The 115,343-nt window shown below is 32.1% G+C and carries 97 protein-coding genes and 1 riboswitch (2 of these 98 only partly in view); of the genes, 65 read left to right on the top strand and 32 right to left on the bottom strand.

From position 1 onward, the window contains the following. From BUA82_RS06425 to BUA82_RS06405, 5 genes are all read left to right on the top strand, one after another. Positions 1-554, top strand: partial view of an ABC transporter permease subunit gene (locus BUA82_RS06425; protein ID WP_073005789.1) — the 3' portion only. It extends 379 nt beyond the left edge of the window; 554 of the gene's 933 nt are visible here — the last part of the coding sequence; the start codon falls outside the window, past its left edge; it ends in the stop codon at positions 552-554. 28 nt (positions 555-582) lie between these two features. Beyond that, positions 583-1,503 (top strand): ribose ABC transporter substrate-binding protein RbsB, encoded by a 921-nt coding sequence (gene rbsB, locus BUA82_RS06420; RefSeq protein WP_073005786.1) that lies wholly within the window; start codon positions 583-585, stop codon positions 1,501-1,503. 117 nt (positions 1,504-1,620) lie between these two features. After that, positions 1,621-2,616 (top strand): LacI family DNA-binding transcriptional regulator, encoded by a 996-nt coding sequence (locus BUA82_RS06415; protein ID WP_073005784.1) that lies wholly within the window; start codon positions 1,621-1,623, stop codon positions 2,614-2,616. Positions 2,617-2,867: 251 nt separating this feature from the next. Then, on the top strand, positions 2,868-3,764 hold the full coding sequence (locus BUA82_RS06410) for a DegV family protein (RefSeq protein WP_073005782.1): 897 nt from the start codon (positions 2,868-2,870) through the stop codon (positions 3,762-3,764). A 217-nt stretch (positions 3,765-3,981) separates the two neighbouring features. Then, positions 3,982-5,427, top strand: a complete 1,446-nt coding sequence (locus BUA82_RS06405; protein ID WP_073005779.1) for a DEAD/DEAH box helicase — start codon at positions 3,982-3,984, stop codon at positions 5,425-5,427. A gap of 33 nt (positions 5,428-5,460) precedes the next feature. Here BUA82_RS06405 and nagZ read toward each other — a convergent pair whose 3' ends face one another. From nagZ to pbp4b, 3 genes are all read right to left on the bottom strand, one after another. Next, on the bottom strand, positions 5,461-7,365 hold the full coding sequence (nagZ, locus tag BUA82_RS06400; protein ID WP_073005777.1) for a beta-N-acetylhexosaminidase: 1,905 nt from the start codon (positions 7,363-7,365) through the stop codon (positions 5,461-5,463). 19 nt (positions 7,366-7,384) lie between these two features. Further along, complete coding sequence (locus BUA82_RS06395) at positions 7,385-8,665, bottom strand: exo-beta-N-acetylmuramidase NamZ family protein (RefSeq protein ID WP_073005774.1); 1,281 nt, start codon at positions 8,663-8,665, stop codon at positions 7,385-7,387. Positions 8,666-8,835: 170 nt separating this feature from the next. Continuing rightward, positions 8,836-11,298: a penicillin binding protein PBP4B gene (gene pbp4b / locus BUA82_RS06390; protein ID WP_073005771.1), complete on the bottom strand. Its 2,463-nt coding sequence runs from the start codon at positions 11,296-11,298 to the stop codon at positions 8,836-8,838. 625 nt (positions 11,299-11,923) lie between these two features. Between pbp4b and BUA82_RS06385 the strand changes: the two genes are divergently transcribed. The 6 genes from BUA82_RS06385 to BUA82_RS06360 all read left to right on the top strand — a co-directional run bounded on the left by BUA82_RS06385 (position 11,924) and on the right by BUA82_RS06360 (position 23,950). After that, positions 11,924-12,967 (top strand): carbamoyl phosphate synthase small subunit, encoded by a 1,044-nt coding sequence (locus tag BUA82_RS06385; RefSeq protein ID WP_073005769.1) that lies wholly within the window; start codon positions 11,924-11,926, stop codon positions 12,965-12,967. A 143-nt stretch (positions 12,968-13,110) separates the two neighbouring features. Further along, positions 13,111-16,323, top strand: a complete 3,213-nt coding sequence (gene carB, locus BUA82_RS06380; protein WP_073005766.1) for a carbamoyl-phosphate synthase large subunit — start codon at positions 13,111-13,113, stop codon at positions 16,321-16,323. A gap of 298 nt (positions 16,324-16,621) precedes the next feature. Continuing rightward, positions 16,622-17,269, top strand: a complete 648-nt coding sequence (locus BUA82_RS06375) for a non-canonical purine NTP pyrophosphatase (RefSeq protein ID WP_073005764.1) — start codon at positions 16,622-16,624, stop codon at positions 17,267-17,269. Between the two features lie 5 nt (positions 17,270-17,274). Further along, positions 17,275-18,027, top strand: a complete 753-nt coding sequence (locus BUA82_RS06370; RefSeq protein WP_073005762.1) for an exodeoxyribonuclease III — start codon at positions 17,275-17,277, stop codon at positions 18,025-18,027. Positions 18,028-18,186: 159 nt separating this feature from the next. Then, positions 18,187-18,402, top strand: a riboswitch (cobalamin riboswitch). Positions 18,403-18,594: 192 nt separating this feature from the next. Further along, positions 18,595-23,412 (top strand): Ig-like domain-containing protein, encoded by a 4,818-nt coding sequence (locus tag BUA82_RS06365; protein WP_073005759.1) that lies wholly within the window; start codon positions 18,595-18,597, stop codon positions 23,410-23,412. A 337-nt stretch (positions 23,413-23,749) separates the two neighbouring features. Next, positions 23,750-23,950: a cold-shock protein gene (locus BUA82_RS06360; protein ID WP_073005757.1), complete on the top strand. Its 201-nt coding sequence runs from the start codon at positions 23,750-23,752 to the stop codon at positions 23,948-23,950. A gap of 37 nt (positions 23,951-23,987) precedes the next feature. Here the strand turns inward: BUA82_RS06360 and BUA82_RS06355 are convergent, their stop codons facing one another. Next, complete coding sequence (locus tag BUA82_RS06355; RefSeq protein ID WP_242948938.1) at positions 23,988-24,479, bottom strand: CarD family transcriptional regulator; 492 nt, start codon at positions 24,477-24,479, stop codon at positions 23,988-23,990. Between the two features lie 627 nt (positions 24,480-25,106). On the opposite strand from BUA82_RS06355, the gene BUA82_RS06350 reads away from it, so the two are divergent. From BUA82_RS06350 to BUA82_RS06320, 7 genes are all read left to right on the top strand, one after another. Then, positions 25,107-26,447, top strand: coding sequence for a sodium-dependent transporter (locus BUA82_RS06350; RefSeq protein WP_073005754.1), 1,341 nt, complete (start codon positions 25,107-25,109; stop codon positions 26,445-26,447). Positions 26,448-26,631: 184 nt separating this feature from the next. After that, on the top strand, positions 26,632-28,356 hold the full coding sequence (locus BUA82_RS06345; RefSeq protein ID WP_073005753.1) for a phospho-sugar mutase: 1,725 nt from the start codon (positions 26,632-26,634) through the stop codon (positions 28,354-28,356). 96 nt (positions 28,357-28,452) lie between these two features. Continuing rightward, a complete protein-coding gene (locus tag BUA82_RS06340) occupies positions 28,453-29,613 on the top strand; it encodes an MFS transporter (RefSeq protein ID WP_073005752.1) in 1,161 nt (386 codons plus the stop codon). A gap of 680 nt (positions 29,614-30,293) precedes the next feature. Next, positions 30,294-31,280 (top strand): ABC transporter ATP-binding protein, encoded by a 987-nt coding sequence (locus tag BUA82_RS06335; protein ID WP_073005750.1) that lies wholly within the window; start codon positions 30,294-30,296, stop codon positions 31,278-31,280. Between the two features lie 2 nt (positions 31,281-31,282). Continuing rightward, positions 31,283-32,080 carry an ABC transporter permease gene (locus BUA82_RS06330; protein WP_073005749.1) on the top strand — a complete coding sequence of 266 codons (798 nt, stop codon included), beginning with the start codon at positions 31,283-31,285 and terminating at the stop codon, positions 32,078-32,080. Continuing rightward, the gene (locus BUA82_RS06325; RefSeq protein ID WP_073005747.1) at positions 32,064-32,861 is read left to right on the top strand and encodes an ABC transporter permease; all 798 of its coding nucleotides are present in this window, start codon (positions 32,064-32,066) and stop codon (positions 32,859-32,861) included. The genes BUA82_RS06330 and BUA82_RS06325 overlap by 17 nt, the downstream gene beginning before the upstream one ends. A gap of 189 nt (positions 32,862-33,050) precedes the next feature. Continuing rightward, positions 33,051-33,428, top strand: a complete 378-nt coding sequence (locus BUA82_RS06320) for a hypothetical protein (protein ID WP_073005745.1) — start codon at positions 33,051-33,053, stop codon at positions 33,426-33,428. A 78-nt stretch (positions 33,429-33,506) separates the two neighbouring features. Here BUA82_RS06320 and BUA82_RS06315 read toward each other — a convergent pair whose 3' ends face one another. The 3 genes from BUA82_RS06315 to BUA82_RS06305 are packed head-to-tail and all read right to left on the bottom strand — an operon-like array spanning position 33,507 to position 36,825. Next, positions 33,507-34,904, bottom strand: coding sequence for an FAD-binding oxidoreductase (locus BUA82_RS06315; protein WP_073005743.1), 1,398 nt, complete (start codon positions 34,902-34,904; stop codon positions 33,507-33,509). 4 nt (positions 34,905-34,908) lie between these two features. Beyond that, entirely contained in the window at positions 34,909-35,931 is a 1,023-nt protein-coding gene (locus BUA82_RS06310; protein WP_073005741.1) for an electron transfer flavoprotein subunit alpha/FixB family protein, read from the bottom strand. 15 nt (positions 35,932-35,946) lie between these two features. Further along, positions 35,947-36,825 carry an electron transfer flavoprotein subunit beta/FixA family protein gene (locus BUA82_RS06305; protein WP_073005739.1) on the bottom strand — a complete coding sequence of 293 codons (879 nt, stop codon included), beginning with the start codon at positions 36,823-36,825 and terminating at the stop codon, positions 35,947-35,949. 254 nt (positions 36,826-37,079) lie between these two features. On the opposite strand from BUA82_RS06305, the gene BUA82_RS06300 reads away from it, so the two are divergent. From BUA82_RS06300 to BUA82_RS06275, 6 genes are all read left to right on the top strand, one after another. After that, complete coding sequence (locus BUA82_RS06300; protein ID WP_423230446.1) at positions 37,080-37,943, top strand: M15 family metallopeptidase; 864 nt, start codon at positions 37,080-37,082, stop codon at positions 37,941-37,943. A gap of 443 nt (positions 37,944-38,386) precedes the next feature. Then, positions 38,387-38,980, top strand: a complete 594-nt coding sequence (locus BUA82_RS06295; protein ID WP_073005737.1) for a hypothetical protein — start codon at positions 38,387-38,389, stop codon at positions 38,978-38,980. Positions 38,981-39,081: 101 nt separating this feature from the next. Beyond that, positions 39,082-39,300, top strand: a complete 219-nt coding sequence (locus tag BUA82_RS20895; protein ID WP_073005735.1) for a hypothetical protein — start codon at positions 39,082-39,084, stop codon at positions 39,298-39,300. A 465-nt stretch (positions 39,301-39,765) separates the two neighbouring features. Then, entirely contained in the window at positions 39,766-40,284 is a 519-nt protein-coding gene (locus BUA82_RS06285) for a sigma-70 family RNA polymerase sigma factor (protein ID WP_073005733.1), read from the top strand. Further along, a complete protein-coding gene (locus BUA82_RS06280; protein ID WP_083599809.1) occupies positions 40,277-41,650 on the top strand; it encodes a DUF4179 domain-containing protein in 1,374 nt (457 codons plus the stop codon). The genes BUA82_RS06285 and BUA82_RS06280 overlap by 8 nt, the downstream gene beginning before the upstream one ends. 204 nt (positions 41,651-41,854) lie before the next feature. Continuing rightward, on the top strand, positions 41,855-42,775 hold the full coding sequence (locus BUA82_RS06275) for a DUF7916 family protein (RefSeq protein WP_073005731.1): 921 nt from the start codon (positions 41,855-41,857) through the stop codon (positions 42,773-42,775). A 21-nt stretch (positions 42,776-42,796) separates the two neighbouring features. Here BUA82_RS06275 and BUA82_RS06270 read toward each other — a convergent pair whose 3' ends face one another. From BUA82_RS06270 to asnB, 4 genes are all read right to left on the bottom strand, one after another. Continuing rightward, positions 42,797-43,450 carry a response regulator transcription factor gene (locus BUA82_RS06270; RefSeq protein ID WP_073005729.1) on the bottom strand — a complete coding sequence of 218 codons (654 nt, stop codon included), beginning with the start codon at positions 43,448-43,450 and terminating at the stop codon, positions 42,797-42,799. A 24-nt stretch (positions 43,451-43,474) separates the two neighbouring features. Continuing rightward, positions 43,475-44,104 (bottom strand): hypothetical protein, encoded by a 630-nt coding sequence (locus tag BUA82_RS06265; protein ID WP_073005728.1) that lies wholly within the window; start codon positions 44,102-44,104, stop codon positions 43,475-43,477. Next, positions 44,104-45,540, bottom strand: coding sequence for a sensor histidine kinase (locus tag BUA82_RS06260; RefSeq protein WP_073005727.1), 1,437 nt, complete (start codon positions 45,538-45,540; stop codon positions 44,104-44,106). Before BUA82_RS06260 ends, BUA82_RS06265 begins: the two co-directional genes overlap by 1 nt. Positions 45,541-45,676: 136 nt before the next feature. Next, positions 45,677-47,587, bottom strand: coding sequence for an asparagine synthase (glutamine-hydrolyzing) (gene asnB / locus BUA82_RS06255; RefSeq protein WP_073005726.1), 1,911 nt, complete (start codon positions 47,585-47,587; stop codon positions 45,677-45,679). Between the two features lie 310 nt (positions 47,588-47,897). Here asnB and BUA82_RS06250 point away from each other — a divergent pair, with 310 nt between their 5' ends. From BUA82_RS06250 to BUA82_RS06230, 5 genes are read left to right on the top strand one after another with little or no spacing between them, the layout of a single operon-like run. Continuing rightward, positions 47,898-48,854 (top strand): DUF7847 domain-containing protein, encoded by a 957-nt coding sequence (locus BUA82_RS06250; RefSeq protein ID WP_073005725.1) that lies wholly within the window; start codon positions 47,898-47,900, stop codon positions 48,852-48,854. Next, positions 48,855-49,529 carry a hypothetical protein gene (locus tag BUA82_RS06245; protein ID WP_073005724.1) on the top strand — a complete coding sequence of 225 codons (675 nt, stop codon included), beginning with the start codon at positions 48,855-48,857 and terminating at the stop codon, positions 49,527-49,529. After that, complete coding sequence (locus BUA82_RS06240; RefSeq protein ID WP_073005723.1) at positions 49,510-50,511, top strand: DUF4350 domain-containing protein; 1,002 nt, start codon at positions 49,510-49,512, stop codon at positions 50,509-50,511. Before BUA82_RS06245 ends, BUA82_RS06240 begins: the two co-directional genes overlap by 20 nt. Next, positions 50,484-51,449, top strand: coding sequence for an AAA family ATPase (locus BUA82_RS06235; RefSeq protein ID WP_073005722.1), 966 nt, complete (start codon positions 50,484-50,486; stop codon positions 51,447-51,449). Before BUA82_RS06240 ends, BUA82_RS06235 begins: the two co-directional genes overlap by 28 nt. Positions 51,450-51,466: 17 nt before the next feature. Beyond that, complete coding sequence (locus BUA82_RS06230; protein WP_143148585.1) at positions 51,467-52,780, top strand: DUF58 domain-containing protein; 1,314 nt, start codon at positions 51,467-51,469, stop codon at positions 52,778-52,780. A 124-nt stretch (positions 52,781-52,904) separates the two neighbouring features. Here the strand turns inward: BUA82_RS06230 and BUA82_RS06225 are convergent, their stop codons facing one another. Then, on the bottom strand, positions 52,905-53,861 hold the full coding sequence (locus BUA82_RS06225; protein ID WP_073005720.1) for a stage II sporulation protein M: 957 nt from the start codon (positions 53,859-53,861) through the stop codon (positions 52,905-52,907). A gap of 67 nt (positions 53,862-53,928) precedes the next feature. Between BUA82_RS06225 and BUA82_RS06220 the strand changes: the two genes are divergently transcribed. From BUA82_RS06220 to BUA82_RS06160, 13 genes are all read left to right on the top strand, one after another. Continuing rightward, positions 53,929-54,621: an RDD family protein gene (locus tag BUA82_RS06220; protein WP_073005719.1), complete on the top strand. Its 693-nt coding sequence runs from the start codon at positions 53,929-53,931 to the stop codon at positions 54,619-54,621. 138 nt (positions 54,622-54,759) lie between these two features. After that, a complete protein-coding gene (locus BUA82_RS06215) occupies positions 54,760-55,638 on the top strand; it encodes an RNA methyltransferase (protein ID WP_073005718.1) in 879 nt (292 codons plus the stop codon). Positions 55,639-55,665: 27 nt separating this feature from the next. After that, positions 55,666-57,084, top strand: a complete 1,419-nt coding sequence (locus tag BUA82_RS06210) for a metallophosphoesterase (protein WP_073005717.1) — start codon at positions 55,666-55,668, stop codon at positions 57,082-57,084. A gap of 90 nt (positions 57,085-57,174) precedes the next feature. Next, positions 57,175-57,657: a DUF4342 domain-containing protein gene (locus BUA82_RS06205; RefSeq protein ID WP_073005715.1), complete on the top strand. Its 483-nt coding sequence runs from the start codon at positions 57,175-57,177 to the stop codon at positions 57,655-57,657. 249 nt (positions 57,658-57,906) lie between these two features. After that, positions 57,907-58,587: a response regulator transcription factor gene (locus BUA82_RS06200; RefSeq protein WP_073005713.1), complete on the top strand. Its 681-nt coding sequence runs from the start codon at positions 57,907-57,909 to the stop codon at positions 58,585-58,587. Beyond that, positions 58,580-60,124 carry a sensor histidine kinase gene (locus BUA82_RS06195; protein ID WP_242948929.1) on the top strand — a complete coding sequence of 515 codons (1,545 nt, stop codon included), beginning with the start codon at positions 58,580-58,582 and terminating at the stop codon, positions 60,122-60,124. The genes BUA82_RS06200 and BUA82_RS06195 overlap by 8 nt, the downstream gene beginning before the upstream one ends. 184 nt (positions 60,125-60,308) lie before the next feature. Further along, positions 60,309-61,682, top strand: a complete 1,374-nt coding sequence (locus BUA82_RS06190) for an MATE family efflux transporter (RefSeq protein ID WP_073005711.1) — start codon at positions 60,309-60,311, stop codon at positions 61,680-61,682. 725 nt (positions 61,683-62,407) lie between these two features. Next, entirely contained in the window at positions 62,408-62,668 is a 261-nt protein-coding gene (locus BUA82_RS06185; protein WP_073005709.1) for a hypothetical protein, read from the top strand. 212 nt (positions 62,669-62,880) lie between these two features. Next, on the top strand, positions 62,881-63,048 hold the full coding sequence (locus BUA82_RS20650) for a hypothetical protein (protein WP_178140700.1): 168 nt from the start codon (positions 62,881-62,883) through the stop codon (positions 63,046-63,048). Positions 63,049-63,481: 433 nt separating this feature from the next. Then, entirely contained in the window at positions 63,482-64,168 is a 687-nt protein-coding gene (locus BUA82_RS06180) for an ABC transporter ATP-binding protein (protein ID WP_073005706.1), read from the top strand. Positions 64,169-64,262: 94 nt separating this feature from the next. Further along, positions 64,263-66,776, top strand: a complete 2,514-nt coding sequence (locus tag BUA82_RS06175) for an ABC transporter permease (RefSeq protein WP_073005704.1) — start codon at positions 64,263-64,265, stop codon at positions 66,774-66,776. Between the two features lie 664 nt (positions 66,777-67,440). Next, positions 67,441-68,145: a response regulator transcription factor gene (locus BUA82_RS06165; RefSeq protein ID WP_073005699.1), complete on the top strand. Its 705-nt coding sequence runs from the start codon at positions 67,441-67,443 to the stop codon at positions 68,143-68,145. Then, positions 68,145-69,389, top strand: a complete 1,245-nt coding sequence (locus tag BUA82_RS06160) for a HAMP domain-containing sensor histidine kinase (protein ID WP_073005697.1) — start codon at positions 68,145-68,147, stop codon at positions 69,387-69,389. The genes BUA82_RS06165 and BUA82_RS06160 overlap by 1 nt, the downstream gene beginning before the upstream one ends. A gap of 156 nt (positions 69,390-69,545) precedes the next feature. On the opposite strand, the gene BUA82_RS06155 is transcribed toward BUA82_RS06160, so the two are convergent. From BUA82_RS06155 to BUA82_RS06120, 8 genes are all read right to left on the bottom strand, one after another. Beyond that, positions 69,546-69,941, bottom strand: a complete 396-nt coding sequence (locus BUA82_RS06155) for a hypothetical protein (protein ID WP_073005695.1) — start codon at positions 69,939-69,941, stop codon at positions 69,546-69,548. A gap of 251 nt (positions 69,942-70,192) precedes the next feature. Continuing rightward, entirely contained in the window at positions 70,193-71,179 is a 987-nt protein-coding gene (locus BUA82_RS06150; protein WP_073005693.1) for a D-isomer specific 2-hydroxyacid dehydrogenase family protein, read from the bottom strand. A 50-nt stretch (positions 71,180-71,229) separates the two neighbouring features. Next, on the bottom strand, positions 71,230-72,294 hold the full coding sequence (locus BUA82_RS06145; RefSeq protein ID WP_073005691.1) for a PTS sugar transporter subunit IIC: 1,065 nt from the start codon (positions 72,292-72,294) through the stop codon (positions 71,230-71,232). A 404-nt stretch (positions 72,295-72,698) separates the two neighbouring features. Further along, the gene (gene msrA, locus BUA82_RS06140) at positions 72,699-73,172 is read right to left on the bottom strand and encodes a peptide-methionine (S)-S-oxide reductase MsrA (protein WP_073005689.1); all 474 of its coding nucleotides are present in this window, start codon (positions 73,170-73,172) and stop codon (positions 72,699-72,701) included. 187 nt (positions 73,173-73,359) lie between these two features. Continuing rightward, on the bottom strand, positions 73,360-74,478 hold the full coding sequence (locus tag BUA82_RS06135) for a GerAB/ArcD/ProY family transporter (protein WP_073005686.1): 1,119 nt from the start codon (positions 74,476-74,478) through the stop codon (positions 73,360-73,362). A gap of 45 nt (positions 74,479-74,523) precedes the next feature. Then, positions 74,524-74,736 (bottom strand): hypothetical protein, encoded by a 213-nt coding sequence (locus BUA82_RS06130; RefSeq protein WP_073005685.1) that lies wholly within the window; start codon positions 74,734-74,736, stop codon positions 74,524-74,526. Further along, a complete protein-coding gene (locus BUA82_RS06125; protein WP_073005683.1) occupies positions 74,733-75,902 on the bottom strand; it encodes a Ger(x)C family spore germination protein in 1,170 nt (389 codons plus the stop codon). The genes BUA82_RS06130 and BUA82_RS06125 overlap by 4 nt, the downstream gene beginning before the upstream one ends. Before the next feature lie 2 nt (positions 75,903-75,904). After that, positions 75,905-77,413 (bottom strand): spore germination protein, encoded by a 1,509-nt coding sequence (locus BUA82_RS06120; RefSeq protein ID WP_143148584.1) that lies wholly within the window; start codon positions 77,411-77,413, stop codon positions 75,905-75,907. 345 nt (positions 77,414-77,758) lie between these two features. Between BUA82_RS06120 and BUA82_RS21100 the strand changes: the two genes are divergently transcribed. Next, the gene (locus tag BUA82_RS21100) at positions 77,759-77,890 is read left to right on the top strand and encodes a hypothetical protein (RefSeq protein ID WP_278321563.1); all 132 of its coding nucleotides are present in this window, start codon (positions 77,759-77,761) and stop codon (positions 77,888-77,890) included. A 225-nt stretch (positions 77,891-78,115) separates the two neighbouring features. Here the strand turns inward: BUA82_RS21100 and BUA82_RS06115 are convergent, their stop codons facing one another. Together BUA82_RS06115 and BUA82_RS06110 are read right to left on the bottom strand one after the other, a co-directional pair. Next, positions 78,116-78,976 carry a 5'-methylthioadenosine/S-adenosylhomocysteine nucleosidase gene (locus tag BUA82_RS06115; RefSeq protein ID WP_073005682.1) on the bottom strand — a complete coding sequence of 287 codons (861 nt, stop codon included), beginning with the start codon at positions 78,974-78,976 and terminating at the stop codon, positions 78,116-78,118. 420 nt (positions 78,977-79,396) lie between these two features. Then, a complete protein-coding gene (locus BUA82_RS06110; RefSeq protein ID WP_073005681.1) occupies positions 79,397-80,122 on the bottom strand; it encodes a lysophospholipid acyltransferase family protein in 726 nt (241 codons plus the stop codon). A gap of 205 nt (positions 80,123-80,327) precedes the next feature. Between BUA82_RS06110 and BUA82_RS06105 the strand changes: the two genes are divergently transcribed. The 4 genes from BUA82_RS06105 to BUA82_RS06090 all read left to right on the top strand — a co-directional run bounded on the left by BUA82_RS06105 (position 80,328) and on the right by BUA82_RS06090 (position 82,927). Continuing rightward, a complete protein-coding gene (locus tag BUA82_RS06105) occupies positions 80,328-80,696 on the top strand; it encodes a GntR family transcriptional regulator (RefSeq protein ID WP_073005680.1) in 369 nt (122 codons plus the stop codon). Further along, on the top strand, positions 80,696-81,568 hold the full coding sequence (locus BUA82_RS06100) for an ABC transporter ATP-binding protein (protein WP_207650280.1): 873 nt from the start codon (positions 80,696-80,698) through the stop codon (positions 81,566-81,568). Before BUA82_RS06105 ends, BUA82_RS06100 begins: the two co-directional genes overlap by 1 nt. A 16-nt stretch (positions 81,569-81,584) precedes the next feature. Beyond that, complete coding sequence (locus BUA82_RS06095) at positions 81,585-82,340, top strand: hypothetical protein (RefSeq protein WP_073005679.1); 756 nt, start codon at positions 81,585-81,587, stop codon at positions 82,338-82,340. Between the two features lie 167 nt (positions 82,341-82,507). Then, entirely contained in the window at positions 82,508-82,927 is a 420-nt protein-coding gene (locus BUA82_RS06090) for a DUF3785 family protein (protein ID WP_073005678.1), read from the top strand. A gap of 173 nt (positions 82,928-83,100) precedes the next feature. On the opposite strand, the gene BUA82_RS06085 is transcribed toward BUA82_RS06090, so the two are convergent. Both BUA82_RS06085 and BUA82_RS06080 read right to left on the bottom strand, forming a co-directional pair. Then, positions 83,101-83,910, bottom strand: a complete 810-nt coding sequence (locus BUA82_RS06085) for a TPM domain-containing protein (RefSeq protein WP_073005677.1) — start codon at positions 83,908-83,910, stop codon at positions 83,101-83,103. Between the two features lie 3 nt (positions 83,911-83,913). Then, positions 83,914-84,483: a LemA family protein gene (locus BUA82_RS06080; protein WP_073005676.1), complete on the bottom strand. Its 570-nt coding sequence runs from the start codon at positions 84,481-84,483 to the stop codon at positions 83,914-83,916. Positions 84,484-84,720: 237 nt separating this feature from the next. On the opposite strand from BUA82_RS06080, the gene BUA82_RS06075 reads away from it, so the two are divergent. The 4 genes from BUA82_RS06075 (at position 84,721) to BUA82_RS06060 (ending at position 89,161) form a co-directional block, all read left to right on the top strand. Then, entirely contained in the window at positions 84,721-85,410 is a 690-nt protein-coding gene (locus tag BUA82_RS06075; RefSeq protein ID WP_073005675.1) for a response regulator transcription factor, read from the top strand. Further along, on the top strand, positions 85,397-86,869 hold the full coding sequence (locus tag BUA82_RS06070; protein ID WP_073005674.1) for a sensor histidine kinase: 1,473 nt from the start codon (positions 85,397-85,399) through the stop codon (positions 86,867-86,869). Before BUA82_RS06075 ends, BUA82_RS06070 begins: the two co-directional genes overlap by 14 nt. A 283-nt stretch (positions 86,870-87,152) precedes the next feature. Further along, complete coding sequence (locus BUA82_RS06065; protein ID WP_073005673.1) at positions 87,153-87,815, top strand: ABC transporter ATP-binding protein; 663 nt, start codon at positions 87,153-87,155, stop codon at positions 87,813-87,815. Positions 87,816-87,817: 2 nt separating this feature from the next. Next, positions 87,818-89,161: an ABC transporter permease gene (locus BUA82_RS06060; RefSeq protein WP_073005671.1), complete on the top strand. Its 1,344-nt coding sequence runs from the start codon at positions 87,818-87,820 to the stop codon at positions 89,159-89,161. A 128-nt stretch (positions 89,162-89,289) separates the two neighbouring features. On the opposite strand, the gene BUA82_RS06055 is transcribed toward BUA82_RS06060, so the two are convergent. Continuing rightward, positions 89,290-89,874 (bottom strand): indolepyruvate oxidoreductase subunit beta, encoded by a 585-nt coding sequence (locus BUA82_RS06055; RefSeq protein ID WP_073005669.1) that lies wholly within the window; start codon positions 89,872-89,874, stop codon positions 89,290-89,292. Between the two features lie 12 nt (positions 89,875-89,886). Continuing rightward, a complete protein-coding gene (locus tag BUA82_RS06050) occupies positions 89,887-91,659 on the bottom strand; it encodes a thiamine pyrophosphate-dependent enzyme (RefSeq protein WP_073005667.1) in 1,773 nt (590 codons plus the stop codon). A 163-nt stretch (positions 91,660-91,822) separates the two neighbouring features. On the opposite strand from BUA82_RS06050, the gene BUA82_RS06045 reads away from it, so the two are divergent. Then, positions 91,823-92,125, top strand: coding sequence for a hypothetical protein (locus BUA82_RS06045; protein WP_073005665.1), 303 nt, complete (start codon positions 91,823-91,825; stop codon positions 92,123-92,125). Positions 92,126-92,182: 57 nt separating this feature from the next. Here the strand turns inward: BUA82_RS06045 and BUA82_RS06040 are convergent, their stop codons facing one another. After that, positions 92,183-92,743 carry a hypothetical protein gene (locus BUA82_RS06040; RefSeq protein ID WP_073005663.1) on the bottom strand — a complete coding sequence of 187 codons (561 nt, stop codon included), beginning with the start codon at positions 92,741-92,743 and terminating at the stop codon, positions 92,183-92,185. Positions 92,744-93,507: 764 nt separating this feature from the next. Next, on the bottom strand, positions 93,508-94,188 hold the full coding sequence (locus BUA82_RS06035) for a DUF624 domain-containing protein (protein WP_073005661.1): 681 nt from the start codon (positions 94,186-94,188) through the stop codon (positions 93,508-93,510). A gap of 212 nt (positions 94,189-94,400) precedes the next feature. Here BUA82_RS06035 and BUA82_RS06030 point away from each other — a divergent pair, with 212 nt between their 5' ends. The 9 genes from BUA82_RS06030 to BUA82_RS05990 all read left to right on the top strand — a co-directional run bounded on the left by BUA82_RS06030 (position 94,401) and on the right by BUA82_RS05990 (position 107,905). Continuing rightward, on the top strand, positions 94,401-96,173 hold the full coding sequence (locus BUA82_RS06030; protein ID WP_073005659.1) for a sensor histidine kinase: 1,773 nt from the start codon (positions 94,401-94,403) through the stop codon (positions 96,171-96,173). Beyond that, positions 96,166-97,719 (top strand): response regulator, encoded by a 1,554-nt coding sequence (locus tag BUA82_RS06025; RefSeq protein ID WP_073005656.1) that lies wholly within the window; start codon positions 96,166-96,168, stop codon positions 97,717-97,719. Before BUA82_RS06030 ends, BUA82_RS06025 begins: the two co-directional genes overlap by 8 nt. A gap of 108 nt (positions 97,720-97,827) precedes the next feature. Next, complete coding sequence (locus tag BUA82_RS06020; RefSeq protein WP_073005654.1) at positions 97,828-98,754, top strand: ABC transporter permease; 927 nt, start codon at positions 97,828-97,830, stop codon at positions 98,752-98,754. A gap of 14 nt (positions 98,755-98,768) precedes the next feature. Beyond that, positions 98,769-99,731 carry a carbohydrate ABC transporter permease gene (locus BUA82_RS06015; RefSeq protein WP_073005652.1) on the top strand — a complete coding sequence of 321 codons (963 nt, stop codon included), beginning with the start codon at positions 98,769-98,771 and terminating at the stop codon, positions 99,729-99,731. Positions 99,732-99,918: 187 nt separating this feature from the next. Next, positions 99,919-101,355 carry an ABC transporter substrate-binding protein gene (locus BUA82_RS06010; protein ID WP_073005650.1) on the top strand — a complete coding sequence of 479 codons (1,437 nt, stop codon included), beginning with the start codon at positions 99,919-99,921 and terminating at the stop codon, positions 101,353-101,355. Between the two features lie 59 nt (positions 101,356-101,414). Beyond that, positions 101,415-102,803 carry a glycoside hydrolase family 1 protein gene (locus BUA82_RS06005; protein ID WP_073005648.1) on the top strand — a complete coding sequence of 463 codons (1,389 nt, stop codon included), beginning with the start codon at positions 101,415-101,417 and terminating at the stop codon, positions 102,801-102,803. A 22-nt stretch (positions 102,804-102,825) separates the two neighbouring features. Further along, positions 102,826-103,728, top strand: coding sequence for an ROK family protein (locus BUA82_RS06000; protein ID WP_073005645.1), 903 nt, complete (start codon positions 102,826-102,828; stop codon positions 103,726-103,728). A gap of 260 nt (positions 103,729-103,988) precedes the next feature. Continuing rightward, positions 103,989-106,118, top strand: a complete 2,130-nt coding sequence (locus BUA82_RS05995) for a sensor domain-containing protein (protein WP_073005642.1) — start codon at positions 103,989-103,991, stop codon at positions 106,116-106,118. A gap of 392 nt (positions 106,119-106,510) precedes the next feature. Beyond that, on the top strand, positions 106,511-107,905 hold the full coding sequence (locus BUA82_RS05990; protein WP_178140699.1) for an NCS2 family permease: 1,395 nt from the start codon (positions 106,511-106,513) through the stop codon (positions 107,903-107,905). A 136-nt stretch (positions 107,906-108,041) separates the two neighbouring features. On the opposite strand, the gene BUA82_RS05985 is transcribed toward BUA82_RS05990, so the two are convergent. Beyond that, positions 108,042-108,500, bottom strand: coding sequence for a spore coat protein (locus BUA82_RS05985; RefSeq protein WP_073005638.1), 459 nt, complete (start codon positions 108,498-108,500; stop codon positions 108,042-108,044). Positions 108,501-108,777: 277 nt separating this feature from the next. Between BUA82_RS05985 and BUA82_RS05980 the strand changes: the two genes are divergently transcribed. The 3 genes from BUA82_RS05980 to BUA82_RS05970 all read left to right on the top strand — a co-directional run bounded on the left by BUA82_RS05980 (position 108,778) and on the right by BUA82_RS05970 (position 111,599). Continuing rightward, positions 108,778-109,731, top strand: coding sequence for a 2-hydroxyacid dehydrogenase (locus BUA82_RS05980; RefSeq protein ID WP_073005636.1), 954 nt, complete (start codon positions 108,778-108,780; stop codon positions 109,729-109,731). Between the two features lie 181 nt (positions 109,732-109,912). Next, the gene (locus BUA82_RS05975) at positions 109,913-110,815 is read left to right on the top strand and encodes an ABC transporter ATP-binding protein (RefSeq protein ID WP_143148583.1); all 903 of its coding nucleotides are present in this window, start codon (positions 109,913-109,915) and stop codon (positions 110,813-110,815) included. Next, positions 110,808-111,599: an ABC transporter permease subunit gene (locus tag BUA82_RS05970; protein WP_073005631.1), complete on the top strand. Its 792-nt coding sequence runs from the start codon at positions 110,808-110,810 to the stop codon at positions 111,597-111,599. The genes BUA82_RS05975 and BUA82_RS05970 overlap by 8 nt, the downstream gene beginning before the upstream one ends. A 118-nt stretch (positions 111,600-111,717) precedes the next feature. Here BUA82_RS05970 and BUA82_RS05965 read toward each other — a convergent pair whose 3' ends face one another. Together BUA82_RS05965 and BUA82_RS05960 are read right to left on the bottom strand one after the other, a co-directional pair. Further along, entirely contained in the window at positions 111,718-112,347 is a 630-nt protein-coding gene (locus BUA82_RS05965) for a GTP pyrophosphokinase (RefSeq protein WP_073005629.1), read from the bottom strand. A 144-nt stretch (positions 112,348-112,491) separates the two neighbouring features. Continuing rightward, positions 112,492-113,265: an SDR family NAD(P)-dependent oxidoreductase gene (locus tag BUA82_RS05960; protein WP_073005627.1), complete on the bottom strand. Its 774-nt coding sequence runs from the start codon at positions 113,263-113,265 to the stop codon at positions 112,492-112,494. Between the two features lie 342 nt (positions 113,266-113,607). Here BUA82_RS05960 and BUA82_RS05955 point away from each other — a divergent pair, with 342 nt between their 5' ends. Then, a complete protein-coding gene (locus BUA82_RS05955) occupies positions 113,608-113,775 on the top strand; it encodes a CDIF630_02480 family spore surface protein (RefSeq protein WP_073005624.1) in 168 nt (55 codons plus the stop codon). 185 nt (positions 113,776-113,960) lie between these two features. On the opposite strand, the gene nifJ is transcribed toward BUA82_RS05955, so the two are convergent. Then, positions 113,961-115,343, bottom strand: the 3' end of a protein-coding gene (gene nifJ, locus BUA82_RS05950) for a pyruvate:ferredoxin (flavodoxin) oxidoreductase (RefSeq protein ID WP_073005622.1). It continues 2,154 nt past the right edge of the window; only the last 1,383 of its 3,537 coding nucleotides appear in the window; the start codon falls outside the window, past its right edge — the gene reads right to left on this strand; the stop codon is at positions 113,961-113,963.

The raw sequence follows: 115,343 nt of genomic DNA, 5'->3' as shown, positions 1-115,343 counted from the left end.
CTATATTTAGGGGAGTAACCTATGTTTTTACCGGTGGTAACCCCATTTCAGGCTTAGGAAACAGCTTTATGATTATAGGAAATAAAAAGCTAGTAGGACTACCATTACCGGTTATATTTATGATTTTAGTGTTCATCATTGCAGCCTATGTTATCACTCAAACAAGATTTGGAAGATATGTATATGCTATTGGAGGAAATGAAGATTCAGCTAGACTTTCAGGTATAAGCACTAATAAAATTAAAAACTTAGTATACATGATTTCAGGAATAACAGCAGCCATAAGCGGTGTTATAGTAACTAGTAGAATAGGTTCAGCTTCACCTAACTCTGGAAGTGGCTTTGAACTAGATGCCATAGCCGCAGTAGTTCTAGGAGGAACATCTCTAGCTGGAGGAGAAGGTCAGATACTTGGTACTATAATAGGTGCAGTTATCATTGGAGTATTAAACAATGCCTTAAACTTATTAAATGTATCCCCTTTCTATCAATCCATCGTTAAGGGTGCAGTAATTTTATTGGCAGTACTGGTAGACAAGAAAAATAATAAATAATATTAAAAATAAAAGGGAGGAACAAAAAATGAAAAGGAACAGAAAACTATTATCTTTAGTAGTAACAGGTCTTATGGTAGCAGGGGTATTAGCAGGATGTACACCTAAAGATCAGAAAGCAGGAGAGCCTGCAAAGAGTAAAAAGATTGGAATGGTAATTTCTACACAAAATAATCCTTTCTTCGTTTCCATGAAGGAAGGAGCAGAGAAAAAGGCTAAGGAACTGGGATATGAGTTAGTAGTACTTGATTCTTCCAACGATGCTGCAAAAGAAAGATCCAACGTAGAAGACCTGGTTCAAAAAGGCGTAGCTGCTTTAATAATAAACCCAACAGATAGCGATGCTGTAGTAAATGCAGTAGGTGTAGCTAATACTGCAAAGATTCCTGTGTTAACTGTAGATAGAAAGTCCAATGGTGGAGAGGTAGTTTCTCACGTAGCATCAGATAATGTTAAAGGTGGAGAAATGGCAGCCAAATTTATATTAGATAAACTTAATGGAAAAGCAAACATAGTTGAACTTCAAGGAATACCCGGTGCTTCAGCTACTCGTGACAGAGGTCAAGGCTTCCACAAGGGTGTAGACGGAAAAGATGGAGTTAAGGTAGTTGCAAGCCAGGCAGCTGACTTTGACAGACAAAAGGGATTAAACGTAATGGAAAATATAATTCAAGCTACTCCTAGCTTTGATGCTATATTCGCCCATAACGATGAAATGGCTCTAGGAGCTGCAAAGGCTTTAAAAGCAGCCAACAAAAAAGCTATAATAGTAGGATTTGATGGAAATGATGATGCTAAAAAAGCAGTAGAAAGTGGAGATATGAGCGCTACCATAGCTCAGCAACCAGGTTTAATGGGTTCCATGGCAGTAGAAAATGCAGTTAAAGTTATAAAAGGTGAAACTGTGGCTAAAGAAATTCCTGTTGACCTAGAATTAGTTGCAAAATAGTATATTAGATTTTAGGCAATCCAGGAAAAATATTTCCTGGATTGTTTTATATAAAAAAATCTTTTCTTTAAAGTATGTGTTAAAATTAAATAAACTGGAATTGCGTGAGGGATAAGCATGAGAAAAACAACTATGATGGATATAGCTAACAAGGTAGGAGTTTCGAAAGCTACTGTATCCATGGTTTTAAGCAAAAAAGATGGAAGCATTAGCGAAGAAACTAAAGAAAAAATATGGGCTGCGGCGGAAGATATGGGATATATTAAGAACTCAGTAGCCACAAGCTTAAGTACTAGAAAAACAGGTACCATTGGAATAATACTTCCAGACATTTTAAACCCGTTTTTTTCAGAGATAGCAAGGGCTATAGAAGATACTGCCAGTGAATTAGATTATAATGTAATATTTTGTAATAGTGATAATAATATAGATAAGGAAGAAAAGTATGTTAAGCTTCTTATAAGTAAACTAGTTGACGGAGTGATATTTGCAGCAGGAGGAAAAAGCGATAAGAATTTGTCTTATCTTATAAATAATAATGTTCCTTTTGTGCTTGTGGACAGGTATATAGAGGGTTATGAAGATGCTTATGGGGTATACTGTAATAATAAAGAGGGAGTTATTAAAGGAGTAAAATATCTTTATGATAAAGGCAATAAAAGAATAGCATTTGTTATGGGACCACAAAAGATACAGGTTTCATTGCAAAGGTTAAACGGTTATAAAGAAGCGATGAAGCAATATGGACTGTATGATCCCAGCTGGGTTTTTGAAACTAGACTAACCCTAGATGGCGGAATGAAAGCTACAGAAGAACTTTTAAACAACTTAAAAGATGTGGATGCAATACTATATAGTAATGATATGATGGCTTTAGGAGGAATAAAATATCTTTTAAGAAAAGGATATAATGTTCCAAAGGATATAAGGGTAATGGGCTTTGATAATATTACGCTTACAGAATTTACTGAACCTGAGCTAACTACCATAGCCCAACCTATTTATGAAATGGGACAATCGGCATGCAAACTTCTAACTAGTGTAATTAATGGGAAAGTGGAGCAAGAGCAAATCTATTTTGAACCTAAATTAGTTATAAGAGGTACTGCGTAGATAGGGTGCCAGGCAAGTGACAAGTGACAAGTTGGGAGTAAAATTCAATTTGTCATTTGTCACTTGCCTGGCACTTTTTTTCAAAAATATTTTTAAAAAAAACAACATATGAGTCGAATTTTGTGAAATAATAATAGTAATAAAAATCATAGTGTAAAGCTAGCTATTAAAAATGTAGCTCAAATTATTTTAGATGATTTTGCAGAAAAAATTAAGTAATAGCTACTTTATCAATGTTGGGGGAATATAATATGAATGAATATATAATTATCACAGACTCTTGTTGTGATTTGCCTAGAGATTATATGGAAAGTAAGAAAATACCTTATGTAAGTTTAACTTGCACCTTTCAAGAAAAAGAGTATAGGGATGACTTTGGTTTAAGCTTAAATTATAAAGACTTTTATGAGGGTATGAGAAAAGGAGATATACCAAAAACCTCTCAGCCTAATGCAGATGCTTATTATAAAGTTTTTGAAGACATTATAAAACAGCAAAAGAAGATTCTTTATATATGCGTTTCTTCAGGACTTAGTGGAACCTATAACAGTGCCAATATAGCAAAGAATATGATACTTGATGAATATCCTGAAGCAACATTAGAGATAGTGGACATTTTAACAGCTTCCTTAGGACAAGGACTTATGGTAATGAAGGCTGTAGAAATGCAAGAAAACGGCGCAAGCTTTGAAGAAGTAATTAAGTATTTAGAAGATACTAAACTTAGTCTAAACACCTATATAATAGTGGACGATCTTAATCATTTAAAAAGAGGTGGAAGAATTTCCACTGCTGCTGCTGTTGTAGGATCACTATTTCATATAAAGCCTGTCCTTACCCTCAATGATGAAGGAAAAGTAATTGCTATACGCAAGGCTAAAGGTAGAAAAGCCGGCATCAATGAACTAGCTAAGTTTGTAATAGATAAAATTGAAAACTCAGAAGACATGATGGTAACCATATGCCATGGAGATTCAGAAGCTGATGCTATAAAGCTTAAAGAGATCATTTTAAAGGAAGTACCAGTTAAAGAAGTGATGATAAACTTTATAGGCCCAGTGGTGGGTACCTATGGAGGCCCCGGAGCTCTTGCGGTATTCTTTGTAGGCAAGCATAGACAAAACCATATAATTGATGTTAATATTTAATAATGGCAGCCATATGAGTTATTTCATATGGCATGAAGAAACCCATTTAAATTTATACTAATATTCAGTGGTTATATAGTAATAATTAAAATACTTTGCCATAATTAACATGGCAAAGTATTTTTTGTTAACAATGGCAGACACATGAGTTATTACTTATTGATGTAGAATAAACAACATAATATTGGGAAAATATAAAATAAAACGAGGTAATTAAATGGATAATACTAATTTTAATAAATATAATTTAAGTGAAGAAATATTAAGGGCTATTATGGGGCTAAAATATGAAACACCTACAGAAGTTCAGGAAAAGGTCATACCTGTAGCTTTAGAAGGAAAGGATATGGTGGTGCAATCACAAACTGGCAGTGGAAAAACCGCCTCTTTTGGCATACCTCTTTGTGAAAGGATTATATGGGAAGAAAATAAGCCTCAAGCATTAGTGCTTACTCCCACAAGAGAATTAGCTGTACAGATAAAAGAAGATATAACTAATATAGGGAGATTTAAAAGGATTAAAGCTGTAGCTGTATTTGGCAAACAGCCTTTTTCACAGCAGCAAAGAGAATTAAAACAAAAAACTCATATAGTAATTGGAACCCCAGGTAGAGTAATGGATCATATAAAAAGAGAAACGTTGGTATTAGATGACATTAAATATCTTATTATAGATGAAGCTGATGAGATGCTTAACATGGGATTTATTGATCAAGTGGAGGCTATAATAAAAGCAATGCCTAGGAATAGGATTAATATGCTATTTTCTGCCACTGTTCCTGAGGATATAAAAAGATTGTGTGTTAAATACATGAAGGAACCAGTTAATATAGAAATAGAATCTTCTAGTATTGCATCTATGGATGTAGAGCATTTTATTTACGAAGTTAAAGAAGAAGACAAATTTAAATTACTTAAAAATATAATGATTATGGAGAACCCTGATAGCTCTATGGTTTTTTGTAGAACTAAGGATCAAGTGGATAATGTTTATGACAAGCTTAATGCTATGGGTTATCCTTGTGAAAAGCTCCATGGCGGGCTTATGCAAAATGACAGGCTAGCTGTCATGAAAGGCTTTAAGCAAGGTAAATTCTTATGCCTAGTAACTACAGATGTAGCAGCTAGAGGCATAGATGTGGATAGCGTTAATCTAGTAATAAACTATGATATTCCTTTAGAAAAAGAAAGCTATGTTCATAGGATAGGAAGAACAGGTCGTGCGGGTAAAAAAGGTAAGGCTTTAACCTTCTTAACTCCTTATGAAGATAGGTTTTTAAGACAAATTGAAGCATATATTGGTTTTGAAATAGCTAAATTAAATGTTCCAAGTAAAGAAGAGGTAATAGCGGCAAAAGAGGAATTCACAGAGAAAATCAACAAAAGGCCTAAGCTTAAGAAGGATAAAAGTGAAGAACTTAATAAAGGGATAATGAAGATATACTTTAATGGTGGTAAGAAAAAGAAAATTAGAGCGGTAGATTTTGTGGGAACTATTTCAAATATTCAGGGCGTAACTGCAGAGGATATAGGAATAATCGATATTCAGGACAATATTTCTTATGTGGAAATATTAAATGGTAAGGGACCCATGGTACTTCAAGCAATGAGAAATACTACAGTAAAAGGTAAGCAGCTTAAGGTGCAAAAAGCTAGAGAATAAAATGAAAAGTGCCAGGCATGTGCCTGGCATCTTTTATTTATAACTAATTCCATACCCTATAGGATATAAAGTTCCTTTTCCGTCTGCAGTAGGTATTGCCACTGGAAGTTTTCCGTTAGGATTCACAAGTCCAAAGATGGTTCTCATACCTACAGGAATGTTAATGGGTAGAGAGGCGTTGCTTCCAGAAGTTATATCATAGCCTGTAGGGCCATATACTGCAATTACTGCTTTAGCTGCTGGAAGATAAGCCGCATCATAAGGATTTCTATAAGACATTACTGCTAGAGGTTTATTCTTTGTGGCAGCATATTCAGTAATAGCCTTAGCTAATCTATCAGCTTTTGAAGCAGAGGCTTCTTTTCCAGGCACTACCTTAAGATTAAGGGTACCAAGTATTATACTGTCAGCCTCATCTATAGCTTTTTTAAAATCTGATGGAATTTCTGGACCTGAAGAAGAATAATCCAGTGTAGAATATTGTATTGTCTTACCGGTTTCTTTCATTATGTCTTTAAGAGCTAAAGTCATTAAATCCACACGGCTTTTTCCGTAGCCTATAATTAAGAGTTTTTTATTCTTTTGAAGCTTGAAGGGAAGGGTTTTATTATCATTTTTAATTAATGTCATAGCTTTTTCTGCAGCTATTTTCTCTATTCTTTTATTTTCTTTGCTTCCCACTACATTATTAGCATTAGCAATTTTTTCTTCTAGAGTTCTGGTATCTTCTTGCCCTATAATACCTCTTTTAATCTTCATGGCAATTATTCTTCTTACGGATTCATTTATTCTATTTTCTGATATAGTACCATTTTTTACTGAAGCTAAGATTATATTGAATAGATCATTAAGCTCTGATTCAGCGGATTCATTCCATACAGATACTGGCATAAGCACAATATCTGTTCCTGCATTAATAGCTTTTATCACTGCTTCAGTTTTGCCAAAATGATCTGAAATAGCTTTCATGTTCATGGCATCCGTTACTATTACACCATTAAATCCTAACTTTTCACGAAGGACACTAGTAAGGATTTTCTTTGAAAGGGTAGCAGGTATACCTACTTCAGTTCCATCCTTTTTAGAAATGGTTTTATCATTGTCTAAAGCTGGAACAGTTACATGAGCAGTCATAATCATATCAATACCTTCATCAATAGCTTTTTTAAAAGGTATAAAATCTATGGTTTCTAATTGCTCTAAGCTGTGACTAACTACGGATACACCTAAGTGGGTATCTGTAGCTGTATCCCCATGGCCTGGAAAATGCTTGGCAGTGGCTGCCACACCAGTGCTTTGAAGTCCTTTTATATAGGCATAACCTTGATTTGCTACTAATTGAGGATCTCCCCCAAAAGAGCGTATTCCTATAACGGGATTTTCAGGGTTTACATTTACATCAAGGACAGGAGCAAAATTTACATTTATACCTAAAGCATTAAGCTCTTCTCCCATAGCTTTACCCACTTTTTCTGTGATATTTAAATCATGAGCAGCTCCTAGAGCCATATTGCCAGGCATATTAGTGCCGGTTTGAAGTCTAGTTACAAGACCTCCTTCTTGATCGATGGTTATCAAAAGAGGAATATCTGATGCTTTTTGAAGTCCATTTACAAGACGAGTGGTTTGCTCTGTATTAGCTACGTTTTCTTTAAAAAGTATTACTCCACCAAGGTGATATTTTTTTATTATATTTCCCACTTGCTCGTTCATAACTGTAAAGGGAATGGAGTTGCCTTGAGAATCTTTTCCCCAATATCTAAAGTCAGGCATAAGCATTTGTCCTATTTTTTCTTCTAAAGTCATAGAGTTTATTATATTATCTAAGTTATCTTTATCTGAAGTATTAGGAATGCTTGAAGCTGAAGCTCCAAAAGTTGTAGACAAAGCAAATAAAGTGCTAAGGGTTATACTGAGAAATCCCTTTCTTTTCAACATTAATACCTCCTTTGATATCTTACTTAGTTTTCTTGTAAATATAGTACTTTTCTGTAGACTTTTTAAATTCTTCAGATTCTTTATCTATTATTTTAAACAATTCTTCTAAATTATATTTTCCTTCTCTAACATAACTATTGCCTACAAGCTTATCTATGAAATTAGTGGACAGGTATTGAAATTTATCTGGGTACATATCTCTTATGGTATATAACATGGCAATACCGGTTTTTACTGAGTTGAACTCCTCTCTATCTGTAACGTATACTTGCACTCCTCCACATACTTCTGCATTCTTAGTTCTGTTGCCATTCTTATCAAAAACAGGACCGTATTTAGAAAAAGTAGGTGTAAAGGAAGCCGCCCTAAATTTTGCACCAGGAAGCTCTAAGGAATTAAGCTTTTCTGCTAATTTAAGAGGATCTATCCAAGGGGCTCCAATAAGTTCGAAGGGACGTGTGGTTCCTCTTCCTTCAGATACATTAGTACCTTCAAATACACAGGTTCCGGTATATACTATAGCAGTATCTAAAGTAGGCATGTTAGGAGAAGGCATTACCCAGGTTTTTAACTCTGTATCATCATAATACATGCCTCTGGTCCATCCTTCCATAGGGATAACCTCTAATTTGCAGTTAATATTTTGAGTTTCGTTGATATATCTAGCATATTCACCTATGGTAAGACCATATCTTTGAACTATAGGATACATACCTACAAAGGAACTGAAAGCAGGATCCAATATGGTACCTTGCACTTGGTTGCCCCCTACGGGATTAGGTCTATCAAAAACTACTAAGGTTTTATTGTTTTCAGCCGCTGCCTGCATGGCATAGGCTAAAGTATTTATATAAGTATAAAATCTAGCCCCTACATCCTGCATATCATAAGCGAGAATATCCACATCTTTAAGCATTTCTGGGGCAGGCTTTTTGGTAGAGCCGTAAAGGCTGTATACTGGAAGTCCTGTAACTTCGTCCACAGCATCACCCACGCTAGAGCCAGCTTGGGCGTTTCCTCTAATGCCGTGTTCAGCTGCAAACAAGGTGGTTAATTTAGTTTTTTCATAAAGAACGTCTATGGAACTCTTAAAGTTACTATCCATGCCAGAGGGATTTGTAATAAGACCAACCTTTTTGTTCTTAAATATATTCATATGCTTATCTAAATTATCTATTCCCAAAGTAACCTTCGGTTTCTTAACTTTTTGTTTAGCTTCAACATTAAAGCCAACATAGCTTACGCTTAATAAAGTCACTACTCCTATAGCTGCAGAAAGTATCTTTAATGATTTTTTCATGATAGTCCTCCTTGAACATACAATTAATAAATTTATAGTAATTAGCATTAAGCCCTAGTTTTATGATTTAAAGTTTCTGATTTAATATTAAAATGCAGTAACAGTAACAGTAACAGTTATAGGTATATTTTTGCAAGTCACATTAAATTTATCTTATATTTAGATAAATATTAAAGGGTTTCATAAAGACTTTTAAGGATAGTGTCATAAAGTTCATTATTTATATTTTTCTTATCCAAGATTTTTATTATCACTGCCATATCATTAAGAGGGTCAATTATTATTCTTGTGCCATTGTCCTCTTTTATTTCATAAGATAGATAGTTTACGGTTTTTCTGTCCCAGCCATAACCTCTGTTGGAATTGTGATTTGAAGGTTTTATCAGTTGATCTAAAGTTTCCCCAGGGAACAGTCTTACTCCTCCATAACCTCCTCTGTTTAACATAGTTTGGCTTAAAACAGCCAAGGCGGTTTCGGTGTTTACTTTATTATTAATACCTAAGGGTTTGTAGATATTTTCTTCAGAATAGGTTTTAAAGTTGTTTTTACTAGCCTTTTCAATAATCTTAATAAGCAAAGCATAGTTAGGGTCATTTTCAGCCATATACTGTCTCAGAGTTACAGAACTATCCTTTATGGATGCTTCTTCAGGCAATAAAGAATTTAGGCTGCTGTCTAAATTTAATAAGTTTTCGCTGGAAAGTTTACTAATAGCCAAATTAGCAGTAAGTTTAGGGACTAGTTCCTCTAAAGAGTTCTTATCTTTAATGCTTTTTTCATAAAGGGATTGTTTTATTAATTTTCCGTTTTTAATTATAGTTAATGAAGCGGGAATATCTTTTAATATTTTGTCTACTTGCTTTTCTACTTGTAGAAAGGCCTTTTCATTAATACCTGCTTCTTTAGCTTTACCTTTTACTAGTTCAGGATATGCAACCCTAACATTTAGATAGCTTTCATCAGGCTCAATATCAAGCACCTTTAGTGAGTTCTGTCCATCCACCACATAAGTGCTTATATCTATAGAAGCTTTTCCTTGAGGATCTTTAAGCGCTTTGGAAATATCAACTTTTTTGCCGTTTACATAAAGTTCAGCATTAGCAGCACCATGATTTTCTACTATGATACTTCCTCTTCCTTTATAACCTTTGAATACACGTCTGTTTCTAGCAAACACCCTTGTAGTAAGATCATCTTCAGGAAACTTCATAGACACTTGAGAAGCATCTTCAGAAGCAGCCTCTGTGACTTCTTTACTTCTGTCCTTCTTAACTGTTTCTCTGTTTTCCATGAAAGCTTCATATACTTTGGACATAATGCTTCCATATCTTCCGGTTTCCCATTTAGAGCCTTCAAAGTTATTTAATACTGTAGGGGAATGCCTCATATTAGTTAGTAGTATTACTGCCATGTTGTTTACAGGGTCTATATTTAATGCACATCCAGTCCATCCTGTATGTCCAATGGTAAGATGACTGGCATAAGGGCCGAATTCCCATATTTTTCTCCAGTCTCCCTGCCTATCCCAGCCAAGTCCATAGGTTATATCTTTATCTGAGGGTTTTGTAAACTCAGCTAAAGTATCTCTATCAAATATCTTTACAGAGTTATAGCTTCCTCCATTTAAGACAAGCTGACTTAATACAGATAAATCCTTGGCAGTGGAGAATAAGCCAGCATGACCAGAAAGCCCTCCCATGGAATACCAAGCTTTTTCATCATGAACCTCCCCTTGAAGGGTGTACTCTCTAATATTGTTAAATAAAGGGATAGAATAATCTCTAGTGTTACCATTTCTCTCTGTAGCAGCTGTATCTTCAGGGTTAAAACCTTTTTTAAGAGGATTATACATGGTATTTTTAAGACCTAGAGGTTTATATATTTGATTTTCTACGTACTCATCCTGCCTCATCCCTGTGATTCTTTCTATTATTAGTCCTAACAACATATAATCCGTGTCGCTGTAAAGAATCTTTGAACCAGTTTCGTAGGTTAGGGGAACCTGAGGTATAAGCTTTAAAGTAGTACTTCTATCTTGGGAATAAAACTTTCCGGCTTTATAGTTATCGAAAAATCTAACTTCTGGAGCAAAACCAGCAGTGTGATTTAATACATTTCTTATAGTAACTTTACTTTTACCCTTTATAGGATCCTCTGGGGAATCCTTGAACTCAGGAATATATTTAGAAACTGGAGCATCTATATCTAGCTTGCCTTCACTAACCAGCTTCTGAAGAGCTAAGTTAGTACTCATCATCTTAGTAATAGAAGCTACATCAAACATTGTATCAGTAGTCATCTTCTCAGGAGAAGTTAAAAGTTCGTTTTTACTCCATTTTTTCTTATAGCCATAAGCGGTATTCTTAACTATAGTACCGTCCTTAACCACCATGAGTACAGCTCCGGGAAAGCCTTCTTCCACTTCTTTGTTGATAAAATTATCTAACTCTTGAAGTTTTTCTTTAGAAAATTGCGCTTTTACTTTAGATTCATCCATATTTTCTATAAGTGCCTTTCCGCTGCTTATACTTTTGTAGCTGGATTGTAAAGCAGATGCTTTTGCAATTAAAGGTCCATTAATGGTTAAAGCCGCAGTCAATAAAAGTGCTGTCAGCCTTCTTGTGTTAATCATTTTTACCCCATACCTCCTTAAAATAATAAATTGTTTATGATGATTTTAAGTTATGTAAGTTATATTAAATACGTTTTCATATCAAGTAAATAAAAAAGCCAAAGTAAAGGTACTTTTATCTTATGGCTCAAAGTTATGCTGATAGAATTCTAATAGTTTTATTCCACGATTTTAAATAATCACTTCGTAAAAGCAGATATTTAATATAATTTTTAATTATATAATATATCGTACTAGAAATTAATTGGAAGGTCAATTGACACTAGAGTGCAGCAGCATGTTTTGGATATATTTAACACATTGTTTAAAAATATAGGTGCCAGTCACGCCGCTGGAAACACTTTTTTCTTGACATCGGTATAAAATTGAATTAAAATTTTTAACAAAAGAAAAACATAAAATTAACTTTAAATTGGTCCAGAGAGACCAGAAAGGAGATATAGCTATGACTATAATTTTTTATAATGGAGATTTTTATATAAGTCAAATATTCAGTAACCTCAAGATAGGATGTAAAGGATAATTGTGAGAATAATTTATTGTTCTCATAATTGTCCTTTTATTTTTCTGTGATGTATACACTATTTAACAGTCACTTAACTATTTAGCACAGGAGGTTGATGAAATGAAGGCAAAATTGATATTAGAAAATGGAATGATTTTTGAAGGAAGAGCTTTTGGATATATTGAAGAAACTTTAGGAGAAGTGGTTTTTAATACAGGTATGGTAGGTTATCAAGAGGTGTTAACAGATCCGTCCTATTATGGCCAAATAGTAACCATGACTTATCCACTTATAGGTAATTATGGTTTGAATCTAGAGGATAATCAGTCAAAAAAGCCACAGGTAAAAGGGTTCATTGTAAGGGACGTTTGTGAATATCCCAATAATTTTAGATATGAGATGACCCTTCAAGACTATTTAAAAAATAACAAGATAATGGCGCTTCATAAAGTGGATACCAGAGCGCTTACTAAGGTTTTAAGAAATAGTGGAACCATGAAAGGAATTATAACTTTAGAGGAACTTAGTAAAGAATATGTAGAAGATAAGCTGAAAAAATTTAATAATGATGCTTCTGTAATGAAAGTTACTACAAAAAGTATATATACTATTCAAGGCTCTGGAAAGCATGTGGCTTTAATAGACTTTGGAGTAAAGGATAATATAATTAAATCCTTTATAAATAGAAATTGTAAAGTTACGGTGTTCCCAGCAAATATTGAACCAGAAGTTGTGTTAAAGGCTAATCCAGATTTGATATTTTTATCTAATGGTCCTGGAGATCCTGAAAAACTAAAGAGTATTATAGAAAATATTAAAGAATTTATAGGCAAAAAACCTATTGCAGGCATATGTCTTGGACATCAACTTCTAGCTTTAGCCCTAGGAGGAAAAACAGAAAAATTGAAATTTGGACATAGAGGTTGCAACCATCCAGTAAAAAGTATTGAAAAAAACAAAGTGTATATTACTTCTCAAAACCATGGATATTATGTTAATGAGCTGCCTAAAGATGCGGTAATTACTCATGTTAGCGTAAATGACGGTACTGTAGAAGGCATGAGGCATAATACACTGCCTATTTACAGCGTTCAGTTTCATCCAGAAGCCTGTCCAGGACCTAAAGATGCGGAAGGAATTTTTGATGAGTTCTTAAGGGTTTAGGAGAAATTATAAGGAAACTTCTTCTTCGCACCTAAAGCTTTGAAAGTAAAAGTAAGACGCTTTGGATGCTACGAAGAAGTAAGCGACCATTCCAAATCGAAGATTTGGAATGTCTGCTTAAAAAGAATATTTGGAGGGATACTATGCCATTAAATAAGAATATAAAAAAAGTATTAGTTATAGGATCAGGTCCTATTATTATAGGACAAGCTGCTGAGTTTGATTATTCGGGAACACAGGCCTGTGAAGCTCTTAAAGAAGAAGGTGTAGAAGTAGTTTTAATAAATAGTAATCCTGCTACCATAATGACAGATAAAGAGGTGGCTCATAAGATATATATAGAACCTTTAACTTGTGAATTTGTAGAAAGAGTAATACAAAAAGAAAGGCCAGACAGTCTGCTTCCAGGAGTAGGGGGGCAAACAGCTTTAAACCTCTCTGTGGAGCTATACGAAAATAGGATATTAGAAAAGTACAATGTAAGAGTTATTGGTACCTCCATTGAAGCTATTAAGAAAGGTGAAGATAGAGAACTTTTTAGAGAGGAAATGAAAAAGATAGGACAGCCTTCTATTGAAAGTGAAATAATCCACGATGTAGAAAGTGGAAAGAACTTTAGTGATAAGATAGGATATCCGGTTATTATAAGACCTGCTTATACGTTAGGCGGAACTGGCGGTGGAATAGCTAATAACGAAGAAGAACTGATAAATATATTACAGCAAGGGCTTCAGCTTAGCGCTATAGGACAAGTCCTTATTGAGAAGAGCGTTAAAGGATGGAAAGAGATAGAGTATGAGGTAATGAGAGATAGTAATGGTAACTGCATCACCGTATGCAATATGGAGAATATAGACCCTGTTGGAATTCATACTGGAGATAGTATAGTAGTAGCACCAAGTCAGACCTTGAGTGACAAAGAATATCAGATGTTAAGAACTGCTTCCATAGATATTATAAATGCCATAGGTATTGAAGGAGGTTGTAATGTACAGTTTGCATTAAACCCTCACAGTTATGAATATGGAGTTATAGAGATAAACCCTAGAGTGAGTAGATCCTCTGCGCTAGCATCTAAGGCTACAGGTTATCCCATTGCAAAGGTAGCGGCAAAAATAGCACTGGGCTATACTTTGGATGAAATTAAAAATGCAGTTACCCAAAAGACCTATGCATGTTTTGAGCCAGCTTTAGATTATGTGGTGGTTAAGATACCAAAATGGCCTTTTGACAAGTTCACCAATGCAGATAGATTTTTAGGTACAAAAATGATGGCCACAGGAGAGATTATGGCTATAGGAAGTAACTTTGAAGCGGCATTTTTGAAGGGGATAAGGTCACTAGAGATAAGCAAATATACTTTGGAACATAAGTCCATGAAAAAACTTACCTTGGAAGAGCTTAAAAGAAAGGTTATGTCCCCGGATGATGAAAGAATATTTGCTTTAGCAGAAATGATTAGAAGAGATTATAGAATAGAAATGATATCTCAAATTACAGGTATGGACAGCTTTTTTGTAAGAAAAATAAAAAATATTGTAGATAAGGAAGAAGAACTGAAGACTCACACCTTAGAAAGCTTGTCTAGAGATTATCTCCTTGAACTAAAGAGTATGGGATTTTCTGATAAAGGCATAGGAGATTTAATTAAAGAAAGTCCTGATAAAATATATGAACTGAGGAAAAGATGGAACATATATCCTGTTTACAATATGGTAGATACTTGTGCTGGAGAGTTTGAAGCTTTAACTCCATATTTTTACTCTACTTATAATACTTTAGATGAAGTAAAAGTAACAAGTAGAAAAAAGATAGTAGTAATAGGCTCCGGCCCTATAAGGATAGGGCAAGGCATAGAGTTTGATTATGCTTCAGTACACGCGGTAAAAGCACTGAAAAAAATGAATATAGAAACTATAATAATAAATAATAACCCTGAAACGGTAAGTACTGACTTCGATATATCAGACAAGCTTTACTTTGAGCCTTTAACAGAGGAAGAGGTATTAAACATTATTGACAAAGAAAAACCTTATGGAGTAATACTTCAATTTGGTGGACAGACCTCTATAAAGCTTGCTAGTTTTCTACAAGAAAAAAATATAAAAATATTAGGAACAACTTCGGAACAAATAGATATTGCAGAAAACAGAGAGAAGTTTGATGAACTTTTAGAGAAACTTAATATTGCAAGACCTAAAGGTATAGCAGTATGGAGAACGGAAGAAGGCTTAGAGAATGCTGAAACTTTGGGGTATCCTGTACTGGTAAGACCATCTTATGTTCTAGGTGGTCAGGGCATGGAAATTACCTACACTCCTGAAGAGCTTCAATATTATCTGGAGAATGCTTTTGAAAAGGATAAGAAAAATCCAGTGCTCATTGATAAATACCTTATGGGAAAAGAAATAGAAGTAGATGCCATATGTGACGGTGAAGATATACTCATTCCTGGAATTATGGAACATCTTGAAAGGGCAGGAGTACATTCTGGTGACAGCATAACCATGTATCCTACTCAAAATGTATCTAATGAAATAAAAGATAAAGTTCTAGAATACACTAAAAAGCTGGCTTTAGGTATAGGTATAAAAGGGATGATAAACATACAGTTTATAGAGTTTAACCATAGGTTGTACGTTATAGAAGTGAACCCAAGAGCGAGCAGAACAGTACCTTATATAAGCAAGGTTAGTGGAGTTCCCATAGTAGAATTAGCTACCAAGGTTATGATGGGAGAAAAGCTTAAAGTCCTTGGTTATGGGATAGATATTTATAAAGAGCCAAAACTAGTGGCTGTAAAGGTTCCGGTATTCTCCACACAAAAGCTTCCAAGGGTAGAGGTATCCTTAGGACCAGAAATGAAGTCCACTGGAGAAGTGCTAGGAGTGGGAAAGAATATATATGAAGCTCTTTATAAAGGCTTTCTAGCTGCGGGTATGAAACTTACAAGAAAAAAATCAAAGATACTTGCCACTATAAATGATCATGAGAAAGAAGAATTTGTGCATATAGCAAAAGAACTGCAAGAACTTGGATATACCTTTATATGCACAAAAGGTACATCAAACTATTTAAAATCTGAAGAAATAGATGCTAAAGAGATAAATAAAATTAAAGAAGACTCTCCTAATATCTTAGATATAATAAATAATCTAGAAGTGGATTTGGTGGTAAATACCCCTACTAAAGCCAATGACTCTCACAGAGACGGCTTTATAATAAGAAGAGCAGCCATAGAAAAGAATATAGAAGTTATAACTACTCTAGATACCTTAAAAGCTTTAGTAAAGGTAAGTAAAAGATATAGAAGTATAGAACAGTTGAAGGATGTAGATATATATAATATAATTTAGAATTAACAACTTAAAATGAAGGAAATCTTTCTGATGTTTTCATCAGAAAGATTGTGATTATATTTGTAATATGTCACTTTTTAGGTGTCTGAAACCTGAAAAGTGACATATTAATTATTTTATGAGAAAGTTACGTGGGGTAGCTATGGAGTAAAAACTTATTAAATCTTTAAGGAGAATGATTTTCTTATAATAATCAATGGAAATGTGAAGAAATAATCAGTATAATATAAGTTGTAGCAAGTATGCTGCTTTTTAGGAAGTGCTAGTAATATATAATTAACTTGGTGGTATGTTTATGAAATTATTATATGGAACAGGAAATGATGCAAAGCTTAAGAGTATGAGAGCTATGCTTAAAGGACTTAATTTAGATATTGTGGGATTAAAAGATATAAATGCATATGTTGAGTCTGTGGATGAAAAAGGCAGCAGCCCATTAGAAAATGCGAAAATCAAAGCGACAGCATATTATAAAGCATTACGAGTACCAGTATTCTCTTGTGATTCTGGGCTATACATAGAAGGACTTCCTGATAATAGACAACCAGCTACTTATGTTAGGCGGGTTAATGGTAAAACATTAAATGATGAAGAAATGATAGAATACTATACAAAGATAGCTTCAGAATTTGGAGGAGAAGTAAAAGCACAATATAAGAATGCAATTTATCTTATACTTAATGATAAGGATGCTTATGCATACGATGATAATAGCATATGCGAGAGTTTTATTATAACTTCAAAAGTTCATCCTAATAGAAGAAAGGGATTCCCTTTAGATTCTATATCTTTAGATATAAAAACCGGTAAATATTACATGGATATACAATTAAATAATAACATTGACGAAAATAAAATTTCTGATGGTTTTAGAAGTTTTTTTATAAAGAATATAAGTGAAATATCAAATAAATACTATAAATTTAATAACAAAGGAGAGTAGGTTATATGAAGTTAATATCATGGAATGTTAATGGGATAAGAGCTTGTGTACAAAAAGGCTTTTTGGACTTTTTTAAAGAAGTAGATGCCGATATGTTTTGCATACAGGAAAGCAAGCTTCAGGAAGGGCAGATAATGCTTGAACTAGAGGGTTATCATCAATATTGGAACTATGCTGTGAAAAAGGGATATTCAGGTACAGCTATATTTACCAAAATAAAGCCTATAAGTGTTCAATATGGAATAAATATCGAGGAACATGATCAAGAGGGAAGGGTTATAACCTTAGAGTTTGAAGATTTTTATCTAGTTAATGTCTATACCCCTAACTCTAAAGAAAAATTAGCAAGGCTTGATTATAGAATGCAGTGGGAAGATGATTTTAGAAACTTTTTAAAAGCTTTAGATGAGCTTAAACCTGTTATCTTATGTGGAGATTTAAATGTAGCCCATAAGGAAATAGACTTAAAAAATCCAAATAGCAATAGGAAAAATGCAGGCTTTACGGATGAGGAAAGAGGTAAGTTTACCACCTTTTTAGATTCAGGTTTTATAGATACCTATCGTTATTTCTATCCTGACAAGGAAGGGGCATATTCTTGGTGGACATATAGATTTAATGCCAGAGCTAATAATGCTGGTTGGCGTATAGACTATTTCTGTGCTTCAGAAAAGCTTAAAGATAGGCTGGTGGATGCTGCTATTCATTCTGAGGTATTAGGCTCAGACCACTGCCCTGTAGAACTGATTATTAAGTAAAAGGTGCTTGGCACCTTACGCTTGTAAATATATTGACAATGTATTACAATAATAGTGAAAATTGAATATATAACTGATTAGGTCTGATAAATTGAAGATATTTAAATATGCATAAAGATATCATTTAAATGTTTTGCTTATTTCATGGTATCAAAAAGCTATTTTCAAAGAATGAAAGGACATTTCAATTTATTAGTTAAAAGGGAACCAGGTTAGAATCCTGGGCGGTACGGCCACTGTATTTGGGGAGTTATTTCCGTTTCAAAAGCCACTGGAATAATTGTTAGTTTTAGAATTAAGACTAATATTTCTGGGAAGGCTGGAAAGAAGCTATGAACCATAAGTCAGGATATCTGCCTAATGAGTTTTGTGTTAGGGCCTTCCGAATAAGGGTTTCACACGTTGATACATAATCCATTCCTGTAAACTGTTAAATATTTGTATCGCGTACAATTTTTATAGCAGGTCTTAGCATGTCTAAGACCTGCTTTTTTAGGCCCTTAAATTAATGTTTAGGAGGTGAATATAGTTAAATTCTTCAACTATAAATGATTATGGGGGAGTAATATGAAATCTAATAAATTAAAAATAAAGTTCATGGGTTTAATGGCCGCATTAGTGTTTTTGCTTAACACACTATTTAGTATGCCATTAATAGCTAATGCAGAAAATATTAAGGTGAATATAGGCTCAGAGATAGAAAGTACTGCATTATATGTAAAGAATCTAAATAGATATAGTTTTACGGAAACCATGGCTTTAAATAAGAGCAATGAAAATATAGATTTAAGCAAACTAAATATATTGAATAAGTATAATAGTTTAAACACCTATTCCAGCAATGTTATAAATATAATTTCTGCAGGAGGAAACCCTTATAATTATAAAGGGGTTAACTATGTAGGGGAACTTGTAAAATCTCAGCAAAAAAGCGGATATTTCGTTGTAAACTCAGAGTTTGAAGATATATCAGCAGAGAATACAGCAAAGGCAATAATAGCTTTAGACATGGCAGGGGCACAGTATAATAAAGAAGCAGCAGTTAAAGCTTTAATGTCTCTAAGCAAAGCAAATAATAATGGAAAGAGCTTTGATGAGAATGTTAATGTCACTGCTTTATCCCTTATAGCTTTATCAGGCTATAAAAATGTTTCTGGTGCAGATAACCTAATTAAAGCTATTATTGAATATTTGAAGAAAGAACAGCTTTCAGACGGAAGCTTCGCAAAAAACTCTTTGGCTAATGATGACTTTGATGCTGAAGGTAATGTACAAGCTACTGCTATGGTAATACAGGCACTGAGCTCTTTAGGAATAAATCCTCTTTCTGAGGAATGGAGTAAAGAGGGCAAAAACCTTTTAGAAGTGCTTTTAAGCTTTAGAAAAGATGGGAAGTTTATTTATAATAGCAGCTATCCGTATACTTCTTCCGAGGCTAGCAACTCACTGGCATTAGGTGCGCTGCTAGATGTAAAAAGCGGAGGCTCCATATACAAATCTATAAGATACAATCCTAACAGAATACCTGCTTCTATTAGTGTGCAAGCATCTTCACCACAGCTTAAGCAGGGAAAATCATTAAAATTGGAAGCTAAGGTTTTTGATAAAGAAGGAACTGTAATATCAGGAGAAGATGTAATTTGGACAGTAGATGATGACAGTATAGCCTCTATAGATGCAGCTGGAACATTAAAAGCCCTAAAGCCAGGAAAAGTAAATGTATCAGCAGCTCTTAAAAAGGATAGTTCCATAAAAGCAAATAAATCTTTTGAAATAGCAGCTATAAAGCCATCTCGCATAAGTTTAGAACTTTCTAAAAAATCTATAACTGTAGGAGAAACTGTAAAGGCAAATATAGTGGTAAAAGATCAGGATGGGGATGTAATAAATCCAGTTCCTGAAGTGATTTACGAAGTAAAAGATTCATCAATTTTAACCATAAGCAAGGACAATGTATTAAAGGGTATTAAACCAGGAAAAACTACGGTAGAATATAGCTTAAAATCAGATTCTAATATTAAAGCAGCTGAAGAAGTTTTAGTTAAAGAGACAAGCACTTTAGAAGATATAAATGAAGAAGATAAAAAGTTAATTCAAACTAGAATAGAAGAACTTAAGGAATTATATGCTGGTGAAACGGTGGAAGCTTTAGCTCCTCTTGCTTTAAACAAAGTGGGAGCGCCAGAAAGTACACTAAACAGGGTATATGTTAAAACAGGAACCTCAGCATTGATTTATTCTCAAAATATCATAGCTCTTATAGGAGCAAATAAAGATCCATATAAGTATAAAGATAAAAGAGGTAATGTAATTAATTTTGTAGATCTTCTGCAAATGTCACAAAGGCCTAAGGGTGATGAATTTGAAGGAAAGTTTGTGGTAGGAAAATATTTGGATCCTAAATCTGCCATGAGCTTATCTTACTCTATCATAGCTTTAGAATTGGCAAAGGCAGAATACGATAAAGAGTTAGCTGCCAGGGCTCTTGAAGATATGATGAAAAAACAAAGTAATGAAGATTCTACCTATGATAAAGTAGAAGTGCAAGCTTTTGCCGTGCTAGCTTTATCCAGTCATGGTGACATGCCAGGGGTGAATGATACCATAGCATCGCTAATATCTAACATAAAATCAATGCAGCAAAAAGATGGAAGCTTTGGAGGGCTTAAACCTGCAAGAGCTATCTCTATGGTAATACAGGCTCTAGCTGCAAATAATATAAATCCTCTTTCACCAGAATGGACAAAAGAAAAAAATATGCTTCAGACTTTATTATCATACAAGGCTAACCCTAGATTAGGAAAAACCGTAGCAGGCTTTGCTGCCAGTCCTAATGGAAATATGGATTTAACCTCTACCTACTATGGTATGGCTGCTTTAGCAGATTTACTAAAGGGAGAATCTATATTTGGCATTAAAAACAATCTTGGCGGCAAGCCTATTGTAAATCCTGAAATCACTATTACAGGTGTGCAGGATAATAAAATCTATGATGGATCTGTAAACATTGAAATATCAGTAGATAAAGGTGAATGGAAGGCCTTCCTCAATGAAAAGGAATTTAATGGAGGGAAAGTTCAGGAAGCTGGAAAATACAATTTAAAAGTTGTGGCAGAAGCAGAAGGGATTAAAATTACCAAAGAGATAAACTTTATTGTAGACAGTTCTCCTTATGAGAATATTAAGGTAAGGATTGAAGGAAATAAAGGCACATTATTTAATAAAGAGGTTAAATCTAGTAAAGCGGATACTAATGCCTTTGATGTATTGGTTAAAGCCATAGGGGCAGAAAATATAGCTGGTTCAGGAACTCCAGGTGAGAGCTATTTTATAAATGCATTAATGGGAGAAAAAGCATCTGGTAATTTTGGATGGAGTTATTATGTTAAAAAAGGTATGGAAATAGACCAGCCAATGGTTTCCGTAGATTTATTTGAAAAAATAAAAGACTCTCAGGGTAAATTTAATTATGACGAGTTAGTGTTTTATATGACCCATTACGAATATGATGGTGAGTTTAGACTTTATACCAATATTCCTGAAATAAAAGTAAGGTCTGTAGAAAATCGTCATGAAATAAGCGTTATGTCAAAAGACTCAAAATTACCACTAAAAAATGTAGAAATAAATGTAGAAAATGTGGGTAAAGTAATTACTGATGATAAGGGTAAAGCATACTTTATGGCACCTGAAGGAATCTATAATATGACTTTAGGAAAAAGAACTGCTTCACACATAGAGGTAGTACCTAATGCATATACCTTATCACTTCCTGTAGCAGAAGAAGTGGCTGAGATAGAATATAAAGAAGAGCAATTAATAGAGATTTTGAAAGATCCATTTATTAGAGATATAAAGGTGGATTTAAAAGAAAATAAAGTAATATCTAAAGAAGTGTTTAAAAATTTACAGAATAAAAATAAAGAAATACAATTTACTTCAGGAGAGTTAACTTGGACTTTCAATGGACAAGATATAAGCTCAGAAGATATTAAAGATATTGATGTTACAGTAAGTTATAGCAGTAAAAATGATAAATCCATAAAAGAAAACTTTAAGGATGCTTATGTACTGTCCTTTGCGGAAAATGGAAGGCTTCCAGGAAAAGCAAAGATAAAATTAAATATAAAGGATAAAGTTGATTCTAAAAAGTTATTCTTGTACTACTATAATGAAGAAAAACAAAGAGCTGAAAAGATAGCAGGACCTCTAGTAGTTAATGGTGATGGTCTTGTGGAGTTTTATTTAGTGCATAACAGTGATTATTTCTTATCCTCCATAGATGGTGAAGCAGAAAAAGCAGATAAACTTTTACAGGTAATAAAAGAAGTTTCACAGCATTATTCAGGAAAAGATAAGTATACTTTTAGAAATATTATGGCTTTAAGACATTTATCTCAAGACATTAATATGGATACTAATATATTGAAAAAATATGTGGAAATTAAAGAGATAAGAAATCTTAGCACAGCTGTTCACAATGTTATATCCTTAGTAGCTGCAGGAGAGAATCCAAAGAACTATAAGGGTGTAAATTATGTGAAACCTTTAGAAAAAGCTCAAAGAGAAGATGGAAGGTTTTCCATAGAAGATGGAGATGAAATATGGCCAACGCTTCAAGCTTATGCCTTAATGGCTTTAGACATGTCTAATGGTAACTATGATAAAGAAAAAGCCGTAAGTGCTTTAGTAAACATGGCTAAGAATGGCTATTATGGAGATGTGGACTCCACATCTATGGTAATTACAGCATTAGCCCCCCATAAAGAAATAAAGGGAGTAAAGGAAGTTATAAGTTCCTCTCTGGATTTTATAAAGAAATCGCAATTAGAAAATGGCGGTTTTAGCTCTTATGGCAGTGAAAATCCATACACTATTTCAGCAGTAATACAAGCCCTTGTAGCAAATGGCGAAGATATTTACGGTGAAAAGTGGAGTAAAAATGGCATTAACACCATAGATGCTTTACTAAAATATAAAGAAGGAAATCATTTTATATATAAGTCAAGCTGGGGAGAAGATATTGAAATGGCTACAGAGCAAGCCTTCTCGGCTTTGGCAGACGCATATAAAAATAAGTCTATGTATCAAGAAATAAAATCTCAAAGTAATGATGAGTCTGAAAAGGAAGCTCCTATTATAAAAGATGAAGATACAAATCCTGATGATAATGAAAAGGAACTTGGAAATAACAACTCAGAGACAAATGTACCTAAGGATAAAAACAGTACCTCAAGCAATAAAGATAATTCCAATAATTCTACTGCTGGAGAAAATTTGCCTAAAACAGGAAGCAATTTAGATGGTAATTTTTTGATAATTATGTCTATATCCATTATTGCCTTAGGTGTATTAATGATGAGAAAGAAAAATAAAATAAGTTAGAAAGAGGGTGCCAGTCACGTGACTGGCACTTCATATGAAACTTCTTCTCCAGCCCTAAAGTTTTTAAATGTAAGAGAATGACGCTTTAGGGCTTACGAAGAAGTAAGCGACCATGCCAAATAGTAGATTTGGAATGTCTGCTTATCCACCAAATAACGTATTGCATTATTCTGCTTATTATGTTATTATAATTGAAGTTAATATGTATTGATATTTATAGTTCACACATTATTCAGGATTATATTATTCAACACATATAATTCTGAATAATGTGTGAATTTTCTTGAATAAGGATATTAATAAGCATGTTAAAGTAATTTTTTTGGAGGTATTTTTTATGAATCAAGGTACAGTTAAATGGTTTAATGCAGAGAAAGGTTTCGGTTTTATCGAAGTTGAAGGCGGAAAAGACGTTTTCGTTCACTTTTCAGCTATAGCTGGAGAAGGCTTCAAGTCACTTCAAGAAGGTCAAAAAGTAAGCTTTGACATAGTTGAAGGTCAAAGAGGAGAGCAAGCTGCTAACGTAGTTATATTATAAGACCAAAAAGCTGTTGATTTAAAATCAACAGCTTTTTTTAATTTATTATTTTCATTAATAAGTCATCAGCTTGAATGTTAGTAATATCTTTTATTAAAGCTATTTCGCTAACCAGTAGCTTTTTTGCTTTATCTAGAAGTTGTTTTTCTGTAGTGTTAAGAGGCTTAATATCGTTTATAAACATTAAATCTCTAACTACTTCTGCATTTTTTCTTAAAGAACCAGATTTAATTTTTTCTGTAAAAATTAAATTTCGCTCTTTTGCAGGAGCCATTTCGTCTTTATTTGTCTCCCCGTCATTAAGAGTTAGTAGTACATTTTTTAGCGTAGACTCATCATTAATTAATCTTAAGTCTGATGTAGATATCTTGTTTGTAGGAATCATTATTTTTAAATTATTGCTAGTTATTTTTATTATGTAATATCTTTGCATCTCACCTAAAAATTCTTTTTCTTCAATGGACTCAATTACTCCTGCCCCGTGCATAGGATATACAACCTTATCTCCAATCTGAAACAAACTATCCACCTCCATGGATTTAATAGTATCTTTATATAGTATATCACATTAATTAATTTTTTGCAAAATTTATATGTTATCATAAATCATATATGGTTGTCAATGGATTTTTTGTTGATTATATATTTGCTTTAATTTAATGAATATAATGAAATGTTTAAATATTAATATAATAATATAAAAAATTATTAAAATTATTTGATTATTTTTACTGAATTATTGACAGGGTTTAATATTTGGTGATAATATATAAGAAACGTTTATTTTATACAGATATGGTTAGCTAGAATTAGTAATAATTTGCTACAAAATTAAATGTAATGTATAAGATAATAATGAATTCTTTCATAAGGAGATAAAACATGCACAATCTATCCAATAGTATAGCTAAAAAATTAAATAATTCATTCTTTAGCTTTTTTAGATAGGTTTGTATTTATGATTTAATAAATTTTCATAGGTACAAACCATGAAGGGGAACTTCAAAATTTGTATCTATGATGGCTAAAGTAAATTTGTTGTGTAATAAAGAGCCATGTAGATTATTCTATGTGGCTTTAATTTATTTTTCTAAGCAATATTAAGGTCACAGGTAATGCTATGTGGCCTTTTAATTTTGCTAAGGAGGATAAACACATGAGTAAGTACATTGAAGAAAAGAAATTAAAAGGTAGAGAAAAGTTTTCAGGAAAGTTAGGGTTTGTGATGGCCTGTGTAGGAGCAGCAGTGGGATTAGGTAACGTATGGATGTTTCCATATAGACTGGGACAAAATGGTGGCGCCGCATTTTTAATACCTTATTTCTTGTTTGTGTTTGTGTTAGGTTCAGCAGGAATTGTCACAGAAATGGCTTTTGGAAGGTTTATGGCTAAAGGTTCTATGAGTGGAATCAGAAAAGCATTCAAAGATAAGAATTTAAAGGGAGGGAAGGTAATAAGCCTTATACCAACTTTAGGTCTTGCAGGTATACTTATATTTTATTCCGTAGTGGTAGGCTGGGTTTTGAAATATTTTTTTATAAGCTTAACAGGAGAAATCTATACCATAAATCCTTCAGAGTACTTTAATAGCTTTGTAGGAAGCAAAGAAACTATTTTATGGAATGGACTTGCGGTGCTGCTCACATTAATTATTGTAATAGCTGGAGTGTCTAGAGGAATAGAGAAGATCAATAAGATAATGATGCCATGCTTATTTATAATATTTATAGTATTAGCTATAAAATCCCTTACTCTCCCTGGAGCCTATAAAGGGGTTGCTTATCTTTTATATCCTAGATGGGAGAACCTTTTAGTAGCAAGAACCTGGATAATGGCTCTTGGACAAGCATTCTTCACCGTATCATTAACTGGTTGTGCTTTAGTGGTTTACGGAAGCTATACTGATAATAAGGTAGATCTTCCTTCTGCGGCTATACAAACTGCATTATTTGATACCTTAGCAGCTATACTAGCAGCTTTTGTAATAATTCCAGCAGTATTTGCTTATGGTCTAGATCCGGGAGCTGGCCCAGCGCTGCTATTCGTTACGGTGCCCACTATATTTAAGGCTATGCCTTTAGGAGGTCTTATAAGCACATTATTCTTTTTAAGCATCATATTTGCATCCTTATCTTCTTGTATAGTAATGCTGGAGGGTCCTGTAGAAGCAGCCATGAGCGAAATGAATATAAGTAGAAAAAAGGCTTCCATAATTATAGCTATAATATGTTTCCTATTGGGATTACCCATGGATTTAAATATGAATTTATTTAGTAAGTTTTCCGATTTTATTACCATTTACATAACTCCTATGGGAACCTTAATAGTGGCTATAACATTTTTCTTTGTAATTGGTTCCAAGGAAGCATTAAATGAAATTAATAAGGGTGCTGAGAAGCCTTTGGGAGAACATATCATACCTCTTATAAAATATGGATTTACAGCCACTACCTTTATAGTTATAATTCTAGGTGTAATTTATGGAGGCATTGGATAAATTCTATATATCAATATAAATTAACAAAATTCTAACTTATACAAAGGTGATTATGGAAATGTTTATATAGAATTAATATGCTTAATAGTGGTAATATATAGATATCTAAGATTCTTAAACAGGGATCTTGTCTTATCCATAGCTGTAATAAAATTTATATTTTAAAGGAAAGGATGTAGATTAAGTGGATTACAGAGAAATGTACAAAAACTGGTTAAATAATGAGTTTTTTGATGAGAAAACCAGAGCGGAGCTAGAAGCGATTAAAAGTGATGAAAAGGAAATAGAAGATAGATTCTATAAGGATCTAGAGTTTGGTACTGCTGGACTTAGAGGGAAAATTGGTGCAGGTACTAACAGAATGAATATGTATATAATATCCAGAGCAACTCAAGGACTTGCAGATTTTATAGTGGAGCAAGGACAAACTTATATGGATAAAGGTGTAGCTATTGCTTATGACTGCAGGCATTTTTCCAAGGAATTTGCTAAAAGAGCAGCATTAGTATTAGCAGCTAATAAAATAAAGGTCTACCTATTTGAGAGCTTAAGGCCAACACCAGTATTATCCTTTACAGTGGGGCATTTAAAAACTGCTTCAGGAATAGTGGTAACTGCTAGCCATAACCCTAAGGAATATAATGGATACAAGGTATATTGGGAAGACGCAGCTCAAATAGGACAAGAATATGCCGATGCCATTACAGAAAAAATCCTTAACATCCAAAACTTTGAGGACATTAAGGTTATGGATGAAAAAGAAGCGCTAGATAAAGGCTTGTTAACTATACTAGGCAACGAAATAGATGATATCTATGTATCAAAGGTAAAACCTTTAGCCTTAAGAGATGATATAGATAAGGATATAAAGGTAGTTTATACACCTTTAAATGGAACAGGAAATGTATTAGTTAGAAGAGTGCTTAAAGAAAGAGGCTTTACTAACATTACAGTAGTCCCTGAGCAGGAAAATCCAGATCCTAACTTTACCACAGCTCCTTTCCCAAACCCAGAAGATCCAAGAGCTTTTGAATATGCAGAAAAGCTAGGACAAAAAATAGGAGCAGAGCTTCTTCTTGCTACAGACCCAGACTGCGACAGACTAGCTATAATGGTTAGGGATAGAGATGGAAAGTATGTTTCCTTTAATGGTAACCAAACTGGAGCAATGTTAGTTAAATATGTAGTGGAAGGAAGAAAAGATACAGGAAAACTTCCTGCAAACTCATTTATAGTTAAGTCCATAGTTACAGGAGATTTAGGTAAAGCTATAGCAGAAAAATATGGAGTTAAGACCTATGAAGCTTTAACAGGTTTTAAAAATATCTGCGGAGTAGCTAATGCTTTGGAAAAGAGTGGCGATAATAAATTTGTATTCGGATATGAAGAAAGTATAGGATATGTAACTGGTGACTTTGTAAAGGATAAAGATGGAGTTATATCTTCCATGATGCTTTGCGAAGCAGCAGCTTATTATAAAAAACAAGGAAAAACTCTAATAGATGTACTAGAAGAAACTTATAAGGAATTTGGTTATTACAGAGAAAAGCAAATATCCTTAGTTTTAGAAGGCATAGAAGGCAGCAGAAGAATAAGCAGGATGATGGAAGTATACAGAAATGAATACCCAATGAATATCAATGGCCTAAAGCTTGTACAATATGTTGATTATAAGATTGGTAAAGATACTAATGTTATCACTGGAGAAACTTCACAAAGTGAAATTCCATCCTCCAACGTATTAGAATTCACCTTAGAAGATGGCTCCTGGTATGCAGTAAGACCATCAGGTACAGAGCCTAAAATAAAGCTTTACCTATATTCCAAGGCAGAAACTGCCAAAGAAGCAGAAGAAAAAATAGCTTCCATGGAAAGCGTAGTGCTAGCTAAACTTAAATCCGTAGAATAAAGTCAGGTGTCAGTCACGTGACAAGTGACAAATAAAAAAAAGAGAATAGCCTTGTCTATTCTCTTTTTTACGAGAAAATAAGGCAGGAATTTATTTATGAAATATACAATTTTACTTATAGTTATATATTTAGCTTTTATAAGTCTGGGATTACCAGATGGGGTATTTGGTGTGGCGTGGCCTGATATGCGTGTGGACTTTTCTATGCCTTTAGCTACTGCAGGTATGATTTCTATATTTGTTATGAGCTTTTCAGCTATTTCAAGCTTTTCCAGCGGAAGAATTCTTAAAAGGTTTGGTACTGGAAGGGTTACTTTTATAAGCTGCCTGATGACAGGACTTGCCTTATTAGGATATTCTAAAGCACCTTCCTTTGCTTGGCTTATGGTTATGACCCTTCCTTTAGGGCTTGGCCAAGGCGCTGTAGATTCAGGGCTTAATAATTATGTAGCCAAAAACTATTCCTCTAGGCATATGAGCTGGCTTCACTGCTGTTGGGGCATAGGAGCTTCTTTAGGACCCTTTATTATGACAAAAACCTTAGCAGCTAATAAGGAATGGAGAAGTGGTTATGTTACTATAGCAACTATGCAGCTTATCCTAGCTGCAATATTTTTAATGAGCTTAAAGCTATGGAAGAGTGAAGAAGCTCCAAAGCTTGTGGAATCTCATAAAACATTAGAAAGAGGTAAAACCTCTATTTTAAAATCAATTTCTCCATGGCTTGGGATTTTAATGTTTTTCTTTTACGCAGGAACGGAGTATTCCGTGGGATTATGGGCTAATAGTATGTTAGTGGAATCAAGAAATATCCCTAAAGAAATTTCAGGACTCTGGATTTCCTATTACTATGGAGCTTTAATGCTTGGTAGATTTGTTACGGGAATAATAGTAAACAAGCTGGGAAATAGAAAGGTCATTAGATTAGGGATTATGATAGCCGTTTTAGGAGCTATACTATTATATATTCCTCTAGGCTCTGCTGTTACCATGTCAGCACTTATGCTCATAGGCTTTGGGTTTGCTCCCATATATCCCTGCATGATGCATGAAACTCCTAGAAGATTTGATGAAGATACCACTAAGACCTTGATAGGATATCAGGTGGGAGCAGCCTGCATTGGAGGCTCAGCATTATCCGCCAGTCTAGGGTTAATATTTTCTAAAACCTCTTTAGAAGCTTTAGCACCTAGCTTGTTAGTTCTTCTCTTAACTATGGTTTTCATTAGCGAATGGCTAAACAAAAGAACTGTATAAAATGGCGAGAATTATGCTATTAATTGATAGGATGTTTTTGAAACATAAAAATGATAAAAATAATAGCAAATATAGTATTAATTATTATGTACATTTTTTTGTTATGGATATTTTTCTTCTTTATATCTAAAAGTAACCGAATAATAAATATAACCACAATAGAACTATAAAATATATCATGAAATCACCCTTTTAAAAGAATACGTAGAATAACTTAGTGAAAATTATTTCCTAAAGATAAGATTTTTAAATATTGGATATACTAAAACATCCTATAAATGTATATAAATAGAATTCTATGAAACAATATAAAATCCTTCTACTATAAAATATTTTTAGTAAAAATTTAAAAAGTTTTCAATAATTAATTATATTGGTTATGAATTTGTTTGGAAATGTTTTTACTAATTCACATAATGAGAAATCGTAATATTATAAGAATAAGTGCATTTACATAAAGTTACATTTATGCTATCATATATCCAATAGGAGAGTGTATCTAGGGTTCCGATCTATTATTTAATAGATGTTTGGTCCAAGCGATACAGGATTTTAATCTACACTTTTAGGAAAAAAGCCTAAAGGACGAGTCTCAATGAGATTTGTTCTTATGGCTTTATTTTTTTACACAAAATTTCAGTAAAGCTCAATAATAATTCGGACTAAAAGGAGGGAAAGAAATGAGCATAATTAAAGTTGATAATCTATGTAAGACCTTTAAGGTAAAAACCAAAGAAGAGGGATTTAAAGGAAGTTTAAAGTCAATTTTTTTGCCTAATTATAAGGAAATTCAAGCAGTAAATAATATTTCCTTTGAGGTAGAAAAGGGAGAAATATTAGCTTTTATTGGCCCTAATGGAGCAGGAAAATCTACTACCATAAAAATGCTAACAGGGATATTGTATCCATCTTCAGGAGGTATTGAGGTCTTAGGCATGAATCCTTCAACAGAAAGGAAGGATTTATCCTATAAAATTGGGACAGTGTTTGGTCAAAAGTCTCAACTATGGTTTCACTTACCTCCTTTAGACAGCTTTAATTTACTGGGAAGCATTTATGAAATAGATAAGCCAAAGCTCAAAAGGAGAATAGACTTTCTAAAGGAAGTTTTTGAGATAGAAGATTTAATGGATATACCCGTTAGAAAATTGTCTTTAGGTCAAAGAATTCGCTGTGAAATAGCTGCGTCCATACTCCATGAGCCAGAAATAATATTTTTAGATGAACCTACTATAGGGTTAGACGTGGTGGTTAAGCAAAAGATTAGAGACCTTATACTTAAACTCAATAAAGAAGAAAAAACCACTATATTCTTAACTTCTCACGATGCTGGAGATATTGAGCAGCTATGTAAAAGGGCCATAATAATTAATCATGGTGAAGTAGTGCTCAATGAAAAGATAAAAAGTCTGAAATATGATTATTTAAACAAAAAGGTTATTCACATTAAATATCAGGAAGAGGTTAATCTAGAAGGAATCTCAGCTAATATTATCAAGAACAAAGGTAATGCTGTAAAAGTCCAAGTGGATACATCCCGTGAGGATATAGAGGAAGTGCTGACTACTCTTATAAAATGTGGAAGGGTAAATGATATAACCATATCAGAACCACCAATGGAGGAGATAATATCTCATATTTATCTTCAAAATAAGGGGGTGAGATAAATATGCAAACTCTTCGTAAGTATGGTGAAATATCTAAAATCACCATGGCTAATAGCCTAGTGTACTTTTGGAATTTTCTAAGTAAAAATATATTTTTGGTATTTATATTATTTATATATTTAATGCTATGGAAAAATATCTATTCTCAAAAGGGCAGCATAGTAGGAGGATTAACTTTAAACCAGATGATTTGGTATCTGATAGTTACTGAACTAGTGACTCTTTCTAGGACAGATATTCATATTCAGGTTAATGAGGATGTAAAGACAGGGAATATAGCTTATTTGTTAAACAAGCCCTATAACTATGTTTTATATTGCTTTTCATATTATGTAGGAGAGATAGGCATAAAGCTTTTTACCAATGGAATTATAGGTATATCCATAGGATTAATGTATGTGGGAAAGCTGGAAAACTTTAATTTTGCCCACTTGCCTTTTATATTTTTATCCTTATTAGCAGGGTGCTTTATTAACTTTTTCATTTATATAATATTATCTCTAAGTTCCTTTTGGTTTGAAGAAAACAACGCTTTTTTCTGGATATATTCTAAGCTTATTTTTACTTTAGGGGGAATGCTTATGCCTATAGATCTCTTTCCAAATTGGTTAAAGTCACTGAGTGGGTACCTTCCCTTTGCTTATGTCACCTATGTTCCAGCAAAGTTAGCGGTGGATTTTTCCTTTTCTAATTTTTATCAGCAGTTTATTATCCAAATAGTATATTTAACTATATTTTTCTCATTAGCTATGATTTTATATAGAAAGGGGGCTAAGAATTTAAATGTTAATGGAGGTTAAAAAGAGCTTAAAGCTCATGTCTTATTATTTTAAATTTAATATATCTTCCGCTATGGAATATAGAGTTAGCTTTCTTATACAAAGCATAGGAATGATCATAAATAATTCAGCCTTTATATTCTTTTGGTGGATATTATTTAATAATGTAAATACCATTGGAGGATATGGATTTAAAGATGTTATGATGCTATGGGCATTATCTTCTACCAGCTTTGGTATGTGCTTTGTGGTTTTTGGTAATATAAATCAAATTACTAGGATGATTTTAAATGGAGAGCTGGATACTTATTTACTTCAGCCTAAAGATCCTCTTATTAACATTATTTGCTCCAAAACCATAGTATCCGCTTGGGGAGATACTTTATATGGAATAATATTATTTTTCTTTATAAAGGGCATTAATATTAAAATCTTCTTATTATTTTTATTATTTTGTATTACTGGTGCTATTATGTTTTCTTCAGTGCTCATAACCATACATTCCTTAAGCTTTTATACAGGAAATACAGAAGGCTTGGCTCAGCTAGTTACGGAGTTTCTAATAAGCTTCAGTATTTATCCTGAAGGCATATTTAAAGGAGGGATTAAGTATATACTGTATACCATAATTCCCGCTGGTTTCATGGTATATATACCAGCTAAGGTTTTTAATGACTTTAATATTTCAAGGATTTTCGCCGTATTAGCAGCAGCATTAATATGGATGTGTATAGCTTATATGATGTTTTACAAGGGTCTTAAAAAATATGAGTCAGGAAATCTTATACTAAATAAGCTTTAATAATGGATATGTACCATTGCTATTATATAGAAAAGTTCCAAAGTTTAGGATACATTGAGAAATATGAGTTTTTATATATTAATAAAGTTAATATATACTAATTTTAAAAGTAGTATAAAAATATTTGAATATATAGTAAAATTTATATATTGTCATCCCAATTAATAAGTAAAGGATGAGGGTATATTAATGAAGAAACGTATTATAATCATTTCTATGATTTTGTTAGTACTTGTAATAATTGCAACAATATGTAATAGCGATAAGACATTAGCTAAATTAAATTCTCCAGATTCTACCTATCAACTAATAATTAAATATAATCCTCCTTTTTTAAAAGGAACCTTTAAGATATCTATTTATTATAAAGAAAAAGGTTCACTAATAAAAAAACACTTAACTGATACGAATATTTTTTATGATGGAGCATACTTAACTGATGAAAATTATCATATTACATGGGAAGATAACAAAGCTACTTTAACTCTTACTGGAGATTCTAATATAGGAAGTAAGAAGTTTATAATAAATTTAGCAAATTCACCTAAAATGACAGAAGTTAAATAATTCAAAAAAACAAATAGAAGGTATGGATAATTTCGAAATCTCATACCTTCTAATTACTTTAGATTTATAATAGTACTTTTAAAATATCTTCCCAGGATTCAATATGTTATTAGGGTCAAAGGTGGATTTTATTCCTCTCATAAGGTTTAAGGTAGTAGGGCTTAGGGACTGATTAAGGTAGGGCTTTTTAGCAAGTCCTATTCCGTGTTCTCCAGATACTTGCCCTCTGAGTTCTCTTTGTTTTTTATACATGTCTTCCATTACTTCTTCCAGTTTCCTTTGCCATACATCTTCAGTTAATTCATCCTTTAATATATATACATGGAGGTTTCCATCACCAGCATGTCCGAAGCTTCTTAGCCTTATGCTATGCTTTTCTTCTAATTCATGTACATATTTTATAAAGTCAGCTACCTTATTTCTTGGGACAACTACGTCCACCTCATCCATTTCCGAGGTGTCTGCTTTTATGGCTTCTAGAAATACTCCCCTAGCACTCCAAATGGCTTCTTCTCTTTGTTTAATGTTGGAAATATATACATCAAAAGCACCTTTTTCTAAACAAAGCTTGGCTACATCTTCATAGTCTTTTTCTATTTCTTCTATGGTGTTACCATCAAACTTTAGTAACAGATAGGCATCAGAACTGTTATCGGGAAATTTCTTGCCCAAAAATTTTTCTGCTGCCACAATTACTTCACGCTGCATAAATTCTATGGCAGTAGGAATGGATTTAGACTTTATTATTTCAGGTACTGTGCTGATAGCCATATCTAAGTTAGGAAAAGGTATTAAAAGGCTCATGACCTTTTTAGGTAGAGGAAGAAGCTTTAGTATGGCTTTTGTAACTATACCTAAAGTCCCTTCAGACCCCACCATAAGATCTTTAAGAGCATAGCCAGAGCTATTTTTAACTATTTTACCCCCCAGCTCTATGATTTCTCCTGTAGGCAAAACCACTTCCAGCCCTCTTACATAATCTCTAGTAACACCATACTTTACAGCTCTCATACCGCCTGCATTGGTACTTATATTTCCTCCTATGGTAGCGGTTTTCTCCCCAGGGTCTGGAGGGTAAAACAAATTAAGTTTTTCCACATACTTACCTATATCCAGAAGTAGAACCCCTGGCTCTACGGTTAAGGTAAGGTTTTCTGTGTCCACCTCTAGTATTTTATTCATTTTTGTAGTATCAAGAAGTATTCCACCATAGATAGGTACGGCTGACCCTACCAAGCCTGTACCTGCACCTCTAGGGGTTACGGGTATCTTATTTTCATGGGCATATTTCATTATTTTTGATATTTCTTCCGTGGTTAGAACTTGAATCACAACCTCAGGCATTTTTTTAGTAGCACTTAGTTCATCGTGGCTATAATCTTCATTTATATTTTCTCCATGAAACACTCTTTGTTTATCCTGAATTATTGAGAGTATATATTCTATATCCTTATTATCTATCTTTTTGTAATCCATATATTTACACCTCCTCTTGTCCCTTAATAAGTTTTATAAGATGTGGTACCACTTCATATATGTCACCCACTATACCGTAGTGAGCAAGCTTGAATATAGGTGCTTTTTCATCAGTATTCACAGCAATGATATACTCAGCTTTATTCATGCCTATGGTAAATTGTATGGCTCCGGATATACCAAGGGTTATTATGAGTTTAGGTTTAACTATTTTTCCGCTAACCCCTATTTGCCTGCTGGTATCTGCCCAGCCCATTTCAGTTAAAGGCCTAGTAACAGCTAGCTCAGCTCCTAAGGCTTCAGCTAGTTCCACAGCCATTCTCATATCTCTTTGAGTTCTAACTCCTCTACCCACAGCTACTAGTATTTCAGCTTCTGATATACCTATTTCCTTATACTTTTTAGATACTTCTAATATATTTATCCCTGAGGTTAAAGCAGGGGGATTACAGCTAGTGACTTTACCATTAGGAATTTCATTTCTTTGTGGCATGGAGAAAATTTGAGGTTTTACTGTAGCTATTTGAGGTCTTGTATTTGCTGTAATTATCTCTGCCATTATACTACCGCCGTAAGTTGGTCTAATTTGTAATAATTCGCTAGATTCATCAATGTCTAAAGTAGTACAATCTGCTGCTAGGCCAGTTTTAAATCTTGCCGCAATTCTTGAGGCTAAAACCTTTCCATTAACGGTAGAAGCAGAAAGTATTACTGAGGGTTTAACTTTATTAATAAAATCCTCAAGGCAGGAGGTATAGGGTTCTGACCTAAAATATTTAAGCTCCGAATCTTCATAGATAAAAATCTCTTCCACTCCATAATGCAAAAGTTCCATGGAGGAATTTTTTATATTATGTCCCATAAAAACAGCATATAAGGAAGAGTTAGATTTTTCAGCTAGTTCCTTAGCTTTTCCTAGAAGTTCAAAGGTTATGGGGTTTATCTTTCCATCTATATGATCCACTATTACAGTTATACCTTTCCAAGAATCTTTATCCTTTACTTTGTCATTTAATAATCTTTCCATGTTAGCATCCCCCCTTTATATATATTTTAGATCTTTTAATTTACTGTATATGCTTTCAGCTAATTCCAGGGAAGCGCCTGTCCAAACTTCCTTTTCAGGTGCTACGCCCTCAGGAAAGACTCTTTGAAGATTAATGGGAGAACCTTTATCAGCAATTTTCTTTTCGCTGGCTTCCTTCTCCTTAAGAGTAGAGTCTTTAGAAGAAAAAAGAGTTCTAATATGAGTAGGAGAGCCCTTTAGACCATAGAAATTTTCATCAGTATTTTCAAGATCTTCAAGGCTTATTACCTTAATAGCTTTGTCTTTAGACTCTAATCTTTTTCTAAAAGAAAGCAGTCTGGGTTCAAAGATATCTTCTTCTACACTTAACACGCAGGGAGTTTTAATTTCTAGGGTACCTAAGGCATCTCCCATGTCCGATTCTACTATGATAAAAGAATCTTCAATATTTACTATACGCCTCACATTAGATGTATCAGTAAAACCCATAAGTTCTGCTAGCTCTGAAGAGAGATGCCCCGTACCACTGTCTGTGGATTTTTTACCTAATATTATTAAATCCAAATTACTAAAACTACTTATAACTTGAGAAAGTATCAGGGCAGTGGCATAGAGATCAGAACCATTAAAAGCCTTATGAGATATTAAAAATCCTTCATCTACCCCCATCATATAAGCTTCTTTAATTATTTGAGCTGCACCTTTATCTCCTAAGGTCACTACTGAAACCTTGCCACCCTTTTCTTCTTTTATTCTAAGTGCAGTTTCCAAAGCATAAAGATCATAAGGGTTTATCTGAGAGTTAGCTTCATTTCTTTTTAACACACCAGTAACAGCATCAATATTTATTTCTGAAGTATCAGGAACTTGTTTTATGCATACCATTACATTCATTTAACTATTCCTCCATTAATTCATTAGATTAATTGGTGTGACCAATTTATTCTTTAAATTAATTGTAACTCTACTGAGAATAAATTTCATTAACAATTGAATAAAAAGTATTAAAAAAATATTAAATAATTATTGCTATTAAGTAAAATTTTAAAAGTAGACTATAAAATTGCTTCATTGTTTATAATAAACTTTACACCTTTGAAACAATTAATCGTAATAGGTTGTGTTGCTATAGTGTATAATAGTAGTTGATGAAAGGAGCTTATTCAATGAAAAAATATATAGGATTATTTACAGTATTCATAGCAGTTGCAGTGGTATTTATATTTATAATGATTAATAAATCCAATGGTGTAGTTACTAACGCAAGGTTTATGGGGAGACAAGCCTCTGCAAATAGCGAAAAATATCAAGATGATAATGAAACAGAAAATAATATCATAGATGATAAAAATATTAAAGATAACAGTGTTGAAAATAGAGATGGGACAAGCACTACTAAAGAATCACAAAATAATAACCAGGAAACAAATAAACAGAATAACAAAAGCGCTAGTGATATATTACTAGCCAATAAAAGTCATAGATTAGATAAAGATTACGTACCTAAGAATTTAACATTACCTAAGGTTAAATTTAAATCTTCTGTTGATGACCTAGTGAAAAAGATGGATAAGGAAGCAGCGCTAGCCCTAGAAGATATGTTTAATGCAGCAAAGCAAGATGGTATAACCTTATTAGGTGTATCAGGATATAGGAGCTATGCAATTCAAAATAACCTTTATAACAGTAATGTTAAGAGACAGGGAAAGAGTCACGCAGATAGATACAGTGCACAACCTGGAGCAAGTGAGCATCAGACCGGGTTAGCGATGGACATGCTATCTACAGATTATTCATCACTAAATGAAGGCTTTGAAAACACAAAAGCCTTTAAATGGCTAGAAGACAATGCCTATAAATATGGATACATACTAAGATATCCAAAGGGAAAAGAAAATATCACAGGCTATGCTTATGAGCCATGGCACTATAGATATGTTGGAATAGAGGTAAGTGAGAAAATCACTAAAAATAAATTAACTCTTGAAGAATATTTAAGGGAAAATAATTAGAAAAACTCTAGATGAATAATTAAATATGACTCAAAAGAATCACTTGATCATAGGAAAAGAGCTTTTATACCTTAAAGGTTAAAAGCTCTTTTTGTCACTTACCACTTGTCGGTAAAGCCATATAAGGCTACTTTCTTCCTGTGATGTAAGTTCTATATCTCCTAAATGGATAATTGGATTCTTATAAGGTTAAAGACAATATAGAGTATATTTATATGATGTGTTATTTATGAGCAAAGAATGAATATGAAAATAGCAATATAAGAGAACTTACAGAAGAAGAAAAGAAAAAGGTTAATAAAGATTTAGTTGACATTATAGAAATGGATTAGGTTATATTTCCTAGTCTATTTTTTCAATATAAGCATATATTTATATAAATATTACATTGTATGGTGAGTATTACATTAAATGGTGATATTATATTTATAAGAGGTGATTTTATGAAAATTAAAACAAAACAATTTCTTACATTGCTTATGGCAGTTCTATTTTCTATTTCTTTTCCATTGACTGCTTTTGCTAGTACTTCTACAGAAAATTCACTTGTGAATGTTGTTGTTTCTGATAGTGATAAACAAACTATAATTGCTCAAGTACCAAAAAAGTATGTTGATGAATATAAAGAAAAATTAAAGAATCCAGTATTTAAACAAGAGCAAATTAACATGATGAGTGGCAATGCTCGTACTCTTCCAGAAGGAAAAATTATTGCACAAAACTATTTATATAGGTCTGATATAAAAAGAATATATGAGTCTGTTCAACCTGGTGCATTTGAAAGCCTTGTTCTTACTTTTGGACCAAGCATTGCTGTTGCAAAGATAATAAAAGCTTTAGGTCTAAGTAGCCCGTGGGGTATTGTAGGTGCATTAGGAACTTGGCTAGTTGAGTATATAAGAGTTAAGCCAGAGGATTGGTGGACGCAATCCTATATAATGCTTTTAGAAAACAGTATTTGGTGTGTAAGAGTATCACATATTCAAAACCTAAAACCAACATATCCTGCAGCCTGGTTAATATTGGAAAGGCTATAAGTTTACAATATATGGAACATAATCGCTTTATGAGTAGTATTAAAATTTTATGTAATAAAAAGATATTTATATATTTTGTTCGAGGAATTGGATGGATAGTTTTGCCTATTGCAATTCATATAGGATTATTTCACAAAGAAGTTTTTGATAAATATCCAATTTTAACTTTACTTTGTGTTTTAATATTTCTTCTTACAGATTATAAAGTTAACTATAAAGGAATGAAAGCTTCAAAACGAGTACTTATACTTTTATCATACCTTGTTGCTTGTATTTTCTGTGGATATGTTGTTTACATTATAGGTTGTTTTAAATATTGAATATTAATATAAATGTTAAAAGAAGGTATATATCTTATTTAAGAGATATACCTTGTTATTTTTTGTAAAAAAATATGTTTAGAAATTGGCGCGACTAATGGAGATTATATAAATATTAATCCATACTATGTTAATAATGGTTCAAGCTATGGAGTAACTACATTTAGATATAGAGTCTATACTGTTTTAGATTCTAATACACCATATGGTACAGTTACAGTTTCAAGTGATATTTTTAATTAAACACCTTAGAGGATAAAATTAAAGCACACCTTAGAGAATAAAATTAAAGTCCACCTTAGGTTAAGTAAGTTTGATATGATAAATATATGAACCTATTAAATTATTTATAAACTTTTATTTTTTTAAATCTTTTTACTATACCTTTCAGTCTAATGGGTGAAGGGAGAGAATAAGAGGGAATTAAAGATAATCCGTTGTAGTTATTTACTGGAGGTTTTTTATATGAGGGTTGAAGATTTGGTTAAAGCCGCCCAAAAAGGTGATGATGAGGCTTTTTATATGCTTATAGCAGAAAATAAGGATAAATTATATAGTGTTGCTTACTGCTATTTAAAAAGTCATGAGGACGTTTTGGAAGCCATACAAGAAGTTACTTGCAGAGCCTATGTTAAATTACATAAGCTAAAAGAGCCTAAATATTTTAATACTTGGCTTATTAGGATAGCAATTAATTATTGCATAGATGAGCAGAAAAGAAGAAAAAAGCTAATATTTATGGAATCAGATGGAGTAGTAGAGGAACATAAAAATAATTTAAATAAACTTATAGTGGAAGAAGCTATAGAAAAATTATCACCAAAATGTAAAGAGGTTATAATATTAAAGTATTTTCAGGATATGACCATAGCAGACATTTCAAAGGTTGTAGAGGCTCCTGAAGGAACTATAAAGACATGGTTAAAAAAAGGACTTGAAGAGTTAAGGGATCAATTAAACAAAGGGGGTGAAGAAGGTGTTTGATAGAGAAGAGGAAACTCTAATGAGGGTTGCGGAAAATATAAATCAAGGATTTAAATCCTCGGATATTGATGAATATATAAAAAGTGGAATAAGCTTAGGAAAAAAGAAAAAAAGAAGAGCTAAGATGCGAATGTATACAAGCGTAGTAGCGCTATTTACCTTTATTATGCTTATTACCTCTATACGCATCTCTCCGGCTTTCGCCTACTATGTAAGTAAAGTGCCTGGATTTAATTATATAGTTAAACTTATTAATTATGATAAGGGAATTAAGGATGCAGTAGATAATAACTTTGTTGAACAAATAAATGCTTCTCAGGAGCATGATGATATTGTATTTACCATTAAAGATATAATAATTGATAACTCCAAAGCTATAATTTTTTACTCCATTGAAAATAAAGGTGATCATAGGTTTGTTAATTTGCATAACATGAGTTTCAAGGATGAAAAAGAAGATGAATCTACTATTGCTGGTTCTGGTTGGTCGTATTTTATTAATAAGGATATGAATATATATAAAAAGCTTGAGGAAAGTGTAGAGATTGATTTTAATGAAAAAAGCCAAATTCCAGAAACGCTGCTTATTAGCATAAAGCTTAAGGAAAGTAAAGGAGAAGGTTATTCAGAAAACTCAGCGGAATTACTACCATATACCTGGGATTTTAAAATTCATATAGACAAGAAAAAGTTTGAAGATATGAGTAAAAGGTATACTTTAAATAAAAATATAGAAATAGAAGGTCAGAGGATAATATTTAAGGCCTTAACCATTACTCCAACTAGAATGGCATTGGAAATAGAATATGATAAGAATAATACTAAGAAGATTTTAGGCTTTGATGACATAGAGATAGTAGATGAAAATGGTGAAAACAGATCTACTATTATTAATGGTATAAGTGGAACTAAAATTGATGACTATAATGAAATAATATATTTTCAGAGTAATTATTTTGCGGACCCAAAAGAACTTTATATAAAAGGAAGCAGTATAAGAGCTTTAGATAAAGATAAATGCACAGTAGAAATTGATATAGAAAATAATAAGCTTTTAAAGGCACCAGATGATAAATTTATTTTGAATTCAGTAAATAAAGGTGACAAAGAATTAATTTTAGACTATAAGGTAATTAGTAATGACCCTAAGGATAAAGATAATCATTATAACAGTTTTCATAATGGAATTAAGGATAGCAATGGTAAAATTTATCAAGAACACAGAGGCACCAGTAGTAGCTCTTCTTCGGTAAGTAGTACAACTTCTTATATCACTATAGATAGCAAGATTAAAAGTCCTATATATTTAAATATAAGTAATTATCCTGCTTGGATTAAGGGGGATTTCAAGATAAAGGTTAAATAATATTTTGTGTAATTTAACACTTAAATAAGGAGTATCTATAGAATTTTGTAAATTATTTATATAGATGCTCCTTTAATTAGATTTACTGTTAAATTTTCTGAAAATAATGTATTTAAATTAATTGATAGTGGTAAATCTTAGGTATAATATGATTATAATGTATTTTTTCTAAGTTAATATTAATTTTAAGGAAGGTGTATTAAAGTGGTAAAAAGGTTTTTAAGTTCAACTTCTTCTGAACTGAATAAGTTTAATAAGGAAGAGCTTTTGGAATCTATAGCTGCCAGCGAAGGCAGGGTGATAGTAGCGGAGACGGTAGGAGTAGTACAACCATTGTTATATCCTATTAGCAATGCGGAAACCGTAGCAGCTTTTGGTGCAGACATGATAATATTAAATGTGTTTGATGTGGATAATCCTGTGGTTCATGGTTATGAGCATGTGGATAAAAAAGATATCATTAATGAAATAAAGAGACTTACAGGAAGGATAGTTGGAATAAATCTAGAGCCTGTGGATGAAGAAGGAGATACCTTGGGAGAAATTGAAAAACTACCTAAAGGAAGGCTTGGAACCATAGAGAATGCAGAAAAGGCTGCACAAATGGGGATTAACTTTATAGTTTTAACCGGTAATCCTGGCACAGGGGTATCCAATAAGGCTATAGAAAAATCCTTAGAAAATATGAAAAAGGCAGTGGGCTCAAAGGTAATGATCATAGCAGGAAAGATGCATGCTGCAGGTTCTTATAAGGAAGCAGCACAAAACATTATAACCAAAGCTGATATAGAAGCCTTCGTAAAAGCTGGAGCAGATGTTATATTAATGCCTGCACCTGGGACAGTACCTGGAATTACCATGGAATATATAAGAGAATTGGTAGATTACTCTCATAACCTTGGAGCATTAACCCTTACTGCCATAGGTACATCTCAAGAAGGTGCAGATGAGGATACTATAAAACAAATAGCTTTAATGTGTAAAATGACAGGTACAGATATGCATCATCTAGGGGATGCTGGGTATCTAGGCATAGCTGCCCCAGAAAATATACTGGCTTATAGCATAGCCGTAAGAGGTAGAAGACATACCTATAGCAGAATGGCCGCTTCAATAAATAGATAAAAGGGTGACTGCCACCCTTTTTTAATCCTCAAGTCTATATCCCACCTTGAAGATAGTTCTAATATTGTCTTTAAGATCCAATTTTTCTCTAAGCCTTTGCACATGTATATCCACAGTTCTGCTTTCCCCTAGATAATCAAAGCCCCAAACCTTTTCTAGAATCTGTTCTCTAGATAAAGCTATATTTTTATTCTTTAAAAACAAAAGTAGCAAGTGGTATTCCTTTAAAGTTAGCTCTATAGGTTTACCATCCAACTTTACCACACGCTGATCTTGACAAATTTCTAAGTTTTTAAATTTTATAATAGTGTTAATAGATCCATACCTACGTAAAACTACTTCTATTCTTGCTATAAGCTCTATAGCTTCAAAAGGCTTTACTATATAATCCTCAGCTCCTAATCTAAGGCCTTTTACTCTATCTATTACAGATTCTTTAGCAGTGACAAATATTACAGGAATCCCTTTATTTTTAATATGATGAATTAAACTAAAACCATCTATTTTAGGCATGGTTACATCTAATAAAATTAAATCTAAATCCTCTTTGTCTATGATTTCTTTTGCTTCTTGTCCGTCAATAGCCTTTATTACCTCATACCCTACCATTTGGAGATTTATTGCTATAAGGTCTCTAATGGCTTCATCATCCTCTGCTACTAAAATTTTAATCATTGGAACTCCCCCCCCATAGTATTATTAATATAAATATAGATAAGATACTATTTCTTTTCTTTCATAGTCAATTTCTATAATAATTTTATTTTTAGAATCTGTTTTATTTAAATAAACTAAAGAAACTATGGGAGTATGAAAGATTTTTTTAGAGCCTCTCTTAAGATCTAATAAATCATATTGATTAAGGTCTATATCAAAAGCCCTAATTAAAGGAAGAGCAAGTGATTCAAGCTCTTCTGTTGTAATTTTAAATGGTTTATTAGAATGGGAAATCTTATAACTATGACTCATAAATAAAACTTTCCCATCATTTGGATCTATCCTGCACTCATATTTTTCCTTCCTATAAGGTTCATCCCATATAATTAGCCATTCAAAGTTATTATCAGAATTTTTGCTTAAATTTACAAACTCAGAAACTTTACTTCTATCTATATTTGTACTAAAGATAGCATTAAACATTGTCAATGCCTTTTCTATAGCTTTGTCTCTGGTGAAATCATTAGGATTTGAGGATTTGGCAGTATCCACATAATTATCTAAAACTTTATCAGAGTAGAGCTTATCTTCATAGTGATTTAAATTAAAGGTACAAGCACTGTTAGAAAGCATTGCTAATAATATCATAAATATTACTATAAACTTTTTCATTATAAGCAAGCCTCCTTACTAAAAGTTAACGTAACTAAGGTACCTTCATTAACCTCGCTATTAATATTGAAACTTATTTTATGTATTTTGCATACTTCTTCACATATAGAAAGACCTAAACCCATACCGCTTTTATAGCTTTCTCCACCCTTATCCACTCTATAAAAGGGCTCTTTTATATTAATTAAAGCCTCATTAGGAATACCTATGCCATTATCTTTAATAGTTAATACCAATTCTCCTGAACTTAAGTGATTAGACTTTATTTCGATAGCACCATTTTCCTTACAGGCCTTTATGGCATTATCTAAAAGATTTATTATAAGCACAATAATAAGCTGAATATCAGCTAGGATATAGCAGTGATTTACAGAAAGATTTAAAGATATGTTTTTTTCCTCCAACTTGTAATTTAATGTCTTGCAGGCTTTTGCTACTGAATCTTTTAAGGATATAGAGGTAAAGGTCATCTCGTCATTTTTAACTAACATGAGCTTTAGAAGTGTAACACTTAAGTTTTCTAACCTTTTAGCTTCCGAATTTATGTAATTTAATCCTTTATATTTTATTTCATCACTGACATTACCTTTAAGCAATAAGTCTGAATATCCAATAATAGAAGTTAAAGGGGTTTTTAGTTCATGAGTTAAACTATCTATAAATCTTTGTTTAGAATCACTTAAATTTTTAAGTTCTTCAATGGTATTTTCCGTAGCTTCAATCATGATATTAAAATTTTCTGATAAGGAAGATAATTCATCTTTCTTTTTACTAAACTTTACCCGTTTTTGGTAGTTTCCCAAAGCTACTTCCTTAGAAACGGCGCTGAGCTCCGCTATAGGTTTAGTAATATTTTTTGAAATAAGATACATACCTATAGCCAAAACAGTAAACACTAAAACATCTAAAAATAGGAAAAGTTTATAGTTTTCAGTTCTCTCCCTATATATAAATTCTATATCTTTAGCCATCAATAGCTTTAGAATATTGCCATGAAGCTTAAAGCTAGAACTTATAAACAAATAGTGTTTATTATCTATATTTCGAATTATAAAGCTTTTTTCATTATTTTTAGATTCTGTAATTTCTGTTCTAGAAGATGGTACATCTATTTTCAAATTAGAGAAAATGACCTTGTTGTCATTGTTATAAACCTCTACCATATTATATTCTAAGTTATTATTGAAGATATATTTGTTAATAATTAAATCTAGCCAGCTCTTTAAATAAGAAGTTTCTGCTATATCAAATTTTTGAAGAGAATCTGCATTTAAATATAAGATACCAACCATAGAGTTGTGTTCATTTAATGATGTTTGTATGAAGGTATCTAAATTTCGTTTGTGAATATTCTCTATGATGAACACTCCAGCTCCATTAAATATAATAAGAAATAATAACATGGAATATACAAATATTCTTTTCCAAAACTTCATCTTTTCACCCTTACTTTATACGTACTAAATAGGAATAAAGTATAAATAAATTTAATGTTATTAATATAATTATAAACTAAGTATGAAAATCTATATATAATATAAAAATATTTAGGTGCCACCAAGAAGTGTCCTTTTAAATTAAAGCCTTAATAGCCATAGGTAATTCATGATTGTGGACAGGTTCAGGGATGTATGCTCTTACATCATTTTCGCTATGAATTTCATACCATAATATAAATATCAATATGGACCATATCCTTCTGCTGTAGTCTACATATCCTTTCCTATGCTTTTCTAGAAGTTCTAGTGCAAAAGCTTTATTAATATACTCTTCAGGACATTTAGTATTAATTATATCTCTTGCCCATGTATACATTTCATTTTTTAACCACAGTCTTATAGGTACTGGGAAGCCTAATTTTTTTCTGTTTACAGCAGAGGGGGGAATTTTCTCTTTAAAAGCTTGCCTTAATAAATATTTTGTGGTGTTATTTTTTACTTTATCATCTACCCCTAATATTGAAGCAGCTTTTAATACCTTGTAATCTAAGAAAGGAACCCTAACTTCTAAAGAGTTTGCCATGGACATTTTATCTGCTTTAGCAAGTATGTCACCTCTTAACCAAGTATTTAGATCTATATACTGCATCTTTGATACTTCATCCAAATGAGAGACTTCTTTATATAATGGAGCTGTAATATCTATAAAGTTATAGCTAGGATCATAATTATGAATTAGTTTGATTTTTTCTTTTTCTTTGAACACTTTTGCATTGCCTATAAAACGTTGTTCTAAGGGGGTTACTCCTCTTTCTATGAAGCTTTTGCCTTTAATTCCTTCTGGCATTATTCTGGATAGGCTTAATAGTATATTCTTTATAAAATTAGGAATGTAATTAAACATCTGTAAAGAGTTGGGCTCATTATATATGTTGTAACCTCCAAATAATTCATCAGAACCTTCTCCGGATAATGCTACCTTTACATGGTTACTGGCTTCTTTTGAAATGAAATATAAAGGAATAGCAGAAGGGTCTGCTAAAGGTACATCCATATAACTCACAATATTAGGAAGTTCATTAATAAATTCTTCTATAGTAATAGTTTTGTTTATATTTTCAATTTCTAGGGCATCAGCTGTTTCCTTAGCCAAATCAATTTCGCTGTAGCCTTCTCTTTCAAAGCCTACAGTGAAGCTTTTTATATCTGGATTTATCTCTCTTGCTAACGAAGCTATTATAGTAGAATCTATCCCTCCAGATAAAAATGTAGCTACAGGAGCGTCACTTACCATGTGGGTTTCTACAGAATCCATAAGAGCATTCACTATATTTTTAATTTTTATATCTTCATTGCCTGCGGATGGATTTAAAATTATGGAAGCATACTTTTCTATTTCTATATTTCCATTTAAAGATTTTTTTATGGTATGTCCTGGAGGTAATATGTTTATTCTACAAAATATAGTCTCTGGTTCAGGTACGTATTGAAAGGTAAAATAGTTATGAAGACCTTTAAAATTAATATCAGTTTTTTCTAGGCATAGTTTTAAACACTTTACTTCTGAAGAGCAGTATAATCCTTCTTCTTTTTCAAGGTAGTAAAAAGGTTTTATGCCAAAGGTATCTCTTGCACCAAAGATTGATTGGGTAACTCCGTTCCAAATAACAAAAGCAAACATTCCTCTAAGAAGCTTTACAAAGGAACTCCCATAATGGCAGTAGCAAGCAAGAAGAACTTCTGCTTCTGAATTGGTGTTAAAATCATATCCTAGTTGTATAAGACTTTCCCTTAATTCTTTATAATTATAAATTTCTCCATTAAAAACTATGGTGTAATTATTATTATGGTATGTCATAGGCTGGCTACCACTATTAAAATCTATGATGCTCAGCCTGTTAAAGCCCATATATATATTTTCCCCAGCAAAATACTTAGAGCTATCTGGTCCCCTATATTTCATAGTTTCTTTAATTTCATTTAAAGCATCAATTTTTTCCTTATCAATGACCTCTTTACTAAAAAAAGTTAAAAAACCGCACAATTATATAACCCCCTTTTAAAACTAGTATAATATGACAAGTTCTCTGAACTTTTGCAAAGATGTTTCAAAGTTGTAAAGTTTTAATGATGGTGCCAGTGACTTGTATGTTATCTATCTTTTTCTCAAAAAAATATTTCATTAAATGGATTATAGTGTAAAATATATAGTGTAACTAAAAAATAATAGAAATAAAATGTGAATAATTTTCATAAAATAATAATTATTAGTTTTAACCCTTTATATTTCTCTATTATTTTAGTAAAATTTAAATAAACAATTATTAACAAAATTGGACTGCGGGAGGTATTGCATGAACTTAATGAGTCTTTCAGAAGTATTGGATAGATCTATCAATACTTTAAGGAAAAATTTGAAGAATATAATTTTATTTAATTTGGTTTATAGTGTTATTTCGGGAATAATAGCTTTTATTCTCATAATAATTGGCATTATAACCGCAGCTTTTACCAGCATATTATCACCATCAAGTGTAGGGGTGGTGATATCCACTTCCTTAATCATATTGATAATAGCTACTTTTGTTATTTCTATAAAGGTAGGAATAATAAAGATATCAGCCCAACAATACACCGGAGAAAAGATAAGCGTTCAAAATGCTTTAACTAGTTCTTTAATAAGTCTTCCTAAGATATTTGTAATTCTTTTATTAGCATCCATTGTTTTTTCACCAGTGATATTTGTTTTTTGGAAACTTATAACATGGATGATGGAAAGTGTAGACTTATATTTATTTGAGTTTGGTATAGAAATAGTGAAGTGGATGTCTATAATAATAATCCCACTATTAATGCTTCTTATATCACTATTTATAGTATTGATTTACTACACATTATTCTCCTTTTCTTTTCAAGTAGCTACTATAGAGAAAAAAGGACCTCTAGCATCTATAAAGAGAAGCTTTATATTGGTTAAGAAAAACTTTTGGAAGATGGTTGGATATAATTTAATATTTATTCTAACTGTAATGGGAATAAGATACTCTTTACAAAGCTTGGTCGGTTTGATTTTAGGAATTATATATTTAGTGGGAAAACTTTTTAGCATAAATCAAGACTATAATATACTATTAGCAAGCCTATATGGAGTTCTATCTTGGCCTATAAATATATTAACTTGGCTTATAGTAAGCCCTATAGGAGGAATTATGAGTACCCTTCTTTACTTTAATCAAAGATTTAAAAAGGAAGGATTAGATATAGAACTTGAGCTTAAAGTGTTAGAAAATACCATGAAAGGGAGCAATTAAGTGAATTTGATAAGTTTGATTATAACATCAAAACCTGAATTTCAACGCAGTGTAGATAAGATTTTAAATAGTGTAGAATACAGCCACCTTAAAAATGATACTAGAAGCTTTATAGAGAGGATTAGAGAGGCTATAGCAAGAAAGATATTAGAATTCTTCCAGAAAAACTTATCAGGAATAAAATTATCTTCTAATGCTTCAGAAACATTGCCGGATATTTTCATGATTATTGGAGTGTTGGTGCTTATTGTATTAATTGTACTAATAGTTTTAAAAACAAACAAAGCCTTAAGTAAAAAAAGAAGAATTAAGGAGATTTTAGGAGAAAAGATAGATGAAGCCACTACTCCTGTGACATTAAGGCAGAAGGCTGCACAATTTAAGGAAAAAGGTGATTTAAGACAAGCTATAAGGTTTGATTTTATCTCCATGCTTTTATTGCTCCATGAGAGCAGCATACTTTACCTAGATGAAACTAAAACCAATGAAGAAATTTATAAATATCTTAAAAAAGAAAAATTCTTTATGCTAGAGGATATAAAATACCTGATGAATATATTTAACTCCACTTGGTATGGAAATAAAGTTTGTACGGAGGATATGTACAAGGAGTGGAATTATAAAATTGACATTTTGTGGAATGAGGTGATAAAACTTGAAGAAAAAGCAAAGTAAAGACATAATACTTATTATTATCCTTATTCCATTATTTCTTTGGGGGGCATTTTTCATATCTAGCAGGATGGAAAATAAACTACCAAGATATACGGTAATAAATAAAGCAAGAGAAGGCTATAGTGTATTTTATGAGGCACTAAAAGATCTTAAGTATCCAGTAGAAAGAACTTTAAAGCCTATTTCTGAGCAAGATTTAGATACTATTCAAATAGTAACAGAACAAGGTGCTTTGAACATAAATGCTGAAGATATAAAAGCCTGGGTTAAAAAGGGAGGGAAAATTGTTTTTCTATCTTCTAGGCCCTTAGGAAAGATAGATTATGAGGATGTTTCACCAATAAAACAAGGAAGTATTACCAACTATAACTACCATAAAGGAAAAATAATAGCTGCAGATGTATCTTATTTTACCAATGAAGCCCTTATGGAAGATGTATCTAAAGCCTATAATCTAGTGAGTGAAGTGGATGGAAATTCTTACAAAAAGATATATTTTAATGAGTATAATATTTTTGTTCAAGGACAAAAAAGAAGTTTGTGGGACTATACCCCTCTAGGAATTAGAATTATAGTTTACCAGCTGGCATTGGTTTTAATAGCTCTTTATTATTATAAAGGCAAGCGTTTCGGTAAGCCCATTCCTTTATATGAAGAGGTAGAAAGAAGTGAAAATGAATATGTGTATAACACAGCTTCTATTTATAGACAAGCTAATTGTTGGGATATAATGGTGGAAAGCTATTATACAAGCCTTCTTAAGGAAATGAACAGCACTCATCAACAATGGCTGGAATACTGGGAAAGAAAAGATCTTCCTTCCATAAATAATGCCAAGAAGGTATATGACTTTATGAATAATAAAAAAGAGAAGCACGATAAAAATAAATGCTTACAAATCATCAATACTATAGAAGAACTTAAAAGTATCTTAACAAAAAGGAGAGATTCATATTGGAAAACCTGGAAAACAACAAAGTAATAAATATAGTGGAAAAGGTAAATGAAGAACTTAGAAAGGTTATAGTAGAGCAGGATGAAATGATAGAGCAATGCATCATTAGCCTTATAAGTGGTGGACATGTACTTATAGAAGGAGTTCCAGGTTTAGCTAAGACCTTAATGATAAAGGCGCTGTCTAGAACCCTTTCCTTAGATTTTAAGAGGATTCAGTTTACCCCCGACCTTATGCCGGCGGATGTAACTGGTACAAAGATATTTAATATGCAGACTAGAGAGTTTGAACTTACTAAAGGACCAGTGTTTACTAACTTCTTATTAGCGGATGAAATAAATCGTACTCCCCCTAAAACTCAAGCTGGACTACTAGAAGCTATGGCGGAAAAGACGGTTTCTATAGATGGTGAAATGATAGAACTACCTAACCCCTATATGGTCTTTGCCACTCAAAACCCTTTAGAATACGAAGGAACATATCCTTTACCTGAAGCTTTGGTGGATAGATTTTTGATAAAAATAGTTATAGACTATCCTTCAATGCAAGCGGAAAAAGAGGTGTTAAAACGCCATAACAACGGTTTTTCCAGTATAGATTTAGATAAAGCTGGAGTTAGAGCTTTATTTAGCGCTGAGGATATATTAAAAGCTAGAGAAGAAGTTCAAAGGGTACAGATAGAAGACGCATTAATGGACTATATAGTAAATATTATCGCAGAGACTAGAAACAACCCCACCATAGATATAGGAAGCTCCCCAAGAGGTTCTATAGCTCTGCTTCAGTGTGCCAAAGGGGCAGCGGCATATAGTGGAAGGGATTATGTAATTCCTGAGGATATAAAAAAGATGGCTATACCTGTTTTAAGGCATAGGATAATACTTAAACCTGAGCTAGAGCTTGAAGGAGTTAAGGCAGATCAGGTGCTCCAGGATATACTTTCAAAAGTAAAAGTACCTAGATAGAGAGTAGAGTGATATAGTTGAGTATTACAAAAGGTTATATATATATGTTACTAACGGGAGTTTTGCTTCTTATACTTTCCATGACCTTCAATATGAGTATTTTAATTTTCATAATATATAATGGGATATGCATAACACTGCTTTTAGTGGATTACTCTAGTTCTAATGAAAAAGATAACATAATCATTAACCGTTATGGACATGATAGTTTATCTATTTATGAAAATGAGCCTATCTCTTTTGAAGTATATAATAAAAGCCAAAGAGAGCTTTATATAGAATTAAAGGATGAAACTCCTGAACATCATTTTAAATTCACAGATAATGTAATGAAGGGGATAGTACCTCCTCATGAAAAGAAGATATTTACTTATCAAGTTATGCCCACAAAAAGGGGAGCCTTTACCTTTGGAAAGCTTCATGTGAAATATTTAGGGAAATATAAGCTTGCCATGAGGCATTTTAAAGTTAATCTTAATAAAGAGTTTAAAATTTATCCTAATATGAAGAATTTAAGGAAATATAGATTAAGCATAACTAATAACCGTTCCTTTAAACAAGGACAGAGAAATTTAAGGATGATAGGCAGAGGCACTTCTTTTGAAAGCCTTAGAGAGTATAATCACGGCGACGAGTACAGAAAAATCAACTGGAAAGCTACAGCTAGAGGAAACAAGCCTATTGTAAATCAATATGAACCTGAAAAGAATCAACATGTACACATTTTTATAGATACCGGAAGACCTATGAGTTATACCCTTAGAGGATATAGGAAGCTGGATATGGTAGTTAATACAGCCCTGGTGCTTTCCGATGTGGTAAATCAAAACGGTGACCAGTCAGGACTGTTGCTTTTCAACACTCAGGTAGACAATATGATTATGCCCGGCAAGGGGCCAGAACACAGAAATAAAATACTTGAAGCTCTTTATCATATAGATCATACCAATGAAACTTCCAACTATGATGATGCTTTTTACTACTTTAAAAGGAAAGAAAGGCACAGAAGCTTGATATTTTTGTTTACAGATTTTGATACCCTAGAAGAAGCAGAAAATATGCTTAAGGTGCTTCCCGTAATATCTAAGAATAATATAGTAGTAATAGTGCTTATCAAAAATGAAAGCCTTGAAAACATAAGTAACCAAAAGGCGGGTAACAAAGAAGAAATATTTAATAAAGGTGTAGCCATGGAACTGCTTGATGAAAGACAAAAGATCATCAATCTACTTAATAGAAGAGGAATACTATGTGTGGAATGCCCAGCGGAAAAACTAGAATACACCGTAGTAAACAGATACATTCAAGTTAAAAACAGAACATATTTCTAAGCAGACATTCCAAATCTAAGATTTGGAATGGCCGCTTACTTCTTCTTAAGCCCTAAAGCGTCATTCTCTTATATTTAAAAGCTTTAGGGCTGGAGAAGAAGTTTTATTTAAATTATAGATAATCTTATTTGGCTTTAACCCTTCTATAAGGAATGTAAAAATAGATAGCTAATATCACTGCAGTTAAGGCAGCAAAAGCTAGTTTAAATCCTTCACTAATATTTAGAGGGGTAAAGAAACCTTCGATAATACCTGCTATAACAAGCATTACTACCACTCCACCCATTAGGGACACCGCAGTTTTAGAGCCTTTTATAAGGGAATGTTTTCTAGTAAGCTCCCCTGGTACCAATAGGCTTCTTGCTATTATAAGTCCTGCAGCTCCAGATATAAAGATAGCTGTAAGTTCTATAACACCGTGGGGAAGTATTAAGGACCAATAGTTTATGGGATTACCGTACTTATAAATAATAGCGGTGAGAGCACCTAAAAGCGCACCATTTACAAAGAGTACATACATAGTGCCAAGGCCAAAAGTTATTCCTAAAGCAAAGGCTTTTAAGGATACTTTGATATTATTTACCATTATAATACTAGACATTAAAGGGTAGTTCCAATTACCGCCGCCACCAGTTTGTCCTTGTTTTACTCCTTCTACTAATTGAGGAGGCAGGAATAACAAGGCATTATCTGTGGATACTGCAACCATAATGGCACTTATGATTATCCCTAACATGAAAAGAGCAAAGGAGCTTATAAGGTATGTTTTATTTTCTTTAAGGAGCTTTGGAAAACCTGTAGTAATATATTTTAAAAGTTCTCTGGGATTAAATTTTTTCACTGCATAAACATCATTATGGCATTTTCCCACCAAGGAATTTAGATATATGGTGACGTTGTTTTGTGCATAATGGGTTCTTGCATAGGCTAAGTGATGGCTGGAAAGCCTAAATACATGTAAAAATCTCTTTATCTCCATGGAGGAAAAAGATTTTATGCCTTTTTTGTTTATTTTGGTAGAGAAGTTCTCTAGTTCTTGCCATATGTTTGAATTTTTTTGTATAAATTGTTCTTCTTTCAATATTTTCACCTCATGTTAATTTTACCAAATAAATCTAGGATGTTGTACCATTAGGAGAGTGATATTTATGAAAAAAATAAAAATTATTACACCGGAAAATATAGAAATCGAATATACCCTTGCAGATCTGGGTTCTAGAATGGCTGCTGCAGTTATAGATACATTGATTAAAGATCTAATAATCTTGGCTATGGTTATTGGACTTCTAATTTCATTATATTATGCTCCACATTTTTGGGAAGAAAATTATGGTTGGATAATAGGCATATCTCTTATAGTTTTTGTTTTAATAAGCTATGGTTACTTTCTAGTAGCTGAGCTTAAGATGAACGGTAGAACTCCGGGTAAAAAGATATTAAAGCTTAGGACTATACGAAATAATGGTGAACCTATAACCTTTAAGCATTCTGCCTTAAGAAATTTGTTTAAGATATTTATAGATAGCTACGGTATAGGGGTAGCTCTTATTTATCTAAACAAAGATCATAAACGCATTGGGGACTTTGTTGCTTCCACCATGGTAATAGCTGAAGAAGAAAAAACAGCACCTATCACTTTAGAAAGCATTCAAACGTCTAACGAGCAACTATCGTATTATATTACACCAGAGGAAAATAGGCTGATTCGTGACTATTTTGAAAGAAAAAATACTATGGATGATTATTATAAGACTCAACAATCCTTAAAAGAGTATTTTACTAAGAAGTTTGAAAGTTTAGGAATACTTGAAGAAGGGCAAGATTTTATTAATAAGATTTAACATTGATAGAGAGAAAGTAAGAAGTAGGAAGTAAGAAGTAAGAAGTAAGAGTTAAGAGATAAGGCAAGTATAAGTGAATTAAGTACTTTCACTTTTGATTATATCTCGTAATTTATGGGTATTGTACAGGAGAGTATTATGAGAGAGTTTAACGAATTAAAGGATTTTAATTTAGAAGAAAAACAAGAATTATTTTTTACTATGTATGGTAATAAGTTTAAAGCTCTAGGAAAAAAGAGCGGAGTGATAAATAGAATAATAAGCTTAAATAAAAATACAAAACCTAATCCGGAGAAATTGGCAGTAGTAGAGGGAATATGGGCGTTGGATTTAGCTATGAAGTATAATATCCCCATAAAATATTTCTTGATATGCCTAGAAAAGATACATTCCATAGAATCACAAAAGCTTATAAGGGATTATGTGCAATTGGCAGAGGAAAGTTATATTGTATCAGAAAGGGTTTTTAATACCTTAAGTGAGAAGGAGAATTCTCAAGGGGTATTAGCTGTATGTTATCTTAAACCTAAAACCTTGGATGATATATATGTGACAAATAATTCTGTAGTGCTGATACTGGACGGGCTTGAAATTCCAGGGAATGTGGGGACTATAATAAGGTCAGCGGATGCTACGGATATAGATTGCATAATAATAAACAATAAGAAGACTAGATTAAATCATCCAAAGCTTATAAGAAGCAGTATGGGGGCTTGTTTCAAGGTTCCTATAGTAGAGTCGGATTATGAGGAAACTATTAAATGGCTTAAGAAAAATAACTATAAAATTATACTTACAGATACCTCTGCTGAAAAGGAATACTATGAACTTCCCTATAAAGGCAGGGTAGCCATAATCATGGGAAGTGAAAAGTATGGTGTATCTGAGAATTGGTACAATACAGATTATACAGGGGTTTCCATCCCAATGCTGGGAGATTGTGATTCCTTAAATGTGGGAGTGGCCTCTACAATAATACTTTATGAAGCTTCTTTAAAAAATAAAGGTATCAAATAAATGCTACAAGAAAGGTAGCTTATTTTAATGAATAAAAATCGCAGACTTTTTTGTATAATTTTAATGTTAACTATAGTGGCGGCACTAACTTTAGCAGTGGTTTATAGATCTAATGTCGTTAAAAGTGATGTATTAAAGTGGAGTTTTATATACAAAGATAGAAAAATTAATACTAATTTTAAATCAGGCAAATATCTGACCATTTTTACAGCTACAGACATACATCATTTATCTAAATCTTTGAGAGATGAAGGACAGGGGTTTAAAAGTTTTATGGGTCTTGGAGATGGTAAACAGACAGATTATACTGAGGAGATAATGGATGCTTTTGTAAATGATATTAATAAGAAAAAACCTGATATATTAATTATTAGCGGGGACTTAACTAATAATGGTGAAAAAAAGAGCCACCTAGAACTTGCAGAAAAACTGAATCGAGTAGAAGAATCAGGTACTTTGGTTTATGTTATCCCAGGTAATCATGATATATCTAATCCTTGGGCCAGATCTTTTCAAGGAAATGAACAATATAAAGCAGAAACTATAAATTATAAGGAATTCAGTAAAATTTATAATAAATTTGGATACGGTGAATCCATATCAAGAGATAAAAGCACTTTAAGCTATTTAACAGCTCCTTCTGAGAATCTTTGGCTTTTGATGATAGATACAAATCAATACAAGAATAACGAAAAAAATGGATCTCCCCAAACAGATGGGAGGATAAGCAATGAAACACTTCAATGGATAAAAAAATGCAGTGAACTGGCCAAAAAGAACAATGCTGAGATTGTTACTGTAATGCATCATAACTTACTTAAGCATAGTGATTTAATCAATAAAAACTATACAATAAATAACAGTGAAGAAGCTATAAAAGTATTTGAAGAATATGGATTAAATTTAGTATTCAGCGGTCATATACATATTCAAGATATAAATTATCATAAGGTGGACAATAATTCCCATCAGGAATATAACAAAAATTATATTTATGAAATTGTAACTAGTGCACTTAGTGTTTATCCTCAGCAATATGGGGTTATAAAATACTCTTCTGGTAATGGTTATGATTATAGTACTGCTAAAGTAGATGTAGAGGCTTGGGCAAAGGAAACGGGTAATAACCATAAGAATCTTAATGATTTTAGTGAGTTTTCAAGGAAGTCCTTTGAGAATAATGGTTACTTTAAAGCCTATGATGTTTTATACAACAATAACAAATATAGTGAAGAAGAAAAGAAATTGATGTGTGAGCTAGTAGGAGAATTGAATTTAAGCTACTTTTCAGGAACCCAGGATCAGGTTTCTCAGGAATATAAAAACACAAAAGCTTATAAATTATGGGAAGACAGTCAAATAGATTTTTTCAAAAGGTATATTAAAAGTATTACTAAAATAAAAGATATAAACAATAATAAAATATTTATTTCTAAGACTTTCTAATGTAATTTTAATGTTCTACTAATTTTACTATAATAATCCCCACCTATAATAAAGATATAAGATAAATAAAAATTTTTGGAGGGATATAGTATGATAACTATAGAACAGATTGATGAATTAAGAAAAAGATTAGATGTAAGTTACGAAGAGGCAAAGGAAGCTTTGGAAGCATGTAATGGAGATATGCTGGAAGCAATAATCTATTTAGAAAAAAAACACGAAGAAAAAAGAAATTCTAGTAGTGAGCAATCTAAGGAAGAACATTGTGAAGATGGTTTTTCTAAATCTTTAGGAAAATTTATTAACTGGTGTAAGGGAGTTATAAAAAAGGGTAACAGTAATCATATAATAATTCAGAAAAACGATAATGTGATTTTAAGACTTTCTCTTACAATATTCTTTTTAGTAGTTGTAATAGCACCTTATATCTCAATACCTTTAATGCTTATAGCATTATTTACCGGACATAAGTTCTCTTTTCAAGGAAAAGATGTAGAAAATACCAAGGCTAATAGTGCCATGGATAAGATGTCTCAAGCTGCAGAAAATATTAAATCAGAAATTGCTAAATAGAATTAAATCATGGCAAATTTAATAGTGATAAAAATACCTACTAAACAGCAATGTATCTTGCTGCAGGTAGGTATTTTTTATCTCAAGGTTATTAAAATAAGAATTATTTCATAATAGAGGATTAATTTTTCTTTTTATAGTTATTTTGGTTATAATCTAATTATAGGAATGATACATAGCATCATTTTAAAAGGATATAATAATTTTTTAGTATAGCATTCACCTATACATAGGTAGGGGGTATTATCTGTGAAAGAGAATATATTAATTATTGAAGATGAGGTTAAAATTGCAAGGTTTTTAGAATTAGAATTGAACTATGAAGGGTATAAGGTAGATAAGTCCTATGATGGAAGAGAAGGATTAATGATGATAAAAAATGGTGATTATGATTTAATTCTTCTTGATATAATGTTACCTTCTATGAATGGTATGGAAGTTTTAAGAAGGGTGAGAGAGTTTTCTGAAGTGCCTATTATAATGCTCACTGCCAAGGATGAAACCATGGACAAGGTTACAGGACTAGATATGGGCGCTAATGATTATGTAACTAAGCCTTTTGAAATTGAAGAGCTTTTAGCTAGAATAAGGGCAGCTTTAAAGAGAAAAATGGTTAATAAACAACCTTCCAGTGTATTGCAGCTTAATAGCCTCAAGGTAGATTTAGACATGCACCTAGTTAGTTATCAGGGGTATGATGTAGAACTAACCAAAAAAGAATTTGATCTTTTAGAGTACCTTTTAGAAAATAAAAACAGGGTATTAACCAGGGAAAAGATATTGGAAACCGTGTGGGGCTATGATTATATGGGAGATACCAATGTGGTGGATGTGTACATAAGATATTTAAGGAGCAAAATAGATGATAAATATAATGTTAAAATAATTCATACTGTAAGAGGAGTAGGGTACGTTATTAAAGATGAATAATAAAAAATCTAAACCTAATAAGCCAGAGAATGAATATGTGACTCTAATAACTGATATGATTAAAAAGTTATTCAGTCTTATAAGAGAAGAGTACAAAAAGCATTTAACCAAAGTAAGGCTTTCTATAATCCTTAAGCTTAATATAATGTATGTTTTAAGAATTATGAGTATCATGTCTACATTAAATATAATTATTTTAGGATGTTACGGATATTTTACCTTTAGAAGAATGGAAGATAAAATGTCTCAAAGCTTTAATGAGATATCAAAGGAATATATTATGGAAAGCAATGTTCCAAAAGAAAAGCTCCAGCTCATAAGCTCGTTGAGCGGGTTTGAAATAAGGGTTTTTGATGAAACACAAAAGCTTGTGTATAGAAAAAATGAAGAGTATATGAATAAAGGAGCAGAGGCTATTCCTGAAAAACTAGTTACTTTTGATGAAAATAGATCTTTAGAAAATCAACAAATTTCCAACTTAATAAATGGAAAAAGCAATGCAATAACCGGTGAAATTTTTAGATTTAATTATGTATATGAAAAGAATTTGCCAAGTAACAACGGACAAATTAATGTTAAACTAGCTTTCCCTTTGTATGAAGAATTAAGAAATTTATTAAGAATTTTACTTGCCCTTAGTATAGCTGAGGTTATATTAGCTTTGTTGTCTTTAAGAAAGACGGCCAAGAGAAGTAGAAAAATATTAAGTCCAGTAAATGAAATGATAGATACGGTGAGAAATATTACTATAAATCGCATGGATACAAGGATTAGCACTGGGGGAACCCAAGATGAGCTCAAAGACCTGGCCATAACCTTTAATGATATGTTAGATAGGATCCAAAGGGCTTATGAAATTCAAAATCAGTTTGTTTCCGATGCATCTCATGAATTAAGGACTCCTATAGCTGTTATTCAAGGATATGCTAAAATGTTAGACCGATGGGGAAAGCAGGATGAGAAGGTACTAGATGAATCTATAGAAGCCATAAAATCAGAATCTGAAAATATGAAGGATTTAGTGGAGAAACTGCTATTCTTAGCCAGAGGAGATAAAAACACACAGGCTATTAGCATGGAGGAATTTTACCTTAATGAGCTTATAGATGAGGTGGTTAGGGACACAAGACTCATTGACACTGAGCATGAAATTAGAAATAACATCAATGAATCCATAAAAATATATGCCGATGCTAAGCTGTTAAAGCAGGCTATTAGAGTGTTTGTAGATAATAGTATAAAATACACCCCAGCTGGTGGAGTAATAACACTATATTCCTTTAAAGAAGGAAAAGAAGCGGTAATAGCTATTAAAGACACAGGTATAGGAATTGATGAAAAGGACTTACCTAATATATTTAACAGATTTTATCGTGCGGATAAATCCAGAACTAAGGAAACTGGAGGCACTGGTCTAGGATTATCCATAGCAAAATGGATAATAATGAAACATAAAGGCAGCATACAGGTGGAAAGTGCTCTGAATAAAGGTACTAAGGTAGTGTTAAGGGTTCCACTAATGGTGCCAGGCGTGTGACTGGCACCTTAATATTTACTATTGACTAGTAAAACTTCATATTATATAATGTACGAGGTAGTTTAAGAATTTAATAATATACATATTAATTTATAGATTAAAATTAATGAATATGAAAAATATTTAAAGCAGATGGGCGGCTATATCACCCATTTGCTTTTTGTTTTGTAAAAAGGAGGTTCTTATGAAAAAATTATTTAAAGACAAGAAGTTTTTCTTAACTATTCTTACCTTAGTTATACCAATTACCCTTCAAAATTTAATCAGTTCATCTCTTAATATGGTGGATAATGTAATGATAGGAAAGTTGGGAGAAAATGAGATTGCTGCAGTGGGACTAGTGAATCAGTATTTCTTTATATTTATGCTTTGTCTTTCAGGGATAAATGCAGGAGCAGGAATATTCATGTCCCAATTTTGGGGTAAGAAGGATAGGAATAATATAAAAAAGGTTTTAGGATTAGATTTAGTTCTTGGAACTATTGCATCTGTATTATTCACCTCAGCTGCATTAATAGCTCCTCAGTCTATAATGAGGATATTTACTCAAGAACAAACGGTTATAAATTTAGGTGTACAGTATCTTAGGATAATTGCTGTAACCTTTATGCTTACTAACATCACTCAAGCTTACTCCACAGGATTAAGATGTACAGGCATTGCCAAGCCATCCATGTTTGCCAGCCTTGTGGGAGTATTAACTAATGCTTTTTTAAACTGGATATTTATCTTTGGCCATTTTGGTGCTCCAGCCATGGGCGTAGCGGGAGCAGCCTTAGCCACCAGCATTGCTAGACTTGTAGAAACAGCTTTTGTAGTTATTTATACTTATGGGTATAAAACCACTGCTGCAGCTAAGTTTAAAGAACTTTTATCCTTTAATATGGATTTTGTTAAGATTTACTTTAAAACTTCTTCTTCAGTAATTATAAATGAATTAGTATGGGCTTTAGGCATTACCACTTATTCAGTAATATATGCAAAGATAGGTATAAGTGAAGTGGCAAGTATGCAAATAGCGAGTACAATAAATAACATGTTTATGGTACTTTGCATAGGATTAGCCACTGCAGCATCCATAATGATAGGGAACAAAATAGGAGCTGGCGAAGAGGAAGAAGCCATTTCCTATGCTACCAAGCTAGGAATACTAGCCCCTATAGTGGGTATAGTTACTGGTGCAGCACTTTGGATCTGCTCACCCTTTATAATAAAAGCCTTCAATGTAAGTGAAGCCACTTTAAAATCTACTATTACGGTACTAAAGATTATGGCGGTTTTTGCACCTCTAAGATTCTTTAATGTACTTATGATTGTGGGAGTATTTCGTGGCGGTGGAGATACTACCTACTCCATGCTTGTTCAACTTGGAACCGTATGGTGTTTCTCAGTACCAATAGGCTTTATAGCGGCAGTGTACCTAAAGCTCTCTCTACCCCAGGTGTTCTTCATAATATGCACGGAAGAGTTAGTAAAGGTGGTATTCGAAGCTTATAGACTTCACTCAAAGAAATGGATAAAAAATGTAGTTCAGGATTTGGACCTAATTGCAGTTTAAAATATTAAATAAAGGTTTGTGTCCAAAGTCTAGAATAAATATCGTACCTAGGAATACAAGATTAAAATGTTAAATAAAAGGTTGTCTCAAAATAATATCTGAGACAACCTTTTGTTATTTATTTGGATTTAAGTTCATCTACTTTATTATCACTAATTATTTTAGGAATTTCAGTGTATTTAGACTGATTAGAAACTCCTAAAAGCTCCATAAACTGTTTAATATTAAAATCATAAGGTTTAACTCTTCATCTGATGGTTGAAACATACTAGCCAAAGTTAAAAAGTTTTTAGAAATTGTATGATGTTTAAATTTGCTATCTAATAATAATGCTATTGCATGGAGCTAAATGGATTTGCCCTCGCTACGCTTCACTCAACCTTTAGGGACGCTCGCAGTGTGCGAACTCCTTAGTGTTAACTAGGGGTTTTTACACCAGTGTGAAGTGAGTATTGCTTCGTCTAGGGCAAGACAAATCAGATAAACTGACCCTTGACCACGCCTTAAATATAGTTCTACAACCGTTCATTTAATAAATAAAAAATAAATGGCAAAAAAGAAGGAATACCAATAAACTTGTAGAATTACTATTTAATGGACATATTGGTATTAACTATAAATAATGATATAACTAACTAAATTATACTAAGGTAATGTTTAATATGAAAAATTTATTAAAAACGAAATTTCAATAATTGAAAGGCTTTAAAAAGAAAGGAGATATTATGAATTTTAATAATCGAAAATTCACTTTGTTTGTTCGAACTATTAGTGGTATTGTTTTAGGGCTTATTGCAATAGATATAATTTTTTTCAACCATAAATATATTTGTCAAAATAGATTCACAGGATTGATAGCAGGTATTGCTGGTGTATTGGTTCAATATAAAGTTGATTATGCTAAAAAATCATTTAAAGAAAGATTGCTAATTATAATATCAATTTTAATTATTGCTTCAATTTTATATTTCTTTTGGTATAAATAAAAATATAAGATCTATATATTACAGAATATTGTCAATAATGAATGAAACTTTTTTGCATAGAATAATTTGACTTGTTTATACTTATATGGTAATATTTGCTTAAAATAAAAAGGAAGGTTATTTTATAAAGTTAAGAAAATTTACTTAAGTATTGTGCATATCTTTGGTTATTGCTATGTTACCAAATTAATAGTACAAGGAGATAAGATACTATGAGTCAATATCCAAGTTGGTCTACAGTTATTGCCCTTCTTAGCTTAATGATACTACTTTATAACAATGCAAGAACAATCCGTAAAGATTGTGAGTCTAGAATCTCCATGCTGGAAAAACGCATCATAAAATTAGAAGAACAATTAAATATCAATAATAATGAATAAAATAAAAAGTAAGTAAAAAAGTCTGCATTAATATCCTGTTATTTATAAGTAAAGATGATGTCATAGTATTAATTTAAGTATATATTTACAATGGTGATAAAAGCATCGAGGAAAATAATCCTTGATGCTTTTTTTAATGCATAAAAATAAATAGCACTCAAGAAGAATGTTTTAAATCTTCACTAGAAGATTAGAAAACTATTATTTTATTCTATATATTGCAATAATACTGTTTGATATGAATCTTACAATTCTGAAAGATAAGTACTTACAATGTAAGTTTGCTGATATGGAGATATAATCTTTAGGAATGTATACTTGGTTATAGTGGTAGACCTTAAGAGGTTAAAACTAGTTATTAACAATAGAGAAGTGATAAAAATTAATTATGTAAATCAACTTCCAATATAAATATGAATAGGAGAGATAACATATGGAAATTTTAAAGGTGGAAAATTTAAGTAAGATTTATGGTAAAGGTGACAATAAAGTAGAAGCTCTTAAGAATATAAATCTGAGCCTTAATAAGGGAGAATTTACTGCTATAGTAGGGGCTTCAGGTTCTGGTAAAAGTACCTTGCTTCATTTATTGGGAGGATTAGACAGGCCCACTGATGGCGGCGTCATTATAGATGGAGAAAGCATTTATAAATATAACGAAGAAAAGCTGGCGATTTTTAGAAGAAGAAAAGTTGGTTTTGTGTTTCAATTCTTTAACTTAATACCTGTTTTAGATGTGGAAGAAAACATAGCCTTACCAGCATTAATGGATAATAACAAAGTGGATAAGGATTATCTAAATGAGGTTGTAGATCTATTAGGACTTAAAGAAAGAAAGCATCATCTTCCATCAGAATTATCCGGCGGCCAGCAGCAAAGGGTATCCATTGGAAGAGCGCTTCTAAATAAGCCTTCCATAATATTAGCGGATGAGCCTACAGGAAACTTGGATAGTAAGACTTCTAAAGAGGTAATTGAACTATTAAAGTTTACTGCAAAGAAATATAGTCAAACTCTTATATTAATAACCCATGATTTTAATATTGCCTCCATGGCAGATAGAATAATTACCATTCAAGATGGAGAGATAACTTCAGACAAATATCTTAAAACTAAGTAAGAATTAAACTCATGAAATTTATTAAATAGCTTGCAAAAATAATCTTAGAACTATTGGAACTAAGCAAAGTGTATAAGCAAGTAAGGAGGCAATTATGCTTAATAATTATAAACAGCTCACAGGAAGATATTTAAAAGCAAATAAAAAGAGAACAATTTTGACCATAATAGGAATCATACTATCTGTAGCCCTAATATCCTCTATAGGACTTTTCTTTAAAGGTATTCAGCTGGCTCAGATAGACGAAGCAAAGAACAGCTATGGTTCTTATCATATAATGTATAATAATGTAGACAAAGATCTGCTCTCAAAAATACAGAACAATCCTAAGGTAGCCAGAAACGGATTGATTGTTAATGGCCAGAAAATAGAAGTGCAAAAGGGAGTTAAGCTAGGGGAGGTAATTGCTACCGATAAAGGATTAGAACTTCTTCCCTATAAGATAAAAGAAGGAAAATTCCCTGAAAAAGAAAATGATGTAGCTTTAGAAAAATGGACCCTTAAAATTATTGATAAAAATGCAAAAGTAGGAAGCAAAATAACTATAGCAGGTAAAGAATATACCCTCACAGGAATATTAGATGACAACGTAAAGAGTCAAATGGACAACGAAGGAGTAATATTATACGTAAATAATAGTATAGATTTAAGCAAGGAAAAAGAAGCCATGCTAGCGGTGGAGATAAGCTCAAAAACTAGCCTTAGGACTGCAGTTAGGGAATTAAAGGAATTAAAGGACCAGAAAAATGTTCACGTTAATAGCTTCTTAGTATCCCTTCAGGGTGGTGCAGAAAAAGATAGCGGCATCATGGGACTTTATACTACTATAGCTATAATAATAGGAATAGTGGTGATTTCTACCATAGCGGTAATATATAATTCCTTCCACATCAGCGTGGTAGACAGAATTAAGCAGTTTGGACTTTTAAGAGCAGTAGGTACTACTCCTAAGCAAATAAGAAAAATTGTATTTAGGGAAGCTAGTATTTTAGCACTAATAGGAATCCCTCTAGGATTATTATGCGGAGTTATTGCCATATATGGTATAGGTTTTACTTTTAAGATAATAGGAAAAGATTCAGTACAGTTTGTGAAACCCTCCATATCTCCAGGAATTCTTGGCATAAGTGCTTTAGTAGGATTAGTGGCTATCTATATATCAGCCTTTTTACCAGCACATTTTGCAGGTAAGATATCACCACTAGTTGCTATAAGCAGTAGAAATTCTATAAACAAAGAGAAGATAAAAAGAAGAAAAAGCTTTATCTTTAATAAATTAATGGGCTTTGAAGGCTCTTTAGCATATAAGAACATAAAAAGAAATAAAAAAAGATATAGGATAACAGTGTTCTCCATAATAATAAGCGTGTTATTGTTTATTACCTTTAAGTCCTTCATGGACATGTCTCTGCAAATATCATCAGATTTAAATGAATCACAAGATATACATTTTATTGTGTATAAAAATAGAAATGGTGAAGAAGGCAAATATGGTATAGAAGATAAATTTATAAAGGATTTAAGTAATTTACAATCTATAGATAAGAGTTATAATGTATACCATAATATAGAGTTTGCATCAGCCATAGAAAAGAGCGCAGAAATTCCAGAAGTTAAAGAAATAGAAGGTGTATATAAGGATATTAAATATGAAGGAAAGGATAGAACCTTTATAAACAGTTCTCTTGCGGTTTATGATAATAATGCTTTAGAGGCTTCTAAAAAATATTTAGCATCTGGGAATATAGATGTTGATAAGCTCAATAGTGAAAAGGGAGTAATTGTTATAAACAAAAACAGAATGTATATGGAGAAGAAAAAGAAATCTTACTATGGAACAGCGGCAAGTTTAAAGGTAGGTGATGAAATATTTCTCAAAAGTGGAGATAACAGCGAAACACCTGAGGTCTTTGGTAAGGGTAAGGTTGAAAAAGTTAAAGTTATGGCGGTACTTGAAAATGATCCCTTTAATTTTAACGGACCACAAAACGGGTTAAAGCTTATAACTACCGAAAAAGTAGCAAAAGAAATAGTGGATAAAGAAAGAGCCAAACATATAGAGCCAGTTAAAGTAGCTATGAAGTTAAAGGATTTAAAGAATGAAGAGGCTGTTCAAGGAGAAATAGAAGAAATCATAAAACAAGATGGTTCTTTAAAGATGATAAATTCTATAGATGATAATAGAAAAATGAAATCTACTATGCTTATGGTGCAGATACTCATGTACGGTTTCGTCACTGTAATTTCTTTAATAGGCAGTGTTAATATTATAAATACATTAACCACCAACATTATTTTAAGAAAAAGAGAATTTGCAGCATTAAAATCTATAGGATTAACTCAAAAAGGGTTAAGAAAAATGATTGTATTGGAAGGCCTTTTCTATGGCATATTTGGAGCTTTATATGGTTCCATATTAGGAACAGGAGTATCTTACTTAATGTTCAGCGGTATGTCTGGTGCCAGGGATTTTGCATGGAATATACCTTGGAATGCTATTATAATTGCAGTAGTATGCTCATTAGCCATAGGCTACCTTTCAGTATTATCACCTCTAGCAAGAATCAAGAAAGATAATCTTATTGAAGCTATTAAGGATGAGCATTAAGATGTAAATATATAATTTGATTTTCAATAGAAGATTAAAAGCTTTATCTACAGTTAGGGTGAGTGTGATTAGTAATTAAAAGTAAATAAGTGCTTAATTAATTAGGTGTAAAATAAAGTGCATTGCTTTTTAGTTTTATAATAACTTCAAAGCAATGCTTTTATTTCAGCAACGGTTATTATAGAATAAGTAATAAGTAAGAGGTAAAAAGTAAGAGATAAGAGATAAGAGATAATAGGTAAGAAGTAAGAAGTAAGAAGTAATAGGTAAGAAGTAAGAAGTAAGAAGTAATAGGTAAGAAGTAAGAAGTAAGAAGTAATAGGTAAGAAGTAAAAAGTAAAAAGTAAAAGATAAGAAGTAAGAGGTAAGAGAGAATAGGCAAGGGGTAAAGGAGAATAGTTAATAGGCATAGATAAAATTTATCTCATAGCTAACCGTCCCTAATCCCCACGCTTCTTTAAGTGGTAGGGTAAGGAGCGTTAAGCTCCTGGATAAATTCTTTTAAGCTTCAGCTGGTACTAGTATTCTTTTTAAGAGGGTCCTCATCTGTAGCTAAGGATCACTTGCTCATAAAAACTCTATGAGTTTTATCCATAACTCTTACCTCTTACTTCTTAGTTCTTACCTAAACTCTTACCTAATTTATATTAAAGGTGGTGGAAATATGAATAGATTATTGTTAGTGGAAGATGATGAACCTCTAGCTTTAGGCATAGAGTTTACTCTTAAAGATGAGGGTTATGAAGTTTTTAGGGCTTCTACTGCTTCTCAGGGGAGAGAATGGTTTTTAAAAGAGCAATTTGACCTTATTATATTGGATGTGAATTTACCGGATGGTAATGGTTATGATATATGCAAAGAAATAAGAGAAAAAAGTGATGTTCCAATAATATTTCTTACAGCTTTGGACGAAGAGGTAAATGTGGTTTTAGGCTTAGAAATAGGAGGAGATGACTATATTACTAAGCCCTTTAGAGTTAGGGAATTGCTTTCTAGAATTAAAGCCTTGTTAAGAAGAAATTCAAAAAATACTTCCACAGGAAACCTTTTAATTAGTGGAGATATTTCCTTAGATGTATCTAGGGCTTTGGTGAAAAAGAATGATGAGGACATTATACTTACAGCCCAAGAGTATAAGCTTTTGCTTATATTTATGAGTAATGCTAAGAATTTAATGAAAAGAGACGAAATACTCAGTGAACTATTAGAGGGAGCAGAGGCATTTTTTGATGAAAATACCCTATCAGTTTACATAAAGAGGATAAGAGAAAAGATAGAAGATAATGTAAAAGATCCTCAGTATATAGTTACTCAAAGAGGGCTTGGATACAAATGGAACAAAGATGTGGTGAAAGAGAGTAGATCATAATGAATAATTATTTTTATAATCCGGAACTTAGAAAAAGTTCCACTATATTAATAGCTTTAATGATAGTTTTCATAGCATGCACAAGTCTTCTTCTCAAGTTACATCATGATAACTTAAAAGAAGATTATATAAATGTTTTTGGCAGCATATCCGCCAAGGTAGCGGAAAAAGACCCTGAAATGGCAAGGGAGATGATACCTCTTATAACCAAAGGTATAGGAGAAGAAGACATGGCTAAGGGAAAGATGTTTCTTAAGGAATATGGTATAAGTAAAAGCTTGGAAAATGAATTGTTTCCATATCTCGAGTCCACAGTACTTAAGAATACTTATACCTTTACAATTATGGTTTTTATTTTAACCATCCTGCTATTTGTTTTCAATTATTTTCAGTATGGAATCTTCTATAAAAAACTAAGACGAATAACCCAAGGAGCCAAAAAAGTAGTGGAAGGGGAATATGATATAGCCATAAGCGAAGATAGGGAAGGGGATTTTTCAAAATTAGCCTTTGCTTTTAACTCTATGAGAGGTATTATAAGAAATAACATCAATGAGCTTCAAAAAGAAAAGCAGTTCTTAGTGGATTTATTATCAGATATATCTCACCAGCTAAAAACCCCTTTAGCTTCCATGATAGTATATAACGATATAATGTTAAACAAGGAACTTACAAGAGAACAGAATAAAACCTTTTTATTAAATAATCAAGGCCAACTAAACAGGATGGATTGGCTTATTAAAAGTATCTTAAAATTGGCTAGAATAGATGCTAAAGCCATAGAGTTCAATAAAGAGAATCAGAGTTTAAATGAGACCATTGATGAAGCTTTAGAAGCGCTAGAAAGAAAAGCTTTAGATGCTAAAGTAAATATTAATTTTAAACAGGATAAGGAAATAGAATTTAAGCATGATAGATTATGGCTTCAGGAGGCTGTAATTAATATAGTAAAAAATGCTATTGAACACACTAAAGGAGGCGGGGAAATAAACATAGATATAGAAGAAAACCCCCTTTATAAAAGGATAACCATAGAAGATACTGGGGAAGGCATTCCTGAAGAAGAATTGCCTTACATATTTAAGAGATTTTATAAAGCAAAGACTTCTAAAAAAACTGAATCCATAGGCATAGGCCTAGCCTTGGCTAAGTCCATTATAGAATCCCATAAGGGTATTATTGAAGTTGAAAGTGAAATAGGAAAAGGGACGAAGTTTATTATTACCTTGATGACAGGCATGTGACATAAGCGAACATTCCAAATCTACGCTTTGGAATGTTCGCTTACTTCTTCTTTGCACCTAAAGCTTCCTAACTTTATTTTTAAAGCTTTAGGTGTGGAGAAGAAGTTTCTTTGTGGTAAAAAGAGTTTGTCACTTGTCACGTGCCTGGTACCACTTCTACCAATATAAATTATTATAGAAGGCTTCTTTTTTGGCTTCTTGAAGGTTGTCCTTATTTTGTTGAAGATTTGCTATGGAGTTAATAATTGAGATTTCATAAAAACCAAGCATGTCTTCATATACCTGTAGAGGAGTATCGCTATGCATATTTTCTAAGGCTAATAATAGGCCTTTGCATAGGCTTTTTAGCCCCTTAGCATTTACTGACAACTCTTGGTCTTCTGAGCCAGAAAGCATAAATTTAAGAGTATCTACTAAGAACAAGTTGTAAATTTCTGTTGGTGCGTTGTTTTTTACATAATTTAATCTTTCTAAGGCTTCCTTAGGATATCTTTCCCAAGCTTCTGAAGTAAAGTCATGATAGCGTTTTTCAGTTTTTAGAACACGTACCATTTTAATCCCTCCGTGACGATAATATAAGCATCTTCAGTAAAGGTTTACATAATAATTTAATTATATTACTTTTATAGGAATACTGTAATAGGTAATTGAAAATTAGTGAAGAAGTAAGGAGTAAGAGTTAATAGGTAAGAGGTAAGAAGTAAGAGATAAGAGTATGTGGATAGATAATAAAGACTAGGGGATAGTAGTTATGGTCATGATTATAATAACTACTTTTCTCCTAGTCTTTTTATTAATATAATTTATTTGATCTCATTTTTACATTGGTTATTTACTTCAAAATCCTTAAGGTTTTGTAAGGAATACTCTACCATGTTGGATACGGCTTCATCAGTGTAGAAACCAAAGTGTGGGGTAACTAAAACGTTAGGGAATTGAAGAAGTCTTGCAAGGATATCGTCCTTTAAAATAGAGTTAGTGTGGTCGCTATGGAATATTCCTACTTCATTTTCATAAACATCTGTAGCTAGTCCACCTATTTTTCCAGATTTCAAACCTTCAATAACCGCAGCAGCATCCATTAAAGCTCCACGGGCTGTATTTACTATAACCACTCCATCTTTCATCTTTGAGATATTTTCAGCATTAATTAGATGTAAGTTTTCAGAGGTTAGTGGGCAATGCATGGATATTATGTCTGCTTCTGCAAATAATTCATCTAAGGTTCTATATTCTATATATTTTTTTGCTTCTTCATTAGGATATAAATCATAACCTATCATTTTTGCTCCAAAGCCTGAGAAAGCTTTGATGGCAGTTAACCCTATTCTTCCAGTTCCTATAAATCCTATGGTTTTATTTCTAAGCTCGAAACCTATAAGACCTGCTAGTCCAAAATTTTGCACATCTACTCTTCTAATAGCTTGATGAAGGTTACGTGCTATACATAGGGTTGAAGCTACTGCAAATTCAGCAACAGCATTAGGAGAATAAGCAGGAACATTGGAAACCCTTATGTTAAACCTTCTTGCAGCTTCCATGTCTATGTTATTAACCCCTGCTGAACGGGTAGCTAAATAATTTATATTTAATTTAGAAAGTATTTCTAAAGCTTCTGAGGTAGCTCTGCAGTTTCCTAATATGCTAACGGCATCATAGCCTTCAGCTAGATGAGCATTTTCTGGAGCAAAGGATTCTTTTACTAGGGTTACATCATGACCTAACTTCTTTGAATATTTTTCAAAGCTTGATAGCTCATCTGGTCTTACTGCATATGCGATAATTTTCATGGTCAATCCTCCTTGGTGTAAATAAATATATCTAAGATTTAAGTTTAATCTTATTCAAAGTTTAATTTGTAGTCTTCTGAATTTACTAATTTAACTATTTTTGTGAATACATAATTAAATACTAAAGCTAATGCTATAGGTATAATTACAAATATTACAGCTATAAGTATTATGTTAGCTGGGCTCCAACCGCCTTTTGCTAAGTTTAATGCATTTATTGGTCCTATAAGTCCGGATATACCAAAACCAGCGCTCATAGGTGTTCCGTTTATATTAAATATGCCAGCTAATGCTCCCAAAACAGCAGCGTTGAGTACTATAGGCACTATCATTCTTGGCTTCTTAATAAAGTTAGCCATTTGCATCTTAGGTGAGCCTAGGAAGTGAGCTACAGATGTTCCTACAGAGTTGGATCTCCATCCTGCTACTGCAAGTCCAAATCCTGCCGCCACTATACCCAAATTTGCTGCTCCTGAACCTATACCAGATAGAGAAATAGCTGTGGCTACTCCCACTGTAGAAATAGGTGATACTATAAGCAGTGCAAAGGCTATAGCTGTTAATATACCCATTAAAATCGGTTGAAGGGTGGTGAAGTTTTGTATTAAATCACCTATATATTTTGTAATTAGCTTTACATAAGGCAAGGTAGCCAATCCCAATAATCCTGCTACCGAAATAACGATGGTAGGAACTAAAAGTATAGTATAAGCCTTAAGACGATTGCCTAGTAATAATACTAAACCTGTGGCTATGGCAGCAGTTATACCTGCATTGATAACATCACCGGTACCTGCAAAAGTGAAAGCATTCTTTGCTGCAGAGGAAGCCACACCGGATCCGATTACTGTAGCTATACCTATAGAAGAAGTTTGAATAGGAGTAAATTTAAACTGCATAGCTACTGTTACACCAATAACCATTGGAAGCATACGTTGAGCTAAATTTGTAGCGTCTATGATTCCTTGAACCGCAGGAAAGCTTGGGAGCAAAGCCTTTGCTAACTCTCCAAGAAGTGCTCCTGGTACTAAAGCCACTACTATACCGATACTTAGCCCTGCAAGAACTTTATTAAAAAATTCTTTAGCAGAGATTTTCTGTTGTTTTTCTGACATAAAATGTCCTCCTTTGTAAAATGTATCATCTGAAAATTATTACTAGATAATTTTAATTGCTTGTAGAAATTTTGTCAATGTAAATTTCCGATATTTTTGATGATATATAAAAATATGTAGGTTTATTTTAACGATTGTAGCAATTTTGTGGGAAATAATAGCAATATTTTATCAATATATCAAAAGATATAATATATTGTAAAAAATCCATCCTATGGATTTGGGTTAACCTCATGATTAAAATTTTTATAGGCAAGCTTTTTAGCCAATAAAAAGAGAATATCTCAAAGCTCAAGGCCTTGATGATACTCTCCTCTATTCTAAGTTATACTTATTAATAAATTTATTTATAAGCATTATCAATTAACTATAAAATAAAATGTATAGCTATGACGAGATAAGTACTAGTCTAGTTTTATATGGCAATATCCACCAGGATTCTTTTTAAGATATTTTTGATGATATTCTTCGGCCTTATAATAATTCCTTAATTCTTCTATTTCAGTTACTACTTTTTTATCATAATGCTTTTGAATATTTTCTTTGCTTTCTAATATTATTTTTTTATCATTTTTATCTAAGTAATATATTCCTGTTCTGTATTGGCTGCCTACATCTGGACCTTGTCTATTTATGACTGTGGGGTCAATTATGCTCCAATATTCCTCTAATAATTTATCTAAGGGTAATTTATTTTCATCATATCTAACATATACAGCTTCAGCAAAGCCAGTGTTTTCATGACACACCTTTTCATAAGTAGGGTTTTCAATTCTGCCATTAGCGAAGCCTACTTCTGTTTCAAGTACTCCCTGAAGTCTTGATATAAATTCTTCCACGCCCCAAAAGCAACCACCAGCAAGTACAATTTCTTTCATATTTACCACACTCCTTATTATTAATAACCTTTCTTATATACGATTTTAAATCAACTAAGTATAAATTGCTACATAAAAGATTAAGTTCTGATTAGAGAATAGCTAGATAATGAGAGCTAAGCTCCTGAATAAGTTCTTCTTAACTTCAGATGGAGGCGTATTCCTTTTAAGCAAATTCCACCTGAAGCTAAGAATCACTTGTTTTAGAGGGTTCTTTAGAGGATAACTTTTTGCCCTTTTTTAACTTATATTTTGCAGCAATTAATACTAAAAAAGGTAACAGTGCAGTGATAAAAATTTTATAATAGTGGTCAAAGCCTGGCATAAAACGTGTAGATTCTATATCATTATTAAATACTATATAAGAAAGATTAATTATTAGTAAGGCACAAGGGGTAAGGAAAAATTTATAGTCCTTTAAGTTGAAAATTTTAGACAATCCTTTAGATGCGGAAATAAGGCAGATAGTAATTTCCACGAAGCCACATAGAAGAAAAAGTATGGATACTAATATCTGTATCCTTTGAAAAAAATCACCTATGGCTATAAGGGATACCGTAATGTATGTAGGAAAATAATTTATGCTTAAGGCGTAGGCACCCAAAACCAATATATTTGTAAAGGTAATTATTAGTAAAAACAAAGCACCTATTAAGGAGCCCGCTAAATATACCTTAAAATAGGATTTTTTATCCTGAAGCATAGCCATAATGGGCATGAAAATTATTGTTTCTCCAAAAGGAAATGAGTAGGCTGAAACAGCAGCACTTAAAACTGGCTTTATACCACCTTGAAGCACGGGTAGTATATTTTGGATTTTCATATTTTGTACAGATAATAACGGGACAAATATTATCAATAAAAAAACTATTTTGAAAAAAAAGTCTCCCCATCTCCCCAGAATCCTAACTCCATATTTCCCAGCTGCGATACACAGTGTTAATATCATTATAGAAATAACAAGTTCAGGAGTATAAATTAACCCCACTACGTTTATATAAACATTGAAATCAAACAAAACCAAGGCACCTAAATGCAATGAAAACCATATAAAAAACAATGAAACAAAGGCTCCTGTTATTTTGCCAAAGGCTGTAAGACATAATTCATATATATTTTTGCCAGGAAGTAAACTCAGAAGTTTGCTATAAATCCATAATATAGGGATAGTAATTACAAAACCTAGTATTAAAGCCAGCCATGCATCTTTTTTAGCTTCTGCACTTATACCAAAAATCAAATTTCCCGCTATAGTGAATAATACTAGCAAACTTACACCTTGTTTATTTGAAATAGTTTCATTCATAGTTATTCTCCTATATATTTATTAAGTGATGTTTTTAAGTAAAGATTATATTTTAATTATGCTAGTAAATAATTTGTCAATTATATAAGCTATACTCACAATTTTTTTGCCAGAAACCAAGAGGATACTTATGTATAAGGAAACCATCATTATAAGTGAATAGGAAAATATACTTTTAAAAGATTTTTCTTGAGTGGTATAAGCCATTTCTAGGACAAATATAAGTATATAAGAAGCTATTAAAATAATAAGCTTCATGGTTTCATTCCTCCTCTAATGGGATTTATTATAAGCTTAGTACTTCTGATATCTAGATTAACATCTATATTTATCTTTGATTGCAGGTAGGTTTCTTCCCAACCAGATTTTATTTTTTTTATGTAGGAGGGGGTCTTTGCTTCTATTTTGTAATAAAAATCAAATATGTCTGCCTTATATTGATTTTTACTTAAATTAATAATGTTATTTAACTGTTTCTTTAAAGCGTTTTCGCATTGCTTCCTAATATTTTCTTCCTCTTCTTTTTTTGTTAAATCTACATCTATTGTAATTTCATTTAAGTCTATGGAGGACTTTAAGGTTATATTTAACTCTAACTCGCCATTCTTATCTATAGGCTTTATTTGAATTTTAGGATTATATAGTATTATAGTAATATTCCCACCACCATTATCAGAATCATCTATTACCATTACCGCATGTTTTATATCATTTCTAAGAAGCAGAGCAGCTTGAGTTTCTTCAGGTTTAAGATAGCCTATAACTTTTTTTTGCTGAAGGATGGCACTTCCCATAACTTGAAAACCAACTTTTTTTTCTTCATTAATTAAATCTATTAAAGGTATAAGCACTGTAGATTCTTTACTCTTTAAATTATCTACTAATTTGCTCAGTTGAGTCTTAGGATATGTACCAATATGTTTGTTGTTGTTAAGAGCATATGCTATTTCAATGGATCTTATAGTATCAGGATTTTGACCTTTTTCTAGGATTTCTCTTGCGGTGCTCTTATTTGAAACCAAAGTCATTAAATCTCCTCTAATTTCACTTTCTCTATAAAGCCACTCTAATACCTTAGATATATCTTTTTCTACTATTTTTTTGCTTAATATTAAAATGTTGGAGTTGCTCCAAAAGGTTCTCCTCCCGGTTTGGGGTATAAAATTTCTAGTTGCTTCAAGAATACTCTTACCTTTTGCGGAATAAATTTTAGATTGATATTTAGATTGTCTTTCCCCTGTGGAAGGAGAGGCAATTTCCCCCGTAATTATGTATTCATTGGTAAAGTCTTCTTTATCTATGGCAATGCCTATTACTACATCTAATTTTTCTGTTTCTTTATAGTCCCAGCAACCGCTAAAAATAAAAGTAGTGATAAATAATAAAACAATTATAGAAACTGACCTTTTCCATCTCATATTCATTCCTAACCTTTTCCTTTTGTATTGTTTCTTGATCTATCTTTAGTGATTACCTTTGGTCTTAAACGTTGAGTTTTCCATGGAGCTCTCACTAAGGTATCTTTTAATTCTTTAGTGTTAAAGGAATAAGTATACAGCATATAAGGTACTCCAAAAGACTCTAGTGACATGAGATATAAAAATAATGTCATTACTCCAAAAATATAGCCATATAGTCCTAGAAAAGAAGCTAGAAATAGAAATATCAATCTTATAATTATAAAAGCTCCCTTCATTTTAGGAATTAAGAAAGAACTAAGTGCAGTAGAGGCCACTACAATTACCATAGGAGAACTGATTATTCTAGCATTTACCGCGGCTTCACCTAAAATTAGAGCGCCTACAATGCTTATAGTTTGACCTATAGGTTTTTGAATTCGTATTCCGCCTTCTCTCAATAAATCAAAGCCTATAAGCATGACTATAGCTTCTACCACCGTTGGAAGAGGGATACCCCTCCTGGAGGCTGATATACTTAATAATAGTGAAGTGGGAATCAGCTCCTGGTGGAAGGTAACTATACCGGCATAAACAGCAGGTACACTGGTGCCTAAGAAGAATGCTAAGTACCTAAGCAATCTATTAAAGCTTGAATATAAATAGTTATTATAGTAATCTTCAGGAACTTGAAAGTATTCTACGAATAAATATGGCATTGTCAGAACAAAGGGGGTACCATCACAAAATATAGCTACCTTTCCTTCCAGAAGTTTAGCAACCACTATGTCTGGGCTTTCAGTATTTCCAATGGTTTTAAACAAGGAGTAAGGTGAGTCCTTTATAAACTCTTCTATATATTCCGATTCCAATACTCCGTCAATATTAATGGCATTAACCCGTTTTAGCACCTCATTTACGATAGTGTCTTGCGCGATGCCTTCAATATAGGAAATACATATTTGGGTTTTACTCCTTTGACCTACTTCTTTAAAAACTTCTTTAAATTCATGGGTTCTTAATCTTCTTCTTACCATAGTAAGATTTAACATGATGCTCTCGGTGAAACCTTCTCGAGAGCCTCTGACCCCTTTTTCAGATTCGGGTTCTCCCACAGCCCTTGTAGGCCATGCTTTTGTATCTATTATTAAAGCTTCACTAACCCCTTCTACTAAAAGTAAGCTATCACCATAGCATATGGAAGAGATCATTTCATTAACATCGGAAGATTTCTCTACAGCTCCTGCAATTACTACCTGATTTGTGAATGTATTTAACATGTTTTGGGGGTTTAAACTTTCTCTAAAGGAAGATTTCATTAAGGGTAAAATAATATGTTCGTTGACTACTTCCTTATCTATCATGCCGTCGGTATAAATGAGGCAAAATTTTACATTAGGATTTCTCTGGTTCTGAAATTCCCTATAAATCACTGTATCATTTTTAGAAAATAATTGCTTAAACATATTAATATTGTCATTTATAGTATTGGACAATTTTAAATTAGCTGACATATTTGTATTATTTGAGTTTAACAAGGTCACACCTCCTTGCTTTTAAATTAGTATTTACAGTTTTTTCTATTATATTCTTAAAGTTAAATTATTTTTTATCTCATAGCTAACTGCGACCCTAATACCCCCACTTCTTTAAGTGATGGGATAAGGGGCGTTAGGCTCCGGATAAGTTCTTCTAAGCTTTAGCTGGAGTAAGTATTCCTTTTAAGCAAACGAAATCTGAAGCTAAGAATCACTTGATAATTACAAAAGTGTAAGATAACTAGAGGGTTTGTAAGGGAAATATCATGGTTAAGCAGTACAGTATCTCTTATAATAAGGTTGTAAGGTAAATTTAATATAATTATTTCTAGGGAGGAAAAAGTTATGAGAAACTTAATGAATATATTAGAAGCTGTATATGTATGCATAGGATTAATATTTTTTTCAAAGGAGATTATGGATATATCAGAAAAGAAAGGTATTAATCTAGAGAACTGCGGAGTATTATTAAGCTAAAATTATAATAACATACTAAGTGTAAAAGGTGGTTTAGTTATGCATAAAAAATGAGGCTGTGAGAAAGATTAGTGAATATCTTTTCCACAGCCTATTATTATATGCAATTAAAGTTAGTTTATCCGATAGCTAATCTCTCCTGGATAAATTCTTCTAAGCTTCAAATGGAGACGTATTTCTTTTAAGCAAACTCCACCTGAAGCTAAAAATCACTTGATGTAGATATTATTTTGATTGTTTTATTAGTTCCTTTACTACAGTAAGAACATAATCCTGACAGTTATCCCCAGAAGTTTTATCATATTCTTCATTATGAACTTCACTATTAGATAGAATTCTTATACCTAAGAAAGGGACATCATAAGCTTTTGAAACTTGAGCTGCAGAAGCTGTTTCCATTTCTTCTGTAGATGTACCATATTTGGTATTAAGCCATTTTATCCTATCTAATTCTCTATTCCACTCATCGGCTGAACCTATAACCCCTTCCACAATCTTACCGGATTTATAAGTATCTTTAACGGAGTTAGCTATTTTTATAAGCTCTTCATTACCTTGGAACTCTTTATATTCCTTAATTTCTCCTTTGGTATTTACTTCTATTGTCATAGGTATCCAGTTTTCAGGCTTAATGCCTTTTCCCAAATCTCCATGCTCTGATCTAAATGCTCCAAAGTTTACTGATTTTTTTCCTATAACTATATCTAATTTATGTAGTGAGGGATCATGGCCGCCAGAAGTACCTTGATTTATTATGGCTCTAGGATTAAATTTTTCAATAGCTAATGTAGTTGCTGCGGCAGCATTAGTCATACCTATTTCAGTTTTAGAAACCACTACAGGATAGTCATCAATTTTACCTTTCCAAAAAGTCCAACCACCATAGCTGATTTTTTCCGAATCCTTTAGCTCAGATACTAATTTTTGAGTTTCCGCATCCATGGCACCTTGAATAATAATAGGCTTTTTACCGGGAGTATTTTGAGAAGCATTAGTTGAAGAATTCTGATTATTAGAAACTGCACAACCTGATGCCATTAATGCTATTAATGCTGTTAGGGTTATAGATAGTATAGTTTTTTTCATATGTAATATCTCCTTTAAGATATATTAATAGTTTATGCTAGCAATAAGCTTATAATGCGAACAATACTTTAGGTTTAACTGTAATAGTTCGTATAACAGTGTTAATTATATATTATATAATCATTAAAAGCAAATAAAAATATAATAACTTTATAAAATTGCGAACATTTTATACAATGATAAATATTTATATGTATTTATTTTAAAAAGTATTAGCTTAGAATAAATAGTTTAAAAGCACCATAAAAAGTAGGGTATATAAGAATATTCTTTCTTATATACCCTACTTTTTATCTGATAGCTAACCGCCCCTAATACCCCGCTTCTTTAAGTGGTGGCATAAGGGGCGCTAAGCTCCTGGATAAGTTCTTCTAAGCTTCAGATGGAGGCGTATTTCTTTTAAGCAAACTCCACCTGAAGCTAAGAATCACTTGATAATTTACTTTGAATTATATCTTTAACCTTAAGTGGAAGTAAATCCAACTCTTCTTTTGAAAGATTCTCAGTTTCTACCATAGGATGGATGTACATTTCTACTAATCCAGGCTTTATTTTATTTCCGTTCTGCTCCATTAGCTTATAAGAGCCTTTAATAGTAATGGGAACTATGGGAACCTTTGCTTTTGTAGCAAGCTTAAAGCTGCCGGCTTTGAACTCCCCTAAAGTATCACCTTTACTTCTAGTGCCTTCAGGAAAAATAACCATAGAATAACCGCTTTTTAAAATCCTAATGCCTTCAGCAATAGCCTCAGCAGATTTTCTTAGGCTACTCCTATCCATAAACACACAATTCATAAATTCCATCCAGGTTCTAAGGATAGGAATTTTTTTCATTTCAATTTTTGAAATATAGCCCTTAGGCTTATCTATATAACTCATTAATAGAGCAATATCAAAATTCCCTTGATGATTGCTCATAAAAAGCACTGTTCTATCTTTTGGTAGGTTTTCCTCTCCATAAACCTTAATATTTGCGCCGCTCATCTTAACTTGAGACATAGCCCATTGAGATGTGATTTTATGTACGTATTCATCTCTTTCAGCTAGTTTCCCTTCGGCCTCTAAGGACCTAACATTGTGTATTTTAGTTGATGTAGCTATTAAAGTCGTGGCAAAGTGGGTATACCAAGCAATTGTTCTTAACATATTAAACCTCCAGTAATCATGAGATATGGTTAAATTATAGTACAAATAAATAACTTATTAAAGTGTAACATTAAATAAAATTTCCATTATTTCTCTTAAAGGTATTTACAAAGTCATATAAATGTTGTATAGTTAGTTATATAAGTAATGAACTATATAACCAATGAACGTAGCTGAATATAATTAGTTTATGGAGGTGAAATGAGTGCTAGACCTAAGTTCAGAGAAATCCATATATATACAAATAGCTGAGAACATCGAAAATGATATACTCAATGGGAACTTAAAGGAAGGGGATCAAGCTCCTTCTACCAATCAGTTTGCCAAGGTATATCAGATAAATCCTGCCACTGCAGGAAAAGGACTGAATATTTTAGTAGAGGATGGAATACTTTTCAAAAAGAGAGGTTTAGGTATGTTTGTTTCAGAGGGGGCCCGAAGAAAAATATTAAAGAAAAGACAAGATAGTTTTTTAAAAGATGCCATACCAGAGCTTTTAAAAGAAGCGGTAAGGCTCGAGCTTACAAAGGATGATGTAATTAAAATTATTGAAGAATATAAGGGGGGAGAATAATGATGAATTCTGCAATACAGTGCAAGGGTCTAACAAAATCCTACAGAAAAACAGAAGCTGTTAAAGATATTGATTTAACCATACATGAAAATAAAATATATGGTTTGCTTGGAAGAAATGGGGCTGGAAAGACCACTCTTTTAAATCTAATATGCAGTGAAATTATTAGAGATAGCGGTGAAGTTAAGATATATGGGGAAGAGGTGTTTGAGAATTCTAATGCATTAGAAAATATTTGCCTTGTAAAGGAAAAGGGATTCTCTACAGAAGATAAAAAAGCAGAAGAGATTTTTGCTATAGCCTCTATACTATATAAAAACTGGGATGAAGAATACAAAAATTCTTTAGTTAAAGAATTTAATCTAAATACTAAAAAGAAATATAAAAATTTATCTAGAGGAACTCAGTCTATTGTAGGGCTTATTATAGGTCTTGCATCTAGAGCGAGGATTACTATCTTTGATGAGCCATCTTTAGGCTTAGATGCAGCTGCCAGAGAAAAATTTTACAACCTGCTTTTACAGGATTATGAGATAAATCCTAGAACTATAATCATATCCACTCATTTAATTGACGAAGTAAGCAATATGTTTGAAGAAGTACTAATATTAAATAAGGGTGAAGTGATGGTACAGGAAGATGTGGTAAGTTTATTAGAAAAAGCTAGGTTTATAAGCGGTAAAGAAGAAGTTATTATGCCTCTTATTAGTGGTAAGAAGATAATCCATAAGGAAAGCTTTGGAGCTACTTCAATCATAGGGGTATGGGGAAAGTTTAATGATAAGGAACTGCAAATTTTAAGAGAAAATAATCTTGAGATAAGTCCTATGCCTTTACAAAAATTATTTATATATTTAACAGAAGAATGTTAAGTTAGGAGGGATAATCATGGAAGCTTTAAAAAGACAAGTAAAATATCAAGTTTATGATAGTAAAAAGCCCTTTATTATATTCTGGATTATAATACTGCTGGTGAATATAGGATTTTATGCATTAAATTTATATTTTGACGCATCTTTTGGGATGCAATCTAATGAAGCTGCTTTTAGTATGGGTTTATATATAAATGATACCAAGGTAAATGTAGCTGCAGGAAATATAATTTCCATTGCCATATTCTTTATAGTTTATAACATGATGATGTATTATGAAAGTTTTCCTATAGCTATAGGTTTCAGCTCTTCTAGAAAAGATTTTTATATTGGGGCAGTAATTCATAACTTCATCCTGGCTTTGTCTATGTCAGTAATACAAGGAATATTAATGAAGTTAGATGGAAAAATAATAACTCTTATAGGGAAACAGCCTCTTTATGATCAACTGATGTTTAATCTTAAAGATGACAATATATTATATATAATATTAATGCTTACTATAATGTTTATGGTTTTATCTTCATTTTTTAATCTGCTAGGTGCTGCCATTTATAAATTTAGAAATAAAATATGGATAGCTGTCTTTGTATTGCCTATAACTATATTGAATTTAAAAGTTGTAACAAGCATATTTAAAACCTTAGGAGATTTCTTCTTCAGTAAAAATAATTTATTAATATATGCAGTTAAACAGCTTTCCTTAGCCTTAATACTTTATGCATTAGCTTGGATTATAGTTAGAAGGTTAAGCGTTAGAAATTCTAAATAATAAAGAAATATGTTAAAATGTAAAGACTGTCTTATGAAAATTAATAAGACAGTCTTTTAAATTTTATAGTATAATAAATCATAACAATATTTGGGAACAATAGTTATAATGTAAAATTGTACGATGCCTTACATTAAAATAGTTATAGTATCAGGAGGAGAAGAACTATGGAAAAGTATCAATTTGTTTTTAATGATAAAAATTATGAGCTTACTTTAGAAAATTTGGAAGCCGTTATTAATGATGAAGAAAGTCCAGTACAGGGAATTAATGCTTCAAACATATTAGAGTTATTAAATGAAAATAGTGAAGTAAGCTTTGACGCGGAATACTATGAAGAGTCTTGTGAAAACTGCAAAACAGGAGTGGCAGAAAAAGCAAAGTACTTTGAATTTTTAGAGTTTCATTTTTACATATTCACTAAAGATAGTAACTATGTGATGAGCACTTTATCAAAAGCTTATGAAGATACATCTTATAATAGGTTGTTAAAACAAGGGAAAGTAGATAAAAGCTATATAGCAAGCGTAATAGTATGCAAGCATTGCAGCGATTACTCTATAGAAATTGAACAGTGTGAGATATAGAAGATTTTTGTAATTAGAATGGATAATAGCATACTATTATCAGTTTAGTATTATGATTCTTATACACTTTTAATAATTATATACAAACAATAAAAATGTGGAGGTACATAGGTAACCTCCACATTTTTTATAGTATTTTGTCACTTGTCACGTGACTGGCACCATCTCTATTTTTACCAGCTGCCGGAGGATCCGCCGCCTCCGGAAGAGCCTCCACCGAAACCACCAAAACCTCCTCCTGAGGAGTTGTCGCCGAAGCCACCACCGCCTCTACCGCCTCCACGACCGCCCCAAAAGGATTGCCAAAAGAAAATATTTAATAAGGTTCTGATGACTCTGCCACGATTTAGTAGAACGTCTAAGGCTAGTAAAGTTATGAATATATAGCCTATTACAGGATTCCCTTTAGTTTTTTGCGAAGAGGGCATAGAGACTTTCATGTTCTTATCTAAAGTAACATTATATTCTTTTGCTATGCTGTCTGCAAAAATGGAATAGGCTTTTTTAATACCTTCGCTATAATTACCTTCTTGAAAAGAAGGCGTAGCTACATCTTCCATTACTCTAGAGGAAAAGGTATCTGTTACTGCACCTTCTAATCCTCTTCCTACTTCTACTTTCCATTTTCTATCCTTCACAGCTATCAATATTAAAAGACCATTGTCTTTACCCTTTTGTCCTATTCCCCAGGTTCTAAATAATGTATTAGCATAAGATTCTGGATCGTTTCTTTGAAAAGAATCCATAACCACTACCACTGCTTGGGCTGTAGTTTTATCTTCTAATTCCTTTCCTACAGAAACTAGATATTCTACCGTAGGTTTATCTAGTACCTGAGAATAATCGTTGACATACTTAAGGTTAGTAGGCTGTGGGATAGCTATTTCTGCCTTTACTGCAGTAAAGCTGAGTAATAACACTAGAATTAAGAATATCACTGATAATTTAAGCTTATCTTTATTCTTACTATTAAATATATTCATAGGTTATTTAGTAAAATCTACTTTAGGAACCTCTTTGGCTCCTTCAGCAGCCTTATAGTAAGGCTTTTCATTAAAATTGAATATCCCTGCTATAATGGAGGATGGAAATTTTCTAACTCTAGTGTTATATGCATCCACTGCAGTATTATAATCTTGTCTTGATATAGCAATTCTATTCTCTGTACCTTCTAGGTTTACTGTTAAATCTTTAAAGTTTTGGCTGGATTTTAATTCAGGATATCTCTCCACCACCACTAGCAACCTAGATAGGGCTGAGGAAAGCTCCGCATCTGCATTAGCAGTATCCTTTATATTTTGTGCACCAGCAAGCTTTGCTCTAGCATTGGCTATGTCTGTAAATATTTCTTTCTCTTGGGCAGCATAGCCTTTCACGGTTTCTACCAGGTTGGGTATTAAATCGGAACGTCTCTGAAGCTGTGTATCTATGTTGGATTCTGCTTTTTTTACCTTTTGATCTAAGGAAACCAAGCCATTGTAACTTCCCACTATAGGAAATATTATAATAGCAATTATGACTGCTACAATTAATATGTTTTTAAGTGTTTTATTCATAATAATCCTCCTGACATTAGTTTTATATAATATAGATAATTGAATGATAATATTTTTATAAAATGTATATATTTAATGATATAATCAATATATTAATAGTTTATACAATTGTAGTTACAATAATGTTAATTTATAAGGAAAATATAAATATTCATTAAAAAAGGGGGTTGAGAGGTTTTTATAAATTATTTGCAGAATAAATGAATAATTAAAAGTGTATTAAAGGCAGGTGTTCATGTGAATATATTAATTGCTGAGGATGAAAGGGATATAAGAAACTTAGTAAATCTTCATTTATCTAAGGATGGTTACAAAATATTTGAGGCAGAAAATGGCTTGGAGGCAATAAATATTTTTGAAAAAAATAATATTGATCTTGCGGTATTAGATGTAATGATGCCCATAATGGATGGTATTAATGTTTTAAGAAAAATTAGAGAAAGTAGCACTATACCAGTGATATTTTTGACGGCAAGGGGAGAAGAAAGCGATAAGATTTTAGGGCTAGGACTAGGTGCCGATGATTATATAGTTAAACCTTTTAGCCCTTTAGAATTAAGCGCCAGGGTTCAGGCACATCTTAGAAGATATTATAAATATACAGCTGAAAAACCCATAAGAGAAGTTATTATAGGAGATATAACCATTAATAAAGAAAGCTACACAGTATACAAAAAGAATAATAAAGTGGACCTAAATGCTAAAGAATATAGGATTTTAGAACTGTTAATGGACAATCCGGGAAGGGTGTTTACTAAAAAGCAAATTTATGAAGAGGTTTGGGGAGAACCTTTTTATGGAGACGAAAATACTATAATGGTACATATAAGCCACTTAAGAGACAAAATAGAGGAGGATCCTAAAGTCCCTAAATATTTAAAGACTATACGAGGAATAGGATATAAGGTTGAAAATGTGGTTAAGTAGAAATAAAAGAAAGAAAAATAATAAGACTCTAGCCAATATACTTTTAAGAAACTATGTATTTTCATATTTTATTATAACCCTTCTGCTTTTTGTTATTGTTATATTTACATTAGTTGGTATTTTTAGCTTTTATTTTAATATTAATAGATTTGATATTAATAATGCTAAAGTGTTAATAAAGGATGATTATAAAGAAATAAACACTGGTGAAATAGAGGCTTTAGGTGGGTACATGGAAATAGTAGACAGCAATCATAATGTTATCTACAGAAAAGGCTATAATCCCAATGCTAAGGATAAGTATTCCTTAGACAGCTATAACCTACTTTTAGGAGCAGAAAATGAAGATAATATTGATTTAACTTTAAAAAGTACTAGAAATAAAAAACTTAGTTTATCTGACAGAAATTTCAGGTATGTATATAGTAGTGCTTATAATAAAAATAAAGATTTTTTAGTGGTTACAGGAGTGCCTAGGGAAAACCTAGTGAAGGCATTTTTGAGAGAAAGAAAGGTAAATCCAAAAGGTTTTATAATAAGTATATTGGTATTAGATTTTGGAATAATCGCTATTGTATTTTTATTTTTATCAAGGATAACTTCTAGGCACTTTATTAAGCCTCTAGAGTTGCTTAGGGAAGGTGCCAAATCCTTATCAGATGGAGATTATTCCGCTCGAATAAATATTAAATCTGAAAATGAGTTTGGTGAGCTGAGAGATACCTTTAATACCATGGCAGAAAAAATTGAAATGGAAAAAAGTCTGAAAGAAAAAGCTGAGCTTAACAGAAAAAAGCTAATGCTGGATATTTCTCATGATTTAAGAAATCCATTATCTAGTATTTTGGGTTATTCAGAATTCATATTAAAGGATCCGGAGCTTACTAGGGAAGAAATAGATAAGTATCTAGAAACTATAAAGCATAACAGCTATAGAGCAAATATGCTTATAGAAGATCTTTTTGCATTTTCAAAATTGGAAAGCAGCGAGTTTAAATTAAATTTAAAGAGTATGGATATCTGTGAGTTTTTAAGAGAATTAATAGCGAGTTTTATACCACAATTCGAAGATAAAGATATAGATTATACCTTTGAAATACCAGAAGAAAGAGTGTTTTTACTATTTGATAGTAAAAACTTAGATAGGAGTATAAGTAATCTTATAATAAATGCTATTAAATATAATCCTCCTAAAACTAAAGTATACATAAAAGCTGAAGTTTTAAAAGGTAATTTTGAGATAATTATAGAAGATAACGGTATAGGAATACCTAGGGAAATTCAAAAGGATATTTTTAATCCCTTTGTTAGGACTGATGAGTCAAGAAATTCTGAAAAAGGTGGAACAGGTCTTGGGCTAGCTATTGCAAGAACAATTGTTGAAAAGCATAGTGGAAAAATAGAGTTATATAGTGAAGAAAATAAAGGGTGTAAGTTTATTATAAAGTTACCTATTTAGATTCAAGATATAAACTGTATTAAGGAAAAAATATTTCCTTAATACAGTTTTTTTCTATAAAACTACATTACATCAGTTATTATTTATAAAGTTATTAAGTTAGTTAATATTTTTTAGTTAATTAATAAACATAAATTTTTAATTCAATTTATGTTTTATTTAAGTTTACTTTAAGATATAGGTAAGTGTGAGTTAAGATTGGAGTTATAATATTAACACATGCCTTAAAGGTGACGAATTTGTCACTTCTCATGCGAAGGATACTATTTTAGGAGGATAGATTATGATAAAGATTGAAAATGTAAGTAGATTTTATAAGGTTGGAAATGAGAAACTTACCGTTTTAGATGATGTTAGTTTAACTATAGAAAAAGGTGAGTTCGTTGCTATTGTAGGACCATCAGGTTCAGGAAAGTCCACTCTTATGAATATGATAGGAGGATTAGATAAACCTTCAAAGGGAGCTGTAATCATTGAAGGTGAAGATGTTAGCAAGCTTAAGGATAAGAAGATGTCTAAATTTAGAAATGAAAAAATAGGGTTTGTATTTCAATCCTTTAATTTAGAGGCTAGCCTTACCGCATTGGAAAATGTTATGATGCCTCTTATGATAGCTGGTAAGCCTGATCGAGAAATGAAGGATAGAGCCAGCTCAATGCTTCAGTCTTTGGGTATGGGCGATAGAATGAAACATAAGCCTACAGAACTTTCCGGAGGGCAAAGACAGAGGGTTAGTATAGCTAGAGCTTTGGTTAATAATCCCAAGATAATTCTAGCAGACGAACCCACGGGAAATCTGGATTCTAAATCAGGAAAGGCAGTTATGGAGATACTTACTGATTTCAAAAATCAAGGGTATACCATAGTTATGGTAACTCATAATAACCAAGAAGCACAATATGCTGATAGAGTTATACGAATCAAGGATGGCAAGGTGGAGGAATAATAATGAAATTTAAAAATTATACTAAAACAGCATTTAAAAATTTAAGAAGAAGAAAAATGAGAACCTTCCTTACTTCTTTTGCAGTTTCTATAGGAACTATGCTTATAATCCTTATGGTAAGTCTTGGAGTGGGTGTGCAAAAGCTAGTTATAGATACAATAAAAGCTGAAACCCCTGGAAATAGTATTATGGTAAGTCCTTATAAGTTTGAAGAAAGTGGAATAAAGGTAGAATCTGATAGGGAAGAAGATTCTGAGGCATTAAAGCCAAAGTTTACTATTTTAGATGAGAAGGCTATTGATAAAATTAAAAACATTAAATCTGTAGAAGAGGTAGTTGTTTCTACTCCCATACATAATATAGATTTAGAGCTTATGGGAAAAAATAAAAAGAAGGCTTCAGCAGTAAGCTTTGATTTAAATAACTCAATATTTAGCAAAGCTCAAGTAGAAAGTTTAAGAATAAAAGAAAAGAAAAAAGACCTAGAGCCTATTACTTACGGCAATATCATTACAAACGCAGATAAAAATTCAGTATTAATAGGGGAAAAGTTATTAAAGAAGTTAGGTATTGATGACTACAAAACTGTTATTGGACAAGATTTAATAATTAAAACTGAGCTTCCTGAAGCTCCTGGAATACCTAAAGTTGAACCATTTACTATGAAGCTTAAAGTAGCTGGGGTGGTAGGTGAAAAGTTTCCAAATAGCGATAAGGTAATTATGTCTATAGAGGAAGCTAAAGATTTACTTGCCTATGCAAATATGAATAAAAATTATTATGCAGAAAAAGGTCCAAGCAATGTAGAGGTAACAGCGAAAAATATTTCTGATGTGTCTCAAGTTTCTGACGAAATTTCTAAAATGGGTTATGGAGTTACCAGCATACAATCTATAATCAAAGGTATAAAATCTGCATTTGCCATAGCTCAAGGGGTGCTGGCAGTGGTAGGTATCATAATAATATTTGTTGCTTCTATAGGTGTAATTAATACTATGACTATGTCTATTTATGAAAGAACAAGATCCATAGGTATTATGAAAGCATTAGGATCTTCTAGAAGTGATATAAGAAGAATGTTTATTACAGAATCTGCAGCCATTGGATTTATAGGAGGAATACTTGGGTTATTCTTTAGCATTTTAAATACAGAAATTATTAAGTTAGCTTTAGATGCTTTCTTAAAATCTAAAGGTGTGAAGGAGGTTCCTAATATTTTCTCTACTCCTGTTTGGTTAGTATTTGGAACTATAGGTTTTGCCATATTAATTTCCGTACTGGCAGGTTTATATCCAGCTAATAAAGCCTCTAAGCTCGACCCTGTAGAGTCTTTAAGATATGAATAAAGGGAATTTCATATAAATAATCCAGTGAGATATGTGCAGCATGTGGATATCTCACTGGATTTTTTTATTTATTGTGGACTATTTTTATCAAGAGTATAGATAAATTTATAAAAAATTCTATTTAGGTACTATACAAAGGAGTATTCTTCTCTTGCTTCATGAAAGGCTTTAATATTAAGGTCTAAGGTTTTTGGAGGAACAAATTCCTTTATAACCTCTAGCCAAGTTTCTTCTTTAAAGGGAAGATGCTTTGAAAGAGCCCCTATAAGATAAATATTAGAAACCTTTATATTGCCTAAAGCCTTAGACTTTTCCTTTGCTTTTACAGAAATTACTTCTAGCCCTTTTTCAGAAATGGTTTTTGCTATGGCTTCAGGATATTCTTCCTTTTCTAATAGTACTCTATTGGGATAGACTATGTCTTCACTTATGATTACCTTTCCTTTTGGAGAAAGCATATAACACCATCTTAATGCTTCTAGCTGCTCCATGGCCAGTAGTATATCTGCTTCTCCTTGGGGGATGGATGAGGAATATACCTTGTCTCCAAATCTTACACTGCCATATACCATACCACCTCTTTGAGACAAGCCGATAACATCACTGGTTTTAATATCATAACCTTCTCTAAAAGCTGCTTCAGCAATTATTCCAGTAGCTAAAACCAAGCCTTGTCCGCCTACACCGCTTATTAAAATATTTGTGATACCCATTTTTATACCCCCTTATTCTTCACCGGTGCTTCTTTTAATTGCCCCCACAGGACAAACCTGAGAACAAACAGAGCAACCTACGCACATATCAGGATCTATATAAGAATTCTTTTTAGTTTTTCCTTCATAAAGCTTCATGGATATTGGAGGACAATTAGTTTGTATACAGCTTCTGCAGCCGATACAAGTTTTTTCGTCCACGTAAAAATGAGGTTCTTTGATTTTAAAGTTTAAAGCGCAAGGTCTTGTAGCTACGATAACAGATAATCCATCTCTCTTCATGGCTTCAGTTATAGCTTCTTTGGTTTCCTTATATTTAAATTGATCAACCACGGTTATATCTTTTATGCCAAAGGACTCTATAACCTCATGAACACTAACACCGTGATTTTCGTATTCTTTAAAATATTTGCTAGTAGTAGGAGTTACTTGTCCACCCGTCATGGCAGTAGTTCTGTTATCCATAACTATCACAGTAATATTTTCCTTGCAAGATGCCAGTTGTAAGAATCCTGTCATGCCTGAATGGAAGAAGGTACCGTCTCCAATGGTGGCTACAATAGGTTTTTTATTTCCAGACATGCTTTGAGCCTTGGCCACACCTAGAGCCATTCCTAAAGAAGCCCCCATACTGATATTGGTTTTGTGCACTTCAAAGGGCTCTAATATACCCAGGGAATAGCAGCCTATATCTCCGATAACCGTAGCTTTAATCTTCTTTAAGATATGGAATATAGGTCTATGAGGACAACCTGCGCACAGCATAGGAGTTCTAGGCACAGAAGTATCTGAGGTGGGGTCTTTGTACTCAAAGTCCATAACTCCAGCTTCTTTCAGGCCTTTTCTTATTATTTCTATAGAAAGCTCTCCTGTAAAGGGAAAATACTTTTTGCCTTCTACTTTAATATTATTTGCCTTAAGTTCTTCTTCTATAAAACCTAAGGTCTCTTCTAAAATAATAACCTTTTCATATTGTGAACTTAAACTTTTAATATAATCTAAAGGAAGAGGCCAAACCATGGCTAATTTTAAAATATCTACAGGTGCATTTATTTCTTTTAAATTTTCATAACACATGCTGCTGGTTATTACTAAAACTGAAGAATTATTACTTTCCAATTTATTATTCTCATAGCTGTTATTATAAGCCTGTAATTTCTCTATTCTTTCTTTCATAAAATGTTGAGCAGCATTGGCATAAGGAGGAAGCATACAATATCTTGATTGATCAGGCTCAAAGCCTGATATAGGATATTCTTTTCTTTCCCCTAGCTCCACCACTCCTCTGCAGTGACATAACCTGCTGGTAAGCCTTATGAGTACTGGGGTATTAAAATCTTCGCTGATTTTTAAACCCTCTATGACATAATCTTTAACTTCCTGTGGGGTAGAGGGGTCAAGCACTGGGATATTGGCATATTTCCCCCAAAATCTACTATCTTGTTCATTTTGAGAAGAAGATAAACCAGGATCATCTCCCACCACTAAAAGAAATCCGCCTTTTGTCCTTACTTGAGTGAAGGTCATAAAGGGGTCAGATGCTATATTTATTCCAACATGCTTCATAGAAACTATGGATCTAGCTCCGGAGATACTTCCCCCTATGGCTATTTCCATGGCTACTTTTTCATTAGTTCCCCATTCAGCATATATATCCTTGTAGCTTTTCATACTTTCTAGAATAGATACTGTAGGTGAGCCAGGATAGCTAGAAGCTATAGTACCTCCTGCTTCCCAAAAGCCTCTACTAACGGCTTCATTACCTGTAATTACTACTCTTTCCAAATTGGCACCTCCTAATTATAGGTTTCATAATATTAAGAATATTATATCATTGTTTTTAGACAAAATCACAAACTATTATGAGTTAATAATCTTAATTATTTAGATAAATATTTATTATATTAACAAAATTTTAGTGTATAATCTATACAAAGAGGTGTTTAACATGGCTAGAAAAAATACGAGAAATAATAAATTACTATTTAACTCTAAGGATATAACCTCTCCTAAGGTTTATGCCTTATTGGTTAATTTGGTGAATGAAGATAGAGAAGATTTAGCTGAGCAGGTGTTAAAGGTAGATTATCTGCTTCAGTATGCTACCACCTGCATAAAGGGAAAAGATTATATAGAGGCTAGGGAAACTTTAGAAAAGGCTATATCTAGAATAGATATAGTAAAACAAGAAGGGTTTAATACGGAATATCTTGATTATCTTTATGAAGGTATATCAAAAAAGATTAAATAAAATACCCCTACTTTTTATCACATGTAAATGCGCTGAAAAGTAGGGGCTTTATGTTTTCTATATTACAAATTTAAATGAATTTAATAATGAATAATTATTATTTATAAGTCCTTGGAAAATAATTTCTTTGTTAGCTATATTAAATAAGTCTGTGGGTCTCATAAGTTCAGGAGATTTGTCAAAGTGGCATATTTTACTTTTTTCTAATAATTCTGATACGAATTGAGTACAGAAATAGTGCCTTCTTCGCTTTAGAGGAATGTTAAACAATACACCAAATAATCCTATAAAATTATATTTATACTTATATTTATTTTTTTCAAATTTCTTTAAAGCTTGTCTTAAGTTAAAGTATTGTTCTTCAGTAATTCTAACTTTATAAATAAGGCATTCGCATTGTGGAAACTTTTTATATACTCCTTCATATAGACTTTCCTTAACAAAGCCACCAGAGAAAGGATTATCAGGGTTGGTTCTTCCGAAGGAATACATTTCAGTGAAGGTGCTGTCAAAACTTAAAGAAGTGTGAATATATTTTGTATCAGAAAAAACATTAATGACTTGAGAAAGCCAAGTACCTGTTTTTGAAAAAATCAGGTATATATATTTATAGTTCATTTTTATATACAACTCCTAAAATTATTATTGAAGTTTTACTTATATTTTAAGTATAAAATATTAACCTTAAGAGAAGCTGAAGAAAATATTATTTTTACCTTAAGATTATAAGTCTTAATTTTGTAGATATATAATAACTTTATATGTGTTAATGAAAAATGTAAAGAAAAAGTTAATATATTTAATAGATATTATAAATTGCTATTAAAATTCACAATATTTTTAATAATTAAATAAATATTTAATTTATTATATAATAATAAATATTGACAACTTGTACTTAATGTGATATTATAAAGACAAATATAAGAAAGCTTTCTTATCATAAAGTGTTTGTAAAATCTTTAAACCATAGTACATGCATATGCATATTAAATAAGTTTAGTAAACCGTTTTTCCAGTAATTTAATGATCACTGCCGTAGCAGTGGGTGAGAAGCCAATTTAGAGATTACTAATAAAAAGTGAAAAGTAGGTTTACAATGGGTAGGCTAATTATTGTTAGACTTTGCACTAGAATTTAAAAAATACAGTTTAAGGAGAAAGACATTGCAAGAGACACTTAACATGAATAGGAGCTAGAATACTTAATTCTATTGGAATTATGATATTTTAGCTCTTATTTATTTTGTTAGAAAAAAGAATGCATTATTGAAAGTGTTTAAACGTTTTAATATATAATGAATATACAAAATAAATGAGAGTAGCACCCTTAGTGCTACTCTCATTTATTTTATATATTTAAAGAGGGAAAATGAAAAAAACTTATTTATTGATACTGCTATCTTTAGCTAGAAGCTCTAATAAAGATTTGTTCGATAATATTATAAGATAAGGAATAACACTTCCTAAAAATAAAGCTCCATAAGCAGGCATTACTTCTATAATTATCAGCATAAATAAGAAAATAATTATATTAATTAAGGTATATTTGAATTTTACTATACTTAAAGTAAAGGAAGCTTTTATTAAATCCATTGTTTTCATTTGAAAACGTGAAAGTATAATAAATGCATAAGGATAGGCAATAAATATAAGAAATATGCCTACATAAAAAAATGGTGTCATTATACTCAAAAATTGAAAATTAGATGCAAGTCTAACATTTAGGGTAAAACCTATAAATACTAAGAGAAATAAAGTATTAGCACAAATAGATTGTAGAAAATTCTCTTTATAAGCTTTCATAAAATCTTTAAATATGGATATATCCTTATCCCTATGTAACCTTCCCATAGTGTAAAATATTGCAGTTAATGAAGGACCTAAAGTTAATAGGGTAAGTAAAAATATTGTAGGATACGTCTTAAAACCTGAACGAACGTACAGGATTAGTGTAATGCAAAATGGAAGATTAAATAATACCATAAGCAAATTACCTATGAAAAACCAGTATATATAATTAAAAACGTTCATTATCTTTTCTGAATTTAAAATTTTTCCCATGTACATCACCATAATATATATTTGAAAATAATTTTACAGTAAAAGCATTAAGGTATCAATTTTTATATGAAAGAAAATCAATGAATATGTAATTTATACATTTAATCTATAATTTTTACACCCGGAATTGTCCACCATTGTAAATCACTAACATTGAGAGGCTTTGAAATGTAATTTATAATATACATATCAAAATAAATAGGGGTAAGGTTATGACTAAAAAGAAATACATGTATAAAAGAATTTTTGCACTATATTTTGCAGTGGTTACCACAGCGGTGGTTTTTCTTGCAGCTTTTTCAATAAACAGGGTGAATAACACCATAAAAAATCAGCAGCTCTTTTTAAATAAAAAAATTATAGAACAAACCACGGAATATATTGATAGAAAATATGATAATTCAAGGGAACTTTTATGGAGATTATATAGTACTGAATCCTGGAGAGATGACCTTATATACTACGTAAATAATAATCAAGAAAAGTACTTAAATCATAAGTTAGACACATTTTATAAAAGTGACAAGCTTTATTATATGGGACTTGAAAGCTATATAAAATCTGCATTTGGCTTTAGTAATGGTATGAAGAGAATATCTCTTTATAATTATCAAGATAATTCTTTAAGCATATTTCAAGAAAATGTGGCGCTAAATATCTATGAAAATGCTATAAACTCTAAGAAAGGTAATATTAAGGATCAATTTGACGAAATAATGATGAGCAACCTCAGCAAAGATGGAGATAGTAATAAATATATAAATATTATGTTAGATTTAAAAAACCCTTTAAATCTTAATAACATTGGAAAAATAATTTTCACATATGATATAAGTGACATTAAGCAGGTGCTTAGCCATTATGATGAATCCCACTCTGAATTGCTACTAATAGGTGGAAATGATATAACATTTTACGACTCTTCTAAGGTTTATCAAGGAGATAATTACCCATATATAGATGAACTTAAGTCTAAACAAATGTACTATGATAATGGAAATAAGTATTTTGGAGAGGTAATGGATAGCAAAAGTGAAATGAAGGTAGTAGGAATTATATCCCAAAAGGATATAAGTTATCTTAATAGATCTATAACCTGGGTTATTTATGCTCTAGCGGGGGCTCTTGCTATATTAGTAAATACTATTATTTATACTAAACTTAAAACTTTGGAGTTAAGAACTAATAATATAGTCGATAGCATGGAAAAATTAGAAAAAGGTGATTTTAATGCTAGAATACCTATAGATAAGGAGAATGATGAGTTATCTTTTATATCCGTAAGGTTTAATGAGATGTGCGACAAGCTTCATGACTATGTTAAGGAGGTTTATGTATCTCAAATTAAACAAAAAAAGGCGGAGGTTATGGCACTTCAGAACCAAATAAATCCCCATTTCCTTTTCAATACTTTAGAATCCATAAGGATGAAGGCGATATCTAGTGGCGATAGAGAAGTAGGGAAAATGTTATATAATATGGCTTCACTTTTTAGAAATATGGTAAAGGGTGATAGCATAATAACCATAAGGCAAGAATTAGAGCATTGTAGAATGTATCTAGAGCTTTTTAAATTCAGATATCCTGGGATATTTAATTATAATATATTTTGTAGTGAGGAGCTTTATAATAATCAAGTTATGAAATTTTCTTTTCAACCCTTGGTAGAAAATTTTATAGTTCATGGTATGGATATTGATAGAACGGATAATTATATTGAAATAGCCTTGAATGACATGGGGGAAGAAATTGAAATAGTTATTAGTGATAATGGAAAGGGTATAGAAAGTCAGAGAATAGAAGAGATAAACGAAAAAATTAGTAAAAGAGAAAATCTTGGGAATTCCATTGGACTAGTGAATGTGCATGAACGAATAAGCATGACCTATGGTGCTAATTATGGAGTAAAGGTAGATAAGAGTTCTACAGGTGGAGCAAAAATTATTGTTAATATACCAAAACTAAAGGAGGCAAAGGATGAATAATATCTTGTTAGTAGATGATGAACCATGGATACTAAGCGGGTTAAAGAGTATTATTGATTGGCATAATATAGGTATAGATAATATATTTACTGCATCTAATGGCGAAGAAGCTCTTGAGGCTTTTAATAACAGCAATATAAACATAGTAGTTACGGATATAACTATGCCCAAAATGAATGGTTTGGAACTTATAAAAAATATAAAAGCTAAAAATAATAAAACTAAATTTGTTATATTAAGTGGATATGATGATTTTAATTATGCAAAACAAGCTATAAGTTTAGGTATAGAAAATTATATATTAAAGCCAATTAATGAGGAAGAACTTGAAAGTACAATAGCTAATATTATAAGGAAGATAAACATGGAAATAACCACTCAGCACATAGAAAATACTGATTTGCAAACTTTAAAGGAAAATATATATTTAAGGTGGATAACAGATTCTATAAGTGAGAGTGAGCTAGAAACAAGAGAATTTGTATTAAACCTAAGCATTCATTTAGATAAATATGTTGTGGGTATGGTTAAGTTTAAAAGTGCTACCATGGATATGATTAAAAGAATAAAGAAATTCTTTAAGGGAACACTTCCTTTTAAAAATAGCGATGTTTTTATAAAGGACAATCAGTATCTAATAATTATTGCAGGTTGTGTTAAAGATTCAGAAGGTACTAATCAAATTAATTTACTTAATTATTTAGAAGACTCAAAAAATGAAATTTTAAATACCTATGGTGTTGAAACATTTATTTCAGTAGGAAATTCCGTTAATTTACCTGAAAATCTTCACAAAAGTTATGAAGAGGCCCTAACATGCAGTGAATATTTGCTGCTTTTAGGCTACAACAATGTGGTTTTTTATGAGGATATAGCTTCCTCTTTTAGGGAAGCCAGCGAAGGCTTTGAAGTGGAGTTAGAGGAGTTTGAAAGATTACTATTACAGAAAAACTTAAAAGATATAAACTTTTATATATCAAATGTTTTTAAATCTATTAGGAGCTCCTTAAAGATAAAGCCAAAGGATATCAGAAACCTATCAGTAAGAATGATTTTAGTACTTAGGAAAGTATCTATTGAACTAAACGTGGAAGATTATAACATAAATAAATATTTAAATGACATAATTTTATATATTCAACAAGAAGAAACTCTAGATATGCTTGAGATAAGAATAAAAGAAGAAGCTAGAGAGCTTACTATGAAAATTGAGAATGTGGAGTATACACCTGTAGTGCAGCAGATCCTTAATTATATAAATGATAACTATGGAGAGAAGCATAGCTTAAAAATATTGGCGCGGAAGTATAATATGAACACTTCTTATCTTGGACAGATATTTGCAAAAGAGGTAGGCTGCAGCTTTTCAGATTACATAAACAAAGTAAAAAATGAAAAAGCTAAGGAAATGCTTTTGAATACTAATATGAAAGTTAATGACATTGCAAAATCTATAGGCTTTGATGATACCAGTTATTTCTATAAAAAATTTAAGACATATTTTGGTATTTCTCCTCATGAAATGAGAAATTCAAAAAAATATTAAATTTAACTGAAAAAATTACATTAAAACTAAATATTATCAACTTTAAGCCATATAACCCCTTATGTTATATTAAAGTCAAGAAATCGTTGTCAGAGGAGAGGTCAGAGTATGAAAGAGATTTTTCAGCGCTTTAATAAGAATAAAGAGCTTTTCACATTAGCTCTACCAGGGTTTATATGGTTTTTAATTTTTTCATATATTCCTATGTTTGGAGTGGTAATAGCTTTTAAAAAATTTAGAATTAACGGAAGTTTTTTAAAAAGTTTAGTAACGTCAAAGTGGGTAGGTTTAGATAATTTTAAATTTTTGTTTAAGAGCTCTGATGCTTGGGTAATAACTAGGAATACAGTGCTATACAACTTAGTGTTTATAGTATTAGGAATAGTTTTACCTGTATGCGTAGCAATTATGGTAAATGAACTTTTAAACAAAAAGTTAGCAAAGTTTTATCAAAGTGCTATGTTTTTGCCATATTTCTTATCTTGGGTAGTGGTATCCTATGCTTTATTTGCATTTTTAAGCCCAGAACAAGGTTATGTCAATGGAATATTAAAGGGTATGGGAAAAGAAGGGGTATCCTGGTATTCGGAGCCTAAATATTGGCCATGGATTATTATAATAATGAGTCAATGGAAGGGAATAGGTTATAATACAGTAGTTTATCTAGCTGCTATAGTAGGTATAGACAAGAGTTATTATGAGGCTGCTATGATAGATGGAGCAACCAAATGGCAACAGATTAAATACATAACATTACCTTTATTGAAACCTGTAATAACAATTTTATTTATTTTATCTATTGGTAAAATATTTAATGCTGATTTTGGATTATTCTATCAGCTTCCAAAAAATTCAGGCGCTTTATATCCTGTAACAAATGTAATAGATACTTATGTGTATAGAGGGTTAATGACTATGGGAGAGATAGGTATGAGTTCTGCTGCCGCCCTTTACCAATCTGTTGTAGGATTTATTTTAATTATGATATCTAACTTTGTAGTAAAGAAAATAGACAATGATAATGCTTTGTTCTAGGAGGTGAAAGCTATATGAGTATAAGTACAGCTTTATCAAAAAAAACCATTAAAGAAAAATTAAAATATGAAAATGAAGATAATAAGTTTACGAAAATAAGTAAAAAATCTAACCTAGGAATGAACATAATATTAGTTACGCTTTCAATACTAAGTATTTTACCTTTTTTATTTGTGTCTATTATATCTTTGAGTTCTGAAGAGTCCTTAAGAGCAAATGGATATAGTTTAATACCTGAAGAGTGGAGCTTATATGCTTATAGATATCTTTTTAATTCAGGTAATCAAATGCTTAAATCCTATGGAGTTACAATTATGGTAACGGTATTAGGAACAATTATAGGCTTATTGCTTATATCTACTTATGCTTACGTTTTATCTAGAAGATCTTTTGCATATAAAAAGTTTTTTACTATGGTAGCTTTTATACCTATGCTATTTTCTGGTGGTATGGTTTCTAGCTATTTGGTAATGACAAAACTATTAGGCCTTAAAAATACCATATGGGCTTTAATATTACCCTTATGTATGAATACTTTTTATGTTATAGTTTTAAGAACTTTTTTCAAGAATTCTGTACCAGAAGCAGTAATAGAATCTGCGAAAATTGATGGTGCTTCAGAATTCAGAGTGTTTTTTAAAATAGTTGTACCTATGTCCTTGCCGGGTATTGCAACCATAGCTCTATTTTTAACTCTAGGGTACTGGAACGATTGGTTTAATGCCATGCTTTATATAGACAAGAATTCATTAATTCCCTTGCAGTACTTACTTATGAGGGTAGAAAATTCTATGGAGTTTATAATAAACAATTCCACCAAGCTTGGAACCGCAAGCATAGATATTGCTAAAACTATGCCGAAGGAAAGTGCAAAGATGGCTATGGTATTTCTTTCTACAGCACCTATCGTGTTTGCATATCCTTTCTTCCAAAAGTACTTCATAAGTGGACTTACTATTGGTGCAGTAAAAGAATAAGAATGGTGCCAGGCACTTGTCAGGTGACTGGCACTTAAGAAAAAATATAACAAAGTGGAATTTTCACACTAAATATAATATTTCTACACTATAAACATTAAACTTAAGGTAATATAATTTATTTGTAAACGATATAATTCAAATCTCAAAAATTTAAATCTTAATTAAGGATTAGGAGGGTGTAAAGATGCTAAAGTTTAAGAAATTATTAGCATTAACAGTGGGAGTAGTTATGACAACATCACTACTAGCTGGTTGTGGCAAGAAAAATGCTGCAGAGGATAAAAAAGAGGTGCCTAATTTAATATGGTACACAATAGGTGCTCCACAAAAAGATACTGAAAAGGTGGAGGAAGAGATAAATAAATACATAAAAGATAAAATAGGAGCTACCGTAACTATTAAGCAAATAGATTTCGGTGACTATACACAGAAGATGCAAGTGATTGTAAACTCTGGAGAAGAATATGATATGACTTTCACCTGCTCTTGGGCTAATGATTATCTTTTAAATGCTAGAAAAGGAGCATTTCTTCCTTTAGATGATTTCTTAAAGGGGGATGGAAAAGCTACTTATGACGCAGTAGATAAGAGATTTTGGGAAGGTGCTAAAGTAGATAATAAGATATATGGTATACCTACTAACAAAGAAATAGGTGTTGCACCTATGTGGGTATTTACAAAAGAATACGTAGACAAGTATAATATTCCATATAAAGATATTCATAAATTAGAAGATCTTGAACCATGGCTAAAGCTTATAAAAGAAAAAGAACCAAATGTAGTTCCACTTTATATAACTGATGGCTTTTCTTTAGCTAATAATTATGACACATTACTTGACCCAATTGGTGTTTCTTATGAAAACAATGATCTTAAAGTGGTAAATATATTTAACACTGAAGAAAGACAAAAAGATCTTAAAACCATGAGGAAATATTACCAACTAGGATACATTAACAAAGATGCTGCTACTGCAAAAGACGATAAAGCTGTTAAAAGGCTTGTTACTAAAGGCGATGGTCAACCATATGCAGAAGTACTTTGGTCTAAAGATTTAGGTTATCAAGTTGTAGCAACTCCAATAATTGATGCTTATGTAACTAATGGCTCAACTACTGGTGCTATGCAAGCTGTTTCTGCTACTTCAAAACATCCTAAAGAAGCCATGAATTTCTTAAACTTACTTAATACTGATGCAAAGTTAAGAAATCTTGTTAATTACGGTATTGAAGGAACGCACTATACTAAAATTGGTGACAATAAAATAAAGACTACTCCAGAACAAAAGAACTATTCTGTTCCTTATTTCTCACTAGGTAACTTATTTATATCCTATACATTAGATGGCGAACCAGATACTAAATGGGATGAATTTAAGAGCTTCAATGATCAATCAAAAGCATCGCCAGCACTTGGATTTAAATTTAATCCAGACTCTGTTACTAGTGAAATAGCAGGTGTAAACAATGTTCTGCAAGAATACAAAAAACCCTTGTATTCAGGTTCTGTGGATCCAGATGAATATACTAAGAAATTCAATGAAAAACTTAAAGCAGCTGGAATTGATAAGGTTATAGCAGAAATGCAAAAACAAATGGATGAATGGAAAAAGACTAAATAATATTATAAAGAACTCTATGTTTTCATAGAGTTCTTATTTTACTTAGGAGGTAACGATAGATGAAATATGATTTTCCTAAAGGTTTTTATTGGGGAGCAGCAGCTTCAGCACCACAAACAGAAGGGATGTCTTTAGAAGGTGGGAAAGCAGCAACTATATGGGATTATTGGTATAAAACCCAGCCGGAAAGATTTTTCCAAGGCGTAGGTCCTAAAAACACTTCTGATTTTTATATCCAATATAAAGAAGATATAGAGAATATGAAAAAACTTAACTTCAATTCTTATAGAACCTCTATATCTTGGGCTAGACTTCTTCCCGATGGGAAAAATGTTAATGATGAGGCTGTAGAGTTTTACAATAATATGATTGATGAGATGATTAGAAATGGAGTAAAGCCTATAATGAATCTTTTCCATTTTGATATGCCTCTCATAATGCAGGAAAAAGGTGGCTGGGAAAATAGGCAGGTAGTAGAGGAATTTGCGTCTTATGCAAAGACAGCATTTAAACTCTTTGGAGATAAGGTTAAAATGTGGACTACTTTTAATGAACCTATAGTTCCCGTAGAAGCTGGATATTTATATAATCAACATTATCCTTGCGTGGTGGATATGAAGAGAGCAGTGCAGGTAGCCTATAATACCATGATAGCCAGCGCTAAGGCTGTAAAAGAGTTTAAAGAGGACAATAACCAAGGAAAGATAGGAATAATACTAAATCTAACTCCTTCCTATGCTAGAAGCGAGGATAAAGAAGATTTAAAAGCAGCCAATATAGCGGATTTACTATTTAACAGAAGCTTTTTGGATCCTTCGGTAAAGGGCGAATATCCAGAGGAACTTGTGGCTCTAATAAGAGAAAATAATCTTATCCCTGAATACAGAGAAGCGGATAAAGAACTTATAAGAGATAATACAGTAGATTTCCTTGGAGTTAACTATTATCAGCCTAGAAGGATAAAAGCTAAGAATGAGCCTTGTAAAGCAGGGGAAACCCTTATGCCTGAAAGTTTTTTTGATACCTATGAGTGGCCAGAGAGAAGGATGAACCCCTATAGAGGTTGGGAGATTTATGAAAAAGGTATATACGATATAGCTATAAATGTTAGAGATAATTATGGTAACATACCTTGGTTTATATCTGAGAATGGCATGGGAGTTCAAGATGAAGAAAGATTTATAGATGAGACCGGAATGGTTAAGGATGACTATAGAATAGACTTTATCAAAGAACATTTAAAGTGGCTTCACAAAGGAATACAAGAAGGTTCAAACTGCTTTGGATATCATCTATGGACATTTATGGATAATTGGTCTTGGTGCAATGCTTATAAAAATAGGTACGGATTATTTAGAGTAGATATAAATAGCAACTATAAAAGGACTATTAAAAAAAGTGGATTATGGTATGGTAATGTAATTAAAAATAATGGTTTTGAGGATTGATGAAAGGGTGGTATAAATTAATATGAAAAACTATATTGCTTTTGATGTTGGAGGCACTAATATCAAATATGGAGTGATAAACTCTTTAGGTGAAATAATCACTAAAAATAAGTTTAAAACCCCTAGTGATAGTTTGGATAATCTTATAGATTCTATGGTGAAAGTTATTAAAAGCTACCAGAAGGAATATAAGGTAGAGGGCCTAGCTTTAAGCTGCCCAGGGGCAGTAGATAATATAGTCGGTGATGTTAAAGGATCTAGTGCTTTACCTTATATACATGGACCTAATATTAGAAATATATTAAATAGCAGAACAGGCTTAGAGGTTTCTATGGAAAATGATGCTAACTGCGCAGCTTTAGCAGAAGTTTGGAAAGGTAGTGCCTCTGATGTGGATGATGTACTTTTTGTAGTGATTGGTACAGGTATAGGGGGAGCAGTTATAAAAGATAGAAAGCTGCATGTGGGAAAACATCTCCATGGAGGAGAGTTTGGATATATGATAATGGAAAAGGATTTTCAATCTGGAGAGCTTACAAACTTCAGTGAAGCTGCTTCCTCCTATGCTATACGAAAAAAGGCCTCTGAACTTAAAGGAGTTCCTATAGAAGAACTAGAGGGAGAAGAGATATTCCGTATGGCTCAACAAGGAGACAAACTATGCCAGGAAGCCATAGATATATGCATTACCAATCTTGCTATAGGAATATTCAATCTTCAATATTCCTTCGACCCAGAAAAGATAATCTTAGGCGGAGCTATCAGCGCTAGAGAAGATATAGTAGATATTCTTAATGAAAAAATTAAATATTTAATATCCCTAAAGCCCATAGCCACCATCTTCCCTACCATAGAAAGGTGTAAATTCAAAAACGATGCAAATCTCATAGGAGCAGTATATAACTATATATCATCTGGTAAATAATGGAGCCACCCCTGGGGTGCTTCCTTAAAAAGGAAGCACCCCAGGGGTAGTGGTATATTTTGAGGGGAAAATTATTTAATAATCTTTCTATTTTCTCATCTATTGTTAATGTTTTATGCTAGAAAAATATTATAATGGTTGTGTTATAATATTAATGTTATTAAATATAAAAAGTAGATGAATTGGATATGGTTGCTGAAGTTAGAATATAAAGAAGAACTACTAATTTTACTAATATATTTTTATTTGTGGTGATATATATGAAGGAATATTTTGATTTTTTTAATTGTGAAACTAACTCAGATAAAGTTTGGTGCAGCATTGGAAATTTAAGGGAACATCTTATGGCGAGAGAAAGGTTACTAAATGAAATTTTCAATGTAGCCAATATTGGTATATCCATTACCAATGAAGAAGGTTTATATGAATTTGTAAATGATGCATATAGCAGGATTTATGGATATTCTAGTAAAGAATTATTAGGAAAATGTTTTACTTTAGTATTAGAGGAAGGCAAAAGAGAAGAAGCTTTAAAAACTCACAAGGAGTTTATTTTAGGGAAAACTCAATATAAGTATGAGTGTAAGGGAATTCAAAAAGAGGGCAAGCCTATTGACCTTTATATTAGTGTTGGGTGTATATCCATGGAAGATGGGCAAAAGTATAAGGTAACCGCAGTGGCAGATGTCACAGAAATGAAGGAAGCTAACCAAAAGTTTAATTTAGTGTTATCTGCATTTTCCAATGCATCAGAAGGTATATGTTTTACTTCTAGCGATCCATCAGAAATAATATATTCTAATGAAGCTTTTAGAAAGATTACACAGATAGATGAAGAAGTTTTTCCTTCTAGAGATAATAATCTTTTTAAGTACTCTTTAGAAAACAGCGAATTTCATAAAAATATTTTTAATAAATTACACAAAGATGGAATATGGCATGGGAAGTTAAGGGCAAAGAGACCAAATGGCGAAGGATATATAATGGATAGTACCATTAATGCTATTAAAAATTCTTATCAAGAGATAACAAATTATGTGGCCATAATTAATGAGATAACGGACAAGATTAAAGATAAGGAAAGAATAAAATACCTTTCAACTTATAGCAGTCTAACAAATCTTCCTAATAGGCAGATGTTTGAGAGTAAAGTGGATATGGCTACTATTATAGCTTCAAAACTAAAGGAAAAATTAGCTCTCATTATAGTAGATATAGATAGATTCAAGAGTGTTAATGATACCTATGGACTTAATGTGGGAGATATGCTTTTAAAAGCTATAGGAGCTAGAATTAAAAATTCATTACTGAATAAAGGTACATTATCTTATCTTGGTGAAGATCATTTTGGTATATTGATAGAAAATGTTGATGAAATAGAATATGTAGTTAAAATAGCAGAAGATATTCAAAGAGTTATTTCAAAAGGCTTTAATTTGCATAATGCTGCAATAGACATAACCAGTAGTATTGGTATAAGCATATTCCCCAACAGAAATCATAACCCTCAAGACCTTTTAATAGAGGCAGAAAAAGCAGTACTAGAAGCTAAGGATTATGGTAGAAATTGCATTAAAATATTTACAGAAGAGATGAATAATAAGTTTCTTAGAAAAACTCAAATAGAGAACGAACTTAAAACCTGCATAGAAAGAAACGAACTGTTTTTAGTTTATCAGCCCCAGATAGATTTAAAAAATGAAGATATGGTGGGAGTGGAAGCTTTGCTTAGATGGAGAAGTTCCAAGTTAGGGATTATTCCACCTTTTGAATTTATACCTATAGCTGAGGAGATGGGGATGATAGACAAAATAGGTAGGTGGGTTATAAAAAATGTGTGTTATCAGATAAAAAAGTGGCAAGTAACTGGAATGCCTTTTTTTAAGGTAGCTATAAATATAAGTCCATTACAGCTTAAAAGTAAAAGTATATGCAAGTTTATTAAGAGTACCATAGCAGAGAATAGCATCGATGCAAGTGTTTTAGAATTAGAGATTACAGAAAGCTCCATGATGCAGGATATAGAAAAAAGTATCAGTATCTTTTCTGAGTTAAAGGAAATTGGAATAAAAATAGCCATAGACGATTTTGGAACAGGCTATTCCTCTTTAAGCTATTTGAGAAAAATACCTATAAATAAAATAAAAATAGATCGTTCATTTATCATTGATTTAAGTCATAAGCAGGAAAGCTCAATAATCACTAAGACTATTATAGATATGGGTAAAAATTTAGGATATAAGGTTATCGCTGAGGGAGTAGAAAATCAATATCAGCTTCAAGTGCTGAAGGATAATGGTTGTGATGAGGTACAAGGGTATTACTTTAGCAAACCTCTTATGCCTGAGAAATTAGAGGGCTTTATTAAAACCAAACAAAATAATTACTAATAACTTACAACAAAATAATTAGTACATATATAAATAGGCTGTTCTAAAATTAATAATTTTAGAATAGCCTATTAGTATATTACTGTGTTAAAGATGTAACAGAATATTGTTCGTATTTTTCAAGGAATCTTCTTCTCCAGGTATAAAGTTTTTAAATATAAGAGGGAGATTCTTGGAGAAGAAGTAAGCGACCGCACCAAATGGTAGATTTGGAGTATCTGCTTAAAGGTATAGCGGGCTACAAATTATAAAATAATAATGAAAACACTGTAGAATTATACAATTTTAAGAAATACGAATAAAATTACTTGATTTTATAATAATATTCGTATAAAATACATTATGTAACACAGAAATAATTAATTTAAACATTTATAAGGATGGTGTTATTAGTGGACAAGTTTTTTAAGCTTAGGGAAAATGGTACAGATGTTAAGACTGAGATTTTAGCTGGATTAACAACATTTCTTACTATGGCCTACATAATATTTGTTAACCCCTCAATTTTATCTATAACAGGGATGGACAGGGGTGCTGTATTTGTAGCAACAATAATTGCAGCAGCTATAGGAACCTTCGTAATGGCATTTGTAGCTAACGTGCCTTTTGCACAAGCTCCAGGTATGGGATTAAATGCTTTCTTTACTTTTACAGTAGTTTTAGGTATGGGATTTACATGGCAACAGGCTTTAGCCATGGTATTTATATGCGGTATTTTAAATATTCTTATTACAGTAACAAAGATCAGAAAGATGATAATTCATGCTATACCAGAGTCGCTTCAATATGCTATAAGCGGTGGTATAGGCTTATTCATAGCATATATAGGAATTAAACAAGCTCACTTTATTCAATTTACCGGAGACGCAGTAAACAAAATAGTTGCTGTGGGCGAAGGCGGAGTATTCCAGGATGTAGTTCCAGCACTAGTAAGCTTTAAGGATCCAGTAGCTCAATTAGCTCTAATTGGTTTGGTAATAACTATAATATTAATGCTTTTAAAATCTAAAAGTGCTATTTTAATAGGAATTTTAGCTACTACAGTAATAGGTATTTTCTTTAATGTAACCCAGATACCTACTCTATCTGCAGATATGTTCAAGGTTCCAAGCCTTGCACCTACTTTCCTTAAGATGGATTTTGCAGGATTATTCGGAACTCCACAAAAGGTATTCGTAGCTTTAACTACAATATTTGCATTCTCATTAACAGACACCTTTGATACCATAGGTACTTTCCTTGGTGCAGGAAGAAAATCAGGAATATTTGATGAAAAGGATGAAGAATCTGTAGAGAAGGGTTCAGGCTTCTCTTCAAAGATGGAAAAAGCCTTATTTGCAGATGCTACTGCTACTTCCATTGGAGCTATACTTGGTACAAGCAATACCACTACTTATGTAGAAAGTGCAGCAGGTATAAGCCAAGGAGGTAGAACAGGTCTTACTTCTGTAACCACAGGGGTTTTATTCTTACTTTGCTTATTCATTGCTCCTATAGCTGGTATGGTTCCAGCAGCAGCCACAGCTCCAGCTTTAATAGTGGTAGGTATATTGATGGCAGAATCTCTATCCAAAATAGAATGGTCAGATTTAGAAATTGGAATCCCTGCATTCTTTACTGTAGCCTTTATGCCTTTCACATATAATATAACTAACGGTATAGCAGCAGGATTTATATTCTATTGTATAGCAAAAATATTTAACAAAAAAGCTAAGGACGTTCATCCTATTTTATATATAGTAACAGCACTATTTATTATAAGCTATATTTTAAATGCCTTTATATAAGTGAAATTAATTACTGTCTCATATAAATATGAGGCAGTATTTTTTATAAGAAAATCCTCTCTAAAAAGTTGTAGAGAGGATTTTCTAAAGAGGATATTTTTATGAGCTAAGATAATCTTAAAAGGTTATATAATCATTATTGAGGTTTATACCAACCTCTTGCTTTCATAGCGTTAAATAGTGTTTCAGCATGATCTTGCTCTTCCTTTTGAATGTGTTGAAGCTGCTTTCTGATATTGGGGTCTGCAGATTCTAAAACAGCTGTATTATAGGCGCTAGTTACGTGTTTTTCGGTGGTGATAGCATCATTTAACAGTTGTGCATCTGAAGTACCTAAATCCTTTTGAACATGGGATAAATCTCCTTTAGGAGGGGTAGTGGTTTCAAAGATATTATTAGTGGTAACTCCATTTTGAGTAAGTATTCCTTTTATTGTTTCAGCATGCTGTCTTTCTTTACTTGCTAAATCATTGAATACTTCTTTAAGCTGTTGATCTGTAGCTAATGCAGCATATTGATCATATTTTCTTATGCATAGGTATTCAGCATTTAAGTTGTCTTCTAGGAAAAGTTTTTCTTTGTTAGTTAATGGCATTTTATTATCTCCCTTCATATTGAAATATAAATATAGTATTCCTATTAAGGGGAAATATATTTATTTTTAATAGAATTATTTAAAGTACAAAGTTATAAATTACAGCTATACAGCTTTGAATTCTTTTAGAAATGTAGAAAGTTTTATAAATTTAGTCTAATATTATAGATATATAATGTTAATTATATTTTTAGCTAAGAAATCTAATACCATATTATAGCAGGGGTAGGAAAATCGTACTCTGCAAAGAAATTATTGTACCAGGAGGGATAAAAATATGAACATAGTACTTCTAGAACCTTTAGCAGTAAGTGAAGAGGTTTTAAATAAGCTGTCTTTAACATTAACAGAAGCAGGACATAATTTTAAACATTATGATAGCGTAGAGAAAGATATTAATGTATTAAAAGAAAGAGTTAAAGATGCAGATATTTTAATAATTGCTAACAATCCTTTAAAGGGTGAGGTTATAAGAGCAGCTAAAAATCTAAAGTACATCTCTGTAGCCTTTACTGGAGTAGATCATGTGGATAAGGAAGCTTGTATGGAGAGAGGTATTAAGGTTTCTAATGCAGCGGGATATTCCACTGACTCCGTGGCAGAACTTACCTTAGGAATGATTATAGCAGCCTTAAGAAATGTTTTGCCCTGTGATGAAAGAACAAGAAATTTAGGGACAAAAGATGGCTTAGTGGGTTTTGAGCTTAAGGGAAAAACCGTAGGTATAGTAGGAACAGGTGCTATAGGCTTAAGAGTAGCAGAAATACTTAAGGTGTTTAATTGTAAGCTATTAGGTTATAGCAGAACAGAAAAGCAAGAAGGCAAGAATTTAGGTATTAAGTATGTATCTTTAGAAGAACTTCTAAGGAAAAGTGATATTGTTACCTTACATACACCTCTTAATGCTGAAACTAAGCATCTTATAAATAAAGAAAGAATAGCCATGATGAAAAAAAGCAGTATTTTAATTAATGCAGCTAGAGGTGCAGTGGTAGATAGTGCTGCTTTAGCTGAGGCTTTAAATCAGGGAATAATAGGGGCAGCAGCCATAGATGTCTTTGAAAATGAACCTCCAATAGAAAAGAATCATCCTCTGCTTAATGCAAAGAACACCATTGTAACCCCTCATATAGCTTTTGCCACTAAAGAATCCATGGTATATAGGGCAGAAATAACCTTTGACAATGTATATGCATATCTTAAAGGTGAAGGTAAAAATATAGTGTTTTAATAATATAAAAATAGTAAGGAGATATAAAATTTCCTTACTATTTTTTTATATTATGATGAACTAATTTTAAAGTATTACGTTTAATAATTAATCATACAGGAGAATATATAAGATTATGTATTTTATAATCTTGGATATATAAAAAATAATTTGATTTTATAATTTTATGGAGGAGTTTATAATGAATGCTATTGAAATTAACAAGTTATATAAATCTTATAATGGCAAGGAAAATGCTTTGGAAGATATGAACCTTAAAATATCCCCAGGTGAGATCTTTGGATTTTTAGGGCCTAATGGATCAGGTAAGACTACCACTGTAAGGATACTTAATGGAATTCTTAGGCAAAGCTCAGGGGAAGCTAAAATTTATGGTTTTGACAATGTTAATGAAAGTAAAAATATACACAAGCTTTGTGGTGTTACGACAGAAACTGCTAAGTGCTATGAGAATCTCACTGCAGAAGAAAACCTAGACTTTTTTGGAGGACTTCATGACATAGAGTCTAAGGATTTAAACAATAGAAAAGAACAGCTATTAAAAGAACTAGAGCTCTATGAATATAGAAATAAAAAAGTAAGAGAATATAGTACGGGTATGAAAAAGAGGTTAGCTTTATCCTTGGCATTAATAAACAATCCTAAAGTGTTATTTCTTGACGAACCTACCTCTGGGTTAGACCCTGAAAATGCATTAAATGTATTAAAACTTATAAAGAAAATGGTTAAAGATAGGGAAGCTACCATATTCATGTGTACCCATCAGCTTAAATATGCAGAAGAAATCTGCTCTAGCTATGGATTTATAGATAAAGGAAGATTACTAGCACAAGGTAGTTTTCAGGAGCTTCTTAAACAGAAGAATGCTAAAAATAGTCTTTTAATAAGAGGGGAGAATATAAAAATCCCAGGATTAAAGTTTCAACATGGTGTTTATTGCAAGGATATAGACTCAGATAATGAAGCTTATGAGCTTATTAAAGAGGTAGTTAATAAAGGTGGCATTATATATGAAGCAAAACAAAAAAGTTGGAGTCTTGAAGAATTATATTTTAGTTTTATAAGAGGTGATAAAAATGACTAAGGGGCAAAAAGCTATAATGAGTAAAGATATTAGAGAAATAACATCCAATAAACAAATTTTCCTTCCCATGTTCATAGTGCCTATAATCTTTATGCTAGTTTTACCTACAGTTTTAATATTATCAGTTAAATATGGCATGGATGCTATAGGCAATATAAATGGATTTCAACTTTTAAAAAAGCTACCCATTACATCTCAAGAATATAATACTAACCAATTAATGATTTTAACAGCTTTAGAATATATATTTCCTTCTTTGTTTATACTGCTACCTATAATGAATTCCACCATTATAGGGGCAAGTTCCTTCGTAGGAGAAAAAGAGCATAAGACATTAGAAACCTTATTATATACTCCTATCTCTATAGAAGAATTGTTTTTATCTAAAATAATGGGGGTTTTCATACCAGCCTATATCCTGAGCATTGCATCCTTTATATTATTTGGAATAGTGATGAATGCAGCAGGTATAATGTTCTTTTCCAAATTAATATTCCCAAGTGTTAAGTGGCTACTTATTTTACTATGGTTAACACCTGGAGTAACCTTGCTTGGCATAACCTTTATGGTTATAATTTCAGCTAAGGCAGAAACTTTTCAAGAAGCTCAACAAATGAGTGCATTTATAGTAATACCTGTAGTAATTATGATAATTGCTCAAAGCACCGGATTGTTTTTAATTAATAACTTCATAATACTTGTATCAGGTTTAGTAATTTTCTTTATTGATTTTATTATGATAAAAAAAGCATCAAAAACCTTCTCTCCGGAGAAACTTATTTAAGCTTATACTGTATTATAAAAAATTGATATTATGAAAAAGTTAAGAGAACCTAATTTAGGCTCTCTTAACTTTTTCGATATTAATCATAAATAAACAATAATTTATTATTATTTATAGGTTATTTGTATTTTTTAATCTCTTCATTTATTGATAACATTTTTTCATCTAAGAAATTTGCTAGATCAGCACATTCTCTAAGTTGTTCTGTAATATGTGAAGGTACTGTTTTTTCAAATTTATAATAAATTTTATGTTCTAAGCTTGCCCAAAAATCCATGGCTATGGTTCTAAGTTGAATTTCTACTTTTAAACTTTCTACTCTGTCAGAAAGAAAAACAGGTATTTCTAAAAGTAAATGAAGGCTTCTATAGCCATTAGGTTTTGGGTTCTTTATGTAATCTTTAACTTCCACAACCTTTATGTCATTTTGTTTGCATATAAGAGCTACAAGGTTATATATGTCTGAAGTAAAGGAGGTTATTACCCTTATACCTGCAATATCATAGATATATTCTTTGGCATTTTCCATAGATACTTCATGGCCTTTTCTTCTAAGTTTATCTGAAATACTTTTAGGGGTTTTTAATCTAGATTTTATATGCTCAATAGGATTATAAGAATGTATTAACTGAAATTCTTCATTAAGTATGGTTAGCTTTGTGTTTATTTCATCTAAGGCAAACTTGTAAAGAAGAAGAAAGTTTTTCCATTCATTAATATCGTCTGTGGTAATTATTGGTTCTAACATGTGCTCACTCCCATGTATAAAGTTATTTAGTAATAAATATCCCGTAATATTATAACATGAAATTTAAATATATTATTGAAAATAAAGTTTTAACTTTAATCTCTATATTTAAATTATAACAGTAATGGATAGAAGAATATATTACTAATCTATATTTTGAGTAGTCTTTGCCATAGAAGTTACTATACTTCTTGGTAAAAATCTTATTATATTTATTAAAAATTTATTTAATACACCGGGAACTATGACCTTTTTACCTTTTAACATTCCTCTATAGCCACATAAGGCTACGGTGGAAGCCTCCATAACACCAAACTTTACAAATTGAGATTTTTTCATTTTAGCCTTACTTTGAAAGGCGGTTTTAGTAGGTCCAGGACATAATACGCTTACCGTAACACCAGTGCCTGCTAGTTCAGAAGCTAGAGCTTCACTTAAAGAAAGTACAAAGGCTTTTGTGGCATAATAAACAGTCATATAAGGGCCAGGGAAAAAAGCTGCGGTAGAAGCGATATTTAGTATTTTGCCTTTTTTATTTTTTATCATATCTGGAAGAAATAATTTAGTTAAATAGGTTAGGGTTCTTATATTAACATCTATCATAGATATATCTATAAGGGTATCTATTTCGTTAAATCTACCAAAGGAGCCAAAACCCGCATTATTTATGAGGTTTTCCACTACAAAACCTAGGTTTGAAATTTCATTATATATGTCTAAGGCTGAATTATGATCAGCTAAGTCTTTGGAAATAATATGTACTTGAACTTTATAGCTATCTTCCAATTCTTTTTTTAACTTTAGAAGCTCATCCTCATTTCTAGACACAAGTATTAAGTTGTTTTTATCCTTTGCTAAAAGCCTTGAGATTTCTAATCCAATCCCACTGGAAGCACCTGTAACTAAGCTATAATTCATAATAGTCTCCTCAATAGTAGGTAAGAAGTAAGAGTGAAGAGGTAAGAGTTATGGATAAAACTCATAGAGTTTTTATAATTAATTATACTTCTTAGTTTTTAGTTCTTACTTCTTACTCTTTACTTATTTAAATTATACTTCTTACCTCTTAGTTCTTACTTCTTATTTATTCTTTATTCTTTATTCTTTTAATTCATCATCTTTAATTTTAAAGTATTACCTTCTCTTTTTCAATTTAAGAAACCAAGAATAACTTCATAGAATTTAATTTAATGTATAAGTGAAGTTTTATATAATACATTTTTAAAAAGTGATAATACTAATCATAGAGAGGTGATTTTCATGGCAAAAAATAAAACTAAAGAATTTTCTATGGGTATACCTGTAGAAAAGCATGATACAGCAGCTTGGGCTAATATTAAGGAAACCAAGCCAGTATCTAGAGTTACCATACCTAGTGAAATAGACGTAAGAAACGCTAAGGAATGGGTAGATACAAATCAAAAGTAATCATACAAAAACAAAAGACGTTCAACCCTGAACGTCTTTTGATTTTGTGTTAAATTATCCGATAGCTAACCGCCCTAATACCCCCGCGTCCTTAAGTGTTGGAATAAGGGGAGCTAAGCTCCTGGATAAGTTCTTCCAGGCTTCAGTTGGAGAGGATATTCCTTTTAAGTAAACTCTATCTGAAGTTAAGAATCACTTGATTCTGAGAAGCTGGAAAGTTTCTTATATAGTGAATATCTTTCCCCTGCGTGCTTTTCTGCTGCTTCAAACATTTCTTCTGCGGTTTCTGGGAACACATTCATAAGTGAAGAGTATCTAACTTCACCTTGGAGGAAGTCCTTAAAGGGCTTTGTAGGGTCCTTAGAATCCAAAACAAAAGGATTCTTCCCTTCTTCTTTAAGGTTAGGCTTATATCTATAAAGGTGCCAATATCCACATTCCACTGCCTTCTTTTCCTCTGCTATAGTAGTTCCCATGCCTGTTTTTATACCGTGATTTATGCAAGGGGCATAAGCTATTATTAAAGAAGGACCAGGATAAGCTTCTGCTTCTGAAATAGCTTTTATAGTTTGATTCATATTGGCTCCCATGGAGATCTGAGCTACATAAACATAGCCATAACTCATAGCCATCATACCGAGGTCTTTTTTCCTTACCTTTTTTCCTGCTGCAGCGAATTTTGCTACGGCAGCTGTAGGAGTAGCCTTGGAAGATTGACCTCCTGTATTGGAGTAAACTTCTGTGTCCATAACAAAAATATTAATGTCATCGCCAGAAGCCAGCACATGGTCTAAGCCTCCAAACCCTATGTCATAGGCCCATCCATCTCCACCTATCATCCAGTGAGACTTTTTAATTAAGTAATCCTTTTTATCCATTATTTCTTTAAGGAGCTTATTGCTATTTAAATCTTCCTTTGACAGAAGCTCTATTAATTTTTCCGAAGCTTCTCTGGACATTTCTCCGTTATCTTTAACGTTAAGCCAGTTTTCCATGGCGTCCTTTAATTCACTGCCAATAGATGCAGCTTTAGCTTCAATTATAAGGTCAGTGAGCTTTTCTCTCATTTGTTTTACTGCTAGGAACATGCCATAACCATATTCCGCATTATCTTCAAAAAGTGAATTTCCCCAAGAAGGACCTCTGCCTTTGGCATTGGTGGTATAAGGTATGGAAGGAGCACTTCCTCCCCATATAGAAGAACAACCAGTGGCATTGGCTATCATCATCCTATCTCCATAAAGCTGTGTGAGAAGTTTAATATAAGGGGTTTCACCACAACCTGGACAAGCACCGTGGAACTCTAGAAGGGGGCGTACAAACTGGCTTCCTTTAAGCATTTTGGTATCCATAAGGTTTTCTTTAGCAGATATGCTTAAAGAAAACTCCCAGTGGTCACTTTGTTCTTGTATTTGTTCTTCCGCAGGTTTCATAATTAGAGCTTTACCTGGAGCAGGACAGACATCTGCACAGTTACTGCAGCCAGTACAGTCTAAAGGACTTATCTGTATACGGTAGTGGAGATGCTCTAAAGCTTTTCCTAATGGCTTTTTGGTGACAAAGGCATC

It is taken from the genome of Clostridium amylolyticum (assembly GCF_900142075.1).
In the GTDB taxonomy this organism is placed as follows: domain Bacteria; phylum Bacillota; class Clostridia; order Clostridiales; family Clostridiaceae; genus Clostridium_AA; species Clostridium_AA amylolyticum.
Note: the sequence above shows the minus strand (reverse complement) of the source record. Positions and strands in the feature narration are given on the sequence as shown.

Bases quoted from the DNA above. Each gene is read 5' to 3' on its own strand.
- BUA82_RS06340 (WP_073005752.1), top strand. From the start codon at position 28,453: ATGAAATATACAATTTTACTTATAGTTATATATTTAGCTTTTATAAGT.
- carB (WP_073005766.1), top strand. From the start codon at position 13,111: ATGCCATTAAATAAGAATATAAAAAAAGTATTAGTTATAGGATCAGGT.
- BUA82_RS06130 (WP_073005685.1), bottom strand. From the start codon at position 74,736: ATGAAGCTTATTATTTTAATAGCTTCTTATATACTTATATTTGTCCTA.
- BUA82_RS06415 (WP_073005784.1), top strand. From the start codon at position 1,621: ATGAGAAAAACAACTATGATGGATATAGCTAACAAGGTAGGAGTTTCG.
- BUA82_RS06065 (WP_073005673.1), top strand. From the start codon at position 87,153: ATGATAAAGATTGAAAATGTAAGTAGATTTTATAAGGTTGGAAATGAG.
- BUA82_RS06080 (WP_073005676.1), bottom strand. From the start codon at position 84,483: ATGAATAAAACACTTAAAAACATATTAATTGTAGCAGTCATAATTGCT.
- rbsB (WP_073005786.1), top strand. From the start codon at position 583: ATGAAAAGGAACAGAAAACTATTATCTTTAGTAGTAACAGGTCTTATG.
- BUA82_RS06395 (WP_073005774.1), bottom strand. From the start codon at position 8,665: ATGAAAAAATCATTAAAGATACTTTCTGCAGCTATAGGAGTAGTGACT.
- BUA82_RS06335 (WP_073005750.1), top strand. From the start codon at position 30,294: ATGAGCATAATTAAAGTTGATAATCTATGTAAGACCTTTAAGGTAAAA.
- BUA82_RS06055 (WP_073005669.1), bottom strand. From the start codon at position 89,874: ATGGGTATCACAAATATTTTAATAAGCGGTGTAGGCGGACAAGGCTTG.
- msrA (WP_073005689.1), bottom strand. From the start codon at position 73,172: ATGAAAGAAATTGTACTTGCTGGTGGTTGCTTTTGGGGCGTGGAAGAA.
- BUA82_RS05965 (WP_073005629.1), bottom strand. From the start codon at position 112,347: ATGTTAGAACCAATAATTACCACAGACGATATTAATGAATGGAAAAAC.
- BUA82_RS06115 (WP_073005682.1), bottom strand. From the start codon at position 78,976: ATGAAAAAAACTATACTATCTATAACCCTAACAGCATTAATAGCATTA.
- BUA82_RS05985 (WP_073005638.1), bottom strand. From the start codon at position 108,500: ATGCCATTAACTAACAAAGAAAAACTTTTCCTAGAAGACAACTTAAAT.
- BUA82_RS05955 (WP_073005624.1), top strand. From the start codon at position 113,608: ATGGCAAAAAATAAAACTAAAGAATTTTCTATGGGTATACCTGTAGAA.
- BUA82_RS06350 (WP_073005754.1), top strand. From the start codon at position 25,107: ATGAGTAAGTACATTGAAGAAAAGAAATTAAAAGGTAGAGAAAAGTTT.
- BUA82_RS06220 (WP_073005719.1), top strand. From the start codon at position 53,929: ATGAAAAAAATAAAAATTATTACACCGGAAAATATAGAAATCGAATAT.
- BUA82_RS05995 (WP_073005642.1), top strand. From the start codon at position 103,989: ATGAAGGAATATTTTGATTTTTTTAATTGTGAAACTAACTCAGATAAA.
- BUA82_RS06215 (WP_073005718.1), top strand. From the start codon at position 54,760: ATGAGAGAGTTTAACGAATTAAAGGATTTTAATTTAGAAGAAAAACAA.
- BUA82_RS06325 (WP_073005747.1), top strand. From the start codon at position 32,064: ATGTTAATGGAGGTTAAAAAGAGCTTAAAGCTCATGTCTTATTATTTT.
- BUA82_RS06145 (WP_073005691.1), bottom strand. From the start codon at position 72,294: ATGTCAGAAAAACAACAGAAAATCTCTGCTAAAGAATTTTTTAATAAA.
- BUA82_RS06370 (WP_073005762.1), top strand. From the start codon at position 17,275: ATGAAGTTAATATCATGGAATGTTAATGGGATAAGAGCTTGTGTACAA.
- BUA82_RS06060 (WP_073005671.1), top strand. From the start codon at position 87,818: ATGAAATTTAAAAATTATACTAAAACAGCATTTAAAAATTTAAGAAGA.
- BUA82_RS06285 (WP_073005733.1), top strand. From the start codon at position 39,766: ATGAGGGTTGAAGATTTGGTTAAAGCCGCCCAAAAAGGTGATGATGAG.
- BUA82_RS06125 (WP_073005683.1), bottom strand. From the start codon at position 75,902: ATGAATATGAGATGGAAAAGGTCAGTTTCTATAATTGTTTTATTATTT.
- pbp4b (WP_073005771.1), bottom strand. From the start codon at position 11,298: ATGATTAACACAAGAAGGCTGACAGCACTTTTATTGACTGCGGCTTTA.
- BUA82_RS21100 (WP_278321563.1), top strand. From the start codon at position 77,759: ATGAGAAACTTAATGAATATATTAGAAGCTGTATATGTATGCATAGGA.
- BUA82_RS06020 (WP_073005654.1), top strand. From the start codon at position 97,828: ATGAAAGAGATTTTTCAGCGCTTTAATAAGAATAAAGAGCTTTTCACA.
- BUA82_RS06405 (WP_073005779.1), top strand. From the start codon at position 3,982: ATGGATAATACTAATTTTAATAAATATAATTTAAGTGAAGAAATATTA.
- BUA82_RS06025 (WP_073005656.1), top strand. From the start codon at position 96,166: ATGAATAATATCTTGTTAGTAGATGATGAACCATGGATACTAAGCGGG.
- BUA82_RS06365 (WP_073005759.1), top strand. From the start codon at position 18,595: ATGAAATCTAATAAATTAAAAATAAAGTTCATGGGTTTAATGGCCGCA.
- BUA82_RS06195 (WP_242948929.1), top strand. From the start codon at position 58,580: ATGAATAATAAAAAATCTAAACCTAATAAGCCAGAGAATGAATATGTG.
- BUA82_RS06000 (WP_073005645.1), top strand. From the start codon at position 102,826: ATGAAAAACTATATTGCTTTTGATGTTGGAGGCACTAATATCAAATAT.
- BUA82_RS06175 (WP_073005704.1), top strand. From the start codon at position 64,263: ATGCTTAATAATTATAAACAGCTCACAGGAAGATATTTAAAAGCAAAT.
- BUA82_RS05960 (WP_073005627.1), bottom strand. From the start codon at position 113,265: ATGAATTATAGCTTAGTTACAGGTGCTTCCAGTGGGATTGGATTAGAA.
- BUA82_RS06095 (WP_073005679.1), top strand. From the start codon at position 81,585: ATGGAAGCTTTAAAAAGACAAGTAAAATATCAAGTTTATGATAGTAAA.
- BUA82_RS06035 (WP_073005661.1), bottom strand. From the start codon at position 94,188: ATGGGAAAAATTTTAAATTCAGAAAAGATAATGAACGTTTTTAATTAT.
- BUA82_RS06410 (WP_073005782.1), top strand. From the start codon at position 2,868: ATGAATGAATATATAATTATCACAGACTCTTGTTGTGATTTGCCTAGA.
- BUA82_RS20650 (WP_178140700.1), top strand. From the start codon at position 62,881: ATGAGTCAATATCCAAGTTGGTCTACAGTTATTGCCCTTCTTAGCTTA.
- BUA82_RS06005 (WP_073005648.1), top strand. From the start codon at position 101,415: ATGAAATATGATTTTCCTAAAGGTTTTTATTGGGGAGCAGCAGCTTCA.
- nagZ (WP_073005777.1), bottom strand. From the start codon at position 7,365: ATGTTGAAAAGAAAGGGATTTCTCAGTATAACCCTTAGCACTTTATTT.
- BUA82_RS06270 (WP_073005729.1), bottom strand. From the start codon at position 43,450: ATGATTAAAATTTTAGTAGCAGAGGATGATGAAGCCATTAGAGACCTT.
- BUA82_RS05970 (WP_073005631.1), top strand. From the start codon at position 110,808: ATGACTAAGGGGCAAAAAGCTATAATGAGTAAAGATATTAGAGAAATA.
- BUA82_RS06185 (WP_073005709.1), top strand. From the start codon at position 62,408: ATGAATTTTAATAATCGAAAATTCACTTTGTTTGTTCGAACTATTAGT.
- BUA82_RS06315 (WP_073005743.1), bottom strand. From the start codon at position 34,904: ATGGATTACAAAAAGATAGATAATAAGGATATAGAATATATACTCTCA.
- BUA82_RS06265 (WP_073005728.1), bottom strand. From the start codon at position 44,104: ATGAAAAAGTTTATAGTAATATTTATGATATTATTAGCAATGCTTTCT.
- BUA82_RS06190 (WP_073005711.1), top strand. From the start codon at position 60,309: ATGAAAAAATTATTTAAAGACAAGAAGTTTTTCTTAACTATTCTTACC.
- BUA82_RS06015 (WP_073005652.1), top strand. From the start codon at position 98,769: ATGAGTATAAGTACAGCTTTATCAAAAAAAACCATTAAAGAAAAATTA.
- BUA82_RS06210 (WP_073005717.1), top strand. From the start codon at position 55,666: ATGAATAAAAATCGCAGACTTTTTTGTATAATTTTAATGTTAACTATA.
- BUA82_RS06305 (WP_073005739.1), bottom strand. From the start codon at position 36,825: ATGAATGTAATGGTATGCATAAAACAAGTTCCTGATACTTCAGAAATA.
- BUA82_RS06085 (WP_073005677.1), bottom strand. From the start codon at position 83,910: ATGAATATATTTAATAGTAAGAATAAAGATAAGCTTAAATTATCAGTG.
- BUA82_RS06160 (WP_073005697.1), top strand. From the start codon at position 68,145: ATGAATAATTATTTTTATAATCCGGAACTTAGAAAAAGTTCCACTATA.
- BUA82_RS06385 (WP_073005769.1), top strand. From the start codon at position 11,924: ATGAAGGCAAAATTGATATTAGAAAATGGAATGATTTTTGAAGGAAGA.
- BUA82_RS06040 (WP_073005663.1), bottom strand. From the start codon at position 92,743: ATGAACTATAAATATATATACCTGATTTTTTCAAAAACAGGTACTTGG.
- BUA82_RS06100 (WP_207650280.1), top strand. From the start codon at position 80,696: ATGATGAATTCTGCAATACAGTGCAAGGGTCTAACAAAATCCTACAGA.
- BUA82_RS06320 (WP_073005745.1), top strand. From the start codon at position 33,051: ATGAAGAAACGTATTATAATCATTTCTATGATTTTGTTAGTACTTGTA.
- BUA82_RS06045 (WP_073005665.1), top strand. From the start codon at position 91,823: ATGGCTAGAAAAAATACGAGAAATAATAAATTACTATTTAACTCTAAG.
- BUA82_RS06110 (WP_073005681.1), bottom strand. From the start codon at position 80,122: ATGTTAAGAACAATTGCTTGGTATACCCACTTTGCCACGACTTTAATA.
- BUA82_RS06260 (WP_073005727.1), bottom strand. From the start codon at position 45,540: ATGAAGTTTTGGAAAAGAATATTTGTATATTCCATGTTATTATTTCTT.
- BUA82_RS06330 (WP_073005749.1), top strand. From the start codon at position 31,283: ATGCAAACTCTTCGTAAGTATGGTGAAATATCTAAAATCACCATGGCT.
- BUA82_RS05975 (WP_143148583.1), top strand. From the start codon at position 109,913: ATGAATGCTATTGAAATTAACAAGTTATATAAATCTTATAATGGCAAG.
- BUA82_RS06250 (WP_073005725.1), top strand. From the start codon at position 47,898: ATGAACTTAATGAGTCTTTCAGAAGTATTGGATAGATCTATCAATACT.
- BUA82_RS06295 (WP_073005737.1), top strand. From the start codon at position 38,387: ATGAAAATTAAAACAAAACAATTTCTTACATTGCTTATGGCAGTTCTA.
- BUA82_RS06155 (WP_073005695.1), bottom strand. From the start codon at position 69,941: ATGGTACGTGTTCTAAAAACTGAAAAACGCTATCATGACTTTACTTCA.
- BUA82_RS06150 (WP_073005693.1), bottom strand. From the start codon at position 71,179: ATGAAAATTATCGCATATGCAGTAAGACCAGATGAGCTATCAAGCTTT.
- BUA82_RS06010 (WP_073005650.1), top strand. From the start codon at position 99,919: ATGCTAAAGTTTAAGAAATTATTAGCATTAACAGTGGGAGTAGTTATG.
- BUA82_RS06070 (WP_073005674.1), top strand. From the start codon at position 85,397: ATGTGGTTAAGTAGAAATAAAAGAAAGAAAAATAATAAGACTCTAGCC.
- BUA82_RS06180 (WP_073005706.1), top strand. From the start codon at position 63,482: ATGGAAATTTTAAAGGTGGAAAATTTAAGTAAGATTTATGGTAAAGGT.
- BUA82_RS06300 (WP_423230446.1), top strand. From the start codon at position 37,080: ATGAAAGGAGCTTATTCAATGAAAAAATATATAGGATTATTTACAGTA.
- BUA82_RS05980 (WP_073005636.1), top strand. From the start codon at position 108,778: ATGAACATAGTACTTCTAGAACCTTTAGCAGTAAGTGAAGAGGTTTTA.
- BUA82_RS06135 (WP_073005686.1), bottom strand. From the start codon at position 74,478: ATGAATGAAACTATTTCAAATAAACAAGGTGTAAGTTTGCTAGTATTA.
- BUA82_RS06030 (WP_073005659.1), top strand. From the start codon at position 94,401: ATGACTAAAAAGAAATACATGTATAAAAGAATTTTTGCACTATATTTT.
- BUA82_RS06310 (WP_073005741.1), bottom strand. From the start codon at position 35,931: ATGGAAAGATTATTAAATGACAAAGTAAAGGATAAAGATTCTTGGAAA.
- BUA82_RS06165 (WP_073005699.1), top strand. From the start codon at position 67,441: ATGAATAGATTATTGTTAGTGGAAGATGATGAACCTCTAGCTTTAGGC.
- BUA82_RS06205 (WP_073005715.1), top strand. From the start codon at position 57,175: ATGATAACTATAGAACAGATTGATGAATTAAGAAAAAGATTAGATGTA.
- BUA82_RS06360 (WP_073005757.1), top strand. From the start codon at position 23,750: ATGAATCAAGGTACAGTTAAATGGTTTAATGCAGAGAAAGGTTTCGGT.
- BUA82_RS06375 (WP_073005764.1), top strand. From the start codon at position 16,622: ATGAAATTATTATATGGAACAGGAAATGATGCAAAGCTTAAGAGTATG.
- BUA82_RS06090 (WP_073005678.1), top strand. From the start codon at position 82,508: ATGGAAAAGTATCAATTTGTTTTTAATGATAAAAATTATGAGCTTACT.